This window comes from Micromonospora sp. CNB394, assembly GCF_000374985.1.
GTDB classification, from domain to species: domain Bacteria; phylum Actinomycetota; class Actinomycetes; order Mycobacteriales; family Micromonosporaceae; genus Micromonospora; species Micromonospora marina.
Map to the genome: position 1 here is coordinate 1 of NZ_KB895850.1, position 80,777 is coordinate 80,777.

Sequence of the window (80,777 nt, forward strand, 5' to 3'; positions counted from 1 at the left end):
AGATCGGCAAGCCCACGCTCAGCGAACTCCGACCGCCACGCTCGCACCGTCATCCGGGTCACCCCAGCCAGGGCCCCGATCTCGGCGTTGGCCATCCCGTCCGCGGCGTGCAGCAGCACCCGCGCCCGCTGCACCAGCCGATGCTCGGCCGTACGCGACTTGGCAAGAGACTCCAGCAGTTCCCGCTGGCCGGGTTCGAGCATCAGTGGTGCAGCAGCGCGTGTCACGTCCGAAGTCTACTAAAACGGCTAGCTATTTGCGAGACAGAACACTAGCAGCTACGCCCCTCACATCCGAACTCGGCCCCGGGGTGTCGAGCGGAGAGGGCGGTGCCGGCAGCTTCGACGCGCACTCTTGGGTATCACGGTGTTTCCAGATACACCGTGTATATTGAGTTCGGCATCGAGGCCGAGTCACGGTCGGATCGGGCACGTCGGTGACCCGGTTTGTCGGTCGTGGCTGGCTCCACGCACCCGTCTGAGTGGTGGCCCCTGAGTGGGCAGCGCGAAGCGGGTGTCATTCGCTTGCCGGGCGGACGGCAGCAGCCCGGCCAGCAGCCGGCGCGGCATGTGTGGCGGTCATCAACGGACGTCCTAGGGAGCCTGGGCATGTTTGCTAAGTGGGGAAGGCTCGTAGTGCGCCGAGCCTGGTGGGTCATCGGGGGATGGCTGACGGCCGCGGCGCTCATCATTGGGTTGCTACCCAGCCTCGCCGACATCACCAGCGCCGACCAGGGGAGCTTTCTGCCGGCCGAGTACGAGTCGGTAGAGGCCGCACACCTGTCCGCTGCCGCGTTCGGTCAGAAGACGGGGTCGACTGCCGTTGTCGTCGTACAACGCACCGATCATGCCCCGTTGACCGAAGCCGACGAGGGACAGGTGGCCGCGCTCGCGTCCGCCCTCGCGATGGCGAACGTCGCCCACACCGGTACCGCGAGCACCGGGCCAGAGGCGATCGCGCCCAACCGGTCGGTCCAGCTCATCAACGTGCCTATCACAGCGGAGTCGCAGGACAGCGAGAGCCAGCTGAAGGCGGTCACGGGTATCCGCAATGTGATCGGGGCCAGGCTGTCCGGCACCGGCCTGTCGGCGGGCGTGGCCGGCACCGCCGCGCAGGCCCTGGACAACGACAAGACGTTCAAGCGTGCGCTGGCCGCGGTCGGCATCGCGACCTTCTTGTTGATCATCGCGCTGATTCTCGTCATTTTCCGTAGTCCGATCGCGGCAGTGCTGCCGATCATCGTCATCGGCGCGGTCATGGAGGTGTCCTCGAGGCTGGTCGCCCTGACCGGGAAGATCTTTGACTTCAACGTCGACCAGAGCGTGCAGACACTGCTGCTGATCGTGCTGTACGGAATCGGGACGGACTACCTGCTGTTCCTGCTGTTCCGCTACCGGGAACGGCTCCGTGCGGGCGAGGACAGGAGGACCGCGATGGTCAACGCGGTGGAACGCATCGGTGAGGTGATCACATCCGCCGCGGCGGCGGTGATCGTCGCGTTCCTGGTGCTGGTTCTGGCCCAGTTCGGGGTTTTCAACTCGCTCGGGCTGGCACTGGCGATCGCCGTGTTCGTCATGCTTGTCACCGCCCTCACGCTGATTCCGGCTGTGGTCAGCCTCATCGGCCCGATGGTGTTCTGGCCGTCGAAAACGTGGCGTCGCCCGCCGAGGGGTCTGTTTCCGCGCATCGGCGCCGCGGTCGGCCGCAGACCGCTGCCGGCCGCCGTGTGCTCGGCGCTGATCCTCCTCGCGCTGGCGGCCGGAGTGGTCAACTTCAAGGCGGATTACGACTTCACGGCCGGATTCCCCAGCAGCACCGAATCCGCCCAGGCGGCGAAGGACCTGGAGCGGGGCTTCCCGCCGGGCGCCCTGAACCCGACCCAGGCATATCTCCGTAGCACGAACGGCGCCGAGTTGACGCCGAGCCAACTGACGGAGTTCCGAACCGCTTCCGCCGAGCTCGCCGGGGTTGGTGAAGTGCTGCCTCCGGTCAAGGCCCCGAACGGTAGCGTTGCCCGGTACGCCGTCCTGCTCTCTGGTAACCCGGCGTCCAACGAGACGATCGCCCTCTTAAAGGACAGCCTTCGCCACCAGGGCCCGCGGCGCCCACCGCGTCGCGGGTACGGGCTCAGCCGCCGTTCCGGCGCACCGCGGTCACCGCCACGGTGGCGTAGGGCAGGCTGAAGCTGCCGCCCATCCGGTCGATCACGGCGCCGACCTCGTCGAGCACCCGGGCCAGGTCGTCCGGTGGGAGTTTGGCGAGCGAACCCTGCGTGGGGAGCAGTGTCAGCCACTCGTCCCGCGAGTACGTCCGTTCCCAGTCGAACCGCCACTGCTCGGGCTCGTCGAAGCACCCGGTCCGCCGGATCCCGTCGGCGATCGTGTCGAACATCGGCTGGTAGAGGTCCATCGCGCTCCGTCGCCGGCCGGCGGCGTCGAACGGTGACCCAGGCGCCGACCGCCGGTATGCCGGCGCGGAACGGGTCGTCCAGCCCGGAAGCGCCATGCCGGCGGCGTCCGCCAGTTCGTGCGGGGTCAGGGAGGCGTGGTGGAACGGCGCGAGCAGGCCACCGGGCCGCAACGCGCGGGCGGCCTGCGTCGCGCCGGCTATCGGGTCCACCCAGTGCCAGGCCGTCCCGGCGACGACCGCGTCGAACATCCGGCCTGCCGGCTCCCAGGTCTCGAACTTCCCGACCTCGACCGGGACACCGGTGCTGCGCGCGTGATCCGCCATTGGCCCGTCGGGATCGACGCCGAGCACCGTGCACCCGGCTGCCTGGAACTGCCGGGCCTCGATCCCGCTGCCGCAGCCGACGTCGAGGACGTCGCGGCCGGGCGCGGCCTCGACGATCCGCCTGACGAGCTTGTCCGGGTACGTGGGCCGGGACCGGTCGTAGAGAGCCGCGCCTCCGTCGAAGTAGGTCGTGACCGGGGGGGACGGATTTCCTTCTTGCGACAATGCAGACATAGCACCACAGTACAATGAATATGCGCGAATGTAATGACTTGCGTCGATGCTACCCCGGCTTTTCACGGGGGTAGGCGACGTAGGCGAAGGCCGAGCTGTCCGGCGCCCAGCCGGGGCTGTTCAGCGTGCCCTGACCGCCGAGGACGCGGGCCACGGTGACGGCCGAGGACCAGTCGTTCACCGGAACCACCCGCACCTCGACCCGGACGTTCGAGGGATGACCCTCCGTGCCCGGAGCGAACGCCAGGTAGGCCGCCCACCGACCGTCGGGCGAAAGGTGCGGAAACCAGTTGACGTTGTCGTCGAACGTCAGTCGTTCCAGTCCGCCGCCGTCGGGGCGCATGCGCGCGATCTGGGCGTGGCCGTCGAACAGCTCGGTGTTGAAGTAGATCCACTCACCGTCCGGCGAGTACTCGCACCCGTCGGAGTGCCCCGGCCCGGTGGTCAGCCGGCGGTAGTCGCCGCCGTCGACCGACATCGTGAAGACGTCCCCCCGGGCCCGCCCGGGTCCCGGTTCCAGCCCGACGAACGCGAGCCGGTCGCCGCGCGGGTGCACGCCGTGCAGGTAGTGGTGCACCCCGGCTCCGGCGCCGCGCGTGATGAGCGTGGCCGCCCCGCCGCGCACCGGTGCCCGGTATATCTGCCGGTCGTACCCGGACAGGTAGATGTGGTCGCCGTCCGGGTCGAGGGCGTGGTCGTTGTTGAGCTGCGGGACCCCGGTGACGTCGATCCGGTTCAACCGCGCCGCCGGGGACAGGTCCAGCTGCCACAGCAGGCCGTCACCATTGAGGAGCAGCGCGTCCCCGGCGGCCACCCAGTTGGGCGCCTCCAGCCGGCAGCGGGTCGTCTCGAACCGCAGGACGGGGTCCGCGCCGGTGGGTGCGGCGGTCCAGACCTCGCACTTCTGCCCCGGCAACAGCTTCCGCATCTCCACTCACGTCTCCTCTGATCGTCGGGCTCCGGCCTACCCGCGGGCGATCACCGTCGCGGTTCTCCTCGTCGCGGCCCGGGCGGCGCCGGCCACCACGTCGTCGGGGCTCAGCAGGCGGGGATTGTTCTCCGCCCGGCCGGAGGCGAGCGAGTTTCGCCAGTCGCAGTGCGGCATCCGGAAGTCCCGCAGGCCGTGCATCACGAGCAGGCGGTCGACGAGGTCCTCCAGCGGCGTGCCGGCGGCGTCGACGCAGATCCGCTGGAGGTCGTCGACGAGCTGCCGCACAGCGGCCGCACCGTCTGGATGGCGGGTGTCGGCCTCCGTCGCGGCCGCGTTGAAGCCGATCAGCCACCGTAGGTGCAGCCCGACCGCGGTCCCGTGGACGATGCCGTGCCGCGCGGTGAGCGCGTAGGACAGCGCGTGGGCCGCGGTGGTGCGCGAGGTGTTGATCGCCGCGCCCGCGAGCGCGGCGCCCCGGGCCAGCTCGGTCCGCAGCCCGGGATCCGCGAAGCGGCCACCGCTCGTCACGGCGGCGATGACCGGGGCGAGCGTCTCGACCGCCCGCACCGCCAGGGCCCGGGAGGCGGGCGTGGCCGCGACCGCCCACGCCGACTCAACCGCCTGCGCCAGCGCGTCCAGGGCACTCGCCGCCGCCATCGGCACCGGCACCGTCGTCGCGAGGTCCGGATCGATCAGGACGTGGTCGGCCCGGGCGCTCGGGTGGTCGAGGGAGAGCTTGCGGTAGCCGAGGTAGACAGTGGCGAAGCTCGTCAGTTCACTGCCGGAGCCAGCGATCGTCGGCACCTGGACCAGCAGCGTGCTTCGGTCCGCCGGCACGGTGCCGGGATCGAGCAGGTAGCCCTCCGGGTCCCCGTCGCAGTTGGCCAGCACCGCGACGCACTTGGCGACGTCCATCGCGCTGCCACCGCCGATGCCCACCACCGCGTCGGGACGGTGGTCCCGGGCCAGCGCGACCGCCTCGCGCACCTGGGCGAGGACCGGATTCGGGCGGACGCCCGCGTAGCAGCGGACGTCCGCGTCGAGACGGTCGACGGTCGCCGCGGCAGCGCCCTCCGCACTCTGTCTTGGCCGGCTCGCGGAGCGTGTCGGCCTGCCCTCGGTCGTCGGTGAGCTGATGACCGGCGTCATCCTCGGTCCCTCGTTGCTGGGCTGGGCGGTGCCCGGGCTGGCCGGATGGCTGCTGCCGCCCGATCCGACCCAGGCACACCTGCTCGACGCGGTGAGCCAACTCGGCCTTCTGTTGCTGGTCGGTGTCGCCGGCGCCCACCTGGATCTGAAGGTCATCGGAAGACGCGGCCAGACCATCGCCTGGCTGGGGCTGACCACGCTGTCGATACCGCTGACACTCGGTCTCCTCGTGGGTTACCTGCTGCCAGGTTCGATGCTGATGGACGGGGTCGACCGACTGACGATGGCCCTGTTCCTCGGCGTGGCCATGAGTGTCACCGCCATCCCCGTGATCGCCAAGACGCTGAGCGACATGAAGCTGCTGCACCGCGACGTCGGTCAACTCACGCTCGCGGTGGCCGCCGTGGATGACGCGGTCGCCTGGCTCCTGCTGTCGGTGGTCTCTACCATGGCGGTGACGGGGTTGGTGTGGGGCCAGGTCGCGCTCTCCGTCCTGTACCTGATGGGATTCGTGGTCTTCGCCGCCGTTCTGGGGCGACCGCTGGTCCGGGGCGCCATGCGACTCGCGAACCGATCGGCCGAACCGGGCGTCTCGTCGGCCACCGCCGCCGTACTGGTCATCCTCTCCGCGGCGGCCAGCCACGCGCTGGGACTGGAGGCCGTGCTCGGCGCGTTCCTCGCCGGGGTGCTGATCGGAGCGCCGGGTGCCGGAGATCCGGTCCGGCTGGCTCCGCTGCGTACCGTGGTGCTGGCGGTCCTCGCACCGATCTTCCTGGCGAGTGCCGGACTGAAGATCGACCTGACCGCGCTGGCCGAGCCGGTGGTGCTGCTCGCCGGCCTGGCCATCCTCGCGGTCGCGATCCTCGGCAAGGTCGCCGGTGCCTATCTGGGCGCCCGGATCAGCCGGCTGGGCCACTGGGAGGGCCTTGCGCTGGGCGCGGGTCTGAACGCGCGCGGCGCGGTGGAGATCGTGGTCGCGATGGTCGGCCTGCGGCTGGGGCTGTTGAACACGGCGATGTACACCATCATCGTGCTGGTCGGCCTGTCCACATCGATCATGGCGCCGCCGACGCTGCGCTGGACGATGCGCCGGGTGGAACTGAAGACCACGGAGCGGCTGCGGGAGGCCGAACTCGCCGGCTGGACCGGGGTGTCCCCGACTCGCCAGCGTGAGGAGCCCGAGTGAGCGACGCGTCGACCCCAGAGACCGTGATCAGGACGACCGGCCTGGTCAAGACCTTCGGTGCGACCCGGGCCCTGGACGGGGTGGACCTTGAGGTACCAGCCGGTTCGGTACTCGGGCTGCTCGGACACAACGGGGCGGGGAAGACCACCCTGATCCACGTTCTCGCCACCTTGACCCCGCCGACCGCGGGTACCGCCGAGGTGGCGGGCTACGACGTGGTGCGCCAACCGGTCGAGGTACGCCGCCGGATCGGCGTTACGGGACAGTTCGCCACCGTGGACGAGCAGCTCACCGGGACGGCCAACCTGGTCCTGGTGGCGCGGCTGCTCGGCGCGAGCGCCCGCCAGGCCAGGAGCCGGGCCGGGCAGTTGATCGAGGTGTTCGGGCTGACCGGCGCCGCTGGCCGGGCGGTCCGTACCTACTCCGGCGGAATGCGGCGTCGGCTCGACCTGGCTATCGCGTTGATCGCCCGGCCCGCACTGCTCTTCTTGGACGAGCCGACGACCGGGCTGGACCCGGTGAGCCGCATGGCTCTCTGGGACATGGTCAGGGATCTCGTAGTGGAGGGGACCAGCGTCCTGCTCACCACGCAGTACCTGGACGAGGCCGACCGGCTGGCCGACCGGATCGTGGTGCTCGAGTCGGGCCGGACGGTGGCCTCGGGAACGGCGGCCGACCTCAAGGCCACCACCGGTCGGCGTTCCATCCACGTCACGCTGGCCGGCGAGACACCGACCGCGCCGGTACTGGAGGGGCTCCGTCGGGGCGGGTTCGAGCCAGCGCTGGACGCGTCGGGGCGGATGGTCATCGTCCCGGCGGACGGCTTCGCCGACCTCGCCGCGATCGTCGGGGTGTTGACCGTGGAGGGTGTCGCCGTGTCCCGCCTCGACCTCACCGAACCGACGCTCGACGACGTGTATCTCGCCCTGACCCGGCCTGCGGCGACCGGTGACGCGGTACCGACCGGGCGGCGCTGAGCCGGCCCGATCGCCCCGCCCCGCCCCAGCCGCTACGGGGCCGTTGAGGAGGACCAGGATGAGGACTCTTGCTCGCTCGGGTGACGCGGCCGAGGTCGGGGCGGATCCCGCCTCGTGGCGCGGCACCGGCGCGTTCACCCAGTTGCGGGTGTTGACCGCACGTCAACTCGCGGTGGTGTATGGCGACCGGCGCATCGCCCTGTTCACCGTCCTGCAACCGATCATCATGTTGATGCTCTTCAGCCAGGTCTTCGGGAGCATGGCGGACCCGGCGAGCTTCCCCGGGGGCGTCCGCTACGTCGACTACCTGATCCCGGCGCTGCTCGTGACCACTGGTATCGGCTCGGCCCAGGGGGCGGGGCTGGGGCTGGTCCGGGAGATGGAGTCCGGGATGGTGGCCCGGTTCAGGTTCCTGCCGGTCAGTCCGCCCCTGGTTCTCGTTGCCCGCTCGCTCACGGACCTGGTCCGGGTGCTGGGCCAGTTGCTGACTCTGCTGGCGTGCGGGTGGGTGGTGCTGCGGTTCGAGCCGACCGGCGGTCTGGCCGGCCTGGGTGCCGCGGTCGTGCTGGCACTGCTCATGTCCTGGTCGCTGATGTGGGTCTTCATCGCCCTGGCGACCTGGCTGCGCAGCATCGAGGTGCTGTCCAGCGTCGGGTTTCTGGTGACCTTCCCCCTGATGTTCGCCTCCAGCGCCTTCGTGCCCCTGGATGCGTTGCCAGGCTGGCTGCAACTGGTCGCCGCATTCAACCCGGTCACCTACGCCGTCGAGGCCGCCCGTCACCTCGCGCTCGGCTGGAGCGCTGGGGGGACCGTGCTAGCTGCGCTCGCCACCAGTCTGGGGCTCGCAGTCTGCGCTGCTCTCGTCGCCGTGCGCGGGTACCGCAGACCGCCGAACGAGCGGCGCGGTGGATGATGCCACCGCCTCGGCCCGTCGGCGTCGCCGGGTGAACACCACGAGCGCGAGGACGACCAGGACCACCAGGATCACCGTGCCGGTGTTGCCGATGACCGTCTCGATGCGTTCCACGGAGGCGCCGGCCAGCGCGCCGGCGAACACGTAGAGTGCCGACCACATGTAGGCCCCGGCCAGCGACGCGGGAAGGAAACGCGGATAGGGCACCTTGGCCATCCCGGCGGTGGCCGGGGTGAGTGTGCGGACGATGGGCAGCAGACGGGTCAGGAACACCGCCCACGCGCCGTAGCGTTGCAGCGCCTCCATCGCACGGTCCCAGTTCGCGGGGCTGATCAGGCGGCCGGGATAGATGTCGCGCAGGCGTTGGCCGTATCGGCGGCCGAGGAGGTAGCCGATGTGGTCGCCAGCGGAGTTCGCCACGCCCACGACCAGGAAGAGGGAGACGAGGGCGACCGGGCTGTCCATCGCGGCTCCCAGCACCAGTACGACGGTCTCCCCGGGGACGACGATTCCGACGCCCAGCCCCGACTCGGCGGTGCTGAACGCGGCGGCGGCCAGGAGTACCACCGGCGTCGGAAGGTCGGACAGGGTGTCCAGGACGCCGTTGATCCACGACACAGACTTACCTCCAGGTTGATCAATCCACAGGGCGCCGTCACGTATCGTGCTCAAGCATGAGCGTATCATCACGGGTAGTTTCGGGCAGTCCTCGGATGAAAAGGGCTCTAAGCCCTTTTCATCCTTGACACATCGTTTGTCCTGTGTGGGCGATCCCCGGCCGATGCTGCCTGGGGCGCCCCCGACCCGGTCGGGCTGCCTTCGTGCAGGACCGTGTCGGCACGGTGTGCCGGCGGTGGTCCGGCGCCGGACGGCGCCGGACCACCCTCGTGCAGGTTGGTCAGTCCGTGCAGCAGAGGCTCGGCAGTGAGTCGCTCGTCCACACCGGACAGGTCAGCCCGCAGGACGCCGCGGCGTGCGCGCCTGGGGCGGTCACCTCGAGCTCGGGCAGTTGTTGCAGGAGGTTGATGTCGGTGTCCATGTCGGCTCCTCTGATCGATCGTCGCGTGGAGGGTGGGGGACCGGTATCGACCCATCGGTGGACCGGGTTCGCCCCCGCGGTGCGGGTCGTGGCGGTCGCCGCCGGTGGCCCCCGGGGCCGGGCGCGGACCGGATCGGTCAGCCGCACCGGCGGGTCAGGCCGCATGCCGCATTGCGTCCGTCGGGCCCGGATCGTCGACCATCCACTGTCGCGACGACCGGTACCGCAATCGGAGCAGGAAGCCGAGGAAGCCGCTCATCCCTGTGCCGTACTCGCAGCCGAAGCCGGTCATGGTTTCGTCCGGCAGCACCAGCCGGCCGTTGATGCTGGCGCCGCGCAGATATCCGATCCACGCCAGTTCCTCGGCCCAACGTCGGAGCGACGGGTTGCCCGTGGCGTCGGCGAGGTCCAGCAGGAACTCGCCGTTGCCGGCGAGCCCGTGGCACTGCACAGGTGCCGGATGCCAACGCCGCCGGTACACGGCGGTGGCGGCGTCGAGTGCCACGTCCAGGAAGGACCGTTCGCCGGTAGCCTGCCAGAGCCGTACCAGCAAGGTGCCGATTCCGGAACCGCCGCTACACCAGTGCTCCATCGGGTCGATCGGGTCGTCCACGGTCGAGGGCCACAGCGCGGCCCCGTTCTCCGACACCCGGCGGGTCAGCAGGTGCCGTCCGGTCCGTACGGCCAGCTCGGTCCAGTCCGACCGCCCCGCGTACCTGCCGGCCACCAGCAGGAAGTAGGCGATCCCGGCGCTGCCATGCGCGAAGCCGAGGTGGGTGACTCCGGCCAGCCGCGAGTCGAAGGTTGCCGGGATGGACCAGCGGGGACCGCCGTCGTCGTACGTGACTCTGTGTGCCAACTCGTCGGCGCAGGCCCGTACCCGATCGGCGAACCCGTCGTCGCCGGTTCGCCGCCAGAAGTGGAGACTGGTGAGGCCGGCGCCGGCCAACCCGTGCGCGATGTCGGGGTTTTCCCAGCTCGTCGGGACCTGCCGAGCCAGATTGACGGCCCGGTCGGCGAGCTTCTCGTCGGCCAGCGCATCGGCCGCATCGAGCAACGCCCAAGCGAGTCCGGTCCGAGTGGTACACACGGATCCGGGCGGCGTTGAACGGGCCGCCGGCATCGACGAGGTCTGCCAGCCCCTTGCCGCCCCTCCGTCTCTTGTCGGGCTGACGGCAGGGCGGAGGGCACGAAGGTCTCCTCGGGGCCGGGGGAAGGGGGACCCGGCGAGGAGGGCAGACCAACTTCGGGCTAAACAGACCTCTCTCGAGCCACTCTCGCCGGCGGTCGTGGTCGGGGCGCAGGCCGTTCGAGGGCCAGCCCGTGGGCGGCAGGTGTTTCCCGAGCGACCCCGGCCACAACCTCGGAGATCATGGCTGCAGACCCTGGTCTCCGCTGCCGATTCAACAAGTTGGAGACCTCTCTGTTGCCAACGCCTTGACACAGAGAGGTGCCGTTAGCGAGACAGCCCCCAACGGGGCGCAGCAGGAGATGCCGCTGAGTGACAGGGCGACGGACAGGATGTCAGCGCCGCTCTTGACCACCCGGCGTAACGAGGACGGTAACGGACCGCTCTTCCCGGTAAGGGAGTGGTCGGCATGCACCGGCAGGAGGCATCACAACCGGATCCTGTTCTGTCCTGGTATGCGGACGTATCGAGCTGTTCCGACATGGCGTGACAAAATCGTTGTCAAACTGGGGGTCAAGGGGTCGTCGGTTCGAATCCAGATGACCTGATTAAGGGTCGGGGGCTGGCCCAAACTTCTGGCCAGCCCCCGACGGTGTACTGGACGGATCCCCGTTGACTGTCGGGACCCGTACAGTCCGGATGGGGATCGTCAACCGATCGGGATGGCGCCAACAACACGCAACCCGAGATGGGTATCGGTTCGTGTCGATCCTCGGACACCAATTTGCAGCATCCATGCTGTGTTTCGCGTACTGGTGGTCAAGCACGCTTGACCACGTAAATCCCAGCGCGGCGACTCCCCCGATCGACCCTGTCTCGATCGGGGGCGGTTGTCGTGGCTGATCGTTCTGTGGTTCCTGTCATCCCGCCGGTCGGTGATGCTGGCCGACCGGGGGCAGGCGTCCCGTCGCCCCCGTGGTGGAGCGCCTCGCCGTCCGCCGTTGCCGCTGCCGGTGTTGCCGTCGCCACGCGGCGGCACGATGGTGTACGGCCTGGCTGCCATCGACAACAGCGGCAGGGTCGCCGACCGCACGCTCATCCGCGCCCTCGGCTGGGTGCCGGGCACGCGCCTGCACATCCGCGAGGGCGCCGGAGTCATCGTCGTCCGGCTGGACCGGCAGGGCGTCTTCACCGTCAGCGGCCAAGGCCATCTGCGTCTGCCGGCGGCCGTCCGACACTGGTGCGGGCTCACCGCCGGCGACCGCGTGTTCCTGGCCGCCAACCCCGCTGACGGCCTGCTCGTGGTGCACCCTCCTGCCGCCCTGGACGCGATGGTCGTCGCGGCGCACGCCGAGGCGTTGGGGGGGGTGGTCAGGCATGAGCGACACCACCGTGGGTCGGGCGGAGCTGGATGCCGTGCGGCTGCTGCTGGCGCGGATGGGCATCTCTCCGGCCGACCTCGTCGAGGCGGTGTCGGACCGTCCACCGGCGCCGACGTTCGCCGAGTACGTGCCGGTGGTATCGGCGGCGGTCAGCGACGGTACCCGGCGCGCGTACGGCTCGTACTGGAAACGGATCCTGGAGCAGTGGGGACAGCGTCGGCTCAACGAGCCGACGCCGTCGGAGATCGAGCAGCTCGCCGAGTACACCAAGACGCACGTCGTGGCCCGGCGCAACGCTCGCGGCGGACGCAGCGCCGCGGAGCACCTGATCGCCGCGCTGCGGTGCCTGTACAAGCGGGCGGTTGCTGACGGGTACGTCAGCGCGGCGGACAATCCGGCGCTCAAGGTAGCCAAGCCGCGGCGCCTGCCCAGCACCAGACGAGCCGTTGCCGACAGCAGGCTGGCGGAGATCAACGCCGTCGCTGCCAGCACGGGCGACGACCCCGCGCTGGACAGCCTGCTTCTGCGGCTGCACACCGAAACGGCGTGCCGCCGGGGCGGTGCGCTGGCTCTGCGGCCGGTCGACCTGGACCCGGACCAGTGCCTGATCCTGCTACGGGAAGGGCGACACGGTGCGGTGGCACCCGGTGTCACCGACGCTGATGAGGCATCTGCAGCAGCATGCCGAGGAGCGCCAGGCGACCGGAACGGGGCAGCTGCTGCGTTACCGCAACGGGCAGCCGATCACCTACCGGCGCTACGACCACCTGTGGGTGCGCATCGGTGAGCACCTGCCGTGGTGTACGGGCAACAGATCAGCACCCACTGGCTGCGGCACACGACGCTGACGTGGGTCGAGCGGAACTTCGGCTACGCCGTGGCACGCGCGTACGCCGGGCACTCCGAGAGCGGTAGCGATGCTGGCACCACCATTACGTATGTCCGGGCGAGTCTTCAGGAGGTCGCCGTCGCTCTGGCGGCACTGACCAACGAGCTCCGTCCGAGCGTTGGCGGGGGCGATCCGGGCCGCGGACCCATCGAGCTTCGAGCGTGGTTCGAGCGCCATTGCCGAGGCTGTCTGCGTCGCCGGGCGGCAACCCCGGCGGCCGTCGTCCGTGCACGTCCGGCGAAGGGAACGCACCGGTGATGAATCGCTCAGTCCGCCCGCCGACTCCAGGCCCGGTCGCCCTGCCCCGGGTCGAGCGGATCGCCCCGGGAGCCCGCTCATGAGCCGCCGCGTGGTCATCACCGGTATCGGCGTCCGCGCTCCCGGTGGGCGCGGCACCAAGGAGTTCTGGGATCTGCTCTCCTCGGGCCGTACGGCCACCCGCACCATCTCGTACTTCGACGCCTCCCCGTTCCGGTCCCGGGTCGCGGGCGAGTGCGACTTCGACCCGGAACTGGAAGGGCTCAGTCCCCGCCAGATCCGTCGCATGGACCGGGCCAGTCAGTTCGCCGTGGTCTGTGCGCGGGAGGCCGTGGAGGACAGCGGTCTCGACCTGGCGGCGACCGACCCGCACCGGATCGGGGTCAGCCTGGGCAGTGCCGTCGCCGCGGCGACCAGCCTGGAGCGGGAGTACCTGGTGCTCTCCGACAGCGGGCGCCGGTGGCTGGTCGATCAGGACTATCTGTCGCCCCACATGTTCGACTACCTCATTCCCAGCGTGATGCCGGCGGAGGTGGCCTGGACGGTCGGCGCCGAGGGGCCGGTCACCATGGTCTCGGACGGCTGCACCTCCGGTCTCGACGCGGTCAGCTACGCCAGTGACCTGATCCGAGAGGGCACGCTCGACGTGGCGCTCACCGGCGCGGCCGACACGCCGATCACCCCGATCGTGGTGGCCTGCTTCGACGCGATCAAGGCCACCACGACGCACAACGACGAGCCCGAGCAGGCGTCCCGGCCGTTCGACGGCACCCGCAACGGGTTCGTCCTCGCCGAGGGGGCGGCGATGTTCGTGGTGGAGGAGTACGAGCACGCGCGACGTCGCGGCGCGCACGTCTACGCCGAGATCACCGGCTACGCCACCCGCTGCAACGCGTACCACATGACCGGGTTGAAGCGCGACGGCCGGGAGATGGCCGAGGCGATCCGGTCGGCGCTCGACGATTCCCGGGTGGACCCGACGGCGGTGGACTACGTCAACGCCCACGGCTCGGGCACCCAGCAGAACGACCGGCACGAGACCGCGGCGTTCAAGCGCAGCCTCGGCGACCACGCGTACCGGGTGCCGGTCAGCTCCATCAAGTCCATGGTGGGTCACTCGCTGGGGGCGATCGGCTCGATCGAGATCGCCGCCTGCGCGCTGGCGATCGAGCACGGCGTGGTGCCACCCACCGCCAATCTGCGGACACCCGACCCGGAGTGCGACCTCGACTACGTGCCGATCACCGCCCGGGAGCAGCGGCTGGACACCGTCCTTAGCGTCGGCAGCGGCTTCGGCGGCTTCCAGAGCGCGATGGTGCTGCGGTCGGTGGGGGCGGCGGCATGAGCGAGCCCGTCTACGTCACCGGTATCGGGGTGGTGGCCCCGAACGGCCTCGGTGTCAAGGAGTTCTGGTCTTCCACGTTGGAGGGCCGCAGCGGCATCGCGCCGCTGACCCGGTTCGACTCCACCGGTTACCCGGCGCGCCTCGCCGGGCAGATCCTCGACTTCGACGCGGCCGAGCACCTGCCGAACCGGCTGCTACCGCAGACCGACGTGTCCACCCGGCTGGCCCTCGTCGCCGCCGACTGGGCGCTGCGGGATGCGGCCGTCAACCAGGCCGCGATGACCGACTACGACATGGGCGTGATCACCTCGAACGCCTCGGGTGGCTTCCAGTTCACCCACGGCGAGTTCCGCAAGCTGTGGTCCCAGGGGCCGCAGTTCGTCAGCGTCTACGAGTCGTTCGCCTGGTTCTACGCGGTCAACACCGGCCAAATCTCCATCCGGCACGGGATGCGCGGGCCGGGCGCGGTGCTGGTCGCCGAGCAGGCGGGTGGCCTGGACGCCCTCGGGCACGCCCGGCGTACCGCCCGGCGTGGCACGGCCCTGGTGGTCAGCGGCGGCGTCGACTCCTCCTTCGATCCGTGGGGCTGGCTGTCGCACCTGTCCAGCGGCCGGGTCAGCGCGGTGGGCGACCGGGACCGGGCGTACCTGCCCTTCGACACGGCCGCCAGCGGCTACCTGCCGGGGGAGGGCGGCGCGATCCTGGTCGTCGAGCGCGCCGACGCCGTCGCCCGGCGGCGGGCGCCGCAGGTGTACGGGGAGATCGCCGGATACGCCGCCACCTTCGACCCGCCCGAGGGCAGCGACCGGCCGCCCGGGTTGCGGCGGGCCGTGGAACTCGCGCTCGACGACGCCCGCCTGCGACCCGGGGACGTCGACGTGGTGTTCGCCGACGCGTCGGGGGTGCCCGAACTGGACCGGGCCGAGGCCGATGCGTTCCGGGAGATCTTCGGCCCGAATGGGGTGCCCGTCACCGCGCCGAAGACGCTGACCGGTCGGCTCTACTCCGGCGGGGGACCGCTGGACGTCGTCGCCGCCCTGCTTTCGATCCGCGACGGGGTGGTCCCGCCGACCTGGCACACGGCCGACGTACCGGCCGACCATGGCATCGACCTGGTGCTCGGGGAGCCCCGGAACCGTTCGGTCTCCGTCGCCCTGGTCCTGGCCCGGGGCCGCTGGGGCTTCAACGCGGCGATGGTCCTGCGGGCGGTCGCCGACGGCGCGGGCTCCGCCCGCGCCTGACCCGCACGTGCACGACGAGTGACACCGTGACCGATGAGGAGAAACCAATGTCCGTCATGACCCTCGACGACCTGCGCCGGATCCTGGTCGAATGCGCCGGCGAGGACGACTCGACCGCCGTCGCCGGCGACATCGCCGACGTCCCGTTCGAGGACCTCGGCTACGACTCGCTCGCTCTCATGGAGACGGCCGCGCGGATCGAACAGCGGTTCGGCGTGCGCCTCCCGGACGACGAGGTTCTGGATCTGGCCACGCCGGGTGCCGTGCTCGACGCGGTGAACAAGGCGGCCGCCGGCGTCTGAGCTGCCGCGGATCGGCCGCCGGTCGGTCCACTCACCCCACTGATGGAACGGGAGTTGCCCAACCATGAGCGGTCCGCAGACATACACCACCGAGCACACCGCTGTCGTCCCCGGCCCCCCCGACCTCGCCTACGAGCTGGTGGCCGACGTCCGTCGCTGGCCGGCGGTGTTCGGGCCGACCGTGTACGTGGAGCACCTCGGCCATCAGGGGCGGCAGGAGCGGTTCCAGCTCTGGGCGCTGGTCAACGGGGAGGTGAAGACGTGGACGTCGCGCCGGGTGCTGGAGCCCGACGCGGGCCGGATCCGGTTCGAGCAGGAACGCAGTCAGCCACCGGTGGCGTCGATGGGCGGTGAGTGGCTGTTCCGGCCGCTGCCCGACGAGCGGACGGAGGTGGTGCTGCGACACCACTTCACCGGGGTCGACGATGATCCCGAGGCGGTCGCGTGGATACGTGCGGCCCTGCACCGCAACAGCCCCGCTGAGCTGGGGGCGCTGACCCGGATCGCCGAACTGGGTGAGCCGATCGAGGACGTGGTGTTCTCGTTCGAGGACACCGTTGAGATCCCGGGCGCGGTCTCCGACGCCTACGAGTTCGTCGACCGGGCGGATCGCTGGGCGGAGCGGCTGCCCCACGTGCGGCGGGCGGCGCTGACCGAGGAGGTGCCCGGCGTCCAGACCCTCGAGATGGAGACGGTCACGGCGGAGGGAGCCGCGCACACCACCCGCTCGGTCCGGGTGTGCCGGGCACCGGAGCTGGTCGCCTACAAGCAGCTGGTGCCCCCGAAGCTGTTGCTCGGGCACAGCGGCACCTGGTCGTTCACTGAGCGGTCCGGCAACGCCGTGGTGACCGCCCGGCACACCGTGGCGATGAACCCGCACGCCGTGGCCGAAACGCTCGCCGCCGGGACCAGTCTGGCCGACGCGAGGGCGTACGTCCGCTCGGCGCTGGGCGGCAACAGCGGCGTCACCCTCGCCCGGGCCGGCGAGTTCGCCGCAGCCCGCAGAGCGGGGCGGACGACCGGAGCCTCCGCCCGGTGAGCGCCTCGTCCCGGACGGTCCGCCCGCCGGCGTCGGCGGCCCGGCTGGTGGAGGTCGCCGACGGCGTTCACGCCTACACCCAGCCCAATGGTGGGTGGTGTCTCAACAACGCGGGGATCCTGGTCGGCGGCGACGGGGTGCTGGTGGTGGACACGGTGGCCACCGAGGCGCGGGCGGTACGGCTGCGGGAGACCGTCGACCGACTCGGCACCGGCCCCGGCCGCATCCTGGTCAACACCCACCACCACGGGGACCACACGTTCGGCAACTTCGCCTTCGGCCCCACCACGACGATCGTCGCCCACGAGCAGGCCCGAACGGAGATGGCGGCCACCGGCACGGCCCTGACCGGCCTTTGGCCGGACGTGGCCTGGGGTGACGTCCGGGTCGTCCTGCCCCACCTCACGTTCCGGGAGGCCGTCACGGTGCACCTGGGCGACCGGCGGGTGGAACTCATCCACGTGGGTCCGGCGCACACCACCAACGATGTCGTCGCCTGGTTGCCCGAGGAGCGGTTGCTGTTCGCCGGTGACGTGGTGCTGGCCGGATGCACGCCCTTCAACCTGATGGGGTCGATCGCGGGGGCGCTCCGGGCGGTGGCGCGGCTGCGCCGGCTCGAGCCGGTGACGGTGGTCTGCGGGCACGGCCCGGTCGCCGGGCCGGAGGTGTTCGACCGGACCGAGGCGTACCTGCGCTGGATCCAGGAGGTGGCGGCCGCCGGGTTCGCCGCCGGGCTCACGGCGTTGGAGGTGGCCCGGGACACCGGTCCGGGGGAGTTCGCCGATCTGCTCGACCCCGAGCGGATGGTGGGAAACCTGCACCGGGCGTACGACGAACTGCGCGGCGGCGAACCCGGCCGTCCCCTGGACGTCTCATCCGTTTTCGCGGAAATGGTGGATTTCAACGGTGGGCGGCTCCCGGACTGCTGGGCCTGATCAGGCGCATCGCGAGGGTGGTGGGAACGGGCTCCGTTCCCACCACCCTCGCAGTCATTCGTTCATCGTGCCCCCGTTTCGGCGGAAAATGTTTCACGCCGATGAATTTGCGAACACGATGACCGGTGCGACGTCCGGGTGCGGACGAAAATAAGAGCGACCGGCAATAGGTCCAAGATCCGGAAATGCGGGTACCTGCTTGTTACTCCGGGGTCACGTCCACCCAGACACCTGCCTATTACCGGTCGCTCTAACTGCAACTTCTGTCGGATAGTGTGATGCGTCGACCAGGTGGTGCCCCTCAAAGTTACGTTTCCCCAGCTCAGCGGCCATTGCACGCCGGGAGTGGCCTATCTCACTGCCTTTCGGGTCGGTGGGTGGCCGAGTATGCTCGGCCAGGGCTTCAATTAGTGCCCGGCAACAACGGATCGTCCGTAGTCTGATAGTCCGCCGTCATTGTGTAGAGCGGTTGATGCAACTGCTCGGGGGCGTCGGAGCCAACGGTTGGCTATCTGCTCAGACGCGACGGATGTCCGCATGAACCGTCAGTGAACAACGGGTCAGTTCGGGGGAACAGTGCGTTTCAAACTGCTCGGTCCACTGGAAATCGTCGCAGACCGCGGAAAGGCCTGCACATTGAGCACACCGAAGGTGTGCCAGGTGCTGGCCCTGCTGCTCATCCGACCCAACGAGATCGTCAGCGTGAGCTCGCTCGTCGAGGAGTTGTGGGCGGACGCCCCGCCCCGCAGCGCGGTCACCACGCTGCAGACGTACGTCTACCACGCCCGCCGCATCTTCGCCCGACAGGAGCTGGTGCCCCAGGGCCGTACGCTGCTCGTCACCCGGCCGCCCGGCTACCTCATCGACGTCGCCGAGGACGAGGTCGACGCCGCGGTCTTCGTCCGGCTCACCAAGCAGGGGCGGAGCCTGCTCGACGACGGCCGGCTGGAGGAGGCGTCCCGGGTGCTGCGTGAGGCGCTCGACCTGTGGGGCGGCGCCGCGCTGGCGAACATCACCGCCGGCGCGGTCCTGCGGGGACAGATCACCCACCTCGAGGAACTCAAGATCAGGGCCATCGAGCTGCGGATGGAGGCCGAGCAGCGGCTCGGTCGCTACCGCGAGCTCATCCCGGAGCTGCGCGCCCTGGTCAGTGCGTACCCGCTCAACGAGTGGTTCCACGCCCAGCTCATCACCGCGCTCAACCGCTCCGGTCGGCGGGCCGAGGCGTTGCAGGCGTACCACGACCTGCGGCGCATCCTCGACGAGGAACTCGGGGTGCTGCCCACGCCGGAGATCCAGCAGATGCAGTTCGAGCTGCTCAACGTCGGGCAGTTGCCCGCACCGGGGCGGCGCCCCGGCGGGCCGGTCGGCGCCCGGGCCCACGTCCGGGTCGCCTCGTGACCCGGCGCGCACCTCGTCGGGGCTCGGGCCGAGCTGACGTCGAGTTGTCCTCGAGCACCTCCTGAGAACGTGACCGGCGATGCCAGCCGTCCGTGGTTCGAGGAGGCACAGAGGTGCGCGAACAGATGTCCAACCAGAGCGGTCTGCTGGAGGCTGCCGACCAGGTCGCCGATCTGGCCGGCAAGCGGGCCGGCGAGGCGGAAGCCGACCGGCAACTGCATCCCGAGGTGGTCCGGGCCGTCATCGAGGCCGGCTTCGCCCGCCACTTCGTACCGTCGCGGTGGGGTGGCATCGCGGGCACCTTCGCCGAGGTGACCCGCGGTGTCGCGGCGATCGGTGAGAGCTGCGCCTCCACCGCCTGGTACGCGTCGCTGACCGCGAGTCTCGGCCGGATGGCGGCGTATCTGCCCGCCTCCGGTCAGGAGGAGCTGTGGCGGAACGGCCCGGACCCACTGATCGTCGGCGCGCTGATGCCGCTCGGTGAGGCCAGGCCGGTGCCGGGAGGCTGGCGGGTGAGCGGGCGGTGGCCGTTCGTCAGCGCGGTGGAATATTCCGAGTGGGCCCTGGTCTGTGCCATGGCGCAGACCGACGGTCGGCCCGAGGCCCGGTTCTTCGCCGTCCCCCGCGACTCGTACACCACCGTGGACACCTGGTTCAACGTGGGGATGCGGGCGACCGGAAGCAACACTCTCGTGCTGGACGACGTCGTCGTGCCGGCGCGACGGTCCTTCACCCGGGAGGCGGTGGCGCAGGGTCGGGCCGCCGACGCGGACGCGCCCTGCCACCGGGTGCCGCTCAAGGCCGCCAACGGCCTGGCGTTCGCGGTGCCCGTGCTGGGGGCGGCCGACGGCGCACTCAAGCTCTGGACGTCGTGGATCGCCGAGAAGGTGCGGACCAGCCCGGCGAACGGCATCAGTGGCGGCCCGACGTACGACGGCACCCTGGCCCGCAGCGCCGGCGAGATCGACGCCGCCCGACTACTTCTCGACCGGGTCGCCGCGGTCGCCGACGGCGGCGCGGTCACCCCGTTGGAGGTCGCCCGCAACAGCCGCGACTGCGCACTCGCGGTCGACCTGCTGGTCTCCGCCGTGGACCGGCTCTTCCGTGCCGCCGGCACCCGGGCCCAGGCCGACGGTAACGGCCTGCAGCGGGCCTGGCGGGACGTCAACGCCGCCGCCAGCCACGTCGTGCTCCAGTTCGAACCCGCCGCCGCGGCGTACGCCGCACAGGCCCGGCACCGGGCCTGACTCCGCACACCCGTCCGAGGAGGGACGTACCATGGTCGACACCGACCGGCCCGAGGCCGGCTTCATCGCCATCGTCACGCTGCGCACTGACGGTCCGGAGACCCAGCGCCAGCTTCTCGACCTCCTGGTCCGCGACGTCGAGGCGTGGGTCCGCCACTGCCCCGGGTTCATCTCGGCCAACTACCACTTCAGCGTCGACGGCACCCGGCTCGTCAACTACGCGCAGTGGACCAGCGAGGAGGCGTACCGCGAGTCCTTCAAGAGCAATCCCCGCGCCGGGGCGTTGCGCCAGGCGCTGGCCGGCATGCCGGGGGTGCAGGGGCCGGAGATGGTCGCCTACACCCTCCAGCGCAGCATCCCGGCCGCCGAGGTCACCGCCCGGACCTGACCGCCGCCGGGCGATGTGGACGTTGCGTCGAGCGAAGCTCGATCCGGGGTTGGCACGGTTCTCCTGCCACCCGACGGACCACGCCGGTCCCGTCCGGGTGCCTACTAGGAAAGGACGATGATGACCACTGGTATGACCTGGAGCCGTCGCCTGCTCGCCGCCGCGGCGCTCGCCGTCGTGGGACTCGCGGCGGTGCCCGGCACGGCCGGCGCCGACACCGGCCGGAGTGCGACGGCCACGGCCACGCCCGGCGTCACCACCGCGACGCCGGTCAACTACAGCTGCTACGTCACCTTCCCCGGCGGCTCGACGACCGTGCCGTTCAGTCTGACTTTCACCTCCACCGCACCCGAGCGGGTCGCCGCGTACCGGTCGTTCAGCGTGACGCTCGACCCGCAGCAGTGGACGCCGGACCCGAAGTTCAACCTGGACGTCCGCAACGTCACGGTCAGGTACCGGCTGCCGGCGAACGCCTGGTACGTCTGGCACCAGCTCTCCGGCGGGCTCAACCTCGGTTCGACCCCGCCGCAGGTGAAGGTCGACTACGCGGCGCGGACCCTGACCGTGACGGTGGCCGGGCCGCTACCTGCCAACGTGCCGTTCGACCTGCCCACCGTGACGGTCTACCTGCTGTCCGGTCCGAGTGGGGTGGCGCAGACGGCCACCGGTGGCACGAGTCTGACCGACCCGTCCTGGAGCTGGGTCCGCACCGACCTGGAGGGCGTGCAGCGGCCCTTCGACTGCAACCCGGCCACGCCGGTCGTGTTCAGCAGCACCACCATCGGCTGACCTCACAGCGGTGCTCGGGCGGTGCGGGTGCCGGGTGATCCGGCGCCCGCACCGCCGCGGTCAGTCAGGGAAAGCGAAGGAGAGCACGACATGGCAGACAAACGTGTCGCGGTGGTGACCGGGTCGTCGTCCGGCATCGGCGCGGCGGTCGCCCGCCGGCTGGCCGGCGAGGGGGTCCGGGTGGTGATCAATTCGGTCCGCTCCCGGGAGGCGGGCGAGGAACTCGCCGCCGCGCTGCCCGAGGCGCGGTACGTCGCCGCCGACGTCGCCGACCCGGTCCAGGCCGCCCGCCTGATCGACACGACGGTCGAGACGTACGGCCGGCTGGACATCCTGGTCAACAACGCGGGCCGGACCCGGTTCATCCCGCACCACGACCTGGCCGCGGTGACGCCGGAGGTCTGGCGGGAGATCCTCGACCTCAACGTCATCGGCACCTGGCAGACCACCGTGGCGGCGATGCCGCACCTGAGCGCCTCCGGCGCGGGGTGCGTCGTCAACATCTCGTCCGTGGCCGGCAGCCGGCCCGCCGGCAGTTCGATCCCGTACGCGGTCAGCAAGGCCGCCGTGGAGCACCTCACCCGCCTGCTGGCGAACGTGGCCGGCCCGCAGGTCCGGGTGAACGCGGTCGCCCCGGGACTGATCGAGACGCCGTGGACGGCGTCGTTCACCGAGATCGCCGAGAAGGTGCGGCTGAGCACCCCGCTGCGTCGCGTCGGCGTCCCGGCGGACGTCGCCGAGGCGGTGGCCGGCGTCGTCGCCGCGAGCTACATGACCGGGCAGGTCGTGCTGGTGGACGGCGGAGCACACCTCATCTGAAGACGCCGGAAGGAGACGCCGATGAAGCTGGCCGTCAATCTGGTCTACCAGGACGCCGCGCTGCTCGCCCGGGCCGCCGAGGAACTGGGCTACGCGATCGCCCTCGCCCCCGAGGGGTACCGCTCCGACGCCGCGAGCGTGCTGGGCCTGGTGGCGGGGCGCACCGAGCGGATCGGCCTCGCGTCGGGGGTGATGCAGATCCCCGCCCGTACCCCGGGCCTGGCCGCGTTGACCGCGGCGACCCTCGACGCCGTCAGCGGTGGCCGGTTCCGGCTGGGCCTCGGGGTGTCCAACCCCGAGGTCTCCGACGGGTGGTACGGGGTCGCGTTCGACCATCCGCTGCAACGGACCCGTGAGTACGTGGAGATCGTCCGGGCCGCTCTGCGCGGCGGGCCGGTGCGGTACGAGGGGCGGCACTTCCGGCTGCCCCGGGACGGGGCCGGGAGCGCCCCGCTGCACGTGCTGACCGAGCCGGTCCGCCCGGACCTGCCGATCTACCTCGCCGCGGTCGGTCCACGCAACCTGCGGCTGGCCGGCGAGATCGCCGACGGGTGGATCGGCGTCTTCACCTCACCCGAGCTGGCCGCCCGCGCCGTCGCGCACCTGCGCGAGGGCCGGGCGGTCGTCGGCCGCACCCTGGACGGCTTCGAGGCGATGCCCTGCCTGCCGACGGCCATCATGGACGACACCGCCGCAGCGGTGGACCTGGTCCGAGGTCAGTACGCGTACCTGCTCGGCATCGGCGACCCGGAGCGGAACTTCTACGTCTCCCTGGCCCGGCAAATGGGGTTCGACGGTGCCGTGGAGAAGGTCCACGAGCTGGTCCGCGGCGGTGACCGCGCCGGCGCGGCCGCCGCTGTGCCGCTCGACTTCGTCTGCGCGACCGCGCTGGTCGGACCGGTCGACCGGGTGGCCGCCCGGATGCGGGAGTACGCGGAGGCCGGGGTGACCACGCTCGGGGTGATGGTGTCGGCCGCGGCGACCGGCACCGACGGCCGGCTGGAGCTGCTCCGGCTCGCCGCCCGGGCGCTGCGGCTCTCCGGTGTGGGCGAGGACTGACGGTAGACGACGAAGGGGGCCGGGCCCGCGGGCCCGGCCCCCTTCGGTGGCAGGTGTTCCGACCGACCGCTGCCGGCCGGTGCCGCCCATCAGCCGGCCGGCACCGGACCGACGGCGCCGAAGGCGCGGTCGACGTAGAGCGCCGGGCTCCGGGTCGCCGCCATCCGCACCGAGTGCACCAGGCCGACCAGGATGACGTGGTCGCCGGCCTCGTGCTGCTGGTGCAGGTCGCACTCGATCACCGCCACCGCTCCGTCGACCACGGTCAACCCGTTGGCGGTCCGGACGAACCGACCCTGGGCGAACTTGTCCCCGCGCTTGCTGGCGAACCGGCGGGCCAGCTCGGTGTGGTGCGCCTGCAGGATGCTGACCGCGAACTGCTTACAGCCCTGGAAGACCGGGAACGACCGGGCCGTGCGGGACAGGCAGACGAGGATCATGGGCGGTTCCAGGGAGACCGAACAGAACGAGTTCGCAGTGAAGCCGTACGGGGTGTTCTCGGGGCCCTGGGTCGTCACGATGGTGACACCGGTGGGGAAGGACGCCATGGCGGCTCGGAAGCCGTCGAGGTCCAGCGGCTCTCGACGGGTGTCATCCAGCTCGGACGGATCCGCTGAGATCATCTCGTTCCTCTGCTTCCGGTCGGTGGCGTCGAACGTCCCGACATCACGCTGGCCGCCGATGCTCGAGACCGGGTCGAGTCGGGCTGGGGTACGCCGGCACCAGCGATCCTCTGTCGCCGCTCGAGCGGTCCGGGGCAGATTGCTCCTCGCCAGCAGGAAGCCGGCCGAGGGGGAGTGGACGGATGAGGCAGACCGTGGACCGGATCGTGGACGAACCGCGGTGGGTGCTCTGCCCCGGTTGCACCACCCCCGTGTACGGCAAGCGGTGGCGGCGCAACCTGAGCGTCTGCCCCGAGTGCGGCCGGTACACCGCGCTGTCCGCGGTCGAACGGTTGACGCAGCTCGTCGACGACGGCCGCTACGAGCAGCTCGACCTGGAAGCGCGCAGCGAGGACCCGTTGCAGTTCGTCGACACCGTCCCGTACCCGGCGCGGCTCGTCCAGGCCCGGGCCCGGACCGGCCTGGACGAGGCGGTGCTGTGCGCGCGGGCGACCGTCGAAGGTGTCCCGGTGGTCCTGGCGGTGATGGACTTCCGCTTCCTGGGTGGCAGCCTGGGCAGCGCGGTGGGCGAGCTGATCACCCTGGCCGCGGAGGTCGCACTGGCCGGTCGTACGCCGCTGGTCATCGTCTCCGCCTCCGGCGGCGCCCGGATGCAGGAGGGCGTGCTCTCCCTCATGCAGATGGCCAAGACAGCCGCCGCGCTGGCGCAGCTCGACGAGGCGGGAGTGCTGACGGTCTCCCTGGTCACCGATCCCACCTTCGGCGGCGTCGCGGCATCCTTCGCCACACTCTGCGACGTCATCCTGGCCGAGCCCGGCGCCCGGCTCGGCTTCGCCGGTCGACGGGTCATCGAGCAGACCATCCGGCAGCAGTTGCCGGCCGAGTTCCAGACCGCGGAGTTCCTGCTCGAGCGCGGCGTCGTCGACCGGATCGTGCCCCGGCCCCGGCTCCGTACCGAGCTCGGCCGGTTGCTACGCGCCGCCACCGACGCCGACCGGCCCGTCGGCGACGCCCGGCCCGTCGGCGCCGGCCGGTCCTCCCACAGCGGCCGGCCCGAGCCGGGCGAGGGGCTGGTGCGGGACCCGGGTCGGCTGCCCGAGGCCGACGCGTGGGAGCAGGTCCGTCGGGCACGCGACCTGACCCGTCCGACCACGCTCGACTACCTCGCGACGGCCTTCGTCGACTTCCAGGAACTGCACGGGGACCGGATCTCCGGCGACTGTCCCTCCGTGGTCGGCGGGACGGCCTGGCTCGACGGGCGTCCGGTCATGGTGATCGGGCAGCAGAAGGGGCACACCGCGGCGGAGCTGTCGCAGCGCAACTTCGGCATGCCGATGCCCTCCGGCTACCGCAAGGCAGCCCGGCTGATGCGCCTGGCCGAGAAGCTCCGGCTGCCGGTGGTGACGCTTGTCGACACGCCCGGCGCCTATCCGGGCGCGGACGCCGAGGAGCAGGGCCAGGCCGTGGCCATCGCCGAGAACCTGCGGCTGATGGCCTTGCTGACCGTCCCGGTGGTCACCGTGATCATCGGGGAGGGGGGAAGCGGGGGCGCGCTGGCGCTGGCGGTCGCCAACCGGGTGCTGGCCTTCAGCTCCGCCGTCTACTCGGTGATCTCGCCGGAGGGCTGTGCGGCGATCCTCTGGAAGGACCCGGCGGCGGCGCCCCGCGCGGCCGCCGCGCTGCGGGTCGGCTCCCGGGACCTGCTGCGGCTGGGCGTCGTCGACGCGGTGGTGGTCGAACCGGACGGCGGCACCGGGGCCGACCCGCTGGCCGCTGCCGACGCCCTGCGTCGCGCACTGGCCGACAGTCTGGGCGAGCTGCGGCAACTGACCGGCCCGCAGTTGCGGGCCGACCGCCGGGCCCGGTTCCGGCAGTACGGATCGGCGCTGACCGTCGAGTCCGAGCTGCGCACCATGAGCCAACCGCGCCGGTAGGCGCCTCCGCCCGCACCCCGCCCTCGAAGGAGAGCCGTGTTCCGTACGATCCTGATCGCCAACCGGGGCGAGATCGCGCTCCGGGTGGCCCGCGCCTGCCGGGAGATGGGCATCCGCACGGTCGTCGTGCACTCGACACAGGACCGTGACTCGGCGGCCGTGCGGTACGCGGACGAGGCGGTGCAGATCGGTCCGCCGCCGCCCCGGCAGAGCTACCTCTGTGCCGCCGCGATCCTGGAGGCGGCCCGGCGCACCGGCGCGGATGCCATTCACCCCGGGTACGGCTTCCTCTCCGAGGATCCCGACTTCGCGGACGCGTGTGCCATGGAGGGGATCGTCCTGATCGGTCCGCCCGCGCCGGTGATGGCGAAACTGGGGGACAAGGGCTCGGCCCGGAAGATCATGTCCGACGCCGGCCTGCCGCTGCTGCCGGGAAGCCTCGATCCGCTCGGGCCCGAGGCCGCCCACCGGCTCGCCGACGAGATCGGCTACCCGGTGATCATCAAGGCGGTCGCCGGGGGCGGCGGTCGAGGAATGCAGGTGGTGACCCGGTCCGACGACTTCCCCGACGCCCACCGCCGGACCCGGGCCACCGCCCAGATGCTCTTCAACGACGGCCGGGTGTACGTGGAGAAGTACCTGCGCAGCGCCCGGCACGTCGAGATCCAGGTGCTCTGCGACGCGTACGGCAACGCGATCCACCTCGGTGAGCGCGACTGCAGCGTGCAGCGCCGGCACCAGAAGCTCATCGAGGAGACCCCGTCGCCGCGGTTGCCGGACGGTCTCGCCGAGCGGATGGGCGCCGCGGCCGTCGCCGGCGCGTCGGCGGTCGGCTACGTCGGGGCGGGCACCTTCGAGTTCCTGGTGGACCCGGACGGCCGGTACTACTTCATGGAGGTCAACTGCCGGATCCAGGTGGAGCATCCGGTCACCGAGGCGGTCACCGGCGTGGACCTGGTGCAGGAACAGCTCCGGGTGGCGGCCGGCGAGCGGCTGACCATGACCCAACGCGACGTCCAGCCGCGCGGGGTGGCCATCGAGTGCCGGCTCAACGCGGAGAACCCGGACGCCGGTTTCGCACCGACCCCCGGTTTGCTCGAGGAGTTCGTCGTGCCCGCCGGGCCGTTCGTCCGGGTGGACACCCACGCGTACCCCGGCTACGTCGTGCCGCCGAACTACGACTCCCTGCTGGCCAAGCTGATCGTCTGGGCGCCGGACCGGGACCGGGCCATCGCCCGGATGCTGCGCGCACTCGACGAGTGCCGAGTGTCGGGCCCTCGGATCAGCACCACCCGCGACTTTCTGCGGAAGGTCGTCGACCATCCGACCTTCCGGGCGGCGGAGCACAACACCGCCCTCGTCGACGAACTCTTCGCCACCGTCGGCGTGCCGGCCGTCCGGTAGCCCGTCAGGCATCCCGCGCGGCGGATCCAACAAGCCCGTAACGGGACGCGGCGCGGCAGGGTGGCCCTGCCGCGCCGGAGGACCCGGTGCGACGGCTCACGGCACCTGGTCGTGGTCCACCTTCCGGGACCGGGTGAGCAGCGCGCCGTTCTCGCGGACCAGGACGTCGTGGACCACGCAGCTCGGCGCGATGGTCACGTTGCGACCGGGTCGGGTGGTGACCACCAGGGCGTAGTAGGTCGCCGCGATGTCCCCGCCCTCCAGCGGGTCCAGTTTCAGCATGTTGAACCAGTGCCGACGGACCACCGGGTCGTCGGCGAAGCGCTGGTGGAACCGGTTCAGCTCGGCGACGATGCCCGCCCGGGTGCGGGCCGGTGGCTGCTGCGGGGTGTGGGTGAACTCGCCGTCCTCCGTGAACGTCGCCGCGTACTCCTCGAACGCGCCCCCGTCGAGCAGATGCATCTGTCGCGCGTAGAAGTGTTGGACCTCGACGTACAGGTCGGTGAGGGACTCGGTGCCGATCATCGCGCTCCTCGGGAGAGAGACTGGGCGGCCGGTCCGGGGCGCCCTCGGGGGCCACCGCGTGCGTACGCCGCCGTGGCCCTGCCGACCACTGCGCCCACCGTGCCCCGAGGGCCTCGAACCGGCCTCGAGAACGCGGCGAGCGCCGGTGGTCGGGCCGGTGTTCCAGACCGGTTCGACGCGGCCTCGAGCCCGCTGCGCCACCGTCACAGCGTCCTGTCCTACGAAGTGGTCAGTGGAGGAAGCGTGAAGGGAAACCAGCCGGTCGCGATCGTGACCGGGGCGACCAGCGGCATCGGTCTGTCGATCACCAGGCGGTTGGCCGCGGGCGGCCACCGGGTCTTCATCTGCTCCCGCCACGACGAGGAGCTGTCGGCGACGATCAAGGCGCTCCGCGACGAGGGCTTCGAGGTGGACGGCCAGACCTGCGACGTCTCCGTGCCGGACGACATCCGCCGGTTCGTCTCCGCCGCCGTGGCCCGTTACGGGCCGGTCGACGTGCTCGTCAACAACGCCGGCCGCAGCGGCGGCGGCGCCACCGCCGAGATCGCCGACGAACTCTGGTTCGACGTGATCAACACCAACCTGAACAGCGTCTTCCTGATGACCAAGGAGGTGCTCAAGGTCGGCGGCATGCTCGAGAGGGGGCACGGCCGGATCATCAACATCGCATCCACAGGCGGCAAGCAGGGCGTGGTGCACGCGGCGCCGTACTCGGCCTCGAAGCACGGCGTGGTCGGTCTCACCAAGGCGCTCGGCCTGGAGCTGGCGCGCGCCGGCGTCACGGTGAACGCGGTCTGCCCGGGCTTCGTGGAGACGCCGATGGCCGAGCGGGTCCGGGCGCACTACGCGGACATCTGGGGGGTCTCCGAGGAGGAGACCCGGGACCGGATCACCGCCCGGGTTCCGCTCGGCCGCTACGTCCAGCCCGACGAGGTCGCCGCGATGGTCGACTACCTGGTCGGCGACCACGCGGCGGCGGTCACCGCCCAGGCGCTCAACGTCTGCGGCGGCCTGGGCAACTACTGACCGCGATGGTTCCCCGATTTTCCGCCGAGCAGGAAGGCTGGCAATGAGCCCAGACACCGCCGTCGCAGGCGACGGAAGCGACCGGACGTCGCCCGATCTCCCGGCCGCCCTGGACGCCGTACGGCGCAGCGCCCTGCAACTCCTCGCCGACCTGCCCCGGCAGCCCTCAGCGCTGCGGATCCGGGCCGGCGAGCTGACGCTGGAGGCGGAGTGGTCGACGGCCGGACCGGCCGTCGCCGCGGCGGAGCCGCCGGCTCCGCTCGGGTCGGCCGCCACCCCGGCGGTCGAAGCCGTCGCGGACTCCGGGCAGCACTTCGTCCGCGCCCCCACGGTCGGCGTCTTCTACCGGGCCCCCGAGCCCGGCGCGAAGCCGTTCGTCACCGAGGGCGACATCGTCTCGCCGGGCCAGCAGGTGGGCATCGTCGAGGCGATGAAGTTGATGATCCCGGTCAACGCCGACGTGCACGGCACGGTGGTGGCGGTGCTGCGCGACGACGGCGCCGGCGTCGAGTACGACGAACGCCTGCTCGCCCTGGCGCCGTTCGGCGCCGAATGAGAGGTGGCACCGGCGGCGGGGCCGGCCGGACATCCGTCGTCCGGCCGGCCCCGCCGCCGTCAGGACGGGGTCGCGGCGGCCTGCGCCCGGTGCAGCAGGGCGAGGTACTCCGTCACCTCGGCCGCTCCGGCGACGTGCTGCCGGCGGTCGACCAGCACCGTCGGCACGGCGGTCACCCCCTCCGCGCGGGCCTCCGCGTGCACCTCGGCGGCGTACCGGCCACTGTCGAGGACCTGCCGGGCCGTCGCGGCGTCGAGTCCGACCTCGTCGGCGAGACCGAGCAGCACCTCGTGGTCGGCGACGTTGACGTTCTCGGTCAGGTGGGCGCGGAAGAGACGTTCGGTCATCTCGTCGCGAAGCCCGTACGCACCGGCCAGGTGGGTCAGCCGGTGCGCGTCGAACGAGCTGACCGGGCGGACGGTGTCGAGGTTGAGCGCCAGCCCCTCCTTTGCGCCCAGGCTGCGGATCCAGCCGAAGAGCTTGGTCACCTCGGCTTCGGTCCGGCCCCGCCAGCGCACCATTCCTTCGCCGAGCGTGATGTCCGGGGTACGGGTGTGGCCGGGCCGCAGTTCGTAGCTGCGCCAGGTGATGCCGATGCGGGGGTCGCCCAGCCGGGCCAGCGCCTTCTCCAACCGCCGCTTGCCGATGTAGCACCAGGGACACATGATGTCGGACCAGACCTCGACGAGCATCCTCGTCCTCCTCTGCGTGGGTGTCGTCGGCCCGTCACGCCGGACGGGTCGAGGTCCGGCGCAGGCCCAGGATGAGCACGGCGGCCAGTGCGGTGTGCATGAGCACGATGATCAGCCGGTCCATCACCCGGAAGCCGGGCAGGTAGGGCAGGGTCCCCAGGTAGAGCACGACGGCGACCACCGTCCAGATGGTCAGGGCCTTGGGGGTGAAGCGCTCCAGCACCGTCAGGAAGGCCAGGCCGGCGAAGCAGGCGATGGTCGCCGCCCCGACCATCTCGCCGAACTGCATGGGGCGCGAGACGCTCGAACCGGGGGTCTCCGGAACCCGCAGCTCGTAACCGCCGACGCGGACGAAGAGCAGGTAGACGAGGGCGGCGGCGAGGATCGCCGAGACGGTGACGAGGGTCCGGACGCCGAGGCGTCCGAGGGCGGGGCGGACGTGTTCCGTGGTCGTGGCCATGTTCTGCTCCCTAGGCTGTCGATGACGTCGACGGCGCCGGCGGTACGCCCGCGTGGGGACGTGGTGGATCAGCCCCCGCCGGGGCCGTCGGTGGTTGGTGCGTCCGGGACGTCCCAGGACAGCTCCAGCTCGTTGATGTACCTGACGTGTTCGGCCTGGAACTCCCGGCCGGAGTTGATGAAGCCTTCGATGAGTTCGAGTTCGTCGGTGGAGTACTTCTCGAAGTTGTGGAGCGACCACTGCACCACCGGCCCGTACAGCTGGGTGCTGATGTGGTCGGCCAGCGCGGTGAGGCGGACCACCACCCGCCGGCGGTCGGTCGGGTCCTTGACCCGCTCGACCAGCCCGCGCTCGGCGAGCCGATCGACCACGGTGGTCAGTGCGTTGGGACTGATCCCGCACGCCTGGGCCAGCGTGGTCGCCGTCATCGGTCCTTCGCTGAGCGCGTCCAGGCAGCGTCCGTCGGTGCGGTTGATGCCGATCTTGTGGAAGGCGGTGTCGTCGAGCAGATCGGTCTGCAGGCGGGCGGCTCGCCACGCGCGCATCAGGCCGAAGACCACCTCGTTCCGCGTTCGTCTTGACATGATTACTCCGACTCCAGAATACTTCGCTTTTGGAAGGTATCGAACTTCGAACGTTTTGGCTACCGAATCCCGGCCGGCGCAGGACCGCAGGCCCGGATCCACCCTGACGGACGGGACGACATGACCGACAACGTGGCCCTCGCGCCGCAGCCGACGACGGCCGGCGGAGCCTACCGGTGGCGGTGGCCGGCGTTCGTCGTGGTCCTGCTGGCCTCGATCATGAATCTGCTCGACACCCTGGTCACCAACATCGCCGCCCCGTCGATCCGGGCGGAACTGGGCGGGGGCCCGGCCCTGATCCAGTGGCTCGGCGCCGGCTACACGCTGGCCCTGGCCGCCGGTCTGATCACCGGCGGCCGCCTCGGCGACCTCTACGGCCGCAGACCGGTGTTCCTGGTCGGCGCGGCCGGCTTCACGCTGACCTCCCTGCTCTGCGCCGTCGCCACCTCGCCGGGCATGCTCATCGGCGCCCGGGTGGCCCAGGGCCTCTTCGGCGCGGTGATGCTCCCGCAGGGGCTCGGCGTGATCCGCTCGGTCTTCCCGCCCCGCGAACTCGGCACCGCGTTCGGTGTCTTCGGCCCGGCCATGGGTCTCGCCTCGGTAGCCGGCCCCGTGCTGGCCGGCGGGCTGATCAGCGCCGACCTGTGGGGCACCGGCTGGCGGATGATCTTCCTGATCAACCTGCCAATCGGGCTGTTCGCCGTCGTGGCGGGGGCCCGCTTCCTGCCCGCCGGCCGGCAGTCCACGGCCCGCCGCCTCGACCTGCCCGGCGCGGTGCTGGCCGCGGTCGCCGCACTGCTGCTGGTCTATCCCGTGGTGCAGGGGCGCGAACTCGACTGGCCGGCCTGGACCTTCCTGCTCATCGCGCTCGCGCTGATCCTCTTCGTGGTCTTCGCCCGGTTCGAGGCCGGCGTCCAGCGACGCGGCGGCGACCCGCTCATCGTGCCCACCCTTTTCGGTAACCGGGCCTTCACCGGCGGCCTCGCGACCGGGCTGGCCATCTTCACCTCCATGGTGGGCTTCGCGCTGGTGTTCGCCGTCTTCCTCCAGGCGGGTCTGGGCTTCTCGCCGCTCAAGGCCGGGCTGACCGTCCTACCCCAGGCGCTGGGCAGCCTGGTCGGCTTCGCAGCCACCGCGGTCGGGCTGACCCAACGGCTGGGACGCCGATCGCTGCAACTCGGCACCGCGCTGATGATCTGCGGAGTGCTCGGGGTGTTCCTGGTGCTCCGCGTCGAGGGCGCGGACGTGTCGCCGTGGCACTTCGCACCCGTGCTGCTGATCTACGGCGCCGGTCTGGGCCTGTTCCTCTCCCCGTTCTTCGACATCGTGCTGGCCGGAGTGCGCCCCGCCGAGTACGGCTCGGCATCGGGGACGTTGAACGCGATGCAGCAGCTCGGCGGCGCCGTCGGCGCGGCGGTGCTGGGCACCCTGTTCTTCGGCCTCCTCGGCGGTCAGGTCGCGCAGGCCGCCGACGCCGACGCGTCCGCCCTGCGGTCCCGGCTCGCCGCGATCGGCGTGCCCGCCCCCGAGCAGCAGCGCATCGTCGACGGGCTGCGCGCCTGCGGTCGGGAGAGCGCGGACACGACCGACCCCGACGCCGTCCCAACGGCCTGCCGCCGGCTCGGGGAGGAGGTCAGCGGAGCCTCCGGCGCGACCAGCGACGGCGCCGCGGTGGCCGCGGCCGTCGACGAGGCCGGCCGGGACGCCACCCACGGCGGCTTCGCCGCCGCACTGCGCGGCACGATCTGGGCCGCCGTGGGGCTGCTGGCCACCGCGTTCGCGCTGACCTTCCTGCTGCCGCCGTACGCCCGCCGCCACCGGCCGGGTGGTGCGGGGGACGGCCCGGCCGGGCGGGAGACCGGATCGGCGAGCTGACTGGCGGCAGTGCAGGACGATCGACAAATCTTCACCGTCGACACCGGCGCCCAGCGCCGGCGGAAGGAATCCAGATGGCCAAGATCGTGGTGTTCAACGAGTACGGCGGCCCGGAGGTGCTCCACCTCGTCGAGGTGCCGGACCCGGTGGCCGGGCCCGGGCAGGTGCGCATCCGGGTGAAGGCCGCCGGCGTGCAGCCGTTCGACTGCGCGACCCGGCGCGGCGACTTCGCCGCGTACAACCCGCTGACCTTCCCGGTCCGGCTCGGCAACGAGGTCGCCGGCGTCGTCGACCAGGTCGGTGAGGGTGTCAGCGGCTTCGTCGACGGCGACGAGGTGATCGCCTTCCTCACGATGGAGGGGTACGCCGACACCGTCGTGGTTCCGATCAACCAGGTGGGCCACAAGCCCGCGAAGATGTCCTGGGCCGAGGCGGGGGTCCTGACCGCCTCGGGCCAGACCGCGTACACGGCCCTGGACGAGCTGCGCGTCGGGTCCGGCGACACGCTGCTGATCCACGCCGCCGCCGGTGGGGTGGGCTCGTTCGCCGTGCAGCTCGCGCAGGCCCGTGGCGCCCGGGTGATCGGCACCGCGAGCGAGCGCAACCACGACTACCTGCGTTCGCTGGGGGCGACTCCGGTCACCTACGGGCCGGGCCTCGCCGACCGGGTCCGGGAGGTGGCGTCGGAGGGGGTGGACGCGGCGCTCGACGCGATCGGCGGCGAGGCGCTCGACGTCTCCCTGGAGCTGCTCGGCAGCACGGAGCGGATCGTCACGATCGCGGACTGGACGCGCTCGGCCCAGCTGGGCATCCGTCGGGTGGGCACCGAGCGGTCGGTGCAGAAGCTCGACGACCTGACCCGCCTCTACACCGAGGGCAAGCTGGTCGTCGAGGTCGCCAGCACCGTGCCGCTCGGGCAGGCCGCCGAGGCGCACCGCCAGGTCGAGACCGGACACGTGCGGGGCAAGGTGGCCCTGGTCGTCGACTGACCGGCCGCGGTGCGCACGCAGCTCCGGGCGACGACCGCCCGGAGCTGCGTCCTACCCGCGCTCAGTGCTGCCCGAGCACCGGCAGGAGGGCCCGGCTGGGCCTGGCGGATGCCGCCGCCGTCAGCCGCTCGGCCGGCACCTCCCCGTAGAGCGTGGTCCGCTGGCGGACCGGGCGGCCCAGCGGCGCGCAGATCTCCCGCAGCTCGGCGACGCTCTTCGCGGAGCCGTGCGAGCTGCCCGCCATCCGGCTGATCGTCTCCTCCATCAGCGTGCCGCCCACGTCGTTCACGCCCCCGGACAGCACCAGCCGACTGCCGTCCACACCGAGCTTGACCCAACTCGTCTGGATGTTGGGGATCCGACGGTGCAGCAGGATGCGGGCCATCGCGTGCACGGCCCGGTTGTCCCGCTCCGTCGGACCGGGTCGGGCGATGCCGGCCAGGTAGACCGGCGCGTTGGTGTGCACGAACGGCAGCGGGACGAACTCCGTGAAGCCGTTCGTCTCGTCCTGGAGGCGGGCGATGAGCCGCAGGTGTGCGACCCAGTGCGCCGGGGCGTCGACGTGCCCGTACATCATGGTCGCGGTGGTGGGGATGCCGAGCCGGTGCGCGGTGGTGACCACCTCCACCCAGGTGGCCGCGGGCAGCTTGCCCCGGGTCAGGATCCACCGCACGTCGTCGTCGAGGATCTCGGCGGCCGTGCCGGGCAGCGAGTCCACCCCGGCGGAGCGGGCCGCCACGAGCCAGTCCTCGATGGACAGCCCGGTCCGTGCGGCGCCGTTGACCACCTCCATCGGCGAGTACGCGTGCAGGTGCAGCCCGGGTGCCCGCCGCTTCACCTCGGCCGCCAGGTCGAAGTAGGCAGTGCCCGGCAGGTCGGGATGGATGCCGCCCTGCATGCAGATCTCGGTGGCCCCCGCCCGCCAGGCCTCCGCCGCCCGGTCACCGACCTGGGCCACCGACAGCGTGTACGCGTCCGCGTCGCTGCGCCGCTGGGCGAAGGCGCAGAACCGGCAACCGGTGTAGCAGACGTTCGTGAAGTTGATGTTGCGGTTGACCACGTAGGTGACCTCGTCGCCGACCGCCTCCCGGCGCAGCGCGTCGGCGAGCGCGCAGAGCTGCTCCAGACCCGACCCCTCGGCGGTCATCAGCGTCAACGCGTCGCGCTCACCGAGGCCCGACGGGTCCTTCTCGGCCCGCCGCAGCGCCGCCGCCACGTCGCTGTCGAGCCGGCCGCCGACCGGCGCCGACGTCGTCCTCGCCCGCTCCCGCAGCGCGTCCCAGTCGCCGTACACCTCGGAGAAGTCGGAGCGACGCCGGTCGTCGGCGGGTCGGCGGTCGACGTCGAGGTGCAGATCGGTGCGCCCGCTCGCCCGCCAGCCGGCCGCAGGCTCCTGCCAGGGAAGCCCGGTCGGCCGGCGGCCGGGCACCGCCAGCCCGGTCTGCGGGTCGGCGAGCGCCCGGACGTGCGGTAGGACCCGCGGGTCGAGCCAGGAACCGCCGCGGCGAACGTACTCCGGCTGGACCGCCAGCCGCTCGCGCAGCGTGAACCCCGCCCGCTCGGTCCACCGCGCCAGCTCGTCCAGCGCCGGCCAGGAGCGTTCCGGGTTCACATGGTCGGCGGTCACCGGGGAGACGCCACCCCAGTCGTCGACACCGGCCCGCAGCATCAACCCGTGCTGCTCACCGACCAGGTTCGGCGGCGCCTGGATCCGGGCCGACGGCCCGAGCACCAGCCGGGCCACGGCGATCGTCGCGGCCAGGTCCGTCAGCTCCGCGTCCGGCACGTCCCGCATCGCGGTGTCCGGCTTGGCGCGGAAGTTCTGCACGATCGTCTCCTGGATGCCCCGGTAGGCCCGGGCCACCCGACGGATCGCGAAGAGCGACTCGGCCCGCTCGACCCGGCTCTCCCCGATGCCGACCAGCACGCCGGTGGTGAACGGCACCGCCGAGCGCCCGGCGTCCTCCAGCACCCGCAGCCGGACGGCCGGTTCCTTGTCCGGCGAGCCGTGGTGCGGCCCGCCCGGGTCCCTCCACAGCCGGGTCGCTGTGGTTTCGAGCATCATCCCCATCGAGACCGACACCGGCTTGAGCCGTTGCAGGTCCGACCAGGACAGCACGCCCGGGTTGAGGTGCGGAAGCAGGCCGGTCTCCTCCAGCACCCGGATCGCCATCGCCCGCAGGTAGGCCAGCGTGTCCGGGTAACCGTGCGCGTCCAGCCACTCGCGTGCGGCCGGCCAGCGCGACTCGGGCCGGTCGCCGAGGGTGAACAGCGCCTCCTTGCACCCGGCGCGGGCGCCCGCCGCCGCGATGTCGAGCACCTCATCCGGGCTCAGGTACGCGTCCGGCACCCGGTGCGGGACGGTGGCGAACGTGCAGTAGTGGCAGCGGTCCCGGCACAACCGGGTGAGCGGGAGGAAGACCTTCGGCGAGTACGTCACCGTGCCGGGCCGTCCCGCCGCGGCGAGGCCCTGGTCGCGTACCCGGCCGGCCACGCCGACGAGTTCGTCCAGGTCCTCGCCGCGGGCGGCCAGCAGTACCGCCGCCTCGCCGACGTCGAGGCTCACCCCGTCGCGGGCCCGGCGCAGCGCGCGGCGCAGCGCCGACCGGCCCGGCGGGTTTTGTTCCGGCGCGACCGTCCGTCGACCGGTCATCCTCAGCCGACCGGCTGACGCTGCGCCGCAGCCGTGTCGCGCAGCCGCAGCCAGGCGGTGGTGGCCCGGGCGAGCGCCTTCTCGCGCAGCACCCGGTGCACGTCGTCGTGGTCGACGCCGATCGCGGTCAGCCGCTCCAACGCGGCGTGGGCGTCCTCGTAGGAGCCGTGCACCCTGTCCCCGCGCACCTCGCTGCCCTTCACCACCGCGGCGAGGGTGGCCGCCGACAGGACGGTCAGCACCCCCGGGACCACCAGCTCGTCGACGTAGCGGGTCTCCAGGTAGTACGGGTCGCGGACCTGCGTCGACGTCCAGGCCAGCCGCGGCCGGGGACCGCCCAGGGCGGTCAGACCCGCCCAGTCACGGCCACGCAGGGCGTTCTCGAACGCCGCGTACGCCATCCGCGCGCCGGCCAGAGCCGCGGTGCCGCGCAGCCGGGCCGAGCTGTCCGTGCCGATCGCCCAGAGCCGCTTGTCGACCTCGGTGTCCACATCCGCCACCGGCACCGAGACGATCGCGGGCGGAAATCCCTCCGCGGCCGTCAGCCCCTCGCGGACCGCGTCGAGCACGGTCCGCAGCTGCGCCGGGGCGTACACCAGGGTCACGTTCACCCCGATGCCCTCGGCCAGCAGGGCGGTCACCGCCGCCGGCGCGGCGGCCGTGGCCGGGATGGCGAGCAGCAGGTTCGGCCGGTCCACCAGCTCGACCAGTCGTCGCGCCTCGGCCACGGTGCCGTCGGGATCGTCGGCCAGCCGGGGATCGATCTCCAGGCTCACCAGACCGTCGCGGCCGCCCGAGGCGTCGTACCCCGGTCGCAGTGCGTCGGCGGCGCGCCGGGCCACGTCCGCGCCGGCCCGGCGCACGGCGTCGTCGAGGTCGTCGCCCGCCGCGGCGGGCGTGGCGCCGCCGTCCGGAGCGGTGAGCCCGACCCGCAGCGCGGCGACGCCGACGGCCAGGCCGGACACCGGTGGCTGGCCGGGGCCGACGTCCGCCGGGTCGTCGCGCCAGATGGTCACGCCCGCTTCCGCGAGCCGACGGAGGTTCTCGGTCACAGCTGTCGTCTCCTCGTACGTCCGCACGCCCGGTCCACCGGGCGTGACGTGGGTGGCCGGGTGGGGTGTCGTCGGCGCGGTCAGTGCGTCGCGGCGGCGGGGGTGACGTTGCGCCGCACCATGGCGAGGTGTTCCGGGTCCAGACCCCACGTGAAGAGGCGCTGCGGGTGGATGCGGATCAGCTCGGGGGAGAGGAACTCCAGCTCCGGCGGGACGGGCTGGTCGACCAGCGCCTCCGCGTGGCCGCGAATCTCGATGCCCCGCACCCGCCACGGCCGCCGGGACACCACGTCGTCGATGACGAAGGACGCCTTGCCGTTCGCGGCCACGTTCTTGAACTTCTGGGTGGTGGCCATCGCGCGTCCGCCGATGTCGATGCAGTCCGCCTCGGCGTTGTACCAGTAGACGACCGGGTTGTTCTGGATGCTGCCGTTCGGCTGGATCGTGGCCAGCCGGCCGAGCCGCTGCGACTTCAGGTATTCGAGCTCGTCCGCGGTGAAGATCACGTCATCCTGCCCCTCGTCGGCATCTCGCCCCGCGCCGTCACGCCGGGGCCCCGACGTGCGGTCACGCCGGGGTCCTGATCGTCGGAGCGGCGGCTCGCTCCCGACTGGAACCCGGCTCGAGAGCCGCTCGAACCCGGCCTCGACCGGCTCTCGAACCCGGCTCTATCCCGGTCGGTGAACCTTCGGCGGCAGGCGCGGCGCTCCGGCGGTGGCCGGGACACCGCGCGGACCGCGACGAGGTACGAGGAGGCGGCCGTGTCATCACGCGCAGACCGGTGGGTGCTGGTCTTCGGGGCGACCGGGAAGCAGGGCGGTGGGACGGCCCGGCACCTGCTGCGCCGGGGCTGGCCGGTGCACGCGTTCGTCCGGGACGCGCAGCGGCCCGCCGCCCGGGAACTCCGGGCGCTGGGGGCGACGCTGGTCGTCGGCGACCTGGACGACGTCGCGTCGATCCGCGCCGCCATGACCGGGGCGTACGGGGTGTTCAGCGTGCAGACGCCGCTGAGCCAGGGCGGCGTGCCGGCGGAGGAACGACACGGTGTCAACATCGCCGACGTGGCCGGCGAGATCGGGGTGGGGCACTTCGTGCACAGCTCCGTCGGCGGGGCCGAACGACCCGAGGGGGTGTTCTGGCGCGAGGCGAAGCTGCGGATCGAGGAGCGGATCCGCAAGCACGACCTGCCCGCGACCTTCCTGCGCCCCACCTACTTCATGGACAACTTCGGCCAGTACCCGCCCCTGCTGGAGGACGGCGGGCTGGTGTACCGGCGCGGCCTGGCCCCCGGCAAGCCGTTGCAGATGATCGCCTCCGGCGACATCGGGTTCTTCGCCGCGGCGGCGTTCGACGACCCGTCCACCATCGGAGCGAAGATCGAGCTGGCCGGCGACGAGCTCACCGGTGACCAGATCGCCGAGACGTTCCAGCGGCACACCGGGCTGCCCACCCGGTTCGAACCGGTGCCGATGGCGGAGCTGCAACGGCAGAGCGAGTGGCAGGCGACCGCGTACGGCTGGCTGAACCGGATCGGCTACCAGGCGGACATTCCCGCGCTGCGCCGGCAGTTCCCCGAGCTGCTCACCCTGGCCGGCTGGCTGGCCCGCACCGGTTGGGCGCCCAGCACCGCACACAGCGCGCCGCCGGCCGCCGGCGTACCGCGTAACGGCTGAACCGACCGGTTCGGAATCCTGGAGGTTGCAGTGAGCATCGAATCCGAGGCGTCGACCCGTGTGGCCGCGACCGGGGAGGTGCTGCGGGACGACTTCTCGGGCCCGCTCTCCGTCGGCGGCGAGACGGCGCGGTGGCGGCTGCGTCCGGTGCCGGGCTTTCCGGCGGGCGACGGCGTGGCGCGTACCGGCCCGAGCGGTCTGACGGTCGTCCCCACGGCGACCGACCCGGCGACCGGTCAGCCCGCGTTCGCCGAGCCGCCGCAGCCGCTGTCCGAAACCGATCACCTGCGCTGGGCGCTGATGGCGAATCGGGACACCGCCGACGGTTTCCCGGGGTTCGCCGTGCCGGCCGGCCGGTTCACCGTTCGCGCCGAGCTGTCCGTCGAGGCGTACGGCCTGGACCGGCACACCTACGGCGACGCGGTCGTCGACCCGTACCGGGACCTGCGGCTGGGCGCGGCGGCGCTGATCTGCATGGACCGCGAGACGGGAATGGTCTTCGACTTCATCGTCACCGATCGCTGCGTCTTCGCCGTCTACGAGCGGCTCGCCTTCCCGCCGCACGGGTACGCCGGGTTCTCGTACGCGGTGCCGGTGCTCGACCGTCAGCCCGCCGACGTGCACGCCCTGGCCCTCACCTACGACGCGGACCGGCGTACCGCCCTTTGGCACGTCGGCGACACCGAGGTGCTGCGGGTGGACCGGATCGGGCGCCGGGCGCTCGACGCGCGGTACGCGATGCGCGACAACGGCCGGCCGGAGGAGCCCGCCGCCCCACGCCAGCTCACCGTGGGCCTGGCGCTCTTCGCCGACCGTCTCTGGGGGCAGGGCGTCCGCCTGGACGTCCGCCGCGTGACGGCCCACCGGGACTGACCGACGTCGGCATACGACCGCGGCAGCCGACTCCGCTGCCGCGGTCGCGGTGCTCCGGCTGGCTAGACCAGACCGTGCTCCGGCTGGCGAGGTCAGACCGCGAGCCACGGGCTCCCGACACAGGTGTGACCGGCCGCCGCGAGGAGCCCGGTCGACGCCGGGCCGATCCCCAGCCGGGCGGCCTCCCGCAGATCCGCCACGGTGTCCACGTCCCGGCGCAGACCGGGCAGCGCCAGTCGGCCGGTGAGGTCCGCCATCCCCGCGCCGACGTGACGCCGGTGCGAGTCCGGCCCGTACGCCGGGCGCAGCCACCGCCCGCGGCGCGCCGTCAGCAGGGTGGTGCCCGACCCGGGGGCGTCGGCCAGCACGGCGGTGTCCAGCGCCGCCGCGGCGGCCAACGCCGCCGCCAGCTCGGCGGGGCGGGCCGCCGGGAGGTCGCCGGAGAGCACCGCGACCGGGCCGTCGAACCGGGCGGCGGCGTGCGCCACCGCGGCCGACAGGCCACCGCCCGGATCCGGCAGCACCGGTACGCCGTAGCGGTCCCTGGCCGGTTCCGCGCTCACCAGGCACACCCGCGCCACCGGGGCGGCGGCGGCCAGCACGTCGAGGAGCATCGCCTCCGCCACCGCCCGGCGCAGCGCCGGGGGGAGGGCAAGCCGACTCTTGGACCGGTCCAGCCGCTTCAGGGGCACCAGGACGGTCCAGGGACGGTCGGTGGCGGTCACACCCGTGTGCCGACCTGCAGCAGGGGTAGCACCTTCGTGCTGTAGAGGCTGAGGAACTGCGCCTGGTCCGGGCCGGGGGCGTGGAACACCAGGTGCCGGAAGCCCAGGTCGAGATACTCCTGAACGCGGGCCGCGTGCTCGGCCGGATCCGACGAGACGATCCACCGGCTCGCGGCTCGGGCCAGCGGCAGCGCGGCCGCCCGGCGCTGCATCTCGACCGGGTCGTCGACGCCGGTCTTCTCCTCGCCGGTGAGCGCCAGTGCGGCCCAGTGGGCGGTGTCGCGCAGCGCCCGCTCCGGGTCCGGGTCGAACGACACCTTCAGCTCGATCGTCAGGTCGACGTCGTCCACGGCACGGCCGGCCTGGCCGGCGCCCTCCCGCACGGCGGGTAGCAGCTTCTCCGCGTACAGGTCGCGGCCCTTGCCGCTGGTGCAGATGAAGCCGTCGCCCTCCCGCCCGGCGAGCCGCGCGGCCACCGGCCCCGCGCCGGCGACGTAGAGCGGCACCGGACGGGCCGGCCGGTCGTAGATGGTGGCCCGGTCGGTGCGGTACCACCGCCCCGCGAAGGTCACCCGCTCCTCCGTCCACAGCCGACGGATCAGCCGGACCGCCTCGGTCAACCGGGCCAGCCGTTCCGCCGGCGCCGGCCAGGCGGCGCCCAACGGCGCCTCGTTGAGCGACTCGCCCGAACCGACGCCCAGCACCACCCGCCCGGGGGCGAGGCAGCCCAGCGTGGCGAAGGCCTGCGCGACCACGGCCGGGTGGTAGCGGAACGTCGGCGTCAGCACGCTGGTGCCCACCACCACCCGACGGGTACGCGTGAGCAGGGCGCCCAGCCACGGCAGCGCGGCCGGCGCGTGCCCGTCGTCGTGCCGCCACGGCTGGAGATGGTCGCTGACGAAGACGGAGTCGAAGCCGTACTCCTCGGCGAGCACCGCGTACTCGAGCAGTTCCCGTGGGCCGAACTGCTCGGCGGACGCCTTGTAGCCGAACCTGATCATCTGCCACCCCTGTCCTGCGTCGGTGCCTCGACGATCAGGGCAGCGGTTAGCGGACGCCTCGAACCCGGGTCGAGCCGGTGGTCCGCGGCCGCTCGAGATGCCCGCTGGGCCGGGATCCGGCGGACCCGTTCCGGGCGTCGCCGAGGCGCCAGCTCCTCCAGCTACGGCGGCTTTCTGCTCGCATGCCGTGCCGTCGCCGTCGTGGCCCAGACCGTACACACGCAGCAGCTGGCAGACAGAGCGGGCGAGGCGGGGACTCGGACGCTCACCCGGCTGCGCCAGGACCTCGCCGGGCTGGCGCTGGTCAGCAGCGTCCACGGCATCGGCATGGCGATCGGGATCAGCTTGAACGTAACCCGCGGTTGGCCCTCGATCATCTTCCACACAAAGTTGACCTATCCGGGTTTCAGCCGTCGCGTCCACTTGGGACGCTGCTGCTCGGCACACCCAACCTTAACGGTCACGCATCGTGACATCTGCGAGCGTCAACCCACTTTTGAATGGCCTTCCGGGCCCCTGGGGAATTCCGGATGACATCCGGCTCCGACCTCGTGATGCGACTGTCCGATGACCCGGTCAGCAATTGCGGTCCATTCGTTTACTAACACCACGTTCGGGCCGGGCTGGACCGCATCGCGGCCGATCACCTCAGTGTTGCCGCCCGATTAATTCAGCAACTCTGGCATCGAGTGAGGTCAACGACTTCGGCTACCCGTCCGCCCGACTTCTTTCGTTCATCTATTGCCTTCGGCATTGCCTTGGACCGCCAGAGACCCGCAATATGGCTACGCAAAGTCACAGCAGCGCTGCTGTGCGACACCTGCATCAGGAAGGGTCCCCGAATGAATCGGATGGAACGGGCGTGGCGGTGTCTTACCGCGCCGACGCCGGCAGGCCGACCCAGGGCGCTACTGCGAACGATGGCGACGGCGCTGGCCGCGGTGGTCGTCGGCGGTGCCGCCGCGTTGGCCCTCGCGACGCCGGCCAGTGCGGCGACGACGACGATCTGCAAGAGCTCGGGCGTGCCCGCCGGATACGTCGTCATCGCGGAGGGCTCGTCGATCTCCTGCCCTTACAGCTTCCCCAACACCTGGACGATCACCACCCCGTCGAACACCTCGACGACCACGATGTGCAAGGTGACGGCCGTTCCGACCGGTTTCGTCGTCATCGCGGAGGGCTCGTCGATCTCCTGCCCTTACAGCTTCCCCAACACCTGGACCATCAAGAAGCCGTCCACCTCCACGTCGACCTCGATGTGCAAGGTGACGGCTGTGCCAGCCGGGTTCGTGATCACCGCCGAGGGCTCGACGATCTCCTGCCCCTACAGCTTCCCCAACACCTGGAGCATCCGCACCCCGTCGACCACCGGCACCACCGTCGTCTGCTCGGTGTCTCCGATTCCACCGGGCTACGTGGTCATCGGCACGGGCTCGTCGATCTCCTGCCCCTACAGCTTCCCGAACACCAGGACCATCCGGCTTCCCTGACGGCTGACCAACGCTCCGCCGCCGGTGATCCCGCCGGCGGCGGGGCCCGGTGCCGCTGCAGCGGCGTACGCGCGATCGCCCGAACTGGTCGAGCTGGTCCGCGACGCCACCCGCAGCGACCTGGAGAAGGTCTGGGACGAGGTGACCGCGCCGGAGCCCGAGCCGGTGACTGATCCGCTCTGCTCCGGCCGGGTCCAAGCACCCCCAGGTGGCCATGCTGGTCGACGGCCCGGTGCGGGTCGATGGTCGGACCGCAGCCGCTGCTGGAGAGCAGCTGTGGTCGGACCAGGTCCGTACCGCCATCGGTCACCGGGCCGGTCGGCTAAGTGACGGATGTGGATGGGTGGCGAGATGCTCCTTGAGCAGGTCGAATCCGTAGTCGTTCCCATTCGGCGCGGTTCTTCTCGATCATCCAATTTAGACACCTGAATGATCACCAGGAGGCCGCTCTCCTACGTTCCCGCCGCAACCGGCGTGACTACCCCACAACCGGCAATCCGGTCATCTCACTACCTTGCGAACGCCCTGAGGTTCCGGTCAGGCGGCGACTGTCGAGATGGGACAGCGCACCCCTATGGACCCCTAATGATTCGTAAGGATGTCATCGCGGAACGTTATCGTCTGACGAATGTCACCGCCCCCCGGCGGCAAGATCGTCTGACGGAGAGGATCGCCATGACGCTGCCCACCAACCCTCCGGCGCTGAGCGTGGTGATGCCGACCTACCAGGATCCGCAGTGCCTCGCGCTGACCCTCAGGGCGCTGACCCGGCAGACGCTGCCGCCGGAACGCTTCGAGGTGATCGTGGTGCGGGACGGTGGCTCGCCCGACGGGTACGCCGAGGCGCTCGCCGAGGGCGCCGGTCTCCGCCTGCGCGTGCTGGAACTCGCCGAGCGCAAGGGTCGCTCCGTCGCCCGCAACGAGGGGGCGCGCCGTGCCTGCGCACCTCTGCTGGTCTTCCTCGACGCCGACTCGTGGGCGGTGCCCGACCTGCTGGAGCGGCACCTGGCCTGGCACAGCGTGCCCGGCAACGCGGCGGTGCTGATCGGCCGGCGGGACGAGATCGGCCTCGCTGACCTGCCGGCAGTGCTTGCCGGGGAGCCGCACGCGGTCGCACGCGCCTTCCCGCACGGCGGCGACCTGCGGTTCGCCACAGGGCTTCCCGACGACGGGGGCGAGTGGCTCCGGGCCGGCTGGGTCATCGCCTACACGCACAACATCTCGCTGTCCAGCGCGCACTTCGCGCAGGTCGGTGGCTACCGCGAGGCGTTCGGTCTGAGCTACGGCGTGGAGGACGTCGAGTTGTTCTACCGCGTCGACCGCAGCCTCCCCGACGGCGTCAACTTCGGCTACGACGACGACGCCCGGGTCGTCCACCTGCCGCACCACAAGAACATCACCCGCAACTGGATGGAGATGAAGGCCAACTTCCAGCAGGCGGCCCGGCTCTATCCGTGCCTGGAGTGGGAGTTCCTCACCGCCGTCATGGGGTACGAGGCGATCCGGCGCATCCTGCACTATCGCGCGCTCATCGACGAGTGCGTCGAGCGGTCGGCCTGCGCCATCGGGCCCGCCGCCGCGCGCTTCGCCGGCCAGGTGCGGGGGCACCGTACGCTCTGGATCGGCACCGGCCGCGCCGATTCCGGGTTGCCCGCCTCGGCGTTGACCTTCGACTACGCCGCACCCATCGGGCGGACCAACTTCCACCTGCTCGGCGTCGCCCCGCCCATGCCGCCGGGCAGCCTGGACGCGGTGATCAGTGTGGACTTCTGGCGGTACCTGCTGTGGCCGGAACTCTGCCAGTTCATCTCGGCCTCGCTGCTGCTGGCCGGCGAGGTCCACCTGGTCGCCACCGCCGACTCGACGCCGGGGATGTGCGCCGCCGACCCGCAGACGCTGGACTACCTGCGCCAGGCGCAGGCCGCGGCCTGCACGGCCGAGCTGCGCGCGGTCGAAGGGCTCGGCCACGTACTGACCCTGCGGCCCCTCCGACCCGCGCCCGGCGCCGCGCGCCAGGTACCCGCTCAGACCGCCGCCAGGGCGCGACCCGCTGCCCTGGCGCCGGGGCGCTCCACGACGCGGGGATAGCAGATCGACGGTGCGGCCAGGCCCGACAACGCTGTCGGGCCTGGCCCAACCGCGCCCGGATCCGGCGCAAGAGACGGGAAGGCGAGTATTGTGCGCGTACTACTGTCGACTCTCGGGTCGCGCGGCGATGTCCAACCACTGGTGGCGCTCGCGTCGCGGTTGACGGCCCTCGGTCACCAGGTCCGCCTCTGCGCCCCGCCCGACTTCGCCCGCTGGGTGGCCAGCTTCAGGATTCCCTTCGTGCCCGTCGGCCCGCCCTGGCGCAGGTCGGCGGCGTCCAGGTCGCGGGCCGCCGTGCCCAAACCCTCGCCCGCGCAGGTACGCAAGTTCGCCGAGTCCTCCATCGGCATCCAGTTCGAGGTGCTGTCGGCCGCAGCCCGGGACTGTGACGTCCTCGTCGCGTCGACGGGCCTCCAGATCGCCGCCCGCACCGTGGCGGAGAAGCGCGGTATCCCGTACGTCTTCGCGGCGCTCTGCCCGGCGGCCCTTCCCTCACCCCACCACCCCCCGCTGCCGCTGCCGGTGCCGGGGGAGGTTCCGGCGCCCGCGTCGGCCGACAACAGCGACCTGTGGGCCGCCAACCTGCGGCACGTCAACGACACCTTCGCCGCGCCCCTCAACGCGCTGCGGTCGACGGTGGGGTTGGGCCCGGTCGCCGATGTCAGCGATCACATCCACACCGACCGGCCGTGGCTGGCCGCCGACCCGACCCTGGCACCCTGGCCGGACGTCGCCGATCCGGCCGTCTACCAACCGGGCGCCTGGCTCCTGCCCGACGAGCGGGCCCTGCCCGCCGAGCTGACGGCCTTCCTGGACGCCGGCGGGCCGTGTGTCTACGTCGGATTCGGCAGCGTCGCCGCACCCACGGGTCTGCTGGAGACGGCCGTGCGGGCCGTGCGCGCGGTCGGTTGCCGGCTGGTCGTCTCCCGGGGCTGGGCACCGCTCTCGCCGGTCGACCGGTCCCCCGACTGCCTGGTGGTCGGCGAAGTGAACCAGCAGGACCTGTTCCGGGAGGTGGCCGTGGTGGTCCACCACGGCGGCGCGGGCACCACGACCACGGCCGCGCGGGCCGGGACGCCGCAGGTCGTCGTACCGCAGGTGTACGACCAGCACTACTTCGCGCGCCGGGTGTCCGCGCTCGGCATCGGCACCGCACACTCCGGCTCCGTGCCGACCGTCGAGTCGCTGACCGAGGCTCTGGGCGCCGCGCTGCGGCCGCAGGTGGCCGCCCGCGCCCGCGAGTTCGCCGGCGTCGTACGCACCGACGCGGCGCAGGTCGCCGCGGAGCGGTTGGTCGCCGCACCGGGAGCCTGAGCGGGCAGCCCCGCGTCGAGGTCAGGGCGTCGGCGGGATGCCGAACACCTTCACCGGACGCCGCGAATCCAGGGCAGCCTCGGCGAGCAGGCGGTCCAGGTCATTGTCCTGTCGGTACTCGTTCTTGCCCTCGGTCAGCACGACGATCGCGTTGATCCGCTGTGGGTCGTACCGGTCGAGCAGCTCTCGGTGTGCGGGCCCGGACCGTCGCGTAGAGCGCGGTGCCGCCCTCGACGTGCAGGCCGGCCACCGGCGGCGCGGGACACGGCCGTCGTGCCATGCCGAAGCGGCGACCGAGGACAGCCGATCATGGGTGGCGGCCACGACCCGCCGGTGGTCTCGCGGTGGCGGTCGCCGCACTGCGCGGGTCGGCCTGGTCTACGACAGCGGGCGTGGCTCCAGCGTGTCCCTTCGTCCTCCGCCGTGGCCGGCGCGACCTCGTGTCCGCCGGGCCGGGCGGGTCGACGCTGGGTGCCCGACCTCCGTCACCGGCCCGCGCAGCCGCAGCGGCGTCAGGCCCGGCGCAGCGTCCGCAGTGTGCCGGCCCAGGCGACCACCTCGTCGAGCATGGTGCCGAGGGCCTGCTCGTGGTGCGCGGCCGGCCGGAAGTCGCGGAAGTTGACGAAGTCGGTCGTCAGAGAGAGCGCGACCTGGGAGCGGACGTCGGCGACGCCGAGTTGCCCGAGCACCAGCCGCAGGTGCTCGGCCGCCCGGGTGCCGCCGTGCACGCCGTAGCTGACGAGGCCGGCGGCGGCGTGCTGCCACTCCTGGTAGAGGAAGTCGAGGGAGTCCTTCAGCGCTCCCGGGATGGAGTGGTTGTACTCCGGCGTGACGAAGACGAAGCCGTCGAACCCGGCCACTGTCGTCGCCCAGCGGCGTACGGCCGGGCGTCGCGACGGCGCCATCGACGGCGGCAGCACCTCGTCGAAGTGTGGCAGGGCGTAGTCGGCGATGTCGACCAGTTCGACAGTGGCGTCGCCCCGCTTGGCGGCGACGTCGCGCACCCAGCGGGCCACGGCGTCGGCCTTGCGGCCGGGTCGCGTGCTGCCGACGATGACACCGATCTTGACCATGCTGCTCTCCTCTAGGCGATGGGGACGGGGCGCGCCGGAGCCGGCGTGCCGGTCAGGTCACGAGCCAGCTCCACCGCGCCGTGCAGGGACGACAGCCCACCGAGGGCGGCGGGACGCACCGGTGGCGCCGGACGTCCGGGCCGGCCGGCGTGGCGTGCCCGTTGCGCGACGAGCGGCACGAAGCCGGGCAGGCCGGCGGCGAATCCGCCGCCCACGATCGCCAGCGCCGGATCGAGGATCTCGCCGAGGCTCACCACCGCCGCCGCCAGCGCCCGGCAGCTCTCCTCGACCGCCGCCACCGCCCAGGGCTCGCGCCCGTCGAGTCCGGCCCGTAGGTCGTCGAAGCCCACCTCGCCGCCCCGGCGGGTGGCGGCGCGGCGCAGGGTGGCGGGGCCGGACGCGACGGACTGGAGGCAGCCGTGCCGGTCGCAGTCGCAGCGCTCACCGTCGAGGGCGACGACCATGTGGCCGATCTCGGCGGAGGACCGGCCCGGCACGGGCCGGCCGCCCAGCACGACGCCGCCGCCGATCCCGGTGCCGACGCCCAGGTAGACCACGTCGTCCGCGCCGGCGCAGCGCGCCTCGGCCAGGGCGGCGAGATCACCGTCGTCGGCGACGGCGGTCGCCGCGTCGGGAAAGAGGCGGCGCAGCGCGCCGGTGAGGTCGAGGCCCACCCAGCCGGGGCGCCCAGGCCAGGTGGTGACGGTGCCCCCGGTGTCAGTGGTCGCCGGCATGGCCACCCCGACCGCGTCCACCGGTCCCCACCGGTCGCGCAGCCGGTTCACCTCGACGGCCAGCACCGTCAGGTCGGCGGCCGGGTCGGCGGTCCCGCGGGGCCAGCGGAAGCTCCGGTCGTACGCCGGCCGCCCGGGTGCCTCCGCGTGCAACGCGACCTTGGTGCCGCCGACGTCGATGCCGAGGACGCCGCCGTGGCGCTGCGGACCGGACACGGCCGGCCTCAGCCCAGCCGCACGTGCAGGTAGACGAGCGCCAGGGCGGCCACGGCAAAGATCACCGGCGTCAGGATCGTCGTGGCCGGGTCCTTCGCCCGGGCGTGGTAGGCGACCGCGCCCGTCATCTGCAGGGCGAGACCGATCGCCGCCGCGATGCCCAGGGGCGGCCAGAGCAGGCCGAGCAGCAGCCCGGCGACCGCGGCGAGTTCCAGCACCCCCAGCACGCGGGTCAGCCCCGGCGAGACGCCGAGGTGGTCCATCCGCTCGCGCATCTGTGCCTGCCCGGTGAGCTTCGGTACGGCGATGCCCAAGAACACGGCGGCGAGGACGAGGGTCAGGACGAGGACGGGAATCTCCACGTGAGGTCCTTCGGGAAGAGTCGGGACGTGCGGACGACCGTACTGCCGGCACGCCGGCGCCCACGGCACCGGACGGCGGGGTGCCCGGTCGTCATCGGACGGTCGAGGTGAGGGCGCGCGCGGCCAGCCGGTAGCCCAGCGCTCCGAGCCCGACGATCACCCCGCTGGCCAGCGGGGCGATCACGGAGTCGTGCCGGAAGCTCTCCCGAGCCCACACGTTGGACAGATGCACCTCGACGAAGGGCCGGGGGTAGTCGGCCAGCGCGTCGCGCAGGCTCCAACCCGCGATCATCAGGGCGCCCGGGTTGACGATCGCGCCCACCGTGCCGTAGCTGTTCTGGATCGTACGGATCAGCGCCCCCTCGCAGTCGTGCTGCTCGGCGATCACACCCCAGCCCCGGGCGGCGACCTCCTCGCCGACGGCGCGTTCGATGTCGTCCAGGGTGTCCGTGCCGTAGATCTCCGGTTCCCGCCGGCCGAGAATGCCCAGGTTCGGGCCGTTCAGCAGCAGTACGTCCGACACGTTTCACCTCGTGGGGCACGGCCCTTGTCCGCAGAGCCTGATGACTGGTCACCGCAGTCTTACTACGCCGACGGCTCCCGGCGAACCGGCGGTGCCCGACGTGCGGGCGGACTAAGGGGTGGCTAGGGGCTGTTAGGGGCGGTGACCGCATATCCGCGTCGGTTACCGTCCTCCCTGCTGAAGCGACGTCGCCGGCTCCAGACGGAGGCGTCACGTACCGCGCGGCCACCCGGTTCTCCGCTGCGCCCGGACCGCGCACCGGCGGTCTCGGGTCGCCCCGCCCGATGGTCCGTCCAAGCCCCTGGTCTGCCCGAGTTGGGAAGTGGGAAGTCATGAGTGGTCAGCCCTCGACGGTGTCCGAGCTCCCCGAGTGGCCGCGGTACGGCGACGAGGAGCGAACCGGACTGATCCGCGCCCTCGAACAGGGCCAGTGGTGGCGGATGGGCGGCAGTGAGGTCGACTCCTTCGAGCGAGAGTTCGGTGACTACCACGGCAGCCCCCACGCGCTCGCCGTCACCAACGGCACCCACGCCCTGGAGGTCGCGCTGGAGGTGCTCGGCGTCGGCCCCGGTACGGAGGTGATCGTCCCGGCCTTCACGTTCATCTCGTCCTCGCTGGCCGCCCAGCGTCTCGGCGCGGTCGCCGTGCCGGTCGACGTCGACCTGGACACCTACTGCCTCGACCCCGCCGCCGTCGAGGCCGCGATCACCCCGCGTACCAAGGTGATCATGCCGGTGCACATGGCCGGGCAGTTCGCCGACATGGACGCGCTCGACAAGCTCGCCGCCGACGCCGGGGTGGCGCTGTTGCAGGACGCGGCACACGCCCACGGCGCGCAGTGGCGGGGCCGGCGGGCCGGCGCGCTCGGCTCGGTGGCAGCCTTCAGCTTCCAGAACGGCAAGCTCATGACCGCCGGCGAGGGCGGAGCGGTCGTCTTCCCCGACGAGGAACTGCGCGAGCGGGCGTTCCTCGTGCACAGCTGCGGCCGGCCCCGCACCGACCGCGACTACCTGCACGGCACCACCGGCTCGAACTACCGGATGGGCGAGTTCGCCGCCGCCGTGCTTCGCGCCCAGCTGACCCGCCTCGACGAGCAGATCGCGCTGCGCGAGCAGCGTTGGCCGCTGCTGTCGAGCCTGCTCGCCGAGATCCCGGGCGTCGTCCCGCAGACGATCGACCCCCGCACCGACCGCAACCCGCACTACATGGCGATGTTCCGTATCCCCGGGATCGGCATCGAGCGCCGCCGTGCCGTGGTGGACGCGCTCATCGCCCGGGGCGTCCCGGCGTTCGTGGCGTTCCGGGCGATCTACCGGTGCGAGGGCTTCTGGATGGCCGACGCGCCCGACGAGTCGGTAGAGGCGATCGCGGCCCGTTGCCCCAACACCGAGCAGATCCACTCCGACTGCGTCTGGCTGCACCACCGCACGCTGCTCGGCACGGAGCAGCAGATGCACGAGATCGCCGCCGTGCTCGCCGACGTCCTCGCCGGATGACGGCCCGGCCCCCGGCGACGCCCGACCGGCCGGTGCGGGTCGCGGTGGTCGGCCTCGGCTGGGCCGGGCGGGAGATCTGGCTGCCCCGGCTCGCCGCACACCCCGGCTTCGAGGTGGTCGCCGTGGTCGACCCGCAGCCCGTGGCGCGCGACCAGGCCCGCGACACCCACGCCGTCGCGTCCGCGTACGCCGACGTCGAGGACCTGCCCGCCGGAACGGTCGACCTGGCGGTGGTCGCCGTACCGAACCACCTGCACGCGGTGGTCGCCGTCCGGCTGCTGCGCCGGGGCGTACCGGTGTTCCTGGAGAAGCCGGTCTGCCTGACCTCCGCCGAGGCGGACATCCTGGCCGACGCGGAGCGTGACGGCGGCGCGGTGCTGCTGGCCGGCAGCGCCGCCCGCTACCGGGCCGACATCCGGGCGCTGGCCGACGTGGCCGGCGGGCTGGGCCCGGTCCGACACGTCGATGTGGCCTGGGTCCGCGCCCGAGGGGTGCCCGACGCGGGCGGCTGGTTCACCCGCCGCGACCAGTCCGGCGGGGGTGCGCTGGTGGACCTCGGCTGGCACCTGCTCGACACGGTGCTGCCGCTGCTCGGCCCGGCCCGGGTCACCCACGCGATCGGCAGCGTCTCGGACGACTTCGTCAACGACGGCGCTGCCCACGCCGCCTGGCGCGGCGGGGCCGACCCCGCAGGCCACGCTCCCGGCGACGTCGAGGACACCGCCCGGGGGTTCCTGCTCACCGACACCGGCGCCTCGGTCGCCCTGCACGCCTGCTGGGCCTCGCACGAGTCGCTGGACCGCACCACCGTCACCGTGCACGGCGCCGCCGGGTCGGCGACGCTGCGCTGCACGTTCGGCTTCAGTCCCAACCGGGAGCCCACGCCGGTGCTGACGCGTACCCGCGACGGCCGGACCGTGCGGCTGCCGCTGCCCGGGGAGCCGATCGGCGCAGAGTACGACCACCAGCTCGACGCCCTGCCCGGGCTGCTCGCCGACCCGGCCGCCCGGGGCGCGGCCGTCGTCGAGGCCCGCCGGACCATCGACGTCATCGAACGGATCTACCAGTGCGCCCGGCCCACCCGGCCGGAGCACCAGCACGCACTGGTGGGCCATCGCGCCGGGTGAGAACCACCGTCGGCCCCAACCGCTTCCGGGAGCAGCCATGAGCCGTCCATCGTCCACAGCCGAGGTGACCCCGCCGTCGCCGGCGCGCGGGCCGATCCGTGCGGTCGTGTTCGACCTCGACGGCGTCATCGTCGACAGTTCGGCCGTCATGCGTGCGGCGTTCAGCATCGCGTACGCCGAGGTGGTGGGCGACGGGCCGGCGCCGTTCGACGAGTACAACCGGCACATGGGCCGGTACTTCCCGGACATCATGCGCCTGATGGGGCTGCCCCTGGAGATGGAGGAGCCGTTCGTCCGCGAGAGCTACCGGATGGCCCACCTCGTGCCGCTCTTCCCCGGCGTCCGGGAGACCCTGGAGACCCTGCACTCGCGGGGCATCCGGATGGGGATCGCCACCGGCAAGGCCGGCCCGCGGGCCCGGTCCCTGCTCGACCAACTCGGCGTGCTGGGCCTCTTCGGCCAGGTGATCGGCTCCGACGAGGTGGCCCGTCCCAAGCCTGCCCCGGACATCGTGCTCCAGGCGCTGGGCAACCTCGACGTGCCGCCGCACGAGGCCATGATGGTGGGCGACGCGGTGATCGACCTGCTCAGCGGCCGGGACGCCGGGGCGACGGCCGTCGCCACGACGTGGCACGGCGGGGACATCGCGGCGCTGCTCGCCGCCGGCCCCGACCTGGTCGTGCACGCCCCGGCGGAGTTGCTGGCGCACTGCCCGGTGGTCAGCGTGTCCCGCTGACCACCTCGGGGCCGGCTTCCAGGAAGCGCAGCATGCCGGTGGCCAGGATCTCGGCGACGTGGGCCGGGACCAGGTCGGTACGGATGGTGACCCGCAGGAGGACGCTCCCGTCGCCGGGCAGCACCTCGGCGACGCAGGCACCGGACCACTCCCGGGCGTACGGCTCGACGACCTCCTCGGTCCGGCAGCCGGGCAGGTCCAGCGGGAGGACGAGGTTGTCCTGGTAGGCGAACGAGGGCAGGCTGTCGATCACCGTGCGGGGCAGGTCGAGGACCGGGTCGTCGGTGATCATCTCCAGGAAGGAGACGTCCTGGGCGGCCATCATCTCGTCCGCCGTCTGCTGGAGGGCGCACATCAGGTCCTTCTCCGGGCCACCGAACCGGACCCGGAGACAGTTGCTGCTGATCCTGCTCGTGAAGGCGGCGTCGAGGACGCGGCTGCCGCGCTGGGCGACGATCATCAGCAGGGCGATGTCGTCCTGCCCGTGGATGGCGCGTAGCGCCGAGGCGTAGGCGGCGGCGAAGTAGCTGGAGCGGCTGAAGCGGTGTTCGCCGGCGGCCCGGTCCCAGCGCCGCACCAGCTCGGGCGGGACGGTGACGATGTGCCCGGTCTTGGGGCCCCAGGCCGGGGTCTGTTCCGGGTTCTCCTGCGGCCGGCCCTTGCCTTGGCGGGGTAGGTCGCGTAGTTGTTCGCGCCAGTAGGTTCGTTGGGTTTGCAGGTCGGCGGCGTTGCGGAGGCGGGTGTGTTCGTCGTGGGTTTGGTGGAGTGTGGGTGCGGGGTGTTTCCAGGTGGGGGTGTGGCCGGCGTGTCGTGCGGTGTAGGCGTGGCTGAGGTCTCGTACGAGTAGTCCGTGTGACCAGCCGTCGAAGGCGATGTGGTGGATGCCGATGCCGAGCAGGATTCGGTTGGTGGTTTTGTTTCGGATCAGGGCGGCGCGCCAGTTGCGGCCCTGGGTGTAGTCGAGGGGTTGTTGTACTGCCTCGGCGAGTTGGTCGAGGGCGTCGTGTTCGGTGGCGGCGTCGGTGAGTAGCCGTAGCTGTGGCATGCCGGGGTTGGGGGGGATGATTGCGGTTGGTGGGTCGGTGCGTCGGTAGCGGGCGTGCAGGGCCTGGTGGCGGTGGTGTATGTCGCCGAGGGCGGCCATGAGGGCTCGTAGGTCCAGCTCACCCTCGATCCACCAGGTGACCGGGACGACGACCTCCAGCGGCGACATCAGGCACTTCGCCACCTGCTGCGCGAGCGGGACCGGTCCCGGGCGCTGCCGGGCCTGTGTCACGGTCGAGCCGGTGTCCGCGCGGCGGGGGGCGGTGGCGAGCCAGCGGGCCAGCTCGTACGGGGTGGGCGTGCGGTGGATCTGCGAGACGGGCACCACCACGTCGGCGGCCTCGTCGAGGGCGACGGCGACGGCGGCGGACTGCAACGACGTGCCGCCGAGGTGGAAGAACCCGTCGCGGGCCCCGACCCGCTCGATGCCGAGCACGCTCGCGAACACCTCCACGACGAGGCGTTCGCCCTCGGTGGCCGGCGCCACGTACGGCACGCCGAGATCGGGGCGCTGGGCGTCGGGTGCGGGAAGGGCACTCCGGTCGATCTTGCCGGTGCCGCCGAGGGGGAAGCGGTCGAGGACGACGACGGCGGCGGGGACCATGTAGCCGGGCAGGTGGGCCGTGGCGTGGTCGCGCAGGTCGCCAATGCCCGGGGTGCGGCCGTCGCGCCCGGTGACGTACGCGACGAGCCGGGCCACGCCCCGGTCCTCGCGGCGGACGACGACGGCGGTCTCCACCTCCGGGTGCTGGGCGAGGATGCTCTCGATCTCACCCAGCTCGATGCGGATGCCGTTGACCTTCACCTGGTGGTCCATCCGGCCGAGGATCTCCAGTGCACCGGCGCTGTTCCACCTCCCCAGGTCGCCGCTGCGGTAGGCGAGCCCGCCGCCGTACGGGTCGGTGACGAACCGCTGGGCGGTCAGTTCGGGGCGGTTGAGGTAACCGTCGGCGACGCCGAAGCCGGCGATCAGGATCTCCCCGGGAACCCCGGCCGGCATGAGGTCGAGGTCCGCGTCGACGACGCGGACCTGCCGGTTCGGCATCGGCCAGCCGATCGGCACGTACGCGCCACCCCACCCGGCCGATGCGTCGAACCAGGTGCACGCCACGGCGATCTCGGCCGGCCCGTACGCGTTGACCACCCGCGTGCCCGCCGTCAGCCACCGCTGGGCCAGCCGCGGCGGGACGGCCTCGCCGCCGAAGATGACGCAGCGGAGGCCGGGACAGGCGGCCGGGTCGAGCGGGGCGATGTTGGTGGCCGGTCCGAACGTGTGCGTGACGCCCTGGGTGTTGACGAGGTCGGTGAGCCGGCGCGCGTCGAGCAGATCGTCGCGCGGGCACACGACGACGCGGCCCCCACCGGTGAGCGCGGCGAAGATCTCCCCGAACGCGGCGTCGAAGACCGGTGCCGCCGAGTGCAGCATCCGGCTGCCGGGGCCGATGGCGCACTCGCCGGTCATCCACGCCAGGAAGTTCGCCAGCCTCTCGTGTGACAGCACCACGCCTTTCGGCGTGCCTGTCGAACCCGACGTGTAGATGACGAACGCCGGGGCGTCCACCGGCACCACAGGCAGATCCGCCGCCGCACCGTCCGGTACGGCGGGCCAGCCGTCGTCCAGCGCCACCACCGTGACCCCGTCCCCGGCGGGAATCCGGGGCGCTACCGCACCGACCGTCAACACCACCCGCGCGCCGTGGTCGGCCAGCAGCACCCGCATCCGCTCCGCGGGCCACGACACGTCCATCGGCGTGTACGCGGCACCCGCCCGCAGCACACCCATCGCCGCCACCAGCGACCACAACCCGCGCTCCAACGCCACGGACACCACGTCACCGGCACGGACACCCACCGACCGCAGGTACGCCGCCAGCAGTCCGGACCGGCGATCCAGCTCCCCGTATGTCAGCACCTCGTCGCCCGCGACACCCGCCACCGCCTCCGGGGACCGCCGCGCCCAGCCCAGCACGAGCTCGTGGATCGGCTCACCCGGGATCTCCCGCACCGGGCCGCGCCCCCACGTCAGCAACCGCTCCCGTTGCGCGGCGTCCAGCAACGGCAACCTCGACAGGGCGACCTGCGGCGCCGCCGTCCCGGCGGAGACGAGCACCACGACCTGATCCACGAGTCCCCGTACGAACTGCGTGGAGAATTCCTCCACCGCGTAGTCCACCCGCAGCACTGATCCGTCCGCAGCCACGCGCACCACCATGTCGACGTCCACCACGGCCGGTCCCGTCTCCGCCACCGGGCCGTCGGTGAGCTCCACCGCCACCGGATCCGATCGGTCCGGACCCGCCACCGGCGCCGTCCACGCCAGTCCCACCCGCGTCGCCAACTCCCCGAATCCCGGGTCGCCCGAGACGTCCACCCGCGCCACCGGCCCGTGGGCCGGGGCCAGCCCGAGCACCACCTCGTCCTGGCCGGTCCAGCGGGCCAGGACCGCCACGAGCCCCGCCACCACGACGTGTCCGGCCGGTGTCACGCGCGACGGCCAGGCGGGCAGTACCCGGTGCACCGAGGCCGCCCGCGCGGGCCACACCGCCGGCCTCCGCAGGTCACCCACGAGTTCCAGAGCAACCGCGCCGTCCGCGGCCTGGGCGCCATCGAACCCGACAGACAACAGCTCAACCTCCGATCGAAAGGGAACGACCGAAAGGCTCAGGGCCGCGACGATCGGTCAGCCGGGATGCGGTACGCCGGACGGCGGGGGTGACGCGAGGCGCGTCGACGGGCGGCGCCGCTCGCGGGCCACCCGATCCGGTGCGCTGAGGGTGGCAACGACGAGCCGACGGGGCCCGACCATACGAAGCGCTGCGCAGTGACGTACACCCCTAGAGATCGGCATGTCGACCCCTAGCGCGCCAGCCGGAGATCCCGCCCCGGGCAGGCCGGGGACGTGGCGGCGGTGCCCGCCCGCCACCGGCCGTGTCGAGGCCGGGCCGGCAATGTGGGCCTGGCAGGGGCGTGGCCGTGCGAGCCGGGCCGTCGGCAGCGCGGCTGCGACAGCGCTGTCCGGCGACTCCAACCCTACTGACGAACAGCTTTTCGGTCAGCCCGAGTCGATGGCAACGGCTAGGAGTATCGGCGGCCCCGGCGGCGAAAGGGTCGTCCGCGTTCGCCTGTCTGGCCCATCCCGGGGCAATGAGTAGTGACTATGATCTTTCGATCATGACTCCAAGTCGGTGGCTGGAAAATCAGCCGCTGACCGGCGGTGTGCACCTCGCCGGGTGAAGCTGGCCACACGCCGGCCGGCTTCCCGGCCGGTCCAGCTCACGACCGTCCGGTCGGTGCACACGGCACGCCCGGCTCTCGCGGCCGAGCGGCCGCACCAGGACCGGGAGCCCACGCCTGAGGCCACGTTCTCCGCTGTTCGTGGCCGTGGCGCACCGGTTTCAGCGCTACCCCGAGGCCCGCACCGGGCCAGCATGTCAGGAGATCAGATGCAGGTTCCCATCCAGGTACAGGTGTTCGCACACGACGGGGTGGTCCTCGCCCGACCGCCCGACCCGTCGGCCACCGCCGACAGCCCCTATCTCGCCGGCGCGGGCGCCGCTCTCTACAACGGCCTGGACATGATCACGGGTCTGCACCTGACCCTTCCGCACCAGTCGGCGGTCATCTGCAGCACCGGCTCCAGCGCGGACAAGTCACTGCGTCTGCTCAGCCGGAGTGGTCTGAAGACGCCCAGCGACCTGCGGGAGTTCCGCTCCGGCGCGCAGGCGGTGCGGTACGCGCGGGAAGCCGTCGAGCGGGGCGAGACGCTGGAGTTCCAGTTTCCCCCGCATGACCCGCTGCTGCGGGCCGCTCGCGCCCGGGTGCCCGCGGATCTGCTCACCCGCCTCAACAACAAGACCGTGCTGGAGACTCTGGTCGCGCCGGAGTACCTGCCCCGCCGGCAGGTCGCCACCCCCGCCGAGGTGCGCCGGATCGTGGCGCGGGACCGCCGGCCGGCGGTCATCAAACCGGCCGGGGTCGAGGTGTTCAGTGGAATTGCGATCTTCACCCGTCGGTTGCGGGACCGGCGGAACCGTTCCCTGTTCAACCAGTTGGAACAGGTGAGCGAGCAGTGGATCGTCGAGGAGGAGGTGCCCTTCGAGACGATCTGGGGTCTCCAGTTCGGCGTGACCGACGGGGGAACGGTGCACTACTTCGGAGCGTCGGTACACCTGCCGCAGCCCACCTCGACGTGGGTCGGCTGTGTGATGGACGACGACCAGCCCCCGGAGGAGCTGGTCGAAGCGCTGACCGTAGGGGTCCGAAAGGCCAGTGAGCTCGGGTACCGGGGCTACTGCTCCTTCGACGCCGGGATCGGCCGCGACGGCGCTTTGCGGGTCATCGACCCGAACTTCCGGGTCAGCGGGGCCACCACCTCGCTGCTGCACCGCAGCTCGCTGCTGGGCCGGCATCCGTGCGCCATGACCACGTTCTTCTCACTGGCTCCCGGCGTCGACGCCGAGCCGATCCTCGCGCCGTTCATCGACCGGGGGCAGTTCGTCGTGTTCATGCACCACGACCCGGCAGAGACGGACAACGGCCCGCTGCCGGCGACCATCGTCGGCATGGTCGGAGCCGCGGACCGGTACGCCTGCGGCGTGCTGGTGGCGCAGATCCAGCGGGCCCTGGGCACCTGACGCGCCGGTCCGGGCCCGCTCGGCTCCGGCGGCTCGCCATCCGTTCGCCGGCCCGGCCGCCCCGCGGCGCCGGCCGGCGAACGGGCACCCGGCGGTGGCGGCCTCACATGCCGGAAAGTGCCGTACGCACAGCGACCTCGGGGACGCGGGTGACCAGTTCGACTCCGCCCGGTCCGTCCAGGACGAAGGACAGGCCCGAGGTTGCCTTCTTGTCCCGGCGCATCAGCCTGATCAGCTCGTCGTGGTCGACGCCGCCGGGCAGCGTGGTGTCGAGCCCGTAGCCCGCCACCACGTCGTGGTGCTCGGCCACCCGGTCGGCCGGTATCCGGCCGAGGACGCCGGCCAGGCGGCCCGCGAAGACCGTGCCGATTCCGACGGCCTCACCGTGGCGCAGGCCGAAGTCGGTGGCCCGCTCCAACGCGTGCCCGAGCGTGTGACCGTAGTTGAGGATGTGCCGCAGGCCGGAGTCCCGCTCGTCCGCGGCCACCACCCGAGCCTTCAACGCCACCGATGCGGCGATCTGTTCCGCCACCGGCCGGTCACACAGATCACCGGCGCCGATGAAGTGCGCGCGGGCGATCTCCCCGTACCCGTTGCGCCACTCCCGCTGCGGCAGCGTCCTCAGGTGCTCGGTGTCGCAGAGCACCGCCCGGGGTTGCCAGTACACGCCCACGAGGTTCTTGCCCTCCGGCAGGTTGACGGCGGTCTTCCCGCCGACGCTGGCGTCCACCTGGGCCAGCAGCGAGGTCGGCAGATGGATCACCGGTACACCCCGGTGGTAGAGGCCGGCGGCCAGCCCGACCACGTCCGTGGTGGTGCCGCCGCCGCAGGAGACCACGGCGTCGGTCCGGGTCAACCCGAACTCGGCGAACGCCCGGCAGAGCTGTTCCACGGTGGTCAGGTTCTTGTCGTGCTCGCCGTCGCGGGCCGGCACCACCCGGTGCGGCACGCCCGGGTCGGGCGTCCACTCCGGTGGCCGGGCCGAGACCACCACGACCCGCTGGGCGCCGATCCGCGCCACCTCCGCCGGGAGCCGGTGGCGCACGCCGGGACCGATCAGCACCGGGTACGACCGTTCTCCGAGTGCCACCTCGACGCGGGCCGGCTCGCCGGCGGGACGGTCAGGTACCGGCGCGTGCATGTGGTTGCTGCCTCCTCTGCGGAACGTGGGCCGGCGCGGTCGGGGCCGGGTCGGCCCGCACCATCGACAGGCGCAGCGCCAGCGCGGCCAGCGAGTCGACCTCCGGCCGGATGCCCCACCGGTCGTGGGTGAGCTGCGCGTGGTGCGCCAGCAGGAACCCGGGAGGCGCCGTCGGGTGGTGGTGACCCACCACGTCGGTCACCCGGTCCAGGTAGCGCTGCCACGCCACTGCCACGTCCCCGCCCAGCGGTAGGTCACCGGCCGACAGGACGATCTTCTCCGCCCCGGCGTCGGCCTGCGCGGCCAGCTCCCGCCGCTGCGCGCCGGTGAGCCGCTGGCTGCGTTCCTGCCAGTGCAGGAACAGGAACGCCAGGCGGTCGGCCGCCGGCATCAGCCCGGTCAGGTGCCGCAGGTGCGCCACGGCCAGCGGCAGCTCGCCGCCGGCCAGCCAGGGCACGTCGCCGCCGAGCAGGGTGAGGGCCAGTTCGCTGCCCGCGAACGCGAGCGGGCCGCCCCGGGCGGGGTCGCGCACGACGCACCGGTCCCCGGTCAGGGACGTCCCCGGGTCGTACGCGAGCAACCCCGCCCGGACCGCGTCGAGCGCGGCGGGGGTGGCATGGAAGCCGAGGCTCAGCCGCCCGGCGGGGGAGCCCTCCGGGTCGAAGAACCAGTGCATGCCGGGATCGGCCCGGCGGGCGGCGGCGACCAGCCCGGTCAGGACGGTGCCGACCAGCTCGGTCAGCCGCGTGCCCGGGCAGCCGCCGGCCGGTACGGCCGAACGGGCGAACAACCAGCAGCGTTCCAACGACGGCACCTCGGCTGACGGGCGGGTGGAGCACGGGATTCGACGGTCCGCGGGGGTCGCCCCATCATCGGCCCGCGGGGCCGTTCCACCACCCGATCGGCGCTTCGAACTGGGGACGACTTAGGGGGTGACAGGGGTAGGACACCGGCAGGGTGCTCGGAAGACTTGGGCCGCTACGGCGAGCGAGGTCTACGCCGCGGATGAGGAGTCTCGCCGACGGATGGATGTGGTGACATGCTTCGGAGCGACCTGATCCAGCCGTTGTCCGATCTGATCGAGGCGCACGCCGCCAGGTCGGGGAACAAGGTCGCATTCCGCGACGACCGCCGGGCGGTCGGATACGCCGATCTGGCGGCGCGGACCCGTCGGCTGGCCGGTCACCTGGCGGCGGCCGGGGTCGCCCGGGGCGACCGGGTGGCCTTCTGCCTCGGCAACCGCGTGGAGACGGTGGAGACCTGGCTGGCCGTCACGCGGGCCGCCGCGGTCGGCGTGCCGGTGAATCCACACAGCACCGACGCGGAACTGGCCCATCTGCTGGACGACTCCGGCGCGGTGCTGGTGGTCACCGACCCGCGTCACCTCGACCAGATGCTGCGGCTGCGTGCCACCCGGCCGGCCCTGCGGATCGTGGTCACCGGGGACAACCCGGTTCCGGACGGGGTCGTCGCCTGGCGCGATCTTGTCGACACCGAGCCGACCGTGGGCGCCCGCGACGACCTGGGCCTCGACGAGGTGGCCTGGATGCTCTACACCTCCGGCACCACCGGTCGGCCCAAGGGTGTGCTTTCCACCCAGCGCACCTGCCTCTGGTCGGTCGCCGCCTGCTACGTGCCGATCCCCGGGCTCACCGCCGCCGACCGGGTGGTCTGGCCACTGCCGCTGTTCCACAGCCTCTCCCACATCGGGTGCGTGCTCAGCGTGACGGCGGTCGGGGCCACGGCCCGGCTCATCGACGGCTTCTCCGCCGACGACGTGCTGCGCGCGGTCGACGAGGACGAGGCCACCGTGCTCGCCGGTGTGCCGGCGATGTACCACCACCTGGTCACCGCCGCCCGGGAGACCGGCTTCCGCGCCCCGGCCCTGCGGGTCTGCCTGGTCGGCGGGGCGATCACCACCGGCGCGCTGCGGCGTGCGTTCGACGAGGTCTTCGACGCGCCGCTGCTCGACGCGTACGGCAGCACGGAGACCTGCGGCTCGATCGCCGTCACCCGGCCGGGGCAGCCCCGGGTCGAGGGCTCCTGCGGGCGCGCGGTGCCCGGCGTCGAGGTGCGCCTGGTCAGCCCGCAGACGGGTCTGGACGTGCCGACCGGCGCCGAGGGGGAGGTCTGGGTCAGCGGTCCGAGCGTCATGCTCGGCTACCACGGCCTGCCGGAGGTCACCGCCGCCGCCCTGCGCGACGGCTGGTACCGCACCGGTGACCTGGCCCGCCGCGACGCCGACGGCAACATCTTCGTCACCGGCCGCCACCAGGAGCTGATCATCCGGGGCGGGGAGAAGATCCACCCGGTCGAGGTGGAGGAGGTGCTGCGCGCGGTGCCCGGCGTCGCCGACGTGGCGGTGACCGGCCGGCCGCACGAGGTGCTCGGCGAGGTGCCGGTGGCGTTCGTGGTGCCGGGGGCGGAGGGCTTCGACCCCCGTGCCGGGTACGCGGCCTGCCGGGAGCGGCTCAGCTACCACAAGGTCCCCGAGGCGCTGTACGAGATCGGGCAGGTGCCCCGCACCGCGTCCGGCAAGGTCACCCGCCGGCTCCTGCTCGACGGGCCGGCCCGGCTGCGGGCGATCAACGGCAGCCACCACGAGGCGCTCAGCCTGCTCGCCTGGCGACCGCTGGACCTGGCCGCCGTACCGCCGGTGGCGGCGCCCGTACCGGCGGCCGCGCAGGACGCCGCCGCCCCGGTCCGCCGCTGGGCGCTCGTCGGCGCCGGGAGCGAGTCGCTGGTGGAGCCGTTGCGTGCGGCGTCGCCGGGGGAGCGGTTCCGGGCCCACCGGGATCTGGCCGGCCTGCGCGAGACTCCCGAGGCGCCCGACGTGACGGTGCTGCTGGCCGGGCCGGCCGACGCCGACGCGGCGGACCTCGCCGACCGGTTGCGAGGTTGGCTCGACGACGACGGCTTCGCCGGCACCCGGCTGATGCTGCTGACCGGCCCGGTCGGCGACGCGGCCAACGGCCCCGATCCGAGCGGTGCCGGCAGCGCGGGCGAGGCCACTGCGGGCGACGCCGCCGCGGGCGAGGCCACTGCGGGCGACGCCGCCGGGTGGTCCGGACCCGATCCGGCGGCCGGCGCCGTCTGGGCGGTCGGGCGCAGCCTGCAGGCCGCGTACCCGGACCGGATCGTGCTGGTCGACCACGACGCCGCGGACCGCTCGCTCGCCCTGCTGCCGGCCGTCGTGGACGCCGGCGCCGCGCAGGTCGCCCTGCGGGCCGGGGCGGCCCGGTACGCGGCCCTCGTGCCCGCCCCGGCGACCGCGCCGGGACGATCGGCGACCGTGGCCGACCCGGAGCGCCCCGTCCTGGTCACCGGCGCCGACGGACCGACCGGCGCCGCGCTGGCCCGGCACCTCGTCGCCGTGCACCGCGCCCGCCGGCTGCGGCTGCTGCACGCTGGCGCGACGCCCGCCCCGGCCCTGGCGGACCTGGCCGCCGAACTCACCGCCGCCGGTGCGGAAGCCGTTCCGCTGCCCGCCGAGCGGGCGGGCGACGAGGCGTTCGGCGCCGTCTTCCTCTGCCCGTGCGACGACGACCTGGCCGACGTCGAGTGCGCAGTCCGGCTGCTCGGCCTCGCCGCGACGCTGGACGCCGCGGGCCGCCACCCGGAGGCGGCGTTCACCGTCCTCGCGCCGTCCGCCCTGCTGCTGGGCGCGGCGGGCCGGGAACGCGCCGCCTCGGCCGTCGGGGCCCTGCACGCCCTGGTCGCCCGCCGCCGGGCCGCCGGTCACCCGGCCCGGCTCGTCGGCACGACCGCGCCCGCCGAGCGCGGACCGGCGGCGACCGGACCCGCAGCGGGCACCGCATCGGCGGCAGTGCGTGCCGACCTCGCCGCGTTCGACGTGGCCCACGACGGCGCCGACCTGGTCGTGCTCGCCCACCCGGCGGGCCACGCCGACGCCGCGCACCCCGCCTGGCGCGAGCCCGTGGCCGAGCCCGGCGACTCCACGGACGACCGGGACGCCGCCGAGCTGCGCCGTCGGCTGGCCGGGCTCACCACCACCGAGGGGGATCGGCTCCTGCTCGACCTGGTCCGCGCCGCCACCGCGCAGGTGGCCGGGCTGCCCGGCCCGGCCGCGGTCCGCCCCGGCCGCGCCTTCAAGGAACTCGGCTTCACCTCGGTCGCGGCGGTTGCGTTGCGCGATCGGCTGGCCCAGGCCACCGGGGTACGGCTCTCCGCGACGGCCGCGTTCGACCGGCCCAGCCCGCAGGCACTCGCCCGGCACCTCGCCGCCCGGCTGCGTGGTGCCGTCCCGCCGGCCACTCGCACGACCGGCCGGTCGGAACTTCCGTCCACAGCGGACGATCCGGTGGCCGTCGTCGCCATGGCCTGCCGGCTTCCCGGCGGCGTCGCCTCCCCCGAGGAGCTGTGGGAGCTGGTCGACCAGGGCCGGGAAGGGCTCACCGAGTTCCCCACGGACCGGGGCTGGGACCTGGCGAACCTGTTCTCCGACGACCCCGACCGCCCCGGCACCTCGTACGCCCGGGTGGGCGGCTTCCTCACCGGCGCCGCGGACTTCGACGCCACCCTGTTCGCGATCAGCCCGCGCGAGGCGCTCGCCATGGACCCGCAGCAGCGGCTGCTGCTGGAGACGTCCTGGGAACTGTTCGAGCGGGCCGGCATCGACCCCACCTCGCTGCGCGGCAGCGCCACGGGCGTCTTCACCGGCGTCATGCACCACGACTACGCCGCGAACCTGCGCCAGGCGCCGCCCGGCACCGAGGGCTACCTCGGCGTCGGCACCGCCGGCAGCGTCGTCTCCGGCCGGGTCGCGTACGCGCTGGGGCTGGAGGGGCCGGCGGTCACCGTCGACACGGCCTGCTCGTCGTCACTGGTGGCGCTGCACCTGGCCGCCCAGGCGCTGCGCGCCGGGGACTGCTCGCTCGCCGTGGCCGGCGGCGTGGCGGTGATGGGCACCCCGCAGGCGTTCGTGGAGTTCAGCCGGCAGCGCGGGCTCGCCCCGGACGGCCGGTGCAAGGCGTTCGCCGACGGCGCCGACGGCACCGGCTGGTCCGAGGGCGTCGCCGTGCTGCTGCTGGAACGGCTCTCCGACGCCCGCCGGGACGGGCACCCCGTCCTCGCCGTGCTGCGCGGCTCCGCGGTCAACTCCGACGGCGCGTCCAACGGGCTGACCGCCCCCAACGGGCCCGCCCAGGAGCGGGTCATCCGCCGGGCGCTGGACGCGGCCGGGCTCTCCGCCGCCGACGTGGACGCCGTCGAGGCGCACGGCACCGGCACGTCCCTCGGTGACCCGATCGAGGCGCAGGCGCTGCTCGCCACGTACGGGGTGGGCCGCGGTGACGCCGAGCCGCTGCGGCTCGGCTCGCTGAAGTCCAACCTCGGCCACACCCAGGCCGCCGCCGGTGCCGCCGGGCTGATCAAGATGGTGCTCGCGATGCGGCACAGGACACTGCCGCGCACCCTGCACGTGGACGCCCCGACGTCCGAGGTGGACTGGTCCGCCGGCGCGGTCGAGGTGCTCACCGAGGCCCGCCCGTGGCCCGACGTACGCCGCCCCCGCCGGGCCGGCGTCTCGTCGTTCGGCATCAGCGGCACCAACGCCCACGTCATCGTCGAGGCCCCCGCCGACCCGCCGACCTCCGCCGGGGACACCGCCCGGCAGTCGCCGCCCGCCACCGCGGCAGCGCGACCGTCGACCGACACCGCTCGGCCGCCCGTACCGTGGCTGCTCGCGGCTGCCTCCGGCGAGGCGCTGCGTGACCAGGCGGCCCGCCTGCTGGCCTGGTTCGACGGGCCGGGGGCGCACGTCGACCCGGCCGACGTCGGGCACGCCCTCGCCACCACCCGCGCCGCTCTCGAACACCGGGCCGTGGTCCTGGTGGGCGACGCGGAGTCCGCCCGGACGGGGCTCGGCGCGCTGGCCCGCGGCGGACCGGACCCGGACCTGCCGGGCGTGCTGACCGGCCGGGGCGTCGACGGCCGACTCGGCCTGCTCTTCGGTGGGCAGGGCGGCCAGCGCGCCGGCATGGGCCACGAGCTGCACGCGGCGTACCCCGTCTTCGCGGCCGCCTTCGACGCGGCCTGCGCCGAACTCGACCGCTGCCTCGCCGGCCACGCCCCGTTCCCCGTCGCGGACGTCGTCCTCGCGGCCGAGGGCACCGCAGCGGCCGAACTGCTCGACGAGACCCTGTACACCCAGCCGGGCCTGTTCGCCTTCGAGGTGGCGCTCCACCGCCTCCTGGAGCACTGGGGGATCCGCCCCGACGCGGTGCTCGGCCACTCCGTCGGCGAGCTTGCCGCCGCGCACGTGGCCGGGGTGTTCTCCCTCGCCGACGCGGCGGCGCTGGTCGCCGCCCGCGCCCGGCTGATGCAGCAGCTGCCCGCCGGGGGCGCGATGGTCGCCGTCGAGGCCGACGAGGCCGAGGTCGCCGCGCACCTGACCGACCGGGTGGGCCTCGCCGCCGTCAACGGCCCCACCAGCGTCGTCCTCTCCGGCGACACGGACGCGGTGCTGGCCGTCGCGGACACCCTGCGCGCGGCCGGGCGCCGCACCAGCCGGCTGCGGGTGTCGCACGCGTTCCACTCGCCGCGCATGGACCCGATGCTCGACGAGTTCCGCGCGGTCGCGGCCGGCCTCACGTACCGCACCCCGCACCTGCCGGTGGTGTCCAACCTGACCGGCCACCCCGTCGACCCGGCCCGGCTCTGCTCGCCCGAGCACTGGGTGGCGCACGTGCGGGGCACCGTCCGCTTCCACGACGGCGTACGAGCCCTGCACGGGCAGGGCGTCACCACCTTCCTGGAGATCGGCCCGGCCGGTGTGCTCACCGCGATGGCCCAGGACTGCCTCGTCGCCGAGACCGACGAGCTGGCCTTCGTCCCCGCCGTACGGGGCACCGCAGGCGAGGCCGAGGCGCTGCTCGCCGCCGTGGCGCGGCTGCACGTGCGGGGCGTCGCGGTGGACCGTGCCGCCCTCGCCGGCCCCGGCCCGCACCGCCGCGTCGACCTGCCCACGTACGCCTTCCAGCGCCGGCACTACTGGCTGCCCGCTCCCACCGGCACGGGCGGTTCCGTCGGCGCCGGACTGGCCGACGCCGGGCATCCGCTGCTCGGCGGCCTGCTGGCGGTCGCCGGCACCGGGCAGGTGGTCTGCACCGGGCAGATCGCCACGGCCACCTCGCCGTGGCTGGCCGCGCCCGGCGACGGCACGGCGCCGCTGCTGCCCGCCACCGCCCTGCTGGACATGCTCGCCCACCTCGGCGACCGGCTCGGCGCCCCGAGCGTGCGACGGCTGCGCGTGCCCGAGCCGGTTCCGCTGCCCGCCGAGGCAACCCTCCAGGTGCAGATCGACGTGGGCGCGCCGGACGAGCACGGACGCCGGGAGGCGCACTGTCACGTCCGGGCCGGCGAGGGGCTGCCCTGGCGGGAGGTCGCCGAGGCCGTGCTCGCCCCCGTCGACCCGGAGAGCGGCCGGGGCGCCCTCGCCCCCGTCTGGCCCCCCGCCGGGGCCCGGCCGGTGGACCTGAGCGCCCCGCCGCACCGCGCGCTGGCCGGGGAACTGGCCCGCGCGGCGTGGGTCGCCGCCGACCGGCTCTACGTCGACGTACGCCTGCCCGACGACGCCCGCGACCCGGACGCCGAGCGGTACGGCGTGCACCCGCTGGTGCTGGAGGCGGCCCTGTGCCTGCTCCCGCTCGCCGGCTTCGCGTCGGTCGCCGACGCCGGGCCCACCGCCCGGCTGCTGCCCACCGAGTGGGCGGGCGTGCGCCGCCACGCCGTCGGGGCGCACGCGCTGCGCGTCTGCCTGGCCCCCGCCGGGGCGGACGCGGTGACGCTGAGTGCCGTCGACGACGCAGGCGGGGCCGTGCTCGACGCCGACCGGGTGGTGCTGCGGCCGGTGGACCTGCCGTCCGCCGACGCGCCGGCGCCGGCGGCCACCCCCGCCGGGCTGTACGCCGTCGACTGGCTGCCCGCCGCGTTCCCGGCGACCCCGGCGCCCTCCTGGACGCTCGCCGACGGCACGCCACCGGACGGGCCGCTGCCGCCGCTGCTGGTGCTGCGGGTCGGCGACGGCGAGTCGGGCCGGCCGGTGCCCGACCGGGCGCACGCCGTCGGCCTCGCCGTGCTCGACGTGCTCCAGACCTGGCTGGCCGACCCCCGCGCGGAGACCACCCGCCTGGCCCTGGCCGTGCGCGACGGCGACCCGGTGCACGCCCCCGTGGCCGGGCTGCTCCGCGTCGCCCAGGCCGAGCAGCCCGACCGTTTCCTCCTGCTCAGCCTCGACACCACCGACGACGCCGCCATCCGTTCGGCGCTGGCCGTCGCCGCCGACGAACCCGAGGTGGCCGTCCGCGACGGCCGCGCGCTGCTGCCCCGCCTGCGCCCCGTCGAGCGGCCCCCGGCCGGCGCGCCGCTCGCGGCCCTGGCCGGCGGCACCGTGCTCCTCACCGGCGGCACCGGCGGGATCGGCCGGCACGTCGCCACCCACCTCGCCACCGCGCACGGCGTCACCGAGCTGGTGCTGGTCAGCCGCAGCGGCCGGGCCGACGACTGGACGACCGCACTGACCGACGCCGGCGTCACAGTGCGGGTGGTCGCGGCCGACGTCGCCGACCGGGCGGCGCTCGCCGAGGTCGTCGCCCCGCTGGCCGACCGGCTCGTCGCCGTCGTGCACGCCGCCGGGGCCACCGACGACGCTCTGCTCACCGACCTCGACCCGCCCCGCTGGGCGCGGACCCTGCGCGCCAAGGTGCACGGCGCCTGGCACCTGCACGAGCTCACCGCCGGCCTCGACCTGGCGGCGTTCGTGCTCTTCTCCTCGGCCGCCGCCACCTTCGGCAGCCCCGGCCAGGGCAACTACGCGGCCGGCAACGCGTTCCTCGACGCGCTCGCCGCGCACCGCCGCGCCCAGGGCCTGCCGGGCAGCGCCCTGGCCTGGGGGCTGTGGGCCGCCGAGGACGGGATGGCCGGCCGGCTCAGCCCCGCCGACCTGGCCCGGCTCGCCCGCGGTGGCACCCGCCCCCTCGACCCGGCCGCCGGGCTGGCGCTGTTCGATGCCGCCCTGCACGTGGACCGGCCGGCGCTCGTGCCGATCGGGCTCGACCTGGCCGCCGTACGGACCTCCGGCGAGGTGCCCGCCCTGCTGCGGGCGCTGCTGCCCCCGCCGCCCCGCCGGGCGGTCAACGCCGCCTCCGCGCCCGCCTCCGCGAAGGGCTTCGCCGACCGGCTGGCCGAACTCGCCGAGCCCGAGCGCGCCGAACTGCTGCTGGACCTCGTACGTGCCCGGTGCGCCACAGTGGTCGGGCACACCGGCCCCGAGCAGGTCGAGCCGCGCCGCCCGTTCAAGGACCTCGGCTTCGACTCGCTGATGGCCGTCGAGCTGAGCAACCGGCTCACCGCCGTCTCCGGGGTCCGGCTCGCCCCGCACGCCGTGTTCAACCACCCCACCCCCGAGTTGCTCGCCGCGCACCTGCACGCCCGGCTGCTCGGTACCGCCGCCACCGAGGTCGCCGACGCAAGCACCGTCGCTCTGGACGAGCCGGTCGCCATCGTCGCGATGGCCTGCCGATTCCCCGGCGGGATCGGCTCCCCGGAGGAGCTGTGGCGGCTGCTCGACGCGGGCGACGACGTCATCGGCGACCTGCCCGACGACCGGGGCTGGCCGCTGGCCGACCTCCACGACCCGGTGCCCGGCACGCCCGGCCGGACGTACGTGCGCTCCGGCGGGTTCCTCACCGGCATCGCCGACTTCGACGCCGAGTTCTTCGGCATCAGCCCCCGCGAGGCGCTCGCCATGGATCCGCAGCACCGGCTGCTGCTGGAGACCTCCTGGGAGGCGTTGGAACGCGGTGGCATCGACCCGGCCACCCTGCGGGGCAGCCGCACCGGTGTCTTCGCCGGCACCCACGGGCAGGACTACGCCGACCGGGTCGCCGCCGGTGTCGTCTCCGACGACGGCGAGGTCACCGCCGACGAGGGACACCTGCTGACCGGCACCGCCGGCAGCGTCCTCTCCGGCCGGGTCGCGTACGCGCTCGGGCTGGAGGGACCAGCGGTCACCGTCGACACCGCCTGCTCGGCGTCGCTGGTGGCGCTGCACCTGGCCGTTCAGGCGCTGCGCCAGGGCGACTGCGACCTGGCGCTGGCCGGTGGGGTGTCGGTGATGTCCACCCCGGCGGGGCTGACCGGCTTCAGCCGCCAGCGCGGTCTCGCCGCCGACGGGCGGTGCAAGGCGTTCGCCGAGGACGCCGACGGCTTCGGCATGTCCGAAGGCGTCGGGATGCTGGTGGTGGAGCGGCTCTCCGAGGCCCGCCGCCGGGGCCACCCCGTGCTGGCCGTCGTGCGCGGCTCGGCGGTCAACTCCGACGGCGCGTCGAACGGGCTGACCGCGCCGAACGGGCCGTCGCAGGAGCGGGTCATCCGGGCCGCGCTCGCCGCCGCCGGGCTGAGTGCCGCCGACGTGGACGCGGTGGAGGCGCACGGCACCGGCACGTCGCTCGGCGACCCCATCGAGGCGGAGGCGATCCTCGCCACGTACGGGCAGCGCCCGGCCGGCGGCACGCCGGTGCTGCTCGGCTCGGTCAAGTCCAACCTCGGGCACACCCAGGCCGCGGCCGGCGTGGCCGGCGTGCTCAAGATGGTCCTCGCCATGCGGCACGGGCGGCTGCCCCGCACCCTGCACGCCGAGCGCCGCAGCTCGCGGATCGACTGGGACTCGGGAGCGGTGCAGCTGCTCACCGAGGCCCGTCCATGGCCGGCGGCGGACCGGCCGGTTCGCGCCGGCGTCTCGTCGTTCGGCATCAGCGGCACCAACGCCCACGTGATCGTCGAGTCGGTCGCCGAGGCGACGCCGGAGGCCGCCGAATCCGAGCCGCCGCAGGAGCGCCCGCTGCCGTGGCTGCTGTCGGCGCGTACCCCGCAGGCGCTCGCCGGCCAGGCGCGGCGGCTGCGGGAGCACCTCGCCGCCCGGCCCGACCAGCGGTCCCTCGACGTGGCCTGGTCGCTGGCCACCACCCGGGGCTCCTTCGACTCCCGGGCGGTGCTGGTGGCCGCGTCCGCGCAGCGGGTCGCCGACGCCCTCGACGCGCTCGTCGAGGGCCGGCCAGACCCGGCGGTCACGCGCGGCGAGGCGCGGCCCACCGGCCGGTGCGTCTTCGTCTTCCCCGGGCAGGGCTCCCAGTGGCTCGGCATGGGGCTGGACCTGCTCGACCAGGCCCCCGTGTTCGCCGAACGCATGGCGGCCTGCGACGCGGCGCTGCGGCCGCACCTGGACTGGTCGCTGCTGGACGTGCTGCGCCAGGCGCCGGGCGCGCCCGGCCTCGACGAGGTCGACGTCGTGCAGCCCGCCCTGTTCGCGATGATGGTGTCGCTGGCCGAGCTGTGGCGCTCGTACGGCGTGCAGCCGGCCGCCGTGGTCGGCCACTCCCAGGGCGAGATCGCCGCCGCCTGCGTCGCCGGGGTGCTCTCCCTGCCCGACGCCGCCCGGGTGGTGGCGCTGCGCAGCCGCGCGCTACGGGCTCTGGCCGGGCACGGGGCGATGGCCTCCGTCGCGCTGCCCGCCGACACGGTCCGCGACCGGATCGCCCGCTTCGGCGAGCGGATCTCGGTCGCCGCCGTGAACGGGCCGGCCGCCGTCGTGGTCTCCGGCGAGCCGGAGGCGGTCGAGGAGCTGCTCGCCGAGCTGGCCGGCGAACAGGCCCGGGTGCGGCGGATCGCCGTCGACTACGCCTCCCACTCCGCCCAGGTGGAACGCATCCGCGACGAGCTGGCCGAGGTGCTGGCCGGCATCGCCCCCGGCCCGGCCGCCGTACCGCTGTTCTCCACCACCGACCTGCGCTGGCTCGACGGTGAGGAGATGGGGCCCGACTACTGGTACCGCAACCTGCGCCGGCCCGTCGAGCTGGAACGGGCGGTTCGCGCGCTGGCCGCCGAGGGCCACGACACGTACGTCGAGTGCAGCCCGCACCCGGTGCTCACCGTCGGCGTGGAGGAGACCCTCGCCGACCACGACGGCGATGCCGTGGTGGTCGGCTCGGTGCAACGCGACCAGGGTGGCCGGGAGCGGTTCCTGCTCTCCCTCTCCCAGCTCCACGTGTCCGGTGTCGCGGTCGACTGGCGGCCCGCACTGGCCGGCGGCCGGCGCGTCGACCTGCCCACGTACGCGTTCGCCCACCGCCGCTACTGGCCCCGGGCGGTCTCCGGCCCCGGCGACGTCGGCGCCGCCGGTCTGGACGCCGCCGGTCATCCGCTGCTCGGCGCGTCGGTCGCGCTGGCCGAGACGGGCGGCCGCCTGTTCACCGGGCGGCTGTCGGCCGACGCGCAGCCGTGGCTGGCCGATCACCGGGTCACCGGCAGCGTGCTGGTGCCCGGCACCGGTCTGGTGGAGTTCTGCCTGCGCGCCGGCGACGAGGTCGGCCACCCGTTCCTCGACGAACTGGTCATCGAGGCCCCGCTGACCCTGCCCGCCGACGGCGCGACGCAGGTGCAGGTGGCGGTCGGCGCGGTCGCCGGCGACGGACGCCGCCCGGTGACCGTGCACTCCAGGCCCGCCGACGCGCCGGCGGGACATCAGTGGACCCGGCACGCCAGCGCCACCCTCCGCGCCGACCAGCCCGCGGTGTCGCCGCAGCTCACCCCCGGGCCGCCGCCCGACACCCGGCCCGTCGACCTGACCGGCTTCTACGCCGGCCTGGAAGCCGAGGGGTACGCGTACGGGCCGGCGTTCCAGGGCCTGCGCGCGGTGTGGACCAGCGGCGACGAGGTCTACGCCGAGGTGGAGCTGCCGGCGGCCCAGCGGGTCGACGCCGACCGGTACGGCCTGCACCCCGCCCTGTTCGACGCCGCCCTGCACGCCGCGCACTTCGGCGGCCTCGCCGGGGCCGGGGCCGGCCAGCTCCTGCTGCCGTTCGCCTGGAACGGTGTCAGCCTGTACGCCACCGGGGCGACCGCCCTGCGGGTACGGCTGACCCGGGTCGGGCCGCACGCCATCGCGCTGACCGTCGCCGATCCGACCGGCGCCCCGGTGGCCGAGGTGGCCGCCCTGACGATGCGCCCGATCTCCACCACCGAGCTGGCTGTCACCGGCGACCGGGCCACCCGCGACGCCCTGTTCCGCGTCGACTGGACGCCGCTGCCGCCCGTCGAGTCGGCCACCCCGGTCGACGCCGTGACCGTCGCCCCCGGCCTTGACGGGTTCCCGCTGCACCACGGACTGGACGGGCTCGCCGACGCCGTGGACGCCGGACTGGCCCTGCCCGGGGCGGTGCTCGTGCCGCTCGGCGCGTACCCCGCGCAGCCCACCCCCCGCGCGGCGCGCCACGCCGCCGTGCAGGCCCTCGACCTGGTCCGGCGCTGGCTCACCGAGCCCCGCTGGGCGGCGTCGCGGCTGTTGCTGGTGACCCGGGGCGCGGTGGCCGTGCACCACGCCGGCGAGGTTACCGACCCGGCCGCCGCGGCGGCGTGGGGCCTGGTGCGCTCCGCCCAGTCGGAGCACCCGGGCCAGGTGGTCGTCGTCGACGTCGACGGCGACGGGATCGGCCCCGACGAGGTGGCCGCCCTGCTGGCGGCGGACGAGCCGCAGGCCGCGATCCGGGTCGGCGCGGCGTACGTGCCACGGCTGGCGCGGACCGGGTCCGCCGGTGAGCTGCCCGCACCGCCCGCCGCCGCGTGGCGGCTGGACGCGCCGGTGCGGGGCAGCCTGGAGAACCTCACCCTGGTCGCCACCGACGCCGCAGACACCGCGCTCGGCCCCCGCGAGGTCCGGGTCCGCGTCCGTGCCGCCGGACTGAACTTCCGCGACGTGCTCAACGCGCTGGGCCTCTACCCGGGCGACGCGGGCCCGCTCGGCGGCGAGGGCGCCGGCGAGGTCGTCGAGGTGGGCGCCGGGGTGACCGACCTGCGCCCCGGCGACCGCGTCTTCGGGGTCTTCGTGGGCTGCTTCGGGCCCGTCGCGGTCACCGACCGCCGCCTGCTGGCCCCGATGCCGGCTGGCTGGTCGTACGTCGAGGCCGCCTCCGTGCCGGTGGTCTTCCTGACCGCTTACCACGGGCTGGTCAACCTGGCCGGGCTCACCAGGGGCGAATCGGTGCTGGTGCACGCGGCGGCCGGCGGCGTCGGCATGGCCGCCGTGCAGCTCGCCCGCCATCTCGGGGCCGAGGTGTACGCCACCGCCAGCCCCGCCAAGTGGGACGCCCTGCGCGCGCTCGGTCTCGACGAGGAGCACCTGGCCTCGTCCCGGACCCTCGACTTCGAGACCCGCTTCACCGACGCCACCGGCGGCCGGGGCGTGGACGTCGTGCTGGACTCGCTGGCCCGCGAGTTCGTCGACGCCTCGCTGCGGCTGCTGCCGCGCGGCGGGCGGTTCGTCGAGATGGGCAAGACCGACATCCGCGACGCCGACCGCGTCGCCGTCGACCACCCGGGGGTGGCCTACACCGCCTTCGACCTGACCCTGGAGGAGCCCGACGAGGTGCAGCGCATGCTTGTCGTTCTGCTCGGGCTCTTCGAACGGGGAACGCTCACCCCACTGCCCACCCAGGTGTGGGACGTCCGCCAGGCGCCGGAGGCGTTCCGGCACGTCAGCCAGGCCCGGCACGTCGGCAAGGTGGTGCTCACCATGCCCCGGGCGTGGGACCCCGACGGTACGGTGCTGCTGACCGGCGGCACCGGAACCCTGGGCCGGCTGGTCGCCCGGCGGCTGGTCGAGACGCACGGCGTACGGCGGCTGCTGCTGGTCAGCCGCCGCGGCGAGCGGGCCCCCGGCGCGACCGAGGCGCTCGACGAACTGCGGGCCCTGGGAGTCGAGGCCACGGTGGTGGCGGCCGACGTGTCCGACCGCGACAACCTCGCCGGGGTGCTGGCGGCGGTACCGGAGCGGCACCCGCTGACCGCCGTCGTGCACCTGGCCGGGGTGCTCGACGACGGGGTGGTCACCGCCCTCACCCCGCAGCGCGTCGACACGGTCTTCGCGCCGAAGCTCGACGCCGCGTGGCACCTGCACGAGCTCACCCGCCACCTCGACCTCGCCGGGTTCGTACTCTTCTCCTCCGGCGCCGGAGTGTTCGGCGTACCCGGTCAGGCCAACTACGCGGCGGCCAACGCGTTCCTCGACGCCCTCGCCGTGGCCCGCCGCGCCGAGGGGCTGCCGGGCCGGTCGTTCGCCTGGGGGCTGTGGGAGCAGGCCAGCGAGATGACCGCCAAGCTGGACCGGACCGATCCCCGGATCACCGCCCGTGACGGGCAGCTCGCCATCCCGTCCGAGCTGGGGATGGCCCTGTTCGACGCGGGCCTGCGGCTGGCCGAGCCGGTGCTGGTGCCGACGAGGATCGACGTCGCCGCGCTCGGCGAGCGGGCCGCGCGAGCCCCGGCCCTGCTGCGCGGGCTGCTGCGCCGGGAGCGGCCGACGGCGCGGGCGGCCACCCCGACCGGCGGCGGGCGTACGCTCGTCGACGAACTGGCGGCGCTGAACGGGCCCGAGCGCCACACCCTGGTGGTCGACCTGGTACGCGAGCAGGCGGCGAGCGTGCTCGGGCACGGCAGCCGGGCGGCGGTGGCCCCGGGCCGGGCGTTCAGCCAGATCGGCTTCGACTCGCTGACCGCCGTCGAGCTGCGCAACCGGCTGACCACGGCCACCGGTTTGCGCCTGCCGGCCACGCTGATCTTCGACTACCCGGACCCGAACGAGCTGGCCACGTACCTGGTGTCCGAGCTGGCGCCGGACACCGGACCGGCGGCCCCGCCGGTCCTCGTGGACCTGGAGAACCTGGAGCGCTCGCTGACCGAGGCCACTGTGGAACCGGAGCTGCACGACCAGATCGGGTCGCGCCTGGAGGTGCTGATCGCCAAGTGGCGGACGATGCGCGCCGGCTCGGGGGGCGATCGCGACCTCGATCTCGAACTGGCCAGCGACGACGACCTGTTCGACCTCATCGACTCCGAACTCGGGATCTGATGGCCGTCCGGCCGTCCCGCGCGCCGCAAGCCGCCCCCGTGTCCGACCGACCCGCGAGGAACCGATACCGATGCTGACGACCGACGTCCTGATCGTGGGCTACGGCCCCGTCGGTGAGATGCTCACGATCCTGCTGGCGCAGCGAGGGCTCACCGTCACGGCGGTCGAGCGGTGGGCCACCCCGTACAACTTCCCCCGCGCGGTGTCGTACGACGGGGAGGCGAGTCGGGTCCTGGCCGCCGCCGGTGTCGCCGACCGCCTCGGCCCGGTGGTGGAGTCGTCCGGCGAGTACACCTTCAAGAACGGCTTCGGCCGGACCCTGCTGCATGTCAAGGTCACCGGCGACGGCCCGATGGGCTGGCCCGACTCGGTCTCGTTCTACCAGCCGGGACTGGAGGCGCTGCTCGCCGAGCGGGGCGCGGAGCTGCCGGGTGTCACGGTGCTGCGCCCGTACCAGGTGACGGGCCTGGTCGAGCACGACGACCGGGTCGAGGTGACCATCGCCGGCCCGGACGGCGAGGAGGTCCGCGCGGCCCGCTGGGTCATCGGCTGCGACGGGGCCAACAGCTTCGTGCGGGAGCACCTGGGCGGCGGCGTCACCGACCTCGGCTTCACGTACGACTGGCTGGTCTGCGACGTGATCCCGCACGAGGCCCGCGAGTTCAAGCCGAACAACCTGCAGGTCTGCGACCCGGCGCGGCCCCGCACGGCCGTGTCGGCCGGCCCGGGGCACCGGCGGTGGGAGTTCATGCGGGTGCCGGGGGAGAGCCGCGAGGAGTTCGAGAGCGCCGCCAGCGTGTGGCGGCTGCTCGGCCTCTTCGACATCACCCCCGACAACGCCACCCTGGAGCGGTACGGCGTCTACACCACCCAGGCATGTTCGGCCGGGCGCTGGCGTTCCGGGCGGATCCTGCTCGCCGGCGACGCGGCGCACGTGATGCCGCCGTTCATGGGGCAGGGGATGAGTTCGGGCTTCCGCGATGCCCTCAACCTCGCCTGGAAGCTCGACCTGGTGCACCGCGGCCTCGCCGACGAGGCCCTGCTGGACACCTACCAGGAGGAGCGCTGCGCGCACGTGCAGCACGCCATCCGGATGTCCATGGACTCGGGCGCGGTTATCTGCGAGACCGACCGCGCCGCCGCGGCCGGCCGCGACGCCGCGATGCTCGCCGAGCTGCGCCGGCGTACCGCCCGCCCGCGCACCCGGTCCCTGCTGGAGCCCCTGTCCGGCGGGATCCTGCACAGCGGCTGCGAGGCCGCCGGCGCCCCGATGCCGCAGGGCCGCGTCGAGGTCGACGGCCGCGCCGGGCTCTTCGACGAGGTCGTCGGCACCGGCTTCGTCCTGCTCTGCGCCGAGGACCCCGGCGACCTGCTCGACGCCGACACCCGGGCCTTCCTGGACGCGCTCGGCACGCGGGTCGTCCGGATCGTTCCCGCCGGCGCGCCCGCGCCCGGATCCGGCGCCGCGCCGGCCGCCTTCGACCTCGACGACGTGTACCTGCCTCACCTCAAGCGGTACGACGCGGTGGCGGTGCTCGTCCGTCCCGACTTCTACGTCTTCGGCACCGCCGCCGACCCGGCCGTCGTGCCGGCGCTCGTCGAGGATCTGCGCCGGCAGATCCGGCGCGGCTGATCGGCATCCACCCACCGGAAGGAACCGACATGTTCGAGAACCTGAAGATCGCCGGCCGGGCGATCCGCACGGTCTTCACCGCCGACCCCATCACCCGGGTCCGGCGCTTCTACGAGATCCAGTCGCCCGACGTGGAGTTCGCGGCCCGCCGTACCCACTACATGAACGTGGGTTACTGGTCCGACGGGGTCACCGACATCGACACGGCCGCCGACGCGCTGGCCGACAAGCTGGCCGACGCCGCCGGGCTCAAGCCGGACGACACCGTGCTCGACGTCGGCTTCGGCTACGGGGACCAGGACTTCAAGTGGCTGCGGGAGCGCCAGGTAGCCAAGGTGTACGGCCTGAACATCACCCCGCACCACGTCGAGGCGGCGCAGCGCCGGGCACAGGAGGAAGGGCTCGCCGACCGGACCGACTTCCGGCTCGGCAGCGCCACCGAACTGCCCTTCGAGGACAATACCTTCGACCGGGTCGTCGCCCTGGAGTCCGCCTTCCATTTCTACCCGCGCAGCGCGTTCTTCGCCGAGGCGCTGCGGGTGCTGCGCCCGGGCGGCGTGCTCGCCACGGCCGACATCATCCCGGTCAGCGGCGACGTCGTCCGCGCCGCCATCCAGTCCGGCCCGCTGAGTTTCGTCAAGTTCAGCATTCCCAAGGAGAACTGGCACGACCGGGACACGTACCGGCAGCAGTTGGTCGAGGCCGGCTTCGCCAACCCGGAGGTCCGCTCGATCAAGGACCGGACGTGGGAGGGCTGGCGGGCGTACATGGCCGAGCGGACCAACGACCCCGCGTTCCGGGCCGTCGTCAAGCCGGCCGTCCGCAAGAGCATGGCGGCCCACTGGAAGAACCAGGACCTCATGAAGCGTGAGCTGGCGCAGCTGGACTACGTGATCGCGGTCGGCCACAAGCGGTGACACCGCGCACCGACGAGGGGCCCGCCGACCGGTCGTGACGACCGGCGGACGGCCCCTCGTCCGGTGGGATCAGACCGCCGGCGCCGCGCTCAGTGCCGTCGAGACAGCCCGCAGGATCGCCGGCTGGTGCTCGGCCAGGAAGAAGTGCCCGCCCGGGTAGACCTTCAGGTCGAACGCCGCGGTGGTGTGGTCCGACCACGCCCGAGCCTCGTCGACAGTCGTCTTCGGGTCGTCGTCGCCGGTGAGGACGGTGATCGGGCAGCTCAGCGGCGGCCCCGGCCGGTAGGTGTACCGCTCGGCGGCCCGGTAGTCGTTGCGGATCGCCGGCAACGCGGCGCGCAGCATCTCCGGGTCCCCGAGGACGGCGGAGTTGGTGCCGCTGAGCTTCCGGACGTCGGCCAGCAGCCCCTCGTCGTCGAGCAGGTGCACCGTCTCGTGCCTCGACTTCGACGGCGCCCGGCGTCCGGACGCGAACAGGTGCGCGACGCTGCCGCCGTCCTGCTCGATGAGCCGGGCGAGTTCGAAGCCGAGGCTGGCCCCCATGCTGTGCCCGAAGATGGCCAGCGGCTCGACCCGCCAGGGCCGCAGCACTGTGAACACCTCGCGCGCGAGGTCGTGGATGTCGCCGATGCACTTCTCGTGGCGCCGGTCCTGCCGCCCCGGGTACTGGATCGACAGCACCTCCACAGCGGGGGAGAGAGCGCGGGACACCGGGAAGTAGAAGCTTGCCGACCCGCCGGCGTGGGGCAGGCACACCAACCGCCTCGCGCCGCCCGGAGCGGGGTGGAAGCGTCGCACCCACAAGCCGTTGTCGGTATCTGGCGTGGTCATCCTCTGGTGGTCCTTCCGGCGGCTGCGGTTGCCGACCGGATCGGCGCGGACCCGGTCGAGGCGACGCTAGTGCGACGGGTCGGGACCGGACACCCCTAGCTGGTCGGTTGCCTGGTTAGGGGTTGTCCGCGCTCGCGCGCAACCAATAGCTTCTCCCGGCAGATGGGGATCTGCGTGGCTCTCGGCCGAGCGAGCCGAACGACAGATACAGGTGTCGCCTGAGACTTCTGCGCATTCGTACCGTCGCCTACGTCGAGTCTCCGCCGTGAATCGCGATGGGCTGGGATGATGGACACCGAAGAGAAGCTCCGGGAGTACCTGAAGAGAGTCACCGCCGACCTGCGGCGGACCCGGCAACGGCTCCGGGACGTCGAGGCCGACGCGCAGCAGCCCATCGCGATCGTCGGCATCGGCTGCCGGTTCCCCGGCGGGGTACGCACCGCCGAGGAACTGTGGGATCTCGTCGTGTCCGGCGGTGACGCGATCGCCTCCTTCCCCACCGACCGCGGCTGGAATCTCGACGCGCTCTACGACCCGGAGCGGTCCCGGCCGGGCACCTCCTCAGTCCGTGAGGGCGGATTCGTGGCCGACGCCGCCGAGTTCGACGCCCGGCTGTTCGAGGTCTCGCCGCGCGAGGCCCTCGCCATGGACCCGCAGCAGCGGCTGCTGCTGCATACCTCGTGGGAGGCCGTCGAGTCGGCGGGGATCGACCCCACAAGTCTGAAGGGCGCCCGGGTCGGGGTCTTCGCCGGCATGACCCACAGCGGGTACGCACACCCGCCGGAGACCCTGCCGGCGGGCGTGGAGGACTACCTCGGTCTCGGCAACGCGGGCAGCATCGCCTCGGGTCGGGTGGCGTACTCGTTCGGGTTCGAGGGTCCGGCGGTGACGGTGGACACGGCGTGTTCGTCGTCGCTTGTGGCGTTGCACCTGGCGGTGCAGGCGCTGCGGTCGGGGGAGTGCGACCTCGCGTTGGCCGGCGGCGTGACGGTCATGCCCACCCCCGCGGTGTTCGTCGACTTCACCAGGCAGGGCAACCTGTCCCCGGTGGCCCGGTGCCGGGCGTTCGCCGACGCGGCGGATGGCACGGCGCTCGCCGAGGGCGTCGGCGTGCTGGTGGTGCAGCGGTTGTCGGATGCGCGGCGTGACGGGCGTCGGGTTCTGGCGGTCGTGCGGGGCGCGGCCGTCAACCAGGATGGTGCGTCGAATGGTTTGACGGCGCCGAATGGTCCGTCGCAGCAGCGGGTGATCCGGCAGGCGTTGGCGAACGCGCGGTTGGGTGTGGCTGATGTGGATGTGGTGGAGGCGCACGGTACGGGCACGACGCTGGGTGATCCGATCGAGGCGCAGGCGTTGTTGGCGACGTATGGGCAGGGTCGGGATGTGCCGTTGTTGTTGGGGTCGGTGAAGTCGAACATCGGTCATACGCAGGCTGCTGCGGGGGTGGCGGGTGTGATCAAGATGGT

At 73.0% G+C, this 80,777-nt stretch carries 59 protein-coding genes and 1 pseudogene; 35 read left to right on the forward strand and 25 right to left on the reverse strand.

Features of this window, described 5'->3' with window-relative positions:
• Positions 1-227: helix-turn-helix domain-containing protein (locus C569_RS0122935; RefSeq protein ID WP_026268540.1), on the reverse strand; the 227-nt coding region annotated here is incomplete at its 3' end.
• Between the two features lie 381 nt (positions 228-608).
• Between C569_RS0122935 and C569_RS30840 the strand changes: the two genes are divergently transcribed.
• The gene (locus C569_RS30840) at positions 609-2,183 is read left to right on the forward strand and encodes an MMPL family transporter (RefSeq protein ID WP_051090524.1); all 1,575 of its coding nucleotides are present in this window, start codon (positions 609-611) and stop codon (positions 2,181-2,183) included.
• On the opposite strand, the gene C569_RS0122945 is transcribed toward C569_RS30840, so the two are convergent.
• From C569_RS0122945 to C569_RS30845, 3 genes are read right to left on the reverse strand one after another with little or no spacing between them, the layout of a single operon-like run.
• Positions 2,128-2,967, reverse strand: a complete 840-nt coding sequence (locus C569_RS0122945) for a bifunctional 2-polyprenyl-6-hydroxyphenol methylase/3-demethylubiquinol 3-O-methyltransferase UbiG (RefSeq protein WP_036346679.1) — start codon at positions 2,965-2,967, stop codon at positions 2,128-2,130. The two genes, C569_RS30840 and C569_RS0122945, sit on opposite strands and share 56 nt — an antisense overlap.
• 49 nt (positions 2,968-3,016) lie before the next feature.
• Positions 3,017-3,895, reverse strand: coding sequence for a PD40 domain-containing protein (locus C569_RS0122950; RefSeq protein ID WP_036346691.1), 879 nt, complete (start codon positions 3,893-3,895; stop codon positions 3,017-3,019).
• A 36-nt stretch (positions 3,896-3,931) separates the two neighbouring features.
• Positions 3,932-5,047 carry an iron-containing alcohol dehydrogenase gene (locus C569_RS30845; protein ID WP_018788090.1) on the reverse strand — a complete coding sequence of 372 codons (1,116 nt, stop codon included), beginning with the start codon at positions 5,045-5,047 and terminating at the stop codon, positions 3,932-3,934.
• On the opposite strand from C569_RS30845, the pseudogene C569_RS30850 reads away from it, so the two are divergent.
• The 3 genes and pseudogenes from C569_RS30850 to C569_RS0122970 form a co-directional block, all read left to right on the forward strand.
• A pseudogene (locus tag C569_RS30850) lies at positions 4,986-6,233 on the forward strand (cation:proton antiporter); the annotation flags it as partial. The gene C569_RS30845 and the pseudogene C569_RS30850 sit on opposite strands and share 62 nt — an antisense overlap.
• Positions 6,230-7,210, forward strand: coding sequence for an ATP-binding cassette domain-containing protein (locus C569_RS0122965; protein ID WP_018788092.1), 981 nt, complete (start codon positions 6,230-6,232; stop codon positions 7,208-7,210). The pseudogene C569_RS30850 and the gene C569_RS0122965, both read left to right, overlap by 4 nt.
• Positions 7,211-7,268: 58 nt before the next feature.
• Positions 7,269-8,123, forward strand: a complete 855-nt coding sequence (locus tag C569_RS0122970) for an ABC transporter permease (RefSeq protein WP_018788093.1) — start codon at positions 7,269-7,271, stop codon at positions 8,121-8,123.
• Here C569_RS0122970 and C569_RS0122975 read toward each other — a convergent pair.
• From C569_RS0122975 to C569_RS0122985, 3 genes are all read right to left on the reverse strand, one after another.
• On the reverse strand, positions 8,025-8,741 hold the full coding sequence (locus tag C569_RS0122975; protein WP_018788094.1) for a DedA family protein: 717 nt from the start codon (positions 8,739-8,741) through the stop codon (positions 8,025-8,027). The genes C569_RS0122970 and C569_RS0122975 overlap by 99 nt on opposite strands.
• Positions 8,742-9,021: 280 nt before the next feature.
• The gene (locus C569_RS33350) at positions 9,022-9,162 is read right to left on the reverse strand and encodes a hypothetical protein (RefSeq protein ID WP_018788095.1); all 141 of its coding nucleotides are present in this window, start codon (positions 9,160-9,162) and stop codon (positions 9,022-9,024) included.
• 154 nt (positions 9,163-9,316) lie between these two features.
• Complete coding sequence (locus C569_RS0122985) at positions 9,317-10,285, reverse strand: lanthionine synthetase LanC family protein (RefSeq protein WP_081636006.1); 969 nt, start codon at positions 10,283-10,285, stop codon at positions 9,317-9,319.
• Between the two features lie 1,383 nt (positions 10,286-11,668).
• Here C569_RS0122985 and C569_RS32580 point away from each other — a divergent pair.
• The 12 genes from C569_RS32580 to C569_RS0123050 all read left to right on the forward strand — a co-directional run bounded on the left by C569_RS32580 (position 11,669) and on the right by C569_RS0123050 (position 23,385).
• Positions 11,669-12,460, forward strand: a complete 792-nt coding sequence (locus C569_RS32580) for a site-specific integrase (RefSeq protein WP_231394872.1) — start codon at positions 11,669-11,671, stop codon at positions 12,458-12,460.
• A 439-nt stretch (positions 12,461-12,899) separates the two neighbouring features.
• Complete coding sequence (locus tag C569_RS0123000) at positions 12,900-14,165, forward strand: beta-ketoacyl synthase (RefSeq protein ID WP_018788098.1); 1,266 nt, start codon at positions 12,900-12,902, stop codon at positions 14,163-14,165.
• Positions 14,162-15,406, forward strand: coding sequence for a ketosynthase chain-length factor (locus C569_RS0123005; protein WP_018788099.1), 1,245 nt, complete (start codon positions 14,162-14,164; stop codon positions 15,404-15,406). Before C569_RS0123000 ends, C569_RS0123005 begins: the two co-directional genes overlap by 4 nt.
• Positions 15,407-15,453: 47 nt before the next feature.
• Complete coding sequence (locus C569_RS0123010; RefSeq protein WP_018788100.1) at positions 15,454-15,708, forward strand: acyl carrier protein; 255 nt, start codon at positions 15,454-15,456, stop codon at positions 15,706-15,708.
• Between the two features lie 64 nt (positions 15,709-15,772).
• Positions 15,773-16,747 carry an aromatase/cyclase gene (locus tag C569_RS30860; protein WP_018788101.1) on the forward strand — a complete coding sequence of 325 codons (975 nt, stop codon included), beginning with the start codon at positions 15,773-15,775 and terminating at the stop codon, positions 16,745-16,747.
• Complete coding sequence (locus C569_RS0123020; RefSeq protein WP_018788102.1) at positions 16,744-17,682, forward strand: MBL fold metallo-hydrolase; 939 nt, start codon at positions 16,744-16,746, stop codon at positions 17,680-17,682. Before C569_RS30860 ends, C569_RS0123020 begins: the two co-directional genes overlap by 4 nt.
• 636 nt (positions 17,683-18,318) lie before the next feature.
• Entirely contained in the window at positions 18,319-19,083 is a 765-nt protein-coding gene (locus tag C569_RS30865) for an AfsR/SARP family transcriptional regulator (protein WP_196806763.1), read from the forward strand.
• Between the two features lie 113 nt (positions 19,084-19,196).
• Complete coding sequence (locus tag C569_RS0123030) at positions 19,197-20,330, forward strand: hypothetical protein (protein ID WP_018788104.1); 1,134 nt, start codon at positions 19,197-19,199, stop codon at positions 20,328-20,330.
• Positions 20,331-20,361: 31 nt separating this feature from the next.
• A complete protein-coding gene (locus tag C569_RS30870) occupies positions 20,362-20,718 on the forward strand; it encodes a putative quinol monooxygenase (RefSeq protein WP_018788105.1) in 357 nt (118 codons plus the stop codon).
• Positions 20,719-20,838: 120 nt separating this feature from the next.
• Positions 20,839-21,507, forward strand: a complete 669-nt coding sequence (locus tag C569_RS31800) for a hypothetical protein (protein WP_155945596.1) — start codon at positions 20,839-20,841, stop codon at positions 21,505-21,507.
• Between the two features lie 90 nt (positions 21,508-21,597).
• Positions 21,598-22,326: an SDR family NAD(P)-dependent oxidoreductase gene (locus C569_RS0123045; RefSeq protein ID WP_018788107.1), complete on the forward strand. Its 729-nt coding sequence runs from the start codon at positions 21,598-21,600 to the stop codon at positions 22,324-22,326.
• A 21-nt stretch (positions 22,327-22,347) separates the two neighbouring features.
• Complete coding sequence (locus C569_RS0123050; protein WP_018788108.1) at positions 22,348-23,385, forward strand: LLM class flavin-dependent oxidoreductase; 1,038 nt, start codon at positions 22,348-22,350, stop codon at positions 23,383-23,385.
• An 89-nt stretch (positions 23,386-23,474) separates the two neighbouring features.
• On the opposite strand, the gene C569_RS0123055 is transcribed toward C569_RS0123050, so the two are convergent.
• Positions 23,475-24,008, reverse strand: coding sequence for a flavin reductase family protein (locus tag C569_RS0123055; protein WP_018788109.1), 534 nt, complete (start codon positions 24,006-24,008; stop codon positions 23,475-23,477).
• A 182-nt stretch (positions 24,009-24,190) separates the two neighbouring features.
• Here C569_RS0123055 and C569_RS30880 point away from each other — a divergent pair, with 182 nt between their 5' ends.
• Positions 24,191-25,942, forward strand: a complete 1,752-nt coding sequence (locus C569_RS30880; protein WP_036346686.1) for an acetyl-CoA carboxylase carboxyl transferase subunit — start codon at positions 24,191-24,193, stop codon at positions 25,940-25,942.
• A gap of 36 nt (positions 25,943-25,978) precedes the next feature.
• Positions 25,979-27,346, forward strand: coding sequence for an acetyl/propionyl/methylcrotonyl-CoA carboxylase subunit alpha (locus tag C569_RS0123065; protein ID WP_018788111.1), 1,368 nt, complete (start codon positions 25,979-25,981; stop codon positions 27,344-27,346).
• A 96-nt stretch (positions 27,347-27,442) separates the two neighbouring features.
• On the opposite strand, the gene C569_RS0123070 is transcribed toward C569_RS0123065, so the two are convergent.
• Complete coding sequence (locus tag C569_RS0123070; protein WP_018788112.1) at positions 27,443-27,871, reverse strand: nuclear transport factor 2 family protein; 429 nt, start codon at positions 27,869-27,871, stop codon at positions 27,443-27,445.
• A gap of 243 nt (positions 27,872-28,114) precedes the next feature.
• Here C569_RS0123070 and C569_RS0123075 point away from each other — a divergent pair, with 243 nt between their 5' ends.
• Both C569_RS0123075 and C569_RS0123080 read left to right on the forward strand, forming a co-directional pair.
• The gene (locus tag C569_RS0123075; RefSeq protein WP_018788113.1) at positions 28,115-28,897 is read left to right on the forward strand and encodes a 3-oxoacyl-ACP reductase; all 783 of its coding nucleotides are present in this window, start codon (positions 28,115-28,117) and stop codon (positions 28,895-28,897) included.
• 43 nt (positions 28,898-28,940) lie between these two features.
• Entirely contained in the window at positions 28,941-29,453 is a 513-nt protein-coding gene (locus C569_RS0123080) for a biotin/lipoyl-containing protein (RefSeq protein ID WP_018788114.1), read from the forward strand.
• A 59-nt stretch (positions 29,454-29,512) separates the two neighbouring features.
• Here the strand turns inward: C569_RS0123080 and C569_RS0123085 are convergent, their stop codons facing one another.
• The 3 genes from C569_RS0123085 to C569_RS31805 form a co-directional block, all read right to left on the reverse strand.
• A complete protein-coding gene (locus C569_RS0123085; protein WP_018788115.1) occupies positions 29,513-30,145 on the reverse strand; it encodes a DsbA family oxidoreductase in 633 nt (210 codons plus the stop codon).
• Between the two features lie 34 nt (positions 30,146-30,179).
• On the reverse strand, positions 30,180-30,605 hold the full coding sequence (locus tag C569_RS0123090; protein ID WP_018788116.1) for a DUF6069 family protein: 426 nt from the start codon (positions 30,603-30,605) through the stop codon (positions 30,180-30,182).
• Between the two features lie 68 nt (positions 30,606-30,673).
• The gene (locus tag C569_RS31805) at positions 30,674-31,189 is read right to left on the reverse strand and encodes a MarR family winged helix-turn-helix transcriptional regulator (protein ID WP_081636007.1); all 516 of its coding nucleotides are present in this window, start codon (positions 31,187-31,189) and stop codon (positions 30,674-30,676) included.
• A 120-nt stretch (positions 31,190-31,309) separates the two neighbouring features.
• Here C569_RS31805 and C569_RS0123100 point away from each other — a divergent pair, with 120 nt between their 5' ends.
• The gene (locus tag C569_RS0123100; RefSeq protein ID WP_018788118.1) at positions 31,310-33,064 is read left to right on the forward strand and encodes an MFS transporter; all 1,755 of its coding nucleotides are present in this window, start codon (positions 31,310-31,312) and stop codon (positions 33,062-33,064) included.
• Positions 33,065-33,138: 74 nt separating this feature from the next.
• The gene (locus C569_RS0123105) at positions 33,139-34,053 is read left to right on the forward strand and encodes an NADP-dependent oxidoreductase (RefSeq protein WP_018788119.1); all 915 of its coding nucleotides are present in this window, start codon (positions 33,139-33,141) and stop codon (positions 34,051-34,053) included.
• A 61-nt stretch (positions 34,054-34,114) separates the two neighbouring features.
• Here C569_RS0123105 and C569_RS0123110 read toward each other — a convergent pair whose 3' ends face one another.
• From C569_RS0123110 to C569_RS0123120, 3 genes are all read right to left on the reverse strand, one after another.
• Entirely contained in the window at positions 34,115-36,706 is a 2,592-nt protein-coding gene (locus C569_RS0123110) for a bifunctional FO biosynthesis protein CofGH (RefSeq protein ID WP_018788120.1), read from the reverse strand.
• Positions 36,707-36,708: 2 nt separating this feature from the next.
• Entirely contained in the window at positions 36,709-37,758 is a 1,050-nt protein-coding gene (locus C569_RS0123115) for a transaldolase family protein (RefSeq protein WP_018788121.1), read from the reverse strand.
• Between the two features lie 80 nt (positions 37,759-37,838).
• Complete coding sequence (locus C569_RS0123120; protein ID WP_018788122.1) at positions 37,839-38,264, reverse strand: PPOX class F420-dependent oxidoreductase; 426 nt, start codon at positions 38,262-38,264, stop codon at positions 37,839-37,841.
• A gap of 255 nt (positions 38,265-38,519) precedes the next feature.
• Here C569_RS0123120 and C569_RS30890 point away from each other — a divergent pair, with 255 nt between their 5' ends.
• Together C569_RS30890 and C569_RS0123130 are read left to right on the forward strand one after the other, a co-directional pair.
• Entirely contained in the window at positions 38,520-39,431 is a 912-nt protein-coding gene (locus C569_RS30890) for an NmrA/HSCARG family protein (protein WP_036346718.1), read from the forward strand.
• 30 nt (positions 39,432-39,461) lie between these two features.
• Positions 39,462-40,304 (forward strand): DUF6081 family protein, encoded by an 843-nt coding sequence (locus C569_RS0123130; RefSeq protein ID WP_018788124.1) that lies wholly within the window; start codon positions 39,462-39,464, stop codon positions 40,302-40,304.
• 92 nt (positions 40,305-40,396) lie between these two features.
• Here the strand turns inward: C569_RS0123130 and cofC are convergent, their stop codons facing one another.
• Positions 40,397-41,029 carry a 2-phospho-L-lactate guanylyltransferase gene (gene cofC, locus C569_RS30895; protein WP_018788125.1) on the reverse strand — a complete coding sequence of 211 codons (633 nt, stop codon included), beginning with the start codon at positions 41,027-41,029 and terminating at the stop codon, positions 40,397-40,399.
• Entirely contained in the window at positions 41,026-42,030 is a 1,005-nt protein-coding gene (gene fgd, locus C569_RS0123140; protein WP_018788126.1) for a glucose-6-phosphate dehydrogenase (coenzyme-F420), read from the reverse strand. Before fgd ends, cofC begins: the two co-directional genes overlap by 4 nt.
• Before the next feature lie 920 nt (positions 42,031-42,950).
• Between fgd and C569_RS0123145 the strand changes: the two genes are divergently transcribed.
• The 3 genes from C569_RS0123145 to C569_RS0123155 all read left to right on the forward strand — a co-directional run bounded on the left by C569_RS0123145 (position 42,951) and on the right by C569_RS0123155 (position 46,922).
• Complete coding sequence (locus C569_RS0123145; protein ID WP_018788127.1) at positions 42,951-43,520, forward strand: hypothetical protein; 570 nt, start codon at positions 42,951-42,953, stop codon at positions 43,518-43,520.
• A gap of 675 nt (positions 43,521-44,195) precedes the next feature.
• A complete protein-coding gene (locus C569_RS0123150) occupies positions 44,196-45,608 on the forward strand; it encodes a glycosyltransferase family 2 protein (RefSeq protein WP_018788128.1) in 1,413 nt (470 codons plus the stop codon).
• Between the two features lie 90 nt (positions 45,609-45,698).
• Positions 45,699-46,922, forward strand: a complete 1,224-nt coding sequence (locus tag C569_RS0123155) for a glycosyltransferase (RefSeq protein WP_026268546.1) — start codon at positions 45,699-45,701, stop codon at positions 46,920-46,922.
• Positions 46,923-47,434: 512 nt separating this feature from the next.
• Here C569_RS0123155 and C569_RS0123165 read toward each other — a convergent pair.
• The 4 genes from C569_RS0123165 to C569_RS0123180 all read right to left on the reverse strand — a co-directional run bounded on the left by C569_RS0123165 (position 47,435) and on the right by C569_RS0123180 (position 49,830).
• Complete coding sequence (locus tag C569_RS0123165; RefSeq protein WP_018788131.1) at positions 47,435-47,995, reverse strand: NADPH-dependent FMN reductase; 561 nt, start codon at positions 47,993-47,995, stop codon at positions 47,435-47,437.
• 11 nt (positions 47,996-48,006) lie between these two features.
• A complete protein-coding gene (locus C569_RS0123170; protein WP_018788132.1) occupies positions 48,007-48,945 on the reverse strand; it encodes an ROK family protein in 939 nt (312 codons plus the stop codon).
• 8 nt (positions 48,946-48,953) lie between these two features.
• Complete coding sequence (locus C569_RS0123175) at positions 48,954-49,307, reverse strand: DoxX family protein (RefSeq protein ID WP_018788133.1); 354 nt, start codon at positions 49,305-49,307, stop codon at positions 48,954-48,956.
• Between the two features lie 91 nt (positions 49,308-49,398).
• Positions 49,399-49,830, reverse strand: a complete 432-nt coding sequence (locus tag C569_RS0123180; RefSeq protein WP_018788134.1) for a type II 3-dehydroquinate dehydratase — start codon at positions 49,828-49,830, stop codon at positions 49,399-49,401.
• A 332-nt stretch (positions 49,831-50,162) separates the two neighbouring features.
• Here C569_RS0123180 and C569_RS0123185 point away from each other — a divergent pair, with 332 nt between their 5' ends.
• From C569_RS0123185 to C569_RS0123195, 3 genes are read left to right on the forward strand one after another with little or no spacing between them, the layout of a single operon-like run.
• On the forward strand, positions 50,163-51,326 hold the full coding sequence (locus tag C569_RS0123185; RefSeq protein ID WP_026268547.1) for a DegT/DnrJ/EryC1/StrS family aminotransferase: 1,164 nt from the start codon (positions 50,163-50,165) through the stop codon (positions 51,324-51,326).
• Positions 51,323-52,453 (forward strand): Gfo/Idh/MocA family protein, encoded by a 1,131-nt coding sequence (locus tag C569_RS0123190; protein ID WP_018788136.1) that lies wholly within the window; start codon positions 51,323-51,325, stop codon positions 52,451-52,453. Before C569_RS0123185 ends, C569_RS0123190 begins: the two co-directional genes overlap by 4 nt.
• A 37-nt stretch (positions 52,454-52,490) precedes the next feature.
• On the forward strand, positions 52,491-53,189 hold the full coding sequence (locus C569_RS0123195; RefSeq protein ID WP_026268548.1) for an HAD-IA family hydrolase: 699 nt from the start codon (positions 52,491-52,493) through the stop codon (positions 53,187-53,189).
• On the opposite strand, the gene C569_RS0123200 is transcribed toward C569_RS0123195, so the two are convergent.
• Positions 53,173-56,856: an amino acid adenylation domain-containing protein gene (locus tag C569_RS0123200; RefSeq protein WP_026268549.1), complete on the reverse strand. Its 3,684-nt coding sequence runs from the start codon at positions 56,854-56,856 to the stop codon at positions 53,173-53,175. The two genes, C569_RS0123195 and C569_RS0123200, sit on opposite strands and share 17 nt — an antisense overlap.
• 820 nt (positions 56,857-57,676) lie before the next feature.
• Between C569_RS0123200 and C569_RS0123205 the strand changes: the two genes are divergently transcribed.
• Positions 57,677-58,867 carry a hypothetical protein gene (locus tag C569_RS0123205; protein ID WP_018788139.1) on the forward strand — a complete coding sequence of 397 codons (1,191 nt, stop codon included), beginning with the start codon at positions 57,677-57,679 and terminating at the stop codon, positions 58,865-58,867.
• 103 nt (positions 58,868-58,970) lie between these two features.
• Here C569_RS0123205 and C569_RS0123210 read toward each other — a convergent pair whose 3' ends face one another.
• Together C569_RS0123210 and C569_RS0123215 are read right to left on the reverse strand one after the other, a co-directional pair.
• Positions 58,971-60,008 carry a 3-dehydroquinate synthase gene (locus tag C569_RS0123210; RefSeq protein WP_018788140.1) on the reverse strand — a complete coding sequence of 346 codons (1,038 nt, stop codon included), beginning with the start codon at positions 60,006-60,008 and terminating at the stop codon, positions 58,971-58,973.
• On the reverse strand, positions 59,989-60,822 hold the full coding sequence (locus C569_RS0123215; RefSeq protein ID WP_018788141.1) for a hypothetical protein: 834 nt from the start codon (positions 60,820-60,822) through the stop codon (positions 59,989-59,991). The genes C569_RS0123210 and C569_RS0123215 overlap by 20 nt, the downstream gene beginning before the upstream one ends.
• A 225-nt stretch (positions 60,823-61,047) precedes the next feature.
• Here C569_RS0123215 and C569_RS0123220 point away from each other — a divergent pair, with 225 nt between their 5' ends.
• The 3 genes from C569_RS0123220 to C569_RS0123230 all read left to right on the forward strand — a co-directional run bounded on the left by C569_RS0123220 (position 61,048) and on the right by C569_RS0123230 (position 78,480).
• Positions 61,048-75,930, forward strand: coding sequence for a type I polyketide synthase (locus tag C569_RS0123220; RefSeq protein ID WP_018788142.1), 14,883 nt, complete (start codon positions 61,048-61,050; stop codon positions 75,928-75,930).
• 70 nt (positions 75,931-76,000) lie between these two features.
• Complete coding sequence (locus C569_RS0123225) at positions 76,001-77,563, forward strand: bifunctional 3-(3-hydroxy-phenyl)propionate/3-hydroxycinnamic acid hydroxylase (RefSeq protein ID WP_018788143.1); 1,563 nt, start codon at positions 76,001-76,003, stop codon at positions 77,561-77,563.
• Positions 77,564-77,592: 29 nt separating this feature from the next.
• On the forward strand, positions 77,593-78,480 hold the full coding sequence (locus C569_RS0123230; RefSeq protein WP_018788144.1) for a class I SAM-dependent methyltransferase: 888 nt from the start codon (positions 77,593-77,595) through the stop codon (positions 78,478-78,480).
• 69 nt (positions 78,481-78,549) lie between these two features.
• Here the strand turns inward: C569_RS0123230 and C569_RS0123235 are convergent, their stop codons facing one another.
• On the reverse strand, positions 78,550-79,311 hold the full coding sequence (locus tag C569_RS0123235) for a thioesterase II family protein (RefSeq protein WP_026268551.1): 762 nt from the start codon (positions 79,309-79,311) through the stop codon (positions 78,550-78,552).
• 318 nt (positions 79,312-79,629) lie between these two features.
• Here C569_RS0123235 and C569_RS0123240 point away from each other — a divergent pair.
• Positions 79,630-80,777, forward strand: a 1,148-nt coding sequence (locus C569_RS0123240) for a beta-ketoacyl synthase N-terminal-like domain-containing protein (protein WP_369753953.1), incomplete at its 3' end; no start/stop codon positions are given.

Coding starts and splice junctions, on each gene's coding strand:
- C569_RS0123210 (WP_018788140.1), bottom strand. CDS start 60,008: ATGCACGCGCCGGTACCTGACCGTCCCGCCGGCGAGCCGGCCCGCGTC.
- C569_RS0123220 (WP_018788142.1), top strand. CDS start 61,048: ATGCTTCGGAGCGACCTGATCCAGCCGTTGTCCGATCTGATCGAGGCG.
- C569_RS0123055 (WP_018788109.1), bottom strand. CDS start 24,008: ATGATCTCAGCGGATCCGTCCGAGCTGGATGACACCCGTCGAGAGCCG.
- C569_RS0123205 (WP_018788139.1), top strand. CDS start 57,677: ATGCAGGTTCCCATCCAGGTACAGGTGTTCGCACACGACGGGGTGGTC.
- C569_RS30870 (WP_018788105.1), top strand. CDS start 20,362: ATGGTCGACACCGACCGGCCCGAGGCCGGCTTCATCGCCATCGTCACG.
- C569_RS0123000 (WP_018788098.1), top strand. CDS start 12,900: ATGAGCCGCCGCGTGGTCATCACCGGTATCGGCGTCCGCGCTCCCGGT.
- C569_RS30845 (WP_018788090.1), bottom strand. CDS start 5,047: ATGACGCCGGTCATCAGCTCACCGACGACCGAGGGCAGGCCGACACGC.
- C569_RS0122945 (WP_036346679.1), bottom strand. CDS start 2,967: ATGTCTGCATTGTCGCAAGAAGGAAATCCGTCCCCCCCGGTCACGACC.
- fgd (WP_018788126.1), bottom strand. CDS start 42,030: ATGATCAGGTTCGGCTACAAGGCGTCCGCCGAGCAGTTCGGCCCACGG.
- C569_RS0123230 (WP_018788144.1), top strand. CDS start 77,593: ATGTTCGAGAACCTGAAGATCGCCGGCCGGGCGATCCGCACGGTCTTC.
- C569_RS30860 (WP_018788101.1), top strand. CDS start 15,773: ATGAGCGGTCCGCAGACATACACCACCGAGCACACCGCTGTCGTCCCC.
- C569_RS0123050 (WP_018788108.1), top strand. CDS start 22,348: ATGAAGCTGGCCGTCAATCTGGTCTACCAGGACGCCGCGCTGCTCGCC.
- C569_RS0123225 (WP_018788143.1), top strand. CDS start 76,001: ATGCTGACGACCGACGTCCTGATCGTGGGCTACGGCCCCGTCGGTGAG.
- C569_RS0122950 (WP_036346691.1), bottom strand. CDS start 3,895: ATGCGGAAGCTGTTGCCGGGGCAGAAGTGCGAGGTCTGGACCGCCGCA.
- C569_RS0123070 (WP_018788112.1), bottom strand. CDS start 27,871: ATGATCGGCACCGAGTCCCTCACCGACCTGTACGTCGAGGTCCAACAC.
- C569_RS0123150 (WP_018788128.1), top strand. CDS start 44,196: ATGACGCTGCCCACCAACCCTCCGGCGCTGAGCGTGGTGATGCCGACC.
- C569_RS0123110 (WP_018788120.1), bottom strand. CDS start 36,706: ATGACCGGTCGACGGACGGTCGCGCCGGAACAAAACCCGCCGGGCCGG.
- C569_RS0123085 (WP_018788115.1), bottom strand. CDS start 30,145: ATGCTCGTCGAGGTCTGGTCCGACATCATGTGTCCCTGGTGCTACATC.
- C569_RS33350 (WP_018788095.1), bottom strand. CDS start 9,162: ATGGACACCGACATCAACCTCCTGCAACAACTGCCCGAGCTCGAGGTG.
- C569_RS0123185 (WP_026268547.1), top strand. CDS start 50,163: ATGAGTGGTCAGCCCTCGACGGTGTCCGAGCTCCCCGAGTGGCCGCGG.
- C569_RS0123010 (WP_018788100.1), top strand. CDS start 15,454: ATGTCCGTCATGACCCTCGACGACCTGCGCCGGATCCTGGTCGAATGC.
- C569_RS0123100 (WP_018788118.1), top strand. CDS start 31,310: ATGACCGACAACGTGGCCCTCGCGCCGCAGCCGACGACGGCCGGCGGA.
- C569_RS0123145 (WP_018788127.1), top strand. CDS start 42,951: ATGGCGACGGCGCTGGCCGCGGTGGTCGTCGGCGGTGCCGCCGCGTTG.
- C569_RS0123190 (WP_018788136.1), top strand. CDS start 51,323: ATGACGGCCCGGCCCCCGGCGACGCCCGACCGGCCGGTGCGGGTCGCG.
- C569_RS0123235 (WP_026268551.1), bottom strand. CDS start 79,311: ATGACCACGCCAGATACCGACAACGGCTTGTGGGTGCGACGCTTCCAC.
- C569_RS0123195 (WP_026268548.1), top strand. CDS start 52,491: ATGAGCCGTCCATCGTCCACAGCCGAGGTGACCCCGCCGTCGCCGGCG.
- C569_RS0122970 (WP_018788093.1), top strand. CDS start 7,269: ATGAGGACTCTTGCTCGCTCGGGTGACGCGGCCGAGGTCGGGGCGGAT.
- C569_RS30840 (WP_051090524.1), top strand. CDS start 609: ATGTTTGCTAAGTGGGGAAGGCTCGTAGTGCGCCGAGCCTGGTGGGTC.
- C569_RS0123105 (WP_018788119.1), top strand. CDS start 33,139: ATGGCCAAGATCGTGGTGTTCAACGAGTACGGCGGCCCGGAGGTGCTC.
- C569_RS31805 (WP_081636007.1), bottom strand. CDS start 31,189: ATGTCAAGACGAACGCGGAACGAGGTGGTCTTCGGCCTGATGCGCGCG.
- C569_RS0123045 (WP_018788107.1), top strand. CDS start 21,598: ATGGCAGACAAACGTGTCGCGGTGGTGACCGGGTCGTCGTCCGGCATC.
- C569_RS0123005 (WP_018788099.1), top strand. CDS start 14,162: ATGAGCGAGCCCGTCTACGTCACCGGTATCGGGGTGGTGGCCCCGAAC.
- C569_RS0123080 (WP_018788114.1), top strand. CDS start 28,941: ATGAGCCCAGACACCGCCGTCGCAGGCGACGGAAGCGACCGGACGTCG.
- C569_RS0122985 (WP_081636006.1), bottom strand. CDS start 10,285: ATGCCGGCGGCCCGTTCAACGCCGCCCGGATCCGTGTGTACCACTCGG.
- C569_RS0123090 (WP_018788116.1), bottom strand. CDS start 30,605: ATGGCCACGACCACGGAACACGTCCGCCCCGCCCTCGGACGCCTCGGC.
- C569_RS32580 (WP_231394872.1), top strand. CDS start 11,669: ATGAGCGACACCACCGTGGGTCGGGCGGAGCTGGATGCCGTGCGGCTG.
- C569_RS0123165 (WP_018788131.1), bottom strand. CDS start 47,995: ATGGTCAAGATCGGTGTCATCGTCGGCAGCACGCGACCCGGCCGCAAG.
- C569_RS30880 (WP_036346686.1), top strand. CDS start 24,191: ATGAGGCAGACCGTGGACCGGATCGTGGACGAACCGCGGTGGGTGCTC.
- C569_RS31800 (WP_155945596.1), top strand. CDS start 20,839: ATGACCACTGGTATGACCTGGAGCCGTCGCCTGCTCGCCGCCGCGGCG.